Genomic DNA, 113,380 nt, shown 5'->3' on the forward strand with positions numbered 1-113,380 from the left:
GGAAGGCGTCCGTCACACGCCCATCTCCGCCACGATCCGGCCGCCCCGCACAGCAGCCAGGAGTTCGGCGTGGTCCGCCTCTGTGCGGTCGGCGTAGGTGACGGCGAACTTGGCGATCGACTCGTCCAGTTCCTCGTTCTTTCCGCAGTAGCCAGAGATCAGACGGGGGTCGGCGCTGTGCGAGTGGGCGCGGGCCAGAAGGGCGCCGGTCATACGGGCGTAGTCGTCGATCTGGTCGGCGGCCAGCGCGGCCGGGTCGACGCTGCCCTTGCGGTTGCGGAACTGGCGCACCTGGAAGGGGAGTCCGTCGACCGTCGTCCAGCCCAGGAGGATGTCGCTGACGACCTGCATCCGCTTCTGGCCGAGGACCACGCGCTGCCCCTCGTGGCCCGTCTCCGGCACCTCGAAGCCGGCCGTCACCAGATGCGGGACCAGGGCCGAGGGACGGGCCTCCTTCACCTGGAGGACCAGCGGCTCGCCCCGGTGGTCCAGCAGCAGGACCACGTACGAGCGGGTGCCCACGCTGCCGGTGCCCACCACGCGGAAGGCCACGTCGTGCACCGCGTGCCGGGAGAGGAGCGGGTGGCGGTCCTCGGACAGCGTCGTGACGTAGCTCTCCAGCGCCGCCGCCACCGCTGCCGCCTCCTCGTCCGCCACCCGGCGCAGCACCGGCGGAGCGTCGACGAATGTGCGGCCGCCGTCCTCGGTCGGCACCGTCGACTTCGCGGCGAAGCGCCCGCTGGTGTTGGCCCGTGCCTTCTCCGCGACCCGCTCCAGCGTGCCGAGCAGGTCATGGGCGTCGGTGTGGGAGACCAGTTCCTCGTCCGCGATCGCGTTCCACGCGTCCAGCACCGGGAGCTTGGCCAGCAGCCGCATGGTGCGCCGGTAGGAGCCGACGGTGTCGTGCGCGGCCTTGCGGCACTTGTCCTCGTCCGCGCCCGCCTCCCGGCCCGCGAGCACGAGCGAGGTGGCGAGCCGCTTGAGATCCCACTCCCAGGGGCCGTGCAGCGTCTCGTCGAAGTCGTTCAGATCTATGACCAGGCCGCCGCGTGCGTCGGCGTACAGACCGAAATTCGCCGCGTGCGCGTCGCCGCAGATCTGCGCGCGGATTCGGGTCATGGGAGTGCGGGCCAGGTCGTAGGCCATGAGCCCCGCCGAGCCGCGCAGGAACGCGAACGGCGTCGCCGCCATCCTGCCCACCCTTATCGGGATGAGCTCGGCGAGCCGGCCGAGGTTGGACCCCTCGACGGCGGCCACGGCGTCGGGGCGGGAGGCGTCCAGGTCGAACACCGCGTGCTCGGCGCGCGGTACCCGCCTGCGCAGTTCCTTGCCCTGCTCCTTCGGCGATCCGCCGCCGGGCCACTCGGCGAACCCCCGCACGCGCGGCAGCCGACGCGCTGCGGATGCCGCGCGCTCCCCGGGCTCCGACGCCACCGCAGCCGCCTCCGCCGCCACAGCCTCGGCACCGACCTCGGTCATACCGACCGCCTCCCCCGCTCACGCACGAACATCAACTCGTGTCGACGTTACAACCGGTGGCCGGAACGCGTCAGACCCTGTGGACAACTCCACGGCTGTGGAAAACCCGCATGAAGGTGCCGAGCGGCATCGCAGGGCCGACGGGGACCCACAACCGCCGGCCTCGCAAAGCCGACGGGGAACCCACTACCGCACCCACAACCGCAAGTCCCGCAAGGCCGACGCGGCCCCACAACCGCAGGGACACGGCTAGCAGGCCCCACAACCGCAGGGACACAGCCAGCAGGCCCCACACCCGCAGGGACACAGCCAGCAGGCCCCACTCGGGCGACGATCTTCAGCAGCCCCCCGGCCGCTCCCCATCCCCCAGATACTTCTTCGCCCACCCGCCCAATTCGGCCAGCGCGGGCTCCAGCGCCGCGCCCGCCTCGGTCAGCCGGTAGACCACCCGCAGCGGCGGACCCTCGTAGACCTCGCGCACCACCAATCCCGCCGCGGCGAGTTCGGTGAGCCGGTCGGAGAGCATGCGCTCGCTGATGCCGGGGACCGCCCGGCGCAGGGCGACGAAGTAGGCGGGGCCCGAGGTCAGGACGGACACGATCGGGCCGGTCCAGCGCTTGCCGAGCAACTGGAAGACGCGGCTGATCCCCTCGTCGACCCGCTTGCACTGCGCCACGTCGTGGCTCTGCTCACCCGCCATGCCCTTCAGAGTACTGCCCTGAGATACGGGGATGAAAAAAAGTAAGTGACTGTGCTATCCATAGTCGAGTACGAACTTTTAGTTCCTGCGGGCAGATACATCCCCGTACGCGGATTCCCCCCTGCCCGCTCCCGTCCTTCCTGGAGACCCCCATGGCCACGCTCCTCCACATCGACTCGTCGGTCTTCTCGACCGACGCCTCCTCCTCCCGCGCCGTCACCGACGCCTTCCGCCGCACCTGGCAGGAACAGCACCCGGAGGGCAAGGTGATCCACCGCGACCTCGCCGCTCAGCCGGTGCCGCACATCGACGCCCACTCCCACACTGCGGGCTTCTCCGATCCGGCGACGCACACCCCGGAGCAGGCGGCCGCCTTCGCGGAGCGCGTGAAGCTGATCGAGGAACTGGAGAGCGCGGACGCCGTGCTGATCGGCGCCCCGATGTACAACCTGACGATTCCGTCGACCCTGAAGGCCTACTTGGACCACGTGGTCCTGATGGGCCGTACCGCGGGCAGCGCCCAGTCGGTCAAGGGAACCCCGGTCACCGTCGTCGCCAGCCGCGGCGGCGCGTACGGTCCGGGCACCCCGCGCGAGGGCTACGAGTACGTGCAGAACTACCTGTCGGCGATCCTCTCCGACTTCCTCGGCACCGACCTCGACTTCATCGTCCCCGAGCTCACGATGGCTCCGGTCAACCCGGAGATGGCCGAGCTGGTCCCCCTCTTCGAGGCCTCCCGCGAGCGCGCCCTCGGCGAGGCCGTCACGAAGGCCAAGCAACTGGCGCAGAAGCTGGCCGCGTAACACCGGCCGCCCGCCCGACAGCCGCACGCACGCGTGGAGCCCCGCAACACCCGAGGGGGCTCCACGCACGCGTGACGATCGGTCACTGCACCGCCGAGCCAGAACAGCACGCCCCGGCACACCCGGGGCTCCACGCGCTCGGGGCTCCGCGGCCCGCACCCCACACCCCGCAGGCCGCACTCCCCACCCCTCAAGCCCCCCTCAGCTCTCAAGCACCCCGCCCCGCAACCACCCGCCCATCAAGCCCCCGGCACAATCACCGCATGCATGCGATCTCTGTCGTCCTCGTCGCCCTCATGGCGTTGCTGCACGCCTACATCCTGGTGCTGGAGATGTTCCTGTGGCAGCGCGGCCCGGGGCGCAGCCTCTCCGGCTTCGATGCCGAGCTGGCCCGCGCCACCGCGCCCCTGGCCGCCAACCAGGGCCTCTACAACGGCTTCCTGGCCGCGGGCCTGGTCTGGGGTCTGATCGCCGACGACCCGACCGGTCGCCAGGTCCAGATCTTCTTCCTGTCCTGCATCGTCGTCGCCGGCGTCTACGGCGCGGCCACCGCCAATCGCCGCATCCTCTTCGTCCAGGCCCTGCCCGCCGCCGTCACGCTCGCCACGGTCATCGCCGCGGGTTGAGCCGACGCCGACCCGGCGCCCGACCCAACACCCTGACCGTGCCGTGACCTGAGAGCTTCATCACAGGTCACGGCGCCCAAGAGGCTGCCGCGAGCGTGGTGGACAGCACACCGTGGCGAACACAACAGAAGAGGCGGCATCGTGTCTACGATGCCGCCTCTTCGAGAGTGCGCGAGGGGGGAGTTGAACCCCCACGCCCTTGCGGGCACTGGAACCTGAATCCAGCGCGTCTGCCTATTCCGCCACCCGCGCATTGGGTGTGTCCTCAGGGCCTTCTCTTGCGGTCCGGCGCCTTCCGACACCCAGAACATTAGCACGCCGCCCAGGGTGGGTTCACATCCCTTATCCGCAGGCGGGCGCCCGCTCAGGCCCGTGCGGGCGCCCACCAGCGCAGTCGGCGACGGGCCCCGCACAGTGACCGAACCAGCGCGCTCTGCGCTCCGTATCAAGGAGTACCTGTTCACGTATCAACCTCGTACCGGTCCTGGGCATCTCCCCAGGAGCCGGTCGGGGTCCACAGTCAGGTGCGGGACACTGGTTTGCGGCCGCCTCTACGATCCATGGCAAGACTGTGTCCTCGAGGAGTTCGAAGGGGAGCTCCGAAGGGAACTTCGAGGGCGTCGACACCCGTCGACAGTGCCGACAGGGGGAACCAGCCGATTTACCGGCGCGTGGATACGATCAGTAAGCAGTACCAGGTAAGGCAGTGCCCGCCCGGCGGGATACAGGACGAAGCAGGCTACGGAGGAGGTGCCCCATGGGAGTCCTGAAGAAGTTCGAGCAGCGTCTCGAAGGTCTGGTCAACGGCACCTTCGCCAAGGTGTTCAAGTCCGAGGTCCAGCCCGTGGAGATCGCCGGCGCGCTCCAGCGCGAGTGCGACAACAACGCGACGATCTGGAACCGCGACCGGACCGTCGTACCCAATGACTTCATCGTGGAGCTGAGCACGCCGGACTTCGAGCGGCTGAGCCCCTACTCCGGCCAGCTCGGCGACGAGCTCGCCGGCATGGTCCGCGACTACGCCAAGCAGCAGCGCTACACCTTCATGGGCCCGATCAAGGTCCACCTGGAGAAGGCCGACGATCTCGACACCGGCCTGTACCGCGTGCGCAGCCGTACGCTCGCCGGCTCCACCGATCAGCAGGGCCCGCAGGCCCCCGCACCCGCCGCCCCGGCCGGGCGGCCCGGCGGTGCCCAGGGCGGCTACGGCTACCCGCAGCCCGCCGCGCCCGCGGGCGCCCCGCCCATGCCGCCGTCGCCGCCGCCCGGCGGACGCCCCGGCGGCTATGGCTACCCGCAGCCCGCGGGCGGCCAGCGTCCCCCCGCCGCACCCGCGGCAGGCGGTCGCACCCGCTACTGGATCGAGATCAACGGCACCCGCCATCAGATCTCCCGCGCCACGCTCGTGCTGGGTCGCAGCACCGACGCCGACGTGCGGATCGACGACCCCGGCGTCTCCCGCCGGCACTGCGAGATCCGGACCGGAACGCCCTCGACGATCCAGGATCTCGGGTCCACCAACGGCATCGTGGTGGACGGGCAGCACACCACCCGCGCTACGCTCCGCGACGGCTCGCGGATCGTCGTGGGCAGCACCACCATCATTTACCGGCAAGCCGAAGGGTGAAGCGGGGGCAATGTCAGAGCTGACCCTCACGGTCATGCGGCTGGGTTTCCTGGCCGTACTGTGGCTGTTCGTGATCGTGGCCGTGCAGGTCATCCGCAGCGACCTGTTCGGTACGCGTGTCACCCAGCGCGGGTCCAGGCGAGAGGCCGGACGGCAGCAGCAGGCCGCCCGGCAGGCGGCCGCGCCTCCGCAGCAACGCGGCCAGCAGGGCGGCGGCCGGCAGCGGCGTAACGCTCCCTCGAAGCTGGTGGTGTCCGAGGGCACCCTCACCGGCACCACCGTCGCGCTCCAGGGCCAGACCATCACCCTGGGCCGGGCGCACGACAGCACGATCGTGCTGGACGACGACTACGCCTCCAGCCGGCATGCCAGGATCTACCCGGACCGCGACGGCCAGTGGATCGTCGAGGACCTGGGCTCCACCAACGGCACGTACCTCGACCGAACGCGGCTCACGACCCCGACACCGATTCCGCTGGGCGCGCCGATCCGCATCGGCAAGACCGTCATCGAGCTGCGGAAGTAGTACGACAATGAGCGAGCGGAGCGAGCACGCAGCGGTGGCCCACACCACGGGCCCCGGCGCGCTCCCGACCGGAGGGTGGGCACCGTGCGGATGTACCCGGAGCCGACGGGCGAGGTGCGCATGAGTCTGTCACTGCGCTTCGCCGCCGGATCGCACAAAGGCATGATCCGGGAGGGCAACGAGGACTCCGGATACGCCGGACCCCGCCTGCTCGCCATCGCCGACGGCATGGGCGGAGCGGCCGCGGGCGAGGTCGCCTCCTCCGAGGCGATCTCCACCATCGTCGCCCTCGACGACGACGTCCCCGGCTCGGACATCCTCACCTCGCTCGGTACGGCCGTACAGCGCGCCAACGACCAACTGCGCTCGATGGTCGAGGAGGACCCGCAGCTCGAGGGCATGGGCACGACGCTCACCGCCCTGCTGTGGACCGGGCAGCGCCTCGGCCTCGTGCACGTCGGCGACTCGCGCGCCTACCTGCTGCGCGACGGCGTCCTCACGCAGATCACGCAGGACCACACCTGGGTGCAGCGGCTCGTCGACGAGGGCCGCATCACCGAGGAGGAAGCGACCACGCATCCGCAGCGCTCGCTGCTGATGCGCGCGCTGGGCAGTGGCGACCATGTCGAGCCCGACCTGTCGATCCGTGAAGTCCGCGCCGGCGACCGGTACTTGATCTGCTCCGACGGCCTGTCCGGCGTCGTGTCCCACCAGACCCTCGAGGACACCCTCGCCAGCTACCAGGGCCCGCAGGAGACCGTCCAGGAGCTCATCCAGCTCGCACTGCGCGGCGGCGGCCCGGACAACATCACGGTGATCGTCGCGGACGTCCTCGACCTGGACACCGGCGACACCCTCGCCGGGCAGCTCTCCGACACCCCGGTCGTGGTCGGCGCGGTCGCCGAGAACCAGCAGCACCACCTGCACGACAACGGCATCATGCAGACCCCGGCCGGCCGCGCCTCCGGGCTCGGCCGCCAGGTGCCCGGACAGGGTGGCGGGGGCGGCGAGTTCGGCCCGCCCGGCTCGGGCGACACCACCGGCTACGCCCCGGCGGGCGGCTTCGGCGACTACACCGACGACGACTTCGTCAAGCCCCGCAAGGGCCGCAAGTGGCTGAAGAGATCCTTCTACTCGGCCCTCGCGCTCGCCGTCATCGGCGGCGGGCTGTACGGCGGCTGGCGCTGGACGCAGACGCAGTACTACGTCGGCACGAACGACAAACACGTCGCCCTGTACCGCGGGATCAGCCAGGACCTGGCCTGGGTCTCGCTCTCGAAGGTGGAGAAGGACCACCCCGAGATCGAACTCAAGTACCTGCCGCCCTACCAGCAGAAGCTGGTCGAGGCCACGATCGCCGAGGGCGGTCTGAAGGACGCCCAGGCGAAGATCGACGAGCTCCAGCTCCAGGCCACCGCGTGCAAGAAGCGTGCCGAGCAGCAGGCCGCCCAGAGCGAGCAGAACGCGAAGACCGGTGAGGGCGAGGCCGGAGGTACCACGGGAACCATCCGTACCTCTCTTACGTCCAAGGCGACATCCACGCCGAATCCGTCGGCGTCGAGCAAGCCCCCGTCCGCGCCCCCCTCCACCTCCCCGACACCGACTGCGACGCCAAGCCCCGGCCCCACACTCTCGGAGGAAGAGCAGAAGGTCGTTTCGAACTGCGGTACGCAGTAGGCAAGCCGCGAGAGGCCCCGTCACACCATGAGCAGTACTACGAACTCGCCGACGCATCACACTTCCACGATCGGCGCGATCGGCGCGCCGAGCAGGCGTAACACCGAGCTGGTGTTGCTTGCGTTCGCGGTCGTCATCCCGGTCTTCGCCTATGCCAACGTGGGCCTGGCGATGAACGACGAGGTGCCGGCCGGCCTGCTGGGCTACGGACTCGGGCTCGGCCTCCTGGCCGGCATCGGCCATCTCGCCGTACGCAAGTTCGCGCCGTACGCCGACCCCCTGATGCTGCCGCTGGCCACCTTGCTCAACGGCCTCGGCCTGGTCGTGATCTGGCGGCTGGACCAGTCGAAGCGACTCCAGCAGTCCAGCGCGTACGTCGAGGCGGCTCCGCGCCAGTTGCTGTACTCCGCGATGGGCGTCGCCCTGCTGGTGGCGGTGCTGATCTTCCTCAAGGACCACCGCGTCCTTCAGCGCTACACCTACATCTCCATGGCTGCCGCGCTGTTCCTGCTCCTGCTGCCGCTCGTACCCGGGCTCGGCGCGGACGTCTACGGCGCCAAGATCTGGATCAAGATCCCCGGCCTCGGCACGCTCCAGCCCGGCGAGTTCGCGAAGATCATCCTCGCGGTCTTCTTCGCCGGCTACCTCATGGTCAAGCGAGACGCCCTGGCCCTGGCCAGCCGCCGCTTCATGGGCTTGTACCTGCCGCGCGGCCGCGACCTCGGTCCGATCCTCGTCGTCTGGGCGATCTCGATCCTCATCCTGGTCTTCGAGACCGACCTCGGTACATCCCTGCTGTTCTTCGGGATGTTCGTCATCATGCTGTACGTCGCCACCGAGCGGACGAGCTGGATCGTCTTCGGTCTGCTGATGTCCGCGGTCGGCGCCGTCGGTGTGGCGAGCTTCGAGCCACACATCCAGACGCGTGTGCAGGCCTGGCTCGACCCGATGCACGAGTTCGAGCTCTCCCGCGCCGGTGTCCAGGACGGCATCATCCACTCCGAGCAGGCCATGCAGGCCCTGTGGGCCTTCGGCTCCGGCGGCACCCTCGGCACCGGCCTCGGCCAGGGCAACTCCGACCTCATCGGCTTCGCCGCCAACTCCGACTTCATCCTCGCCACCTTCGGCGAGGAGCTGGGCCTGGCAGGCGTCATGGCGATCCTGCTGCTCTACGGGCTGATCGTCGAGCGCGGTGTGCGCACGGCCCTCGCGGCCCGCGACCCGTTCGGCAAGCTGCTGGCCGTCGGCCTGTCCGGCGCCTTCGCCCTCCAGGTCTTCGTCGTGGCCGGCGGTGTCATGGGCCTCATCCCGCTGACCGGTATGACGCTGCCCTTCGTGGCGTACGGCGGTTCCTCCGTCATCGCCAACTGGGCCCTGATCGGCATCCTGCTCCGCATCAGCGACACCGCACGCCGACCCGCGCCCGCCCCCGCGCCCAACCCCGACGCCGAGATGACCCAGGTGGTCCGTCCGTGAACAAGCCCCTACGCCGGATCGCGATTTTCTGCGGACTGCTCGTTCTGGCACTGCTCATCCGCGACAACTGGATCCAGTACGTCCAGGCGGACGAGCTCAGGACGGACAAGGCCAACCGCCGGGTCGTCATCGAGCGCTACGGCACGCCCCGCGGCAACATCATCGTCGACGGCAAGGCGATCACCGGCTCGCAGGAGACCTCCGGCAGCGACTTCAAGTTCAAGCGCACCTACGCGAACGGCCCCATGTGGGCGCCCGTCACCGGCTACGCCTCGCAGGCCTTCGGCGCCAACCAGCTCGAGTCCATCGAGGACGGCATCCTCACCGGCAACGACGACCGGCTGTTCTTCCGCAACACCCTCGACATGCTCACCGGCAAGGAGAGGGAGGGCGGCAACGTCGTCACCACCCTCAACGCCGCCGCGCAGAAGGCCGCGTACGACGGCCTGAAGAGCCGGGGCGGAAAGGGCGCGGTCGCGGCCATAGAGCCGTCCACCGGCAAGATCCTGGCGCTGGCGTCCTTCCCGTCGTACGACCCCTCGTCCTTCGCCGGCAACTCCACCACGACCGACTCCAAGGCGTGGACGAAGCTCCAGAAGAAGAACAACGCCGACGACCCGATGCTCAACCGGGCGCTGCGTGAGGTCTACCCGCCCGGCTCGACCTTCAAGGTCGTCACCGCGGCCGCGGCGCTGGAGAACGGGCTGTACACGGACCCGGACGCGAAGACGAACTCGCCGGACCCGTGGGTCATGGAAGGCACCACCACCAAGCTGCCGAACGAGGGCACCATCCCCTGCAAGAACGCGACCCTGCGCGTTGCCCTCCAGTTCTCCTGCAACACCGTCTTCGGCAAGATCGGCTCCGACCTCGGCAACGACAAGATGCTCGAGGAGGCCAAGAAGTTCGGGTTCACCGAGGAGCAGTTCACCCCGACCCGTACCAGTGCCTCGGTCTTCTCCGACGACATGAACCCCTCGCAGACGGCGCTGTCCTCCATCGGCCAGTTCAACACCGCCGCGACGCCGCTCCAGATGGCCATGGTCGCCTCGGCCGTCGCCAACAACGGCACGCTGATGAAGCCGTACATGGTCGACGAGCTCCAGACCAACAACCTCGACGCCATCGAGAAGACCGACCCGGAGGAGATGAGCAAGCCGCTGTCGGCGGAGAACGCGCAGAAGCTCCAGTCGATGATGGAGACGGTCGTCCAGGACGGCACGGGCAAGAAGGCTCAGATCAGCGGCGCGAAGGTGGGCGGCAAGACCGGTACCGCCCAGCACGGTGTGGACAACAGCGAGAACCCCTACGCGTGGTTCATCTCCTACGCCAGGCTCGGCGACGGCAGCGCGCCGGTCGCCGTGGCCGTCGTGGTGGAGGACGAGGACGCGGTCCGCGACGACATCTCCGGTGGCGGCCTCGCCGCGCCCATCGCCAAGAGCGTCATGGAGGCGGTCATCAACAGCAAGAAGTGAACCTGCTCACGTCCCCTTCACATCGGTGCACGTTGCGATACCGGTCCTGTATCGGGTTACGGGCTTGGCCAGGTCACACAAGATGAGCCGGGTACGGTATGCCCGGACGGCACACCGCCCCACCCACAAGGGTGAGGTCGGGACCGACGGAGAGGGCTGGTAGGTAGCTTATGGAAGAGCCGCGTCGCCTCGGCGGCCGGTACGAGCTGGGCCAGGTGCTCGGCCGCGGTGGCATGGCGGAGGTCTACCTCGCCCATGACACCCGGCTCGGCCGCACCGTGGCGGTGAAGACGCTGCGCGCGGACCTCGCGCGCGACCCGTCCTTCCAGGCCCGCTTCCGCCGGGAGGCCCAGTCGGCCGCCTCGCTCAACCATCCCGCGATCGTGGCGGTCTACGACACGGGCGAGGACTACATCGACAACGTGTCGATCCCGTACATCGTCATGGAGTACGTGGACGGCTCGACGCTCCGTGAGCTGCTTCACTCCGGCCGCAAGCTGCTGCCGGAGCGCGCCATGGAGATGACGATCGGCATCCTCCAGGGTCTGGAGTACGCCCACCGCAGCGGCATCGTCCACCGTGACATCAAGCCCGCGAACGTCATGCTGACGCGCAACGGCCAGGTCAAGGTGATGGACTTCGGCATCGCCCGCGCCATGGGCGACTCCGGCATGACGATGACGCAGACCGCGGCCGTGATCGGCACCGCCCAGTACCTCTCGCCGGAGCAGGCGAAGGGCGAGCAGGTCGACGCGCGGTCGGACCTCTACTCCACCGGCTGTCTGCTGTACGAGCTCCTGACGGTGCGGCCCCCGTTCGTGGGCGACTCCCCGGTGGCCGTCGCGTACCAGCACGTACGGGAAGAGGCCCAGGCCCCGTCGGTCTTCGACCCCGAGATCACGCCCGAGATGGACGCGATCGTGTTGAAGGCCCTGACGAAGGACCCCAACTACCGCTACCAGTCGGCCGACGAGATGCGTGCCGACATCGAGGCCTGCCTCGACGGCCAGCCCGTCGCCGCCACCGCGGCCATGGGTTCGGTGGGCTACGGCGGCTACCCGGACGACCAGCCGACCACGGCCCTGCGCTCCGCGGACGCCGGCGCCACGTCGATGCTTCCGCCGATGAACCCGGACGACGGCGGCTACGGCTACGACGACCGCCCGGACCGGCGCCGCCAGAAGAAGTCGAACACCTCGACGATCCTGCTGGCCGTGGCGGCCATCCTGGTCCTCGTCGGCGCGATCCTGATCGGCAAGTGGGTGTTCGACGGCGACACGGCGAGCAACAGCCAGGTGGCTGTGCCGAGCCTCGTCGGCGAGACGGAGAGCAGCGCGCGGGACCTGCTGAGCAACGTCGATCTCAAGGTCGGCGAGGTCACGCCGAAGGAGTGCGCGGACCAGAGCAAGGGCAAGATCTGCTCGCAGACCCCCACGGCCAAGAGCAAGGTCGACAAGGGCACCGCGGTCGACATCGTGGTGTCGACCGGTGCGCCGAAGGTGACGGTGCCGAGCGTGATCGGCCTGAGCCTGGAGGACGCCAAGTCGAAGCTCGAGGGCGACGACTACGACTTCGAGGTCAAGACGGAGACGCGCGAGGTCTCCTCCGACGAACCGGGCACCGTCCTCGACCAGGATCCGCGGCGCGGCGACGAGGTCGAGAAGGGCACGACCATCACCCTCACCATCGCCAAGGAGGAGGAGAAGTCCACCGTTCCGGACGTCCTCGGCAAGACCTGTGACGAGGCGAAGGCGCAGATGACGGCCAACAACCTGGTCGGCACCTGCTCCGAGGTGGACACCCAGGACCCGAACCAGGTGGGCAAGGTCATCTCGACCTCGCCGTCGGCGGGCAGCGAGGCCGACAAGAACTCCACGGTGACCATCCAGATCGGCAAGCAGGCCCAGCAGCAGCAGGTCCCGGTTCCGACCGTGACCCAGCTCTCGCTCAAGGACGCCAAGAAGACCCTGGAGCAGGCGGGCCTGTCCGTGGGTCAGATCAGCGGATCCCAGGACGACAACGCCGTGGTCATCAGCCAGGACCCGCAGCCGAACACCCAGGTCGCCCAGGGCACCGCGGTCAATCTGGTCGCCTTCGGCCAGGGCGGCAACAACGGCGGCGGCGACAACGGCGGCCAGATCTTCGGAGGCGTGACCGGAACCTCGGCCCGCACGGAGGACTGACCCCGAAGCTCATGACTGAGCCCCGGTGCCCTGCTCAGGGCACCGGGGCTCATTCGTTCACGGGTGCGTGCGCTCGGTCAGCGCAGTTCCTCCGGCAGCGTCCGGTCCTCGTCCACCTTGTCCACGCGCTCCAGCTCGCCCCACACCACGTAGCGGTAGCGGCTCGTGTAGATCGGTGTGCAGGTCGTCAGGGTGATGTAGTGGCCGGCCTTCGTCCTGCCCGATTCCTTCGGGATGCCGCCGAGGACCTGGACGTTGTACTTCGAGGTCTCGGGGAGGACGGCGTAGACCTTGTAGACGTACCACTTGTCCTTCGTCTCGAAGACGATCGGGTCGCCCTTCTCGAGCTTGTGGATGTTGTGGAACTTCGCGCCGTGGCCGTCCCGGTGCGCCGCGAGGGAGAAGTTGCCCTTCTTGTCCGACATCGGCAGGGTCGCCTTGACGGGGTCCGTGTAGTAGCCGGCGACGCCGTCGTTGAGGATCTTCGACGTCGTGCCCTTCTCGACCAGGATCTCGCTCTTGGTCATCGCGGGGACGTGCAGGAAGCCGATGCCGTTCTTGGCGTCGAACTCGGCGGGACGGCCGGAGCCCTCGTCCTGGTGGGCCCAGATGTCACGGACCTTGTCGGCCTGCTTGTCCGCCGCCCGGTCGGCGATGACGTTCGTCCACCACAGGGAGTAGACGACGAACAGGCCCAGCACCAGGCCCGCCGTGATGAGGAGTTCGCCGAAGACGCTGACGGCCGTCGCGATCCGGCCCATGCGCCGACGGCGAACCGGGGGACGTCGTGAGGAGGGCGCGGCCGTGTGGTCTTCCGTGCCCTCGGTGGTCGCTGCCACGTTTCATCTGCCCTTAACTGACGAGCGCATCCGGCTTGCCCTTGCTGCGCGGCCGTTCCTCGACCATCTTGCCCCAGACGATCAACCGGTACTTGCTGGTGAACTCCGGCGTGCACGTGGTGAGTGTGATGTAGCGGCCCGGACCGGTGAAACCCGACCCCGGCGGAACCGGCTCCAGCACACTCACATTGCTCGGCGACGTCACCGGCAGGATCGACGCCATCTTGTACACGAAGTACTTGTCCTGCGTCTCCACGACGATCTCGTCGCCCTGGGCCAGCCGGTTGATGTAGCGGAACGGTTCACCGTGCGTGTTGCGATGCCCGGCGAGGCCGAAGTTGCCGGTCTTGGCGTCCGGCATCGCCGTCTTCAGCTTGCCCTCGCCGTAGTGGCCGACCATGCCCCGGTCGAGCACCTTCTTGTTGCTGATGCCCTCCGCGATCGGCACGACGACATCCAGCTTCGGAATGTGCAGGATGGCGAAGCCCTGCCCCGGCTCGAAGGTCCCAGGGTTGCGTTTGCCGCTGGCCCAGTCGTTCTGAAGGCTGCTTGCTTCCTTGTCCGCCTGCGCGTGCGCCCGCACGTTGGTCCACCACAGTTGGTAGCTCACGAACAGCAGCATCAACACGCCGGTGGTGATGAACACCTCACCGATCGCCCGGCTGGCGACGGTGGCCGGACTGGGCTTGCGCGCCCGGGCCTGCCGGCGGGCCTCCATGCGGGAGAGGGGGGCGCCGGAGCTCTCCGAGTCCGCCTCGGCCGCCTCCGACGTGTGGCGGGTGCCGCCATGACGCCCGTGACGCCGCTTGGCGGCCTTTCTGCGGGCCGCACGGCCGCCCGTCGGGGTGGAAGAGGCAGAAGTGGCGGATGAGGCGGGAGAGGCCGATATGGCCGCACCGGAGGGCGGCGGGTCGGGCACCCGCAGGGCCACGGTCTCGTCGTCCGGCGGCGGTATGTACGGCTCCGCGTACGGCTCGTGGGCCACGGATGGCACCTCGTCGCCGTAGCCCTGAGCGCCGTAGCCCTCGCTGCCGTAGCCGCCGGTCCCGTAGCCCTCACCGCCGTACCCGGCGACACCCTGGCCCTCGGCGGCCTGCGCCTGAGTGACGTAACTCTCCCCGCCGTACCACTCCCCGAGCGCACCGGAGCCCTCGTACGGCTGCTGCCCGTACGAGGTCCCCTGGTCGCCGGCGTCGCCGTAGGAGTCCGTGAAGGACTCCCCGTACGCGGCGCCGGACTCGCGCTCGGGGCGCAGGGCGGTCACGCCGTGGCCCTGCCCACCACCGGGGCGAGCCCCGCCGACCTCGCCACCGCGCCCTCGTAACCGCACTCCACCAGCCAGTTGGCCAGCATCCGGTGCCCGTGCTCGGTCAGCACCGACTCGGGATGGAACTGGACGCCCTCGACCGGGAGTTCGCGGTGGCGCAGGCCCATGATGATGCCGTCGTGCGTGCGCGCGGTGACCTCGAGGTCGGCCGGGACCGTCGCCGGTTCGGCTGCCAGGGAGTGGTAGCGGGTCGCCGTGAAGGGCGAGGGCAGGCCGGCGAAGACGCCCTTGCCCTCGTGCTCGACCAGCGAGGTCTTGCCGTGCAGCAGCTCCGGCGCACGGTCCACGACACCGCCGTACGCCACCTGCATCGACTGCATGCCGAGACAGACACCGAAGACCGGCACCCCGGTCGAGGCGCAGTGCCGCACCATCTCGACGCAGACGCCGGCCTCCTCGGGCGTTCCGGGGCCCGGCGACAGCAGTACGCCGTCGAAGCCGTCCTGGGCGTGCGTCGTCGACACCTCGTCATTGCGCAGCACCTCGCACTCGGCGCCGAGCTGATAGAGGTACTGGACCAGGTTGAAGACGAAGCTGTCGTAGTTGTCCACGACCAGAATGCGCGCGCTCACTGGTTGTCCACCGTCACATCGTTGAAGGGCAGGAGCGGTTCGGCCCACGGGAAGACGTAGTTGAACAAGACGTAGACGACGGCCATGGCCAGCGCGAGCGAGAGCAGCGCCTTCACCCACGCATTCCCCGGCAGATGCCGCCAGATCCAGCCGTACATGCCGTCCCTTCCGTCGCACCACGGCACTCAGACTCACGCCGTACAGCCAACAGACTAACGGCGCAACGCCTCCGGTTTCCCGGCCTCCACAGGCTGGGTGGAGTCCAGGTGGGCCCACACGATCAGCCGATGACTGTGCCCCCACTCGGGATCGCACGTGGTCAGCGTCAGGTAGCGGCCTTCACGCGTGTACCCCGACTTACGGGGCACAGGGTCAATCACCTCAACGTCGGCGGGCAGGGTTTTGTAGGGGCCTTTGTCGATCCGATACGTGAACCAGGTCGTTCCGTCCGTCAGCACCACCGCGTCACCGGGCCGCAGCCTGGGGAAGTCCTTGAAGGGATCGCCGTACGTGCGCCGATGACCGGCGACCGAGAAGTTGCCCTTCTGGCCGAGCTGGGCGGTGTTCGCGTAGTGGCCGAGGCCCTTCTTCAGGGTCTTGGTGGCGGTGCCCTCGAGAACCGGCTTGTTCCACGTGAAACCAAGCCGCGGGATGTACATGATCGCGAAGGGCTTGTCCGACGCGTACGGCGCCGGCTTCGGCGGGCTCGCGGTCGCACCCGGACTCACCGCCGCACCGCCGGGAGCCGTGTCCGTCGGGCGCACCGCGCTCTGCGCCCACTGCTCCTGCAGTTGGTTGATCTGGTCGTCCATGACGCTGTCGGCCTTCACGCCCGTCCAGAAGAGTACATAGACGACGAAAAGGACGATCACGGTGCCGACGGTGATGCACAGTTCGCTGACGGTCCTCACGACGACCCGCACCGGCAGCTCCAGGGAAGGTCACTCCACGGGCTTGGCGTATTGCAGATCCACTGTGCCCGAGTAGCCGGGCAGAGTCACCGTCCCGTCCTCGGTGACTTTCCAGCCGAGGCCGTAGACATTGACGTAGACCATGTAGTTCTGGATCGCCTTCGAGGCAGCGAGCGCCTGCTGCATCTTCTCCGGGTCACCGACCGCCGTGATCTTGTACGGCGGTGAGTAGACCCGGCCCTGGAGGATCAGGGTGTTGCCCACGCAGCGCACGGCGCTGGTGGAGATCAGCCGCTGGTCCATGACCTTGATGCCCTTGGCGCCGCTCTGCCACAGGGCGTTCACCACGGCCTGGAGGTCCTGCTGGTGGATCACCAGGTAGTCGGGCTGCGGCTCGGGATATCCCGGAAGCTTGGCCGTGGCGTCCGGCGGGGCGTCGTTGAGCGTGACCGAGATGGCCTCGCCCGTCAGCTTCTGGGTGCCGGCGCTGTGCTCCAGCGCCGCCAGCTTGGCGTCCTCGGCCTTGGTGCTGCCGTCGTCCCGCTCGGCGAGCGCCTCCACGTCGTCACGCAGGGACGCATTCGCATCGTTGAGCTCGCCGTTCTCGCGACTGCGCTCATGGATCAGGTCCGAAAGCTTCAGCAATGAGGCGTCCGTGCGGATATTGGTGCCCTTGGCCGTGTTGAAACTGGTGAAGAAGATAAGCCCGGCGAGAGCGAAGACCGCCGCAGTGAGCACCCGCACCGGCCGGAAACGGCCACGGGCGGGGCTGGATCCCGTCGGGGGAGAGACGGCAGAATTGCTCAACGTACCCTTATCTCCTTCGGCGCCGCGGAAGCACTACGCTAACGGACGCCCGGGGGAGCCATCAGAGTCCCCTTGTACGCTGCCCCGAGCCCGACCAGTTCCCTGCGCGGCCACGCAGCGCATCGACAGGAGAGACCCTCGTGCCGAAGTCACGTATCCGCAAGAAGGCCGACTACACGCCGCCGCAGTCGAAGCAGGCGACCGCCATCAAGCTGACCAGCCGCTCCTGGGTCGCACCCGTGATGCTGGCCATGTTCATCATCGGCCTGGCATGGATCGTCGTCTTCTATGTGACCGACGGTTCGCTGCCCATCGAGGCGCTCGGCAACTGGAACATCGTGGTGGGCTTCGGCTTCATCGCCGCCGGATTCGGCGTCTCCACCCAGTGGAAGTAGCGCACGAACCGTCGGCCACCTCGCGGTGAACGCAGCTCTGCCCAGGGCTATCCGCTGAGTTATCCACAGCCTTGCAGCAATTTCCACAAGCTGACTGGGGAAAAGACGACGATCTGTGGATAACCCATCGGGCGTTGACGCCGGTATGACAGCCACACCGGTCATCCGAAGGCATTCCGAACACGTGTACGCCCCCTGTCTGACCTGCGGAAACACGGGTCAAAGACAGGGGGCGTGACCGTTCCCGCACAGTACGCACAAGATCCGCCACACGCTGTGGACAACAGGGCCGCTCACGTGGATAACGTCCCGGCTCAGGTGAGCTGGACCGTCCTGAGCACCGTCATCAGCACGACCACGGCCAGGACCAGCGCACATGTGCCGTACTGCACCAGGGCCCGGCGCTCACGCGGGGCATGGACCATGGCGTAGCCGATGACGACGCCGGCGACGAGGCCGCCGATGTGGGCCTGCCAGGCGATGTTGCTCCAGCCGAAGGTGAAGATGAGGTTGATCACCAGTAGGGCGATGATCGGCCGCATGTCGTACTGGAGCCGGCGCATCAGCACTGCGGTGGCGCCGAAGAGGCCGAAGATGGCACCGGAGGCGCCGAGCGTGGCTGTGGTGGGGCCGGCCAGCAGATAGGTGAGGGCGCTGCCGGCGAGCCCCGAGCAGAGGTAGAGCGTGAGGTAGCGGACCCGGCCGAGGGCGGCTTCGAGGGGGCCGCCGAGCCACCACAGACTGAGCATGTTGAAGGCGATGTGCCAGATGGCCTCGTGCGTGAACATCGAGGTCACCAGACGCCACCATTCGCCTTCGGCGACTCCCTGGGTGGGGTTGAAGGGGGCGGGCGGCCAGGTGCCGATGAGGACGAGATCGTTCAGCAGCGACTCGCTGGTCTGCACGGCGATGAAGACCGCGAGGTTGATCCCGATGAGGATCTTGGTGAGCAGCCGGGGATCCGCGGTGATGGTGCCGCCCGCGATGGTGCGGGGCTGGGCGGCGGCGGGGGCGTGACCGGTGCCCGAGCCGTCGCGCACGCAGTCGGGGCACTGGAAGCCGACCGAGGCGCTGACCATGCATTCGGGGCAGATGGGCCGCTCGCAGCGGGTGCAGCGGATGCCGGTCTCGCGGTCCGGATGGCGGTAGCAACCGGGCAGGCTGTGCGCGTCCTGCGGGCTGCCTGCCGGCTGGTCCATGAGGTCCCCTAGGTCGTCGTACGCGATGTACGTCCGCATGCACACCGCCCCGCTCATCCTTACGGACGAGCGGGGCGTTTGGTTCCCTGCGGGAGGTGTCGGACTCAGCCCTCGCGCGTCTCCACGACGACCGACTCGATGACGACGTCGCTCACGGGACGGTCCGTGCGCGGGTTCGTCTGCGCGGTCGCGATGGCGTCGATCACCTTCTGGCTCGCGCCGTCGACGACCTCGCCGAAGATGGTGTGCTTGCGGTTCAGCCACGTCGTGGGGGCGACGGTGATGAAGAACTGCGAGCCGTTGGTGCCGGGGCCGGCGTTGGCCATGGCCAGCAGGTAGGGCTTGTCGAAGGACAGGTCCGGGTGGAACTCGTCCTGGAACTGGTAACCGGGACCGCCGGTGCCGTTGCCCAGCGGGTCACCGCCCTGGATCATGAAGCCGCTGATGACCCGGTGGAAGACCGTGCCGTCGTAGAGCTTGGCCGTGGACTTCTCGCCGGTTTCGGGGTTCGTCCACTCACGCTCGCCCGTGGCGAGTTCGACGAAGTTCTTGACCGTTTTCGGCGCGTGGTTCGGGAGGAGCCGGACCTCGATGTCGCCGTTGTTGGTCTTCAGGGTGGCGTAAAGCTGCTCAGCCACGATCTGCCTTCCGTTGTCTTCCTGTGACCCCCCGATCCTCGCACGGACTGCGGGATCCGTCGCCCGCCACTCGTTCACCGGCACGCAACCGGGCGCTTCTCCGGCAGAAAACTGGGCGAGTGCGTCCCTGGCGGGGGCGCGAGGCGGCGAACCGTGGCATTGTCGACGACAAGCCACCGTTGAACCATATTGGTCCGCTATTGGGTTTGATCAAGCTAATCGGCACCCATATGCCCGCCCTCACGTGCCGCGGAGCGCTCCGAGAGGCATGATCCGTAAAAGGGTGGAAAGTCGAAATACCGTACGCCACCGAGGAGGAGGATCCCGTGACCCGCATCGAAAGCGTGCGCGCCGCGACCGGCTCGGCGAAGGACAGCGTGCTGCACGCCGCGGAAGCGGTGGCGCCCTACGCCGACACCGCCAAGGACAGGGCCGCACTGTATGCGCACGAGGCACGCGTACGGCTGGCGCCGATGGTGTCGCAGGCCACCGAGCAGGCCCGCGCCCAGGCCCGTCTCCAGTACGACGCGTATCTCGCACCGCGGCTGGAGCAGGCCCGCACCCATGTCCCGCCGAAGGTCGACCTGGCCGCTCATGAAGCTGCCCTCCGCACCCGCAAGGCTGCCCAGCAAGCCGCCGACTACTCCCGGCCGAGGATCGAGCAGGCGGTCGCCGCGGCCGGGCCCGTGCGGGACGAGGCCGCCGCACGTGGCGCCGCCGCGCTGGCCGCGCTGCGCGGTCAGGTCTCGCCGAAGGAGATCCAGCGCCTGGTCCGCAGGCACGAGCGGCGGGCCAGGGCCGGCCGCAGGGTGAAGATGCTGGCCGTGCTGGGCGTCCTCACGGCCGGCGCCATCGCCGCGTGGAAGTGGTGGGACAAGCAGGCCAACCCGGACTGGCTGGTCGAGCCACCCGCCGCGACGGAGGTACCCGAGTCGAACCGGCTGACGTCCGTGGACGGCAGCGGCAAGTCCGACCTGGACCCGGAGGTCCAGGCGAAGGAGGCCGACGAGGAAGCCGCCCGGCGAGACGAGGGCCGGTGACGGACGAGTGCCGATGACATAGGAGAGCCGGTGCTCTGACGCCTGGCCTTTCCCCTACGGCTTCTCACGCACGGCCCCAAAATGCCGTCGGCGACGACGTGGTGTGCGCCCCGTGTGGCGGGCGCACACCACTTTGTCGTCTCTGCAGCGCACTCGAAAAAAGCCCCCTGACCTGCGTTTCCGTAGGTCAGGGGGCTTGAGTTGTGGAGCCTAGGGGAGTCGAACCCCTGACATCTGCCATGCAAAGACAGCGCTCTACCAACTGAGCTAAGGCCCCTCAAAAAGGAACGTCCGACCGGAGGAAGACCCATACCGGCGGGCGCCCAGACCAGAGTACCCGGTCGCCCCCCGGATCCTGCAAAAGGATTGGGGGTCCCGGTAAACGACCACTCTCCGTAAGATGCTCGGCGTGGTTCGCTACAGCGAACCGCGGTTTTGGGGAAGCGATGGGGAGACGCAATGGACGCCGCACAGCAGGAAGCCACCGCAAGAGCGCGGGATCTGCAGCGGAACTGGTACGGGGAGCCGCTGGGGACGCTCTTCCGTAAGCTCATCGACGATCTTGGTCTCAACCAGGCTCGTCTCGCGGGGGTACTGGGACTGTCCGCACCGATGCTGTCGCAGCTCATGAGCGGGCAGCGGGCAAAGATCGGTAATCCCGCCGTGGTCCAGCGGGTGCAGCTACTGCAGGACTTGGCGGGGCAGGTCGCGGACGGCAGCGTGAGCGCGGCCGAGGCCACCGAGCGCATGGAGGAGATCAAGAAGTCGCAGGGGGGCTCGGTGCTCAGCAACACCACGCATACGACGAACAGTTCGGGCGCGCCCACGGTCAAGCGGGTGGTGCGCGAGATCCAGTCGCTGCTGCGGTCGGTGGCCGCCGCGGGCGACATCATCGAGGCCGCGGAGACCCTCGCCCCCAGCCACCCGGAACTGGCAGAGTTCCTCCGGGTGTACGGCGCAGGCCGGACCTCCGACGCGGTCGCGCACTACCAGTCCCACCAGAACTGACCCCCTGGCCCGGTCGCCGAAGGGGTTCGGCCGCCGGGCCGACGGTGTACGTCCTGAGCGGGCACGAGGGGGTCGTGCGGGGGAGTCCGCGAAGGACGCAGCGAGGGGGAGTCGTATCGCTCGTCGTGGGGGAAGCAAGGGGGGTAACCGGAGGGGGAGGAGCGACGCACAGCCATGGGTGAGGTCTTCGCCGGGCGCTACGAACTGGTCGACCCGATCGGACGCGGGGGCGTCGGCGCCGTCTGGCGTGCTTTCGACCATCGCCGTCGGCGCTATGTGGCCGCCAAGGTGTTGCAGCAGAGCGACGCGCACTCGCTGCTGCGGTTCGTCCGCGAACAGGCGCTGCGGATCGATCACCCCCATGTGCTCGCGCCCGCAAGCTGGGCCGCCGACGACGACAAGGTCCTGTTCACCATGGACCTGGTGGCCGGCGGCTCGTTGGTCCATCTCATAGGGGACTACGGCCCCTTGCCGCCTTCGTTCGTCTGCACCCTTCTCGACCAGCTCCTCGCGGGGCTGGCCGCGGTGCACTCGGAAGGCGTCGTCCACCGCGACATCAAGCCCGCCAACCTGCTCCTCGAAGCCACCGGCACGGGGCGCCCGCGGCTCAGGCTCTCCGACTTCGGCATAGCCATGCGGCTCGGCGAGCCCCGCCTGACCGAGACCAACCTCGTGGTGGGGACGCCCGGTTATCTCGCTCCCGAGCAACTCATGGGCGCGGAGCCGGACTTCCCCGCCGACCTGTTCGCCGTAGGGCTGGTCGCGCTGTATCTGCTGGAGGGCGCCAAGCCGGACGCCAAGGCACTGGTCCAGTACTTCACCGCGCACGGGACGCCGGGTGCGCCCCAAGGCATTCCGGAACCGCTGTGGCAGGTCGTGGCCTCGCTGCTGCAGCCCGATCCGCACGCGCGGTTCCGCACGGCGACAGGGGCGCGCAAGGCCCTCGCCTCGGCCGCCGAGCTTCTGTCGGAACCCGGCCCGGACGACGAGATCATCGAGATCTTCGACCAACTCGGGCCACTGCCGCCGGGGTTCGCACCGCAGGGCCCGCTCAAAAAGGCTCCGGGCATCGAAGGAGAGCGGAGCGGCACCGGGCAGTTCCAGTCCGGTGAGGGCACGGCAGGCACAGCAGGCACGTCGGGCACGGCGAACGGCACCGGACCTGATCCGAGGAGCATCGGCTCCGTACCGAGCGGCACCGGGAGCGGGGCGGCAGGCATCGAGAGCGGGGCGGCCGGCACCGGGCTCGGCACAGCCGGCACCGACTCTGCCGCCGTATCCGGTGATCCCGGTCGCATGGCGGCGAGGCCGACACCGCCCGAGCCGCCCGCCTCCCCGCGGCCAGGCGACAGCGGCAGCTCCGTCAGCATGTCGGACACCGGCAGCTTCCATCTGCCGCTCCCGCAGCCCACGGGCTCCTCCCCACAGGCACAAACGCCCTCGCCACAGCCTTACTACACACCCCAACCGGCACAGGGACCGGTAGAGGGCCAGGTACGAACAGGCGGCCACACCCACGAGGGCGTACAGCATCACCAGGCCAACGGCTCCCAGACCAGCAACCCCCCGACCAACAGCTCCCCCTACGACACCACGCACGTCCTGTCCTCCCCCCAACCGCACACGCCGCAGTACCCGCCTCAGCCTCCGGCAACGCCGCCACAGCACCAGCGCGTCGATGCCTCTACTGCTTCGTACACCGCTCAGAGCCCGCAGGTTCCACCTTCGGCTCCCCCAATTGCGCAGCCGCGCCGCCGCGGCGGTCACCGAGCCGTCCGTCGAGCGGCCCGCGACTCCGCAAGGCGTCCCGGCCCACCCGCCAAGGTGGCGGTGCCGCTCCTGCTGCTGGCGCTGGCCTGTTACGCCGTGGGTTTCTGGGCACTGGCCCAGCTCTGACAACCGGCCCACCCCGGACCCGGACCCGGACCCGGCCCTCAGGCCCGGCCTCGGACGCACTCCTGAGCGCGCCCCCAACCGCCCCCGCCCCCGAAGGCCCCGCGGCTATAAGGCCCCGCTACAAGGCCCCGACCCTCCGCCGAGCCACCACCATCCACATCCCCAACACCACCAGCACCAAGGTCCCGGCCCCGATGCCGCTGACCGCCAGCACAGTCATCGCAGCGTCCCCGCCGCCCCCGGCCGCGCTACCGGCGCCGTCCGCCTCCGCCGCCTCCCGGTCGGCCACGGAGACCTGGAACACGTCCCCCGGCTCGGACTCCCCCGCATAGCCGGGCCCGGCCTGCGCCGCGCCCCCCTCCCGCACGCGCAGGGTCAGCTCGAACGGCCCGTCGCCGTACCTCTCGGCCACCACGGCCGACAGATGCACCACGAGGTAGTAGGAACCCGCGAACCGCATGGCGCCGAACCGGTCCGGTCCGGCGTACCGGTTCTCGTAGGCGACCGGTGGCAGGGGGTCGAGTTCGGCGGCCTTCGCGCTGCCGTCGTAGTTGGCGCTCGCGTCGTCGACGAATCCGCGCACGGGGTTGTAGAGGGCGAGGTTCAGCGCACCGACCGCGTAGCCGTCGCCGCCGTCCGAAGCGCCCAGCTCGGCGGTGGCGTGTATCTGGCGGCCCCAGTCGAGCGGCACCTTGTAGAAGAGCGTCCGCCCGGGCCGGATGCCGGAGGTCCACACGCCCTCGCCGACCGGTACCGCCGAGGCGAAGCCGGGGCCGCCTTCGCGGCGCTCGCCCTCGCCGGTGAGGGGGTCGGGGGATGCGGAGTCCCAGGTTTCGGGGGCGCTCGTCTCACCGGTCTGCTTCAGCGGCGGCTCGGTGGCGGCGAGCAGCTCCAGGTCCCAGGCGTCCGTCGCGGACTCCGCCGTGGAGACGCGCTCGACGATCACGTCGTAGGTACCCGCGCTCTCGCAGCGGGGCCGGTCGGCGGAGATCTCGCGCATGCCCCATGCCGCGATCGGACGCGGGCTGCGGACGACGCCGAAGGTCTCGGTGTCCTGGGAGCAGGAGCGGCCGGCGGCATCCCGTACCGACACCTTGATGCCGTCGCCCGCGTGGATCGTGCTGCCGGACGCGGGAACGGCGGTCACGGAGACGTACGCGTCCGAGGTGGCGTCGAGGTCGAGGCGGTAGTGGATCTCTCCGGCGCCGGGCAGGGAGCTCTTGTAGGTCGTGCCCGGCGCGAGAGGCGCGGCGTCGGCCGTTGTCGTCCCGCCGGTGACAGGCCGGGCGTCCGGTGCGAAGGCGTAGGGACCGGGCGTTCCGGCGGCGAGGGCGGGCCCGTCCGGCAGGGCGGCCGTCGCGCACAGCAGCGCCGCCACGGCGGCCACGCGCGCGCGTGCCGGCGAAGGACCGCGCCACATCCTCGCGGGGCGCCACCGCGCCGTACGCCGCCGCCTCATCACGCGCCACCCCTCGTCACCACAGCCGGACCTCGGACTCGCCCATCCTGCCCAGCCCGGCCGCGCGTCACCCCCACAATCCGTACTGCCGTCCGAAAAGCCCGGCTCTACGACCTTCGGTCCGCTCGCGCAACTCGAGGCGGCGGCGTGCGCTGCGGTGGATACACAAAACCCCGGCCGCAGGGGCGACCGGGGTCTGTGTGCAATCCGATGTGGCTCACGAACCCGTGGGCACGGAGTCAGTCGCCTCCGTCCACAGATCCTGCTCGGCGCGATCCGCCTGGATCTGGCGGTACACGAGGAGCCCGCCGATGGCGGCCAGTGCGACCAGGAGAAGCTTCTTCACCGCGCGACCTCGTCTTTCCTTGACGTAGGGGACCTCTGGCGCCCGACTATACACACCGGTCGATATCAATCGGTGACCTGAGTCCGGGCTCAACTGCCCGCCGATACGCCCCAGTAGAAGCGGATGCCACCGCTCCGATCGGAGGGTGATCACACCCCGACGGACGGTGACCTTTGAGCCCTTTCCTCCACCTTCACGCACTCATCAAGCGCCATGCACCCATTCGAGTGCTGTTCATCTGAAGATCGACGCGCCACGGGCGTCGGTCCATGACTTCAAGGTCCCCATACACATCATTGGGAAAGTACGCAAATCGCCCAACCCGAAAGTGAGGGGCCATGACCAGGAACAAGGTCATGAACCTGTGGACCGCCATCGTCACCGCCTTCCTCGCGCTGTGCACGGCGCTCGGATTCGTCACCAACACCGCGGCAGCGGCCGTACCGCACACCGAGACGAGCCGCCGGAGCAACGGCGACGACAACAACCGCAGCGCCGAGCTGCCGGTGCCGGCGACGCCCCAATGGGCCTGGTCCTACGCCAGAGCACTGCCCCCCACGATGAAGCAGCGCATTCGAGCCGAGGCACACGGAAAGACCCCCAGTTGCCGCCACCGCCCGCTCACCGATACGGAAGCGGCCACCACGGCCTCGGGCACCCGAGAATGCACCCACGCCGCGCAACCGGCGCAGCCACTGGTCCCGCACCAGCGCTGAAACCCGGCTCCATCCGGGCTGTGACCCCCTGTTCCAGACCTTGCAACACCACGGCGAACTGCTTCGCCCGTCCTGTTCCCCGCCTCATCGCGTATCGACGATGTGCCGGAGATAGGTCCACGGGTCGTTGAGGTACCGCCGCCAATGATCGACGAGTTCCAGATCCCGCCAGCCGGCGGGACGCATTCCGTGGTCACCCACCTCGATGATCTCGGCGCCCGGAAGCGCCGTCAGCACGGGTGAGTGCGTCGCGCAGATGATCTGTGCGCCGGAACGCCCCAGATCGTGAAGCAACCCTACGAGTTGAAGACAAGAAGCGAAGGACAGCGCAGCCTCCGGCTCGTCCAGGACGTACAGCCCAGGCTCCTGAAACCGCTCGCGGAAGGCCATCAGAAAGCCCTCGCCGTGGCTCATCTCGTCCGCGGCGCCGGACAGCCTTCCCGTCTTCTGCTCCCGGTCCAGCGCGTCCAGCGCCGTCTCCGCCCGCAGGAAGAAACCTCTGCGGCGCGTCCGAGGCCCGCGCAGCATGCGGCGACCGGCTGCCGTCGCCTCGAACCTCATCCGCCCGCCCAGGGCCGACGGCTCACGCCAACTCGCGTACTTGTAGCCCGCGGATCCGCCCCAGGAGTCCAGGCCGAAGCCCTCCGCCAGCGCCTCTACGAGGGTCGACTTCCCCGAGCCGTTCTCCCCCACCAGGAACGTGACCGGTGCGGTGAATCTCAGGCCGTCGTCCAGCAACTGCCGCACGCACGGCACCGACCACGGCCAGCCGTCGCCTTCCGCTCGCTCGCCCTCCGCGACATGCGCGTATGCCCGTTCGACGATCATGCCGAAAAGGCTCTCATCCGGCACTGACAACCGGGCACACGCGCCGTCGGAGGGCCCTCACTGACGCCGCTGGCCGAGGATGCAGAACTCGTTGCCCTCGGGGTCCGCCATGACGACCCACGACTGCTCACCCTGACCGATGTCGACCCGCTTCGCGCCGTGCGCCTCCAGGCGGGCCACCTCGGCGTCCTGGTCGTCGGGCCGGAAGTCGAGATGCAGCCTGCTCTTGCTCTGCTTGGCCTCGTCGAGCCGTACGAAGTCCAGTCCCGGCAGGCGATCCGGAGCCGGGCGGATCTCGAACTCGTCGTCGGAGGAGTGGACCACGACCCAGCCAAGAGCCTCGGCCCACCACTGCCCCAGCGCCGCCGGATCCGCCGAGTGCACGATTACCTGTTCCCATTCCAAGGTCATCCGCAGAGCTTAGTTCTGCCGGGGCCTAGGAAACAGGCACTGAATGCCGAAGACCCCCAGCCGTGATCGCTGGTCACGCGCGACGTCGCGCTGCTGGTCGACATGCCCAAGGTCACCAAGGCGTGCATGGTCTTCGGCACGCTGAATGAGAGCGACGAGGCCAAGAGCGTGCTCGTGGTGACGAACAACAGCTCCAAGCCCATCGCGCTTGAGGGCTCGATCACTCAGACCTGGAACGGGCAGACCATCGACTGCCAAGCCTCGGTACTCAACCCGGGCTTCACCCGCGGCTGCTACAACCACCAGTGGCAGATCAAGTGCGGTAGGAACACTGCGTACGGCGACCTGCGGGTCAACGGCGTTTGGAGCCGGACAGCCTCGAAGCATCACGACTGGAACCCGGATCCGATCTGGTGTCCATGACAGTCCACTGATCGGCTGATGTCAGCCGTAGATGTCAAAGACCCCCAGCCGATACCGGCTGGGGGTCTTTTCGCATGTGGGGCTAACAGGATTTGAACCTGTGGCCTCATCCTTATCAGGGATGCGCTCTAACCAACTGAGCTATAGCCCCGCCGCGCTCTGCGGTGTGTGTCCCGCGCGCTGACTCCTGAAGATTAGCGCACGACGCGGGCAGTCCCAAAATCGGTTGTCGGGGAACCGTCAGAAGAGGTTTGAACCCGGCTCCCGACGGCAACCGTCAACCGGCCTCGGTGAACCTCACTCGTCCTCGGCGAGCGTCAGCTCGACGCCGCCCACGAAGCCCGCGGAGAGGTTGTAGATGAACGCGCCGAGCGTCGCCAGCGCCGTCGCCAGGACGACGTCGATGACCGCGATGATCGACGTGAACATCAGCACGTGCGGCAGCGACAGGAACGACTGGAGGTCGAAGCCGTTCGACTCGTTCGAACCGGTCGCCTCGGAGATCGTGCCGCCGACCGTCGAGAAGACGCCCATCGCGTCCATGACCATCCACAGCACCGCGGACGCGACGATCGTGCAGATGCCCAGCGCGATGGAGAGCAGGAAGCTGACCTTCATCACCGACCACGGGTCGGCCTTGGCCACCCGCAGCCGCGCCTTACGGGTGCGCGGCGTCGTACGCGCGCCTGTGCGCGGTCGGCGCACCCCGCCCGCCGGAGCGCCCGTCTGGTACGCCTGCGGCGGGTGGTAGGGCCCGGCGGCCTGCTGCGGCTGCCGTTCCCCGGGCAGCGGCGAGCCCGGCGCGGGAGCCGCCTGCTGCGCCCCCGCGGGCTGGGGCTGCGGCTGGGCGCTCGAGGCCGCCGTGCCTGCCCCGCCCGCGTACTGCTGGGCCTGCGGGCCTCGGGTGTCCGTCACGGTTCCCCCCTGGGATCCAGATGCGTCGGACGAGGCAGAGCCCTTCGCCGGCGACTTGATCGCTTTGAGCTGGGTGGTGTGCGTGTCCGTCGCAGGCGCGGCGGAGCCACGGCCGCCGCCCGTCTCCGTACCGGCGTTAGAACCGGTCGAGGTACCGGACGATCCGGCGCCCGTGGCTCCGCTCACGATGACTCTCTCCTCGTGCTACTCGGCCGAGGGTGCGTCCTCGTCCGTGCCGGTGGTCGCGGCCCCCTCGGCGGTCTCGTCGACGACCACGTCGCCGTCGACTTCCTCCGCCTCGCGTCCCGCCTCGGCGTTACGTGCGACACCTACGACGGCATCGCGCTTGCCCAGGTTGATCAGTTGGACGCCCATGGTGTCACGGCCCGTCTCCCTGATCTCGTTGACTCGCGTACGAATCACACCGCCGCCCAGCGTGATGGCGAGGATCTCGTCGGTCTCCTCGACCACCAGCGCCCCGACGAGAGAGCCGCGGTCCTCGACGATCTTGGCGGCCTTGATACCGAGGCCGCCGCGACCCTGGACGCGGTACTCGTCGACGGCGGTCCGCTTCGCATACCCGCCGTCGGTGGCAGTGAACACGAACGTACCGGGTCGAACAACATTCATCGAGAGCAGCTCGTCTCCCTCACGGAAGCTCATGCCCTTGACACCCGAGGTGGCACGGCCCATGGGGCGCAGCGACTCGTCGGTGGCGGTGAACCTGATCGACTGTGCCTTCTTGCTGATCAGGAGCAGATCATCGTCGGCCGAAACAAGCTCGGCGCCGATCAGTTCGTCGTCGGAACCGTCCTCCATCTCACGGAGGTTGATCGCGATGACACCGCCGGAGCGCGGCGAATCGTAATCCTTCAGAGGCGTCTTCTTCACCAGTCCCGCCTTCGTGGCGAGTACGAGGTACGGCACCGCCTCGTAGTCGCGGATGGCGAGGATCTCGGCGATCGCCTCGTCCGGCTGGAAGGCCAGCAGGTTCGCGACGTGCTGCCCGCGCGCGTCCCGGCCGGCGTCGGGGAGCTCGTACGCCTTCGCCCGGTACACCCGGCCCTTGTTGGTGAAGAACAGCAGCCAGTGGTGCGTGGTCGACACGAAGAAGTGGTCGACGATGTCGTCTTCCTTGAGCTTCGTGCCGCGTACGCCCTTGCCGCCGCGCTTCTGGGCGCGGTAGTCGACGGTCTTGGTGCGCTTGACGTACCCGCCGCGCGAGACCGTGACGACGATGTCCTCCTCGGCGATCAGGTCCTCGATGGACATGTCGCCGTCGTAGGGCACCAGCATGGTCTTGCGGTCGTCGCCGTACTTCTCGACGATCGCCGCCAGCTCCGCGCTGACGATGCCGCGCTGGCGGACCGGCGAGGCCAGGATCTCGTTGTACTCGGTGATCTTCGCCTGGAGCTCGTCGTGCTCCTGGATGATCTTCTGGCGCTCGAGGGCGGCCAGTCGGCGGAGCTGCATCTCGAGGATGGCGTTTGCCTGGATCTCGTCGATCTCCAGGAGGTCCATCAGGCCCGTACGCGCGATCTCGACCGTGTCACTTGCCCGGATCAGGGCGATGACCTCGTCGATGGCGTCCAGGGCCTTCAGCAGGCCGCGCAGGATGTGCGCGCGCTCCTCGGCCTTGCGCAGCCGGAAGCGCGTACGGCGGACGACGACCTCGATCTGGTGCGTCACCCAGTGGCGGATGAACGCGTCCAGGGAGAGCGTGCGCGGGACACCGTCGACGAGCGCCAGCATGTTGGCGCCGAAGTTCGTCTGGAGGTCGGTGTGCTTGTAGAGGTTGTTCAGCACGACCTTGGCGACCGCGTCCCGCTTCAGGACGATGACCAGGCGCTGTCCGGTACGGGACGACGTCTCGTCGCGGACGTCCGCGATGCCGCCGATCTTGCCGTCCTTCACCAGGTCGGCGATCTTCTGCGCGAGGTTGTCGGGGTTGGTCTGGTACGGCAGTTCCGTGACCACCAGGCACTGGCGGTTCTGGATCTCCTCGACCTCGACAACGGCGCGCATGGTGATGGAGCCGCGGCCGGTGCGGTAGGCCTCTTCGATGCCCTTACGGCCGACGACGAGTGCGCCGGTCGGGAAGTCGGGGCCCTTGATGCGCTCGATGAGCGCGTCCAGGAGCTCCTCGTGCGAGGCCTCCGGGTTCTCCAGGTACCACTGGGCGCCGGCCGCGACCTCGCGCAGGTTGTGCGGCGGGATGTTGGTCGCCATGCCGACCGCGATGCCCGCCGAGCCGTTGATCAGCAGGTTCGGGAAGCGGGCCGGCAGGACGGTCGGCTCCTGGGAGCGGCCGTCGTAGTTGTCCGTGAAGTCGACGGTCTCCTCGTCGATGTCACGGACCATCTCCATCGACAGCGGCGCCATCTTGCACTCGGTGTAGCGCATGGCCGCCGCCGGGTCGTTGCCCGGAGAGCCGAAGTTGCCGTTGGAGTCCACCAGCGGCATCCGCATCGACCACGGCTGGGCGAGGCGGACCAGGGCGTCGTAGATCGAGGAGTCGCCGTGGGGGTGGTAGTTGCCCATGACGTCGCCGACCACGCGCGCGCACTTGTAGAAGCCGCGCTCGGGGCGGTAGCCGCCGTCGTACATCGCGTACAGGACGCGGCGGTGGACGGGCTTGAGGCCGTCACGGACGTCCGGCAGCGCACGCGAGACGATGACGGACATCGCGTAGTCGAGGTACGAGCGCTGCATCTCGGTTTCGAGCCCGACAGGCTCGACACGCTGGGCGATGTCGCCGCCCTCGTCAGGCGTGACGGAAGTGTTCTCGTCGGTCATTGCTGGTGAAGATCCTTTCTGATGCGGTCAGCTGAGACCGACTCAGATGTCGAGGAAGCGGACGTCCTTGGCGTTGCGCTGGATGAACTGGCGACGTGCCTCGACGTCCTCGCCCATCAGGACCGAGAACAGGTCGTCGGCCTGGGCAGCGTCGTCGAGGGTGACCTGGCCGAGGACACGGTGCTCCTGGTCCATGGTCGTGATGCGCAGCTCCTCGGCGTTCATCTCGCCGAGACCCTTGAAGCGCTGGATCGAGTCCTCGCGGACGCGCTTGCCGCGCTGACGGCCCATCTCCAGGAGCGCGTCGCGCTCGCGGTCGGAGTACGCGTACTCGACCTCGTCCCGGCCCCACTTGATCTTGTAGAGCGGGGGACGGGACAGGAACACGTGCCCGGCCTCGACCAGCGGCCGCATGAAGCGGAACAGGAAGGTCAGCAGCAGGGTGTTGATGTGCTGGCCGTCGACGTCGGCGTCCGCCATCAGGATGATCTTGTGATAGCGGAGCTTCTCGATGTCGAAGTCCTCGTGCACACCCGTGCCGAAGGCCGAGATCAGCGCCTGGATCTCCTGGTTCTGCAGGATCTTGTCGATCCGCGCCTTCTCGACGTTGAGGATCTTGCCCCGGATCGGGAGGATCGCCTGGTACTCGGGGTTGCGGCCGGACTTGGCCGAGCCGCCGGCGGAGTCACCCTCGACGATGAAGATCTCGCACTTGGTCGGGTCGTTCGACTGGCAGTCGGAGAGCTTGCCCGGGAGCGAGGCGCTCTCCAGCAGTCCCTTGCGACGCGTCAGGTCGCGGGCCTTGCGGGCCGCCACGCGCGCGGTGGCCGCCTGGATGCCCTTGCGGACGATGTCCGCCGCCTCGACCGGGTTGCGGTCCAGCCAGTCGTTGAGGTGCTCGTAGACCGCCTTCTGCACGAAGGTCTTGGCCTCCGTGTTGCCCAGCTTGGTCTTCGTCTGGCCCTCGAACTGCGGCTCGCTGAGCTTCACCGAGATGATCGCCGTCAGACCCTCGCGGATGTCGTCACCCGTGAGGTTGTCGTCCTTCTCGCGCAGCAGCTTCTTGTCGCGCGCGTACTTGTTGATCAGGTTGGTGAGCGCCGCGCGGAAGCCCTCTTCGTGCGTACCGCCCTCGTGCGTGTGGATGATGTTGGCGAAGGAGTACACGCCCTCGCTGTAACCGCTGTTCCACTGCATGGCGACTTCGAGGGAAAGGGCCTTGTCCTTGTCCTCGGCCTCGAGGTCGATCACCGAGGGGTGCACCACGTCGCCCTTGCGGGAGTTGAGGTACTTCACGAAGTCGACGATGCCGCCTTCGTAGTGGTACGTGACCTTCTTGACCTCGGCGGTCTCGTCCGCGCCGGCCTCGTCCGCGCCGGACGTGGCCTTCGCCGACTCGCGCTCGTCAGTGAGTTTGATCGTCAAACCCTTGTTGAGGAACGCCATCTCCTGGAAGCGCCGCGAGAGCGTCTCGAAGGAGTAGTCGGTGGTCTCGAAGATGTCGCTGTCGGCCCAGAAGGTGACCGACGTGCCCGTCTCCTCAGTGGCTTCGTGCTGGGCGAGCGGGGCGGTGGGGACGCCCATCTTGTAGTCCTGCGTCCAGCGGTGGCCGTCGGTCCTGACCTCGACGGCGACCTTCGAGGACAGCGCGTTCACGACGGAGACACCCACGCCGTGCAGACCACCGGAGACCGCGTAGCCGCCGCCGCCGAACTTGCCGCCCGCGTGCAGCACGGTCAGCACGACCTCGAGCGCCGGCTTGTTCTCGGAGGGGACGATGCCCACCGGGATGCCACGGCCGTTGTCGACGACGCGCACGCCGCCGTCGGCGAGGATCGTGACCTCGATGGTGTCCGCGTGGCCGGCCAGCGCCTCGTCGACCGAGTTGTCGACCACCTCGTACACGAGGTGGTGGAGTCCTCGCTCGCCGGTCGAGCCGATGTACATGCCGGGTCGCTTGCGGACCGCGTCCAGACCCTCGAGGACGGTGATGGCGCTGGCGTCGTACGCCGTGGCCACTGCTGAGGCCTCGGCGCCTTGGGCCGGGGCCTCGGTGGACGGGATGATCTCGTTGGGGTTGCCGGAATCGGCCACGAAGCGCCCTTTCTGGCACAGCACTAGCCAGGCTCGCCGGCAGGTTGCCGGAGCGGCTGCGGCATGTTGCGTTGGTAAGCCTTGATCAGCGTTGCTCAGCTTTTCCCGGACGGTCCCCACGATTGGGGCGGGATTGGGCTCCAGTCTACCGGTAGCGCCGACAGTGATGGGGGTTTGCCGGTACCTGAGTCCGCATGTGCCGCCCTGAACCTGCCTCTTCCGACTCCCGATATACGGATGGGGGCTCCAAGAGGCTCACGGAGCCACTCAGCGCTTCCGGCCGTCAACCCTTGGCTACTTCGGAGTCAGGTCGCGATTCGCAACCGCGTGCGGTCGCACGATGAGGAGGTCGCCGACGGCACTTCGTGACCGGCGATGGCTACTGATGTGATGTCGGTCACCTGTGGCCGACGGGGCTGTGGAGGCTGCTGTTACGGGGGCTCGCAGGGCCGTCGGCGGCCTGAGGCGGGGAGTCGGCGGAGGCGTTTCGCAGAGGCGGGGCCATGAGTGGTGGCCCTGCTCCGGAGCTGATCAAGCGGGCCGGCCCGCTCACCCGTAGGTGTCGCCGGGGCCGGTGCTGCCGGGGGCGCGCAGCGGGCCGTAGCGGCGGGCCGGGCCGCCGGGGCCGTTCACCTTGATGTGCCGCACCGCGCCATGGCCGAGGTCCTCGTTGAGGCGGGCGACCAGCGTCGGGGCGAGCAGCCGCAGGTTCGTCGCCCAGGCCGTCGAGTCGCAGCGCACGACCAGGACCCGCTCGTCCTCGTCGTACTTCTCCGGCACGCAGTGCTTGGCGACGTCGTCGCCGACGATCTGCGGCCAGCGGCCCATCACACCGCCCACCGCGGCCGGGGTCTCCCAGCCCCGCTCGGTGATCAAGCGGTTAATGGCGGAGCCGAGCGCCATGGGGTCGCGGCCGTCGGCACGCGCGCCGGAGCGCAGACCCCCGCGCCGCGCCTGCTTCTTCTGCTGCGCCACGTCCCCACGCGCGCGTGCCTGCTCCTTGGCCGCCCTGAGCGCCACGCGCGCGAGGTCGACGCCGGAGGGCTCGGGGGCCTTCTTGGGGGCGTCGGGGGCGTTCTCGGGCGGGTTCTCGCTCATACGCGCTCCACCGTCCCCTCGGACACCGAGTACCGCGCCCCCGTCAGCACGTGCGGCACGTCGTCGTCGACCGCGGCCGTCACCAGGACCTGCTCGCCGGGCGCGACCAGCTCGGCGAGGCGCTCACGCCGCCTGGAGTCGAGCTCGGCGAACACGTCGTCCAGGACCAATACCGGCTCATTGCCCTCGGCCCTGAGCAGGTCGTACGACGCCAGGCGCAGCGCCAGCGCGTAGGACCAGGACTCGCCGTGCGAGGCGTAGCCCTTGGCGGGCAACTGGCCGAGTTTGAGCAGCAGATCGTCCCGGTGCGGGCCCACGAGCGTGACGCCGCGCTCGATCTCCTGTTTGCGGGCCTCGGCGAGGGCCGCCATCAGTTGCTCGAAGAGATCGTCACGCGTGTGCGCCTCGCCGGGAGCCGACGGCTTGTAGTCGAGCGCGACGGGGCCGCCGCCGGGGGCCAACTGCTCGTACGCCTTGTCGGCCAGCGGCTGGATCGTCGCGATCAGGTCCAGGCGCTGGGCGAGCAGCTCGGCGCCGGCACGCGCGAGGTGCTGGTCCCAGACGTCGAGGGTGGAAAGGTCCATCGAGCGGCCGCCGTGCCGACGGGCGAGCGCGGCCGACTTCAGCAGGGTGTTGCGCTGCTTGAGGACGCGCTCGTAGTCGGAGCGCACGCCCGCCATGCGCGGGGAGCGGGCGGTGATCAGCTCGTCGAGGAAGCGGCGCCGCTCGCCGGGGTCGCCCTTGACCAGGGCGAGATCCTCCGGCGCGAACAGCACGGTCCGCACGATGCCGAGCACGTCACGGGGTCTGACCTGGGAGGACCTGTTGATCCGGGCCCGGTTGGCCCTGCCCGGGTTCAGCTCCAGCTCGACGAGCTGCTGCCGGTCGCCCTGGCGCACCTGCGCCCGGATGACAGCCCGGTCGGCGCCCATGCGGACGAGGGGGGCGTCGGAGGCGACGCGATGGCTGCCGAGGGTGGCGAGATAGCCGACGGCCTCGACGAGGTTCGTCTTGCCCTGGCCGTTGGGGCCGACGAAGGCGGTGACGCCCGCATCGAGCGGGACTTCGACCTGGGCGTACGAGCGGAAGTCGGCCAGCGACAGATGCGTGACGTGCATGGTCGTTCGCCGACCTCCCCCAACATGTGGTTGAACCGTCCCCAGTTGTGGACAACCGGGCCACCCCCCGAGGGTGCCAGGCCGGCATCCCCAGGGTGTGGATTACTTGTTCTCGTTTCTCGGTCTTGTCGTGCTCGGTCCTGCCGCGCCGAGCGGGCTACTTCTTCTCCACCGCGTGGCCGCCGAACTGGTTCCGCAGCGCCGCGATCATCTTCATCTGCGGCGAGTCGTCCTGACGGGACGCGAACCGCGCGAACAGCGAGGCGGTGATCGCCGGCAGCGGGACCGCGTGGTCGATGGCGGCCTCCACAGTCCAGCGTCCCTCACCGGAGTCCTGTGCAAAACCCCTGAGCCTGTCCAGGTGCTCGTCCTCGTCGAGGGCGTTCACCGCGAGGTCCAGCAGCCAGGAGCGGATCACCGTGCCCTCCTGCCAGGAGCGGAAGACCTCCCGGACGTCGGTCACCGAGTCGACCTTCTCCAGCAGCTCCCAGCCCTCGGCATAGGCCTGCATCATCGCGTACTCGATGCCGTTGTGGACCATCTTCGCGAAGTGCCCCGCGCCCACCTTGCCCGCGTGCACCGCGCCGAGGTCACCCTCCGGCTTGAGGGCGTCGAAGAACGGCTGCACCTTGGCGACGTGCTCCGCGTCGCCGCCGTACATCAGCGCGTAGCCGTTCTCCAGGCCCCAGACGCCGCCGGAGACTCCGCAGTCGACGAATCCGATGCCCTTGGCCGCCAGCTCCTGCGCGTGCCGCTCGTCGTCCGTCCAGCGAGAGTTCCCGCCGTCCACCACGACGTCACCGGGCTCAAGCAGCTCGGCGAGCTCGTCGATCGTCGACTGGGTCGGGGCACCTGCGGGGACCATCACCCAGACCACGCGCGGGCCCGGGAGCTTACCCACAAGCTCTTCCAGGCTGTGGACATCCGCGAGGTCCTGGTTGCGGTCGTATCCGACGACGGTGTGGCCCGCGCGGCGTATCCGCTCGCGCATGTTGCCGCCCATCTTGCCGAGGCCGACGAGACCGAGCTCCATCAGTTGTTCCTTAGGTTGCTGTGGCGTGTGAGGCACCTTCGTGCCCGCGTATGAGCCTAAACCCGGACGCTCGCGCACAACTGTGGGCATACGCGCTCATTCGTAGCCCCTCACCTGCGGGTTTCCCCACAGGCCGAGAAGGGTTTCTCCACGGCCTGTGGACAACTCCGTCCGCTCAGCCGCTCAGGCGCACCGGCATGATCAGGTACTTGTAGGCCTCGTCCGCCTCGGCGTCCAGCGCCGGCTTGCCGCTCAGCAGTGCGGGCTTGGTGGACGTCGTGAACGAGAGCTGGGCCACCGGGGAGTCGATGGCGCTCAGGCCGTCCAGCAGGAACGTCGGGTTGAAGGCGATCGAGATGTCGTCGCCGTCCAACTGGGCGTCGACCCTTTCCACAGCCTGTGCGTCGTCGCTGGAGCCCGCCTCCAGGATCAGCACGCCCTGCTCGAAGCTGAGCCGCACCGGGGTGTTCCGCTCGGCGACCAGGGCCACACGCTTGACGGCCTCCACGAACGGGGCGGTCTCGATCACGGCGACGGAGTTGAACTCCGTCGGGAACAGCGTGCGGTACTTCGGGAGGTCGCCCTCCAGCAGACGGGTCGTCGTACGCCGACCCGCGCCCTCGAAACCGATCAGACCCTCGCCCGCGCCGGAGCCCGAGAGCGCAAGCGTGACGCTGTCGCCGCTGGTCAGCGCCTTGGCGGTGTCCAGGAGCGTCTTGGCGGGGACCAGGGCGACCGCGGAGGCCTCCGGGTTCTCCGGCTTCCACAGGAACTCGCGGACCGCGAAGCGGTAGCGGTCGGTGGAGGCCAGCGTCACGGTGTCGCCCTCGATCTCGATGCGCACACCGGTCAGGACGGGCAGCGTGTCGTCACGGCCGGCGGCGATAGCGACCTGGGCGGCCGCGGAGGCGAAGACCTCACCGGGGACGGTGCCCGTGGCGCTCGGCATCTGCGGCAGGGCCGGGTACTCCTCCACAGGCAGGGTGTGGAGTGTGAATCGCGAGGAGCCGCAGACCACGGTCGCCCGTACACCGTCTGTGGAAATCTCCACCGGGCGGTTGGGCAGAGCGCGGCAGATGTCGGCGAGCAGTCGGCCGGAGACGAGGACCGTGCCCTCCTCCTCGACCTCGGCCTCGACGCTGACGCGAGCGGAGACCTCGTAGTCGAAGCTCGACAGGCTCAGATGGCCGTCGTCGGCCTTCAGCAGGAGCCCGGCGAGGACAGGCGCCGGCGGACGGGCCGGGAGGCTGCGCGCCGCCCAGGCCACGGCCTCCGCGAGTACGTCGCGTTCCACCCGGATCTTCACTGTTGCCGCCTCCTGCTGTTGCCGGCGCTTCTCGGCCTGCCTGGCTTCGTCGTCTGTCTCGGTGTCGTCGGCCCCAGTGAGGGGAAGGACACCGGGAACAGTCTGACGCACCCCACTGACAGTAGGTGCCTCTCGGGGTCAAGTCGTGACGAGGGGCAGCCGGGAGCCGGACAGCGAGTTGTGCACAGGGCCCTCTTCGAAACGGATTCCCAGCTCTCTCTAGTTGGGAGTAGTAGTAGGGCCTGTGGAAACCGTGGATAACCGTGTTTGCCCAGGTCAGGGCAGAGATTTTGTCCACGGGCCCTGTGGGCGACGGCGGTGGACAACCGGCCGTTTCTGTGGAGAACAGAAAGTTCTGCACACCCCATGCACAGCCTGGGCCGACTTCTCCCCAGCGCCGTCCCCAGCTTTACCCACCTTTCCCACAGGCCAACCCGGCACCTTTGTGTGACGCCTTTCACTCGACCCGGTGAGGAGGCGCGTCGCGTTGCCGAACAGTGGACAGCGATGTGGAGAAGCTGGGGATCGCTGGGGACAACTGCCCTCAGCCTGTGGGTTGTCGGTGGACAACTTCATGCACAGCCTGTGGATCTTCTCGCTGTCCACAGTCTGTGGAGATCGTTCGTCCACGAATCCACATGCAGTTGACCTGGTCTGATCGTCTTTCAACAGGAGCGCCTGTGGACACAGTCTGGACAACTTCCCAGTCCCCAGGGTGTGGACGCCAGAAAGTCACCGAATCTGTGGAGAGTGGCCGTAACCCGGCAGGTATTCGAACAGCCGGCGTCCGCGGCATGACGAAGGGCGCCCCGGGATCTCGTCCCGAAGCGCCCTCAGTGACGTACGGCCGGCTTCGTCAGCCGTTCTTGATGCGGTTGGTCAGCTCGGTGACCTGGTTGTAGATGGAGCGTCGCTCGGCCATCAGATTGCGGATCTTGCGGTCGGCGTGCATCACCGTCGTGTGGTCGCGGCCGCCGAACAGCGCGCCGATCTTCGGCAGCGACAGATCCGTCAGCTCACGGCACAGGTACATGGCGATCTGCCGGGCCGTGACCAGTTGGCGGCCGCGGGAGCTGCCGCACAGGTCCTCGACCGTGAGGCCGAAGTAGTCGGCGGTCGCGCTCATGATGGCCGTCGAGGTGATCTCCGGTGTCGCGTCGTCGCCGCCGGGGATCAGGTCCTTCAGGACGATCTCCGTCAGGCCCAGGTCCACCGGCTGCCGGTTGAGCGAGGCGAACGCCGTCACCCGGATCAGCGCGCCCTCCAGCTCGCGGATGTTGCGCGAGATGCGGGAGGCGATGAACTCCAGGACCTCCGGCGGGGCGTTGAGCTGCTCCTGGACGGCCTTCTTGCGCAGGATCGCGATACGCGTCTCCAGCTCCGGCGGCTGGACGTCGGTGATCAGACCCCACTCGAAACGGTTCCGCAGCCGGTCCTCCAGGGTGACCAACTGCTTGGGCGGCCGGTCGCTGGAGAGCACGATCTGCTTGTTGGCGTTGTGGAGCGTGTTGAAGGTGTGGAAGAACTCCTCCTGCGTCGACTCCTTGTCCGCGAGGAACTGGATGTCGTCGACGAGCAGGATGTCCATCTCGCGGTAGCGCTTGCGGAAGCTGTCGCCCTTGCCGTCGCGGATGGAGTTGATGAACTCGTTGGTGAACTCCTCCGAGCTCACGTACCGCACGCGCGTGCCCGGGTAGAGGCTGCGCGCGTAGTGCCCGATCGCGTGCAACAGGTGGGTCTTGCCGAGGCCCGACTCCCCGTAGATGAAGAGGGGGTTGTAGGCCTTCGCGGGGGCTTCGGCCACGGCGACCGCGGCCGCGTGCGCGAAGCGGTTGGAGGCGCCGATGACGAACGTGTCGAAGAGGTACTTCGGGTTCAGACGCGCGGTCGGCTCGCCGGGGCCGGGGGCCGGCGCGGGCTGCGCTGCCAGTGGGCCGGGGGCACCGGTGGCCGGCAGACCGGGGCCGACGGGGCCGCCGCGGTGCACATGGCCGGAGCCGACTGGCGGCTCGGGCATCTCACGGCGGGCGTCGCGGTCGTAGTCGGCGCGCGGCTGGTCGTAGTCAGGCCGCTGCTGCTCATAGTCGGAGCGGTGCTTGTCGTAATCGGAGCGGTGCTGTTCGTACTCCGAGCGGTGCCCGTCGTACGACGGCCGGTCCATCGGCTGCGGGCGGTAGTCCTGGGAAGGCCCGCCGTAGGAGTCCTGCTGATAGGGGTCCTGCGACGGCGACGCGTACGGGTCCCGCTCGGGGAAGCCCAGCCGTTGCTGCTGCCAGCCGTACTCGTCCTGCGTCGGACGCGGCCAGCTACCCGGGGCGTGCTCGGGGCGCTGGTACTCGCCCGGGTAGGCCGGGCGCGCGGTGGGCAGCGGGTCGGGCATCTGGTCGTCGGCGCGGTGGCGGCCGTAGCCCTCGTACGACGGGAGCTCGGGCTCCTCGTAGCGGGGCTGCTGCGGGGCTTGGGGCACCGGCGGGGCCTGGGGTTCGCCGGCGGAGTCGTCGACGGTGATCGCGATGCGGATCGGACGGCCGCACTCGCGGCTCAGCGTGTCGCTGACGATCGGGGCCAGACGGCCCTCCAGTACGCCCTTCGCAAATTCGTTCGGTACGGCGAGCAGGGCGGTGTCCGCGACGAGCGCGAGGGGCTGGCAGCGCCGGATCCAGTGCTCGTCCTTGCCTTCCACACCCTGCCCTCGGCCCTCACCGAGAAGCTGCTCCAGTACTCGTGGCCACACTGCGGCAAGATCGGCAGGTACGTCAGCCACAGGGCACGCTCTCTCACGGGTCCCACGAACGTGTGATTGTGGGACGGGTTGGGATTCAAAGGGGTGGAGCCAGAATCAAGGGGACAAGGGAACGAATCGGAGTCCAGCCACGGTAGTCAGGGCGGCGGGTGCGGTTCAAGTTGTTGTCCCCAGCCTGTGGATAGTGTCTCCCAGTGACCTCTGGTTTGACCGGATGGCGTAGCCGCGCGTACCGTAACCAGGTCGAGTTGTCGATGGCTGCTGCCGCCTGCCTCCGATGGGCACAGATCACGTCAGGTGATCGGGAAGCGGTGCAATCGGGCGTAACTGCGAGCTACTCGTGGGCGCACGGTGACAGCCAGGACGGCACCCGCGAAACACCGATTTATTTCTGGAGCCCCCGAGTGAGCAAGCGCACCTTCCAGCCGAACAACCGTCGTCGTGCGAAGACCCACGGCTTCCGCCTGCGGATGCGCACCCGTGCCGGCCGCGCGATTCTCGCGAACCGTCGCAGCAAGGGTCGCGCCAGCCTGTCCGCCTGATCCCGATCAGGTCATGACGCCGTGCTGCCCACCGAGAACCGGCTGAGGCGGCGCGAGGACTTCGCGACCGCGGTACGACGGGGTCGCCGGGCAGGCCGCCCGACACTCGTCGTCCACCTTCGTAGCGGTGCCACGGACCCGCACGCGCCTGGGGAGAGCGCTCCCCCGACGCGTGCGGGTTTCGTCGTGAGCAAGGCCGTGGGCGGAGCAGTCGTACGGAACAAGGTGAAGCGCAGGCTTCGCCACCTGATGTGCGACCGAGTCGACCGGCTGCCCCCCGGTAGCCTGGTAGTCGTACGAGCGTTGCCCGGTTCGGGTGATGCAGACCATGCACAGCTGGCCCGAGACCTGGATGCCGCTCTGCAGCGGCTGCTGGGAGGGGGCGCGCGATGAAGTACCCACTGCTGGCTCTGATCAAGCTGTACCAGTGGACGATCAGTCCGCTGCTCGGGCCGGTGTGCAAGTACTACCCGTCGTGCTCCCACTACGGGTACACGGCTATCGACCGGCACGGTGCGATCAAGGGCACGGCGCTCACCGCCTGGCGCATCCTGCGGTGCAACCCGTGGTCGCTGGGTGGTGTGGACCATGTCCCGCCGCGCAAGCGCCCGCGGTGGCACGAGATGCTGCGCAACGCGTGGCGTGCACGGAAGGGCGGGCCCTCCGCCGCCGAAACGGCCATCGAAGGCAATGTTCCTTCGAGCCCGGCCGCAGAGACCCCGTCCCATGTCCAAGGAGCATGATTAGTGGACACGATTGCCAGCCTCTTCAGCTTCATCACGACACCCGTTTCCTGGGTCATCGTCCAGTTCCACTCGGTGTACGGCGCCATCTTCGGCCCTGACACCGGATGGGCCTGGGGCCTGTCCATCGTGTCCCTGGTGATTCTGATCCGTATCTGCCTGATCCCGCTCTTCGTGAAGCAGATCAAGGCGACCCGGGCCATGCAGACGCTGCAGCCCGAGATGAAGAAGATCCAGGAGCGCTACAAGAACGACAAACAGCGTCAGTCCGAAGAGATGATGAAGCTGTACAAGGAGACGGGCACCAACCCGCTCTCCTCGTGCCTTCCCATCCTGGCGCAGTCGCCGTTCTTCTTTGCCCTGTACCACGTGCTCAACAGCATCGCGAACAACGACACCATCGGTGTCATCAACCAGAGCCTGCTGGAGAGCGCCCAGAAGGCGCACATCTTCGGGGCCCCGCTGGCCGCGAAGTTCACCGACAGCTCCTCCGACGTCGCCGCGCTCGACGCCTCGCTGACCACGGTCCGCATCGTCACCGCGGTCATGATCGTCCTGATGTCGGCGTCGCAGTTCTACACGCAGCGCCAGCTCATGACGAAGAACGTCGACACCACGGTGAAGACGCCGTTCATGCAGCAGCAGAAGATGCTGATGTACGTCTTCCCGGTCATGTTCGCCGTCTTCGGCATCAACTTCCCGGTCGGTGTCCTCGTCTACTGGCTGACCACCAACGTGTGGACCATGGGCCAGCAGATGTACGTGATCCACAACAACCCGACCCCGGGTTCCAAGGCCCAGGCCGCCTACCTGGAGCGTCTGACCAAGCACGTCACGAACCACGGCAAGACCCGCCGCCGGGGCGAGCGCGCCATCATCAAGGCCATCGTCGCCAAGGGCCGCGACCGCAACGAGCACGAGCGCAAGTTCATCAACGGCCTGAGCAAGGCCGGTCTCGCCGCGCAGGCCGACGGCACCGTGATCAAGAGCGAGGGCGCCGTCGCCACCGTGGCCGAGGACGGTACGCCGACCACCGCGACGCCCAAGCGGCAGCAGCCGAAGCGGCAGAGCAAGGCCCAGCGGCAGTCCGGCGGTGCGAAGCCGGCCGACGAGCCGACCTCGCTTGAGAAGTCCGAGCCCGAGGACGCCAAGCCCGACGCCGCCAAGAAGGCCGCGTCGAAGCCCGGCAGCGGCGGCCGCAGCAAGGCCCAGTCCGGGCAGCGCAAGGGCGGTCCGCAGCGCCCCAAGTCCCCGTCCAAGAAGTAAGAAGGAGCCCATCCCGTGACGGAAGGCACCACCTCCGCCGCTGCCGAGGGTGCAGACACCCTGACCCGCCTGGAGCAGGAGGGCGAGATCGCGGCGGATTACCTCGAAGGTCTGCTCGACATCGCCGATCTCGACGGCGACATCGACATGGACGTCGAGGCCGACCGCGCCGCTGTCTCGATCATCAGCGACGCGGGCGGCCGAGACCTGCAGAAGCTGGTCGGGCGCGACGGCGAGGTGCTGGAGGCGCTTCAGGAGCTCACGCGCCTGGCCGTGCACCGGGAAACCGGGGACCGCAGCCGGCTGATGCTGGACATCGCGGGCTACCGGGCCCAGAAGCGCGCCGAGCTCTCCGAGCTGGGCGCCAAGGCCGCCGCCGAGGTCAAGAACACCGGCGAGCCCGTGAAGATGAAGCCGATGACGCCGTTCGAGCGCAAGGTCGTGCACGATGCGGTGAAGTCGGCGGGCCTGCGGAGCGAGTCCGAGGGCGAGGAGCCGCAGCGGTTCGTCGTCGTGCTTCCCGCCTGATCGGTCACTACGTCTCCTCCGGCCCCGTCTGTGCGCAGGCGGGGCCGAACTTTGTCAGCCTGTTAGTTCTGGTGGTTCTGGTGATCGGCGCCCGGGTGCCGACGCGGTACGGAAGGACGGTCCCCCGTGACGGAGGCAGCGGAGCTTCCCCCTGTGCCCGAGGAGGCACATGCGGTGTTCGGCGATCGCTACGCTGATGCGGTCCGCTACGCCGAACTGCTCGCCGAGGCGGGTGTGCAGCGCGGCCTGATCGGCCCGCGAGAGGTGCCCCGTCTGTGGGAGCGCCACCTGCTGAACTGCGCGGTGCTCTCGGAGGTCGTACCCGAGGGCGTGACGGTGTGCGATGTCGGCTCGGGAGCCGGCCTGCCCGGCATCCCTCTGGCACTGGTCCGGGAGGACCTGAAGATCACTCTCCTGGAGCCTCTGCTGCGCCGTACGAACTTCCTGACGGAGGTCGTGGAGCTGCTGGGGCTCGATCATGTGACGGTCGTCCGTGGTCGGGCCGAAGAGGTCATGGGCAAGCTGCCGCCCGTGCATGTGGTGACCGCACGCGCCGTGGCTCCGCTGGACCGGCTGGCCACCTGGGGCATCCCGCTGCTGCGCCCGTACGGCGAGATGCTGGCGCTCAAGGGCGACACCGCGGAGGAGGAGCTGAAGAGCGCAGCGACGGCTCTGAGCAAGCTGGGTGCGGTGGAGACGTCGATTCTCCATGTCGGCGAGGGCGTGGTGGATCCGATGTCCACAGTCGTGCGCGTCGAGGTCGGGGAGAGCCCGGGCGGTGTGCGCTTCGCGGCGAAGCGGGCGAAGGCGGCCAGGACGGGTCGGACGCGCCGGCGTCGCTGATCCGTCGGGACCGGGTTGGCGCCCGCAGCGACGCTGATCCGTCCTGACGACGAGACGTACTCCACACAAGCTGGCAAACCTACCCATGCCGGAGTGTCGCGGCAGTTCAGCCACGGCTGCTGTGCATCGTGTTTCACGTGAAACGTCGCTCACTGCTGCACGGCATCATCAGCCGCGGCCGCGCTGCCGAACCGCGCGATCGAAAGCCCCTCGGCTCCCTCAGAGAGGGTGCTTCCGACGACTCTCTGTCCCCCAGGAGGGGCACGGAGCTTTCCACAGAGGTGGATTTCTCCACAGAACAACAGGCCTCACTGGTTCACGACCCCGAAGGCATGGGAGGCTCTGTTCATTGCGAGCCTGAAGTCGAGGAGAGTGAATCCTTGCGGTCCGACGCCAACATCGCGGGACCGATGACCGATCCGGTCCCCGGTCCCCGTACCGAGTCGATGGGGGACGATGTTTCACGTGAAACACCGCCCCCGATGGACGACACTCCCATCGGTCGTGCTGCCCAACTGGCGGTGGAGGCTCTAGGCCGCGCCGGCGAGGGCCTGCCACGGCCCGAGCAGACCCGTGTCATTGTGGTCGCCAACCAGAAGGGGGGCGTGGGCAAGACGACGACGACCGTCAACCTTGCCGCGTCGCTCGCCCTGCATGGCGGCCGTGTGCTGGTCATCGACCTCGACCCTCAGGGCAACGCGTCCACTGCCCTGGGGATCGACCATCACGCCGAAGTTCCTTCGATCTATGACGTGTTGGTCGAGAGTAAGCCGCTCGCCGAAGTCGTCCAGCCGGTCCCTGATGTCGAGGGTCTCTTCTGTGCCCCCGCCACGATCGATCTCGCCGGTGCGGAGATCGAGCTGGTGTCTCTGGTGGCACGTGAGAGCCGACTGGAGCGGGCTATCCAGGCTTACGAGCAGCCGCTGGACTATGTCCTCATCGACTGCCCGCCCTCGCTCGGCCTGCTGACGGTCAACGCGCTCGTGGCCGGGCAGGAGGTCCTGATCCCGATCCAGTGCGAGTACTACGCGCTGGAGGGCCTGGGGCAGCTCCTGCGCAACGTAGACCTTGTGCGGGGGCACCTGAACCCCGCCCTGCATGTCTCTACGATCCTGCTCACCATGTACGACGGCCGGACGCGGCTCGCGTCCCAGGTCGCGGATGAGGTACGCAACCACTTCGGCGACGAGGTGCTGCGGACGAGCATTCCCCGCTCGGTCCGTATCTCCGAGGCGCCGAGCTATGGGCAGACGGTTCTGACATACGATCCAGGATCGAGCGGTGCCTTGTCCTACCTTGAGGCCGCACGAGAAATCGCGCTGAAGGGCGTCGGCGTCAGCTACGACCCGACGAACGCCCACTTCGGCGCCCAGAGCAACCCGAGCATGGTGGAGGGCATCCAGTGAGCGAGCGACGGAGGGGTTTGGGCCGTGGACTCGGCGCACTGATCCCGGCTGCACCGACGGAGAAGACGGTGCCCCCGGCTGCGGTGGGGGGAGCTGCTTCCGCCTCCCCGGCCGCTATGCCGGTGCTGACCGAGCGCGGGGTGGCTGCGGCCAAGGTGGCTACGCTGCCGCCTGTTTCACATGAAACCGAGGAGCCGTCGCTGAACGGCGTCGCGGAGACGACCGCGGCCCCGATGGGTGCGCACTTCGCGGAGATCCCCCTCGACGAGATCACGCCGAACCCGCGTCAGCCGCGTGAGATCTTCGACGAGGACGCGCTTCAGGAGCTCGTCACCTCCATCCAAGAGGTTGGTCTCCTCCAGCCGATCGTCGTACGGCAGATCGGTCCCGCGCGCTACGAGCTCATCATGGGTGAGCGTCGCTGGCGGGCCTGCCGTGAGGCCGGCCTTGAGGCGATCCCGGCGATCGTGCGGGCCACGGATGACGAAAAGCTTCTGCTGGACGCGCTGCTGGAGAACCTGCACCGCGCCCAGCTCAACCCGATCGAAGAGGCGGCTGCCTACGATCAGCTCCTGAAGGACTTCAACTGCACGCATGACCAGTTGGCTGACCGCATCGGCCGTTCCCGGCCTCAGGTCTCCAACACCCTGCGTCTGCTGAAGCTCTCGCCCAAGGTCCAGAACCGAGTGGCGGCCGGAGTGCTCTCGGCCGGCCATGCGCGTGCCCTCCTGTCCGTCGAGGACCCGGAGGAGCAGGAGCGGCTGGCCTATCGGGTGGTGGCCGAAGGGCTGTCCGTACGGTCCGTCGAAGAGATCGTGACCCTGATGGGCTCCCGGCCGCAGAAGACACCGCGGTCCAGGGGCCCCCGGGCCGGCTCCGTTCCGTCGCCCGCGCTGTCCGACCTCGCGACCCGGCTCTCCGATCGCTTCGAGACGCGAGTGAAGGTGGAACTCGGTCAGAAGAAGGGCAAGATCACCGTCGAGTTCGCCTCCCCGGACGACCTCGAGCGGATCCTCAACACGCTGGCTCCGGGCGAGAAGCTCGCCCTGCAGAAGAGCCTGTTGGCTGAGAACGACGAGGAGACCGAGGACTGAGGCTCGGCCTGTCGGGTCTGCTGCCCGACTCGTTCATGCGGGCCGTGTCCGGTGTGTACCGGAACACGGCCCGCACTTTGCTTTCTGGCGGTATCGATGGAATCGCATCGTGGATACGATGCGATCGGGTATGGCGCATCCACCTGGCAGACCTCTTAGGGGAGGCGGGGTCCATGCGAACGGTGAGCCGCACCGGACTGGTGAGCGCGGGTCTTGGGCTGGGCGCGGTCGGCGGATTCGTCGGCAGTCTGCTCAGGGAACGAAGCGCCCTGACAGCCGCTCGCGATGCCGCGGGCGAAGGAAGCGAGGATCAGCCTTCATGGGGCGTCGGCTCGTACCGCTCACGCTGGACAACCTTCCGGACCTTCCCAAGCGCTGCCGCTCGTGTGTCTTCTGGGAGTTGGACCCGGTCAGCGGTGAGGCAGCGGTAAAGGCCGGCACTTCCGTGCTGGAGAAGGAAGCCTGGATCTCCGCCGTCCTGTTGGACTGGGGCTCCTGTGGGCGAGTGGTCTACGTCGATGAAGTGCCGGTCGGCTTCGTGCTGTACGCGCCTCCGGCCTACGTTCCTCGCGCGACCGCGTTTCCCACGAGCCCTGTCTCACCGGACGCGGTGCAGTTGATGACCGCGTTCATCATGCCGGGCTATCAGGGGCAGGGGCTGGGCAGAGTGATGGTCCAGACGGTCGCCAAGGACCTCCTGCGTCGAGGCTTCAAAGCGATCGAGGCCTTCGGGGACGCTCGGTGGAACGAGCCGGCGTGTGTTCTGCCCGCAGACCATCTTCTGGCCGTGGGCTTCAAGACGGTTCGCCCCCACCCTGCCTTCCCACGTCTGCGGCTGGAGCTGCGGACGACGCTGTCCTGGAAGGAAGACGTGGAGATGGCGATCGACCGGCTTCTGGGCGCGGTGCAGAAGGAACCGGTGCTGAGGCCCCTCTAAAGCAAATGGGCCAACCCCAGGGGGTTGGCCCATTCGTGTTTCACGTGAAACATCACTCGGCGATGAAGTCCTCAAGGTCGCGGAGGATCGCAGCCTTCGGCTTCGCACCGACGATGGTCTTGGCGACCTCGCCGTTGTGGTAGACGTTCAGCGTCGGGATGGACATGACGCCGTACTTGGCGGCCGTACCCGGGTTCTCGTCGATGTTGAGCTTGACGATCTCGATCTTGTCACCGTGCTCGGCGGCGATCGCCTCAAGGGACGGCGCAATCTGACGGCACGGACCGCACCAGGCGGCCCAGAAGTCCACCAGGACGGGCTTGTCGCTCTTGAGGACGTCCTGGTCGAAGGAGTCGTCGGTCACGTTCTTCAGGGTGCCGGCCACGGCGGGCTCCTTAACTGGTTGGTGCGTGGGGCGGATGGGGGGTCAGACAGAGGTCTTCTCGGGCTCGGCCTTCTCCTCGTCCGCGAGGGCGGCGAGGAAACGCTCGGCGTCGAGGGCGGCGGAGCAGCCGGTGCCGGCCGCGGTGATCGCCTGGCGGTAGGTGTGGTCGACCACATCGCCGGCGCCGAAGACGCCCGTGAGGTTGGTGCGGGTCGAGGGGGCGCTGACCTTGAGGTAGCCCTCGTCGTCCAGCTCGAGCTGGCCCTTGAACAGCTCGGTGCGCGGGTCGTGGCCGATCGCGATGAACAGGCCGGTGACCGCCAGGTCCGAGAGCTCGCCGGTCTTGATGTTGCGGAGCTTCAGGCCGGAGAGCTTCTGCTCGCCCTGGACCTCGGCGACCTCGCTGTCCCAGACGAACTTGATCTTCGGGTCGGCGAAGGCACGCTCCTGCATCGCCTTCGAGGCACGCAGGGTGTCCCGGCGGTGGACGATCGTCACGGACTTGGCGAAGCGCGAGAGGAAGGTCGCCTCCTCCATCGCGGTGTCGCCGCCACCGATCACGGCGATGTCCTGGTCCTTGAAGAAGAAGCCGTCACAGGTGGCACACCACGAGACGCCGCGACCGGAGAGGGCGTCCTCGTTCGGCAGGCCGAGCTTGCGGTGCTGCGAGCCCGTGGCGACGATGACGGCCTTCGCACGGTGGACCGTACCCGCGGTGTCGGTGACGGTCTTGATCTCACCGCTCAGGTCGACGTTGACGATGTCGTCCGGGACGAGCTCGGCTCCGAAGCGCTCAGCCTGGGAGCGCATGTTGTCCATGAGCTCCGGGCCCATGATGCCGTCCTGGAAGCCCGGGAAGTTCTCCACGTCGGTCGTGTTCATGAGCGCACCACCGGCGGTGACGGCGCCCTCGAACACCAGCGGCTTCAGCGACGCGCGCGCGGTGTAGAGCGCCGCCGTGTAGCCGGCGGGCCCGGAGCCGATGATGATCACGTTTCGGACGTCGCTCACGGCTTGATTCCTCGTCTCTGGAATACGTCGTCGGACCGGTGGGAGCCCGTTCAGAACTCTCACCCCACCCAACGGATCCTAAGGGGCGTGCATTCCCGCTGTGTCCGGGCACACGGTGACGCCTCACCGTAGGAGTTGCCACGCTGGATGAAGACGAACCGCCGGACTCTCAGGAACGTGCGTAGGACTCCGTCAGGAGAACCTTGGCACTGGTGGTCGACGGGTGTGTCACACAGCTCGCGTCGACGAGATAGGCGGTGACCTTGCTGGCGTCAGAGGCATCGGTGAGCACGACGAGCAGAACGTCCTTGCCCTGGAAATGACCTTCCTTGGCGGCGAGTGCCGCGTCATCGCGACCGATGCCCTTCTGGATGCATTCGGGCACGTTGATCTTGCGCAGGATGTGCGGGCTCTTGGTGTCGCGTTCGCCGGCCACGCCCATGCTCTTCTCCGGAGGGAGGGACTTGCCGACGGTGCTCTCGCTCTTGGCGAGGAGATCGTCGACCTGACGCTCGAGCGTCGCTGCGGAGAAGGTGTCGGCGCTGGTTTGCCCGCCTTCGGCCGAGGGACCGGATCCCCCGCCACCCATCAGTGAGGTCAGCAGTACGGAGCCGAGGCCCAGAGCGGCGGCCGTGAACGCGGCACTCAGGATGGCGACCTTGCGGCGCCCCGTCCTCTTGCGGTCCTTGCGGCCGGGGCCCGTGCTGGAGGAGCGCGCGTGGCCTGCCGGACGGCCCGCGCCTGTCGATGTTTCACGTGAAACATGCGCGCCGCCGTCCACCGTGGACATGCCGCCCTCGGCAGGGGAGACCGCAAGGGTCCCGCCGGCATGCCTGGGTGCTCCGGTGTCATGGGGCGCCGTCGCGTTCAGCAGAGCCTCCGCGGCGAGCGCGGCGTCGATGCGTTCAGCGACATCGGAGGGCATCCGTACCGGGCCGGGCAGCGTGCCGAGCAGTCCCCGGATCTCCTCCAAGGAGGCGTGGACGTCCGCGCAGAGCTCGCACTCGTCCAGATGCCGACGTAGATCGGCGGTCTTGGACGGGGGGAGGAGGCCCTCGGTGAGGTCGGAGATCTCGGCGACGTCCGGGTGTCCGGTCGTGTCTGTCGTGGATGTCACGCTCGCCCACCTCCGCCCTTCACTGCGGCTGAATCACTCGGCCCTGTATCGCGCGGATCCGTGGCTTGTGGCTCCCTGGCATTCGCACCCGCTGCCGGTGGGACGGATGTCCCCTGCGTCCGGTTCCGCCTCTCACCGGGATCCTTGCCGCCACCGGCCCTTTCCGGCCGTAGATGGGCAAGGAGCGGCAGAAGTCTGGCTCTGCCCCGCGCACACCGACTCTTGACGGTGCCGGTCGGGACATCGAGAACCCGGGCGGCCTCGGCGACGGGGTAGCCCTGCATGTCCACCAGGACGAGGGCCGCGCGCTGGTCGGGCGGCAGCGTGCCGAGTGCCTCCAGCAACTGGCGGTTGAGATCGTTGCGCTCCGCGGGCGCCGAGGCGGACTCGTGCGGCTCCAGGAGCTGTTCCAGGCGCTCGGTGTCGTCGACCGGGGAGGTCTTCCGGGAGGCCGCCTTGCGGGCGCGGTCCAGACAGGCGTTCACCGTGATGCGGTGCAGCCACGTTGTGACGGCCGACTGGCCCCTGAAGGTGTGGGCGGCCCGATAGGCGGACACGAGGGCGTCCTGGACGGCGTCAGCGGCCTCCTCGCGGTCGCCCAGTGTCCGCAGCGCCACGGCCCAGAGGCGGTCGCGGTGACGCCGCACGATCTCCCCGAAGGCGTCGGGGTCGCCCTCCACATGCAGGGCGAGGAGGTCCTGATCGCTTGTGTCACCGTATGCGCTGCCATCCGCCATCGGACCCCCCTCCCCTCGTCTGCGGTGAGCTGTCAGCCGGTGAACTTCACGTCGGTGATGGCCTGCTTGTAGCCGGCACTGCTGTAGCCGTCCGAGGGTGCGTTCGGGACGGCCGTGATCCACAACAGCACGTACTGCGCCTTTACCGACTTCGACGCCTTCACGGTGAGAGAGGTGCCGTCCGTCGTGGCGGTTCCGATCTGCTCCATCCCGTCGACCCCTGTCGTGGGGGACAACGAGTCGGTGGCATACAGGGAGACCGTAGTGCGGGCGCCTGCGTACCGGAGCCCTATCGACGCAGCGGAGATCTTCTCGGACGAGCCGAGTTCATAGACGATGCCCACTCCCGGCTTGTAGGGCGCGAGCGTCGGGCCGGCGTTGTAGCGCTTCGTGCGCCAGTAGGTCGAGCTGTCGCCGTCGTACGTGTTGCCGACGTCGCCCGGCGCCTGGGCGTCGCCGCTCGCGACGTACTCCTGGGCGCCCGCAACCTTGATCGGCTTGCCCGGCTTGTTGTTGTCGTTGCCCTTGTCGTTGTCGTCCGTCGTCTGCGTCTGGTTGGAGTCCTCGGACTTGCCGCCCCGGTCCATGAGCGCGTCCGCCAACTGCCAGCTACCGAGGCCCAGGGCTGCGATCAGGAGGGCCGAGACGGCCCACTTCAACGCTTTGCCGGTGCGGCTCTGAAGCGGGGGCGGCGGGGTGGGCACCGGCTGCGTGACGCCGGGACGCGCTTGGCGGCCGTATGTGCCCTGCTGGTACGTCGTGCGCTGATAGTCCGGCGGGGCCGTGAACGAGGGCTCCGGCGGGCGGATGCGGGGCATCTCACCGATCGCCTTCACCAGTTCCTCCGGCGTGGTGCACGCGGACTCGTGGCGGGAGGCGGTCGCGCCGTCGTTGGCCAGCGCGCGCATGGCGAGTTCGGACAGCCCACGGTGGACACCGGCACGCACCTGGTCGGGTGCGATCAGACCGACGTCCTTCGGCAGCCCGGACAGGCCGTAGGCGTCGCTCTCGTACGGCCAGCGCTGGGTGAGCGCCGCGTACAGCAGGGCGCCGACGGCCTCTGTGTCGGTGCGCTGCGGGGTGTCGGAGCTGATGCCCCGCAGCGCAGCGTTCACGGCGAGGCCTCGGATGCGCCACTGCCCGGAGGAGGTGCGCAGCACGGCGTTCGGGTTGAGCCGCAGATGGGCCAGACCCTCGCGGTGGGCGGCGGCCATCGCCGCGGACACCTGGGTGACCATCTGGTAGGTGTCGTACACCTCCAGCGGGCCGGACGCGAGAAGGGTCGTCAGTTCCGTGGCGTCGGGGAGCCATTCGTGAACGACGTAGACGAGGTCGTTCTCGTCCACGGCGTCGAGCACCTGGACGAAGCGCGGGTCGCCGAGCAACGCGGAGGAGCGGGCCGCGGCCAGAACGGAACGCGCCCGTGCGTGGTCCGCGGGCAGGATGTGTACGCCGACGGCGCGACGGAGTTTCTCGTCGACCGCACGCCAGCTACTGAAACCGTCCAGACGGGTGACGCACTCCTCGAGGCGGTAGCGTCTGGCGAGTTTGTGGCCGCTGTGCAGTTCGGGCGGTGAGGCCTTCCCGGGACTCTCGGTCCCGCCACTCCCCTGTGCCTCGTCGATGTCCGTGTCCCGCTCCCGATTCTTGGCCACCCCGTCGGCCGTGGACTGGTCCGCTTGTGCGGTCAGCGGCTCGTCGCCGCTGTTGTCTGCCACGTCGACGGCAGCCGTGCTCCGTTCTGCCACCGTCGTTCCTGCCTCCCCATCCATTGCGCGCCGTTGGACCCCGAGCGCGCCGTCCGACGCCGAAACCAATTGTGCCCACAGTCCGCCGCTATGCACGACACACGGTGGCGGACGATGGTTGTGCGCGTACCCCGGTTCAGCGACCCAGACGCCCGCGAACCATGCCGACCAGTGAGTTGAGCTCGTCGATCCGCATCCTGCGCGCGGCGACGAAGAAGGTGGCCAGCAGTACCGCTCCACCGGCCAGCAGGGCGGCGAAGGAGCCCAGGGCGCCCTGGCCGAGCGTCTGGGTGACTCCGTAGCAGGCCGCACCGCTCAGCAGTGCCGCGGGCACCGAGGCGATGCAGAGTCTGGCGTACGTCCGCATCACCCGGGTGCCGTCGAGGTCGCCGCCGAGCCGCTTGCGCAGCCGGCTCCAGGCGACACCGACACCGATCGCGTAGGCCAGGCCGTACGAAGCGGCCATGCCGACCACGGCCCAGCGGGCCGGCAGCACGAGGTAGCAGAGCACCGATGCCCCCGCGTTGCCCGCGGCCACGATGACCGTGTTGTAGAAGGGGGTGCGGGTGTCCTCGTAGGCGTAGAAGGCGCGCAGCACGACGTACTGCACCGAGTAGGGGATCAGGCCGAGGCCGAAGGCCATCAGCATGTAGCCCATGTTGGTCGCCTCGCTCGTGCCCGAGGAGCCGAACATCAGCGTGCACATCGGGATGCCGAGCGCCACGAAGCCGAAGGCGAGCGGCACGATCGCCACGGCTGTCGTGCGCAGACCCTGGGAGATGTCGTCGCGTACGGCGCCGGGGTCGTCCTCGGCGGCCGAACGCGAGATGCGCGGCAGCAGGGCGGCCATCAGGGACACGGTGATGATGGCCTGCGGCAGGCCCCAGATCAGTTGGGCGTTGGCGTAGGCGGCGAAGCCGGTGCCGTCGACGTCGGAGGCGATTCCGGCGGCCGTGGAAAGCTGGGTGACCACGAGCGCGCCCGCCTGGTTGGCCAGGACGAACAGGATGGTCCACTTGGCGAGCACGGCGGCCTTGCCGAGGCCGTGGCCCCGCCAGTCGAAGCGCAGCCGCAGCCGGAAGCCGGTCTCGCGCAGATACGGGATCATCGCCAGGGCCTGGACGACCAGACCGAGCAGGACACCGATGCCGAGAAGCTGCTGGCCCTCCGCCGGGATGTTCGTGACCGCCATGCCGGAGTGCTCGGCGGTGCCGTACACCCACAGGAACATGCCGAGCGTCACGATGATGACGATGTTGTTCAGGACCGGGGTCCACATCATCGCGCCGAACCGGCCGCGCGCGTTGAGGATCTGGCCCATCACCACGTGGACGCCCATGAAGAAGATCGAGGGCAGGAAGTAGCGGGTGAAGGTGACCGCGACGTCGTTGGCGGCGGGATCGTTGGCGACCTTGGTGGACAGCGCGCTGACGAGCAGCGGCGCGGCGTACATCGCGAGCGCGGTCAGGGCGGCGAGCGCCACCATCACCAGCGTCAGCAGACGGTTCGCGTAGGCCTCGCCGCCGTCCTCGTCGTCCTTCATGGCACGCACGAGCTGCGGCACGAAGACGGAGTTGAGGCCGCCGCCGACGGTCAGGATGTAGATCATCGTCGGCAACTGGTAGGCGACCTGGAACGAGTCGCCGAGCAGGCCGAGGCCCAGTGCCGAGACGATCAGCATCGACCGGACGAACCCGGTGAGCCGGGAGACCATCGTCCCGGCCGCCATCACGGCGCTCGACTTCAGCAGACCGCCGGCCCGGCCGCCCTTCTTCCCGGTGGGGGCGGGGGCAGGGGCGGGCGCCGGCGGGGCCGTCTCGGCCTGTGCGGGCGGCGTAGGGCCTGCGGCGGGCGCGGGGGAAGGTCCCGGGACCGTGGGCTGTGCCTGGTACTGCGGGTGGCCGCCCTGCTGCTGGTCGCGGAAGAGGTGCGCGAAGGCGTCGTGCTCCTTCTGTTCCCCGGCGGAGTGCGAGACGAGGTCGTCGACGCCCACGTACTGGGTCGTCCGGGGGTCGTCACCGTACGGCAGGTACTGGGTCGGGCCTTCCGGCTCGGGTGCCGGGGTCTGGGCCCACACGTGCGGGTCGGGGGCGTACGGCGACTGGGGCGGCTGGGAGTAGAGGGGCTGCTGTGGCTGGTAGGTGCCCGGCGGGGGCGGCGGGTGCGCGGCACGGTCGTACAGCGCCTCGGCGACCGGGTCCTGGGCGGAGAGCTCCTGGCCCCGGTAGGGGTCCTGGTCGTAGGCGTCCTGGAGGTACATGTCCGCGGGCGGCTGCGGCGGCACCTGGCCGGGCTCGGGCGGCGGGCCCTCGGGGTGCCCCGAGCTGCCCGCGGCCTGGCCGCGGTCACCGTCGTACGGCGCGTTCATGGTTACCCCACCTCATCGTCCCGGGCCCACCGGCCACGACATCGCTCAACGGTCCACTCTCTCACCCGTGCCGGACGGGTCGGCGCTTTCCGCTGCGGTGTCCGGGGTCGGGTCACTCGGCTGCTCCGGGGCGTCTTCCCCGTCACCGGAGCGGGACTCCTCCTCGGATACGTCCTCGGGCGTGAGACGGTCCGCGGGGCCTTCCGGGTTCTCCGGATCGTGGTCGTCCGCGCCCGTCTCCCGGGAGCCGTCCTCGTCCGCGTCACGGGCCGCGGCGCGTTTGCGCTGCGTGTACATCCGGAACCCGGCGAGGACCAGCAACAGGAAGCCGCCGCCGATGACCAGCATCACGGTGGCCGTGAACTCGGTCACCCTCACGTTGAAGGTGACGGGCGAACCGTACGCCTGGCCGTCCTCGGTGTATAGCTGGGCGATCACCGTGGCCTGCCCGTTGGCCTGGGCCGAGGTGGGGAACTTCACCGTCTGGCTGTGCCCGCCGGAGACCGAGACGCGCTGCTCGTAGTAGGTCTCGCCGCCGATCTCCAGACGCCTCGGGCTCGTGGAGGTGAGCCGCAGCACCAGGTGCTCCACGCCCTGCACGAGGTTGTTCTGCACGGTCACGGGGATCGTGGCGCTGCGTCCCGAGAGCTTGGTCTCGGACTTCTCGATGAGGGTGACCTGGCCGGCCAGGGAGTTGATGTACGCCTCGACGCCGTTGCGGTAGTCGGCCGCCTCCGCCGAGCGACCGCGCCACGACGTGGACATCTCGCGGTTCATGGCCCGGCCGAAGGGGGTCACCACGCGGGACGGGTCGCTGAGGATGACCTTGAAGTTGTCGAGCTTGTTCTGCGTCGTCGCGATCTGCTCGAAGGCCGCGCGCGGCAGCTCCTGCTTACGCAGCGAGGAGGGGTACCTGGACGTCGACGGCACCTTCGTGGTGGCGCCGGAGTCCGGCTTGGCCGTCGCCGCGGCCGTGAGCTCCTGGGGCTGGGACCAGGAGCCGTTATGGAGCGCCGCCACCGCCGCGGCCATGGCCTGGGCCTGGCTTGCCGACGGCATCCGCTGGGGGGCGACGACGATGCTGCGCTGCTTGTCCGACTGGAGGTTCAGCGCCAGGCTCTGGGCGAGGAACCTCTGCACGGCCAGCGTCGAGTCCGACGCTCTCGTGAGGTTGCCCTGGAAGACCGTCGACATCCGTGCGTCGGTGACCACCGCCGTCGTGCCGCCGCCGATGGGGCGGGCCGCGGAAGGCGTATAGGGCAGACCGCCGGTCTCGACCAGGCTGTCGCTGCGCGCGATCACCTTGTCCGCGCCGGCGGAGGTGGCGACCTTGACGATGGACGGATCGACTGCGCCGTTCACGGGCCAGGCGAAGTCGGTGGTCGGTACCACGTGGAGCACTGATTCGACGGTGTCGGCGGCGACGTCGGTGGCCTCCTTGAGGTGGCTCAGGGAGCCGGTGACGTTCGTGCCGTTGTGTGCCAGGGAGGCCAGGTCGGGGTCGGCGAAGGGAAGGGCGACGACCTCCTTGTCCTGCACCGCCCCCTGGAGCTCGGACAGCCACTGGTTGGCGACCCCCTGGTGGGTGCCCGCCGTGGTCGTGTCGCCCTCGCCCTGGACGCGGTAGCTCTCCGTCATCGCGTCCACGGAGGCCAGCAGGTCGGGGTCGATCACCCAGGTGACGTCGAGTTCCTTGCCGAGCGCCACGAGCTGCTGGAGGCGCCCGCCGGGGGAGATCTCCTTGGCGAGGTCGTCGTCACGGAAGACGGGCGTCTGAGACTCGTCCGATCCCGTCTGCGCCGTCATGTGGGATGTGGAGATGAGCGGCCACAGAACCGTCGTCCGCGTCTTGGTGTCGGCCCCGTCCGGCTGCCACGGCAGGAACGTCCGCTCGATGCCCAGCACCTGGTTCCAGGGCCGCGCGGACGTCTCGCCGGACAGGGAGACGGCGAACTGGTAGACCCCGTCGCCGCCGAGGTCGAGCTTGTCGACCGGCACCGAGATGCTGAAGCTCTGGGAGACCCCCGGGGTGAGCTTCTTGAACTCCTTGACGTATTTCCCGCCGACCGGGGATCCGTCGAGACCCTCCTGATAGTCGGTGCGCCCGGCGACCGTGTCGATGGCGGAGCGGGTGTTCAGGACGCCCCCGAGACGCAGGTCCACCTGCGCGTCGGTGACGGTCTGCTTGCCCTCGTTGGTCACCGTGCCGGACACGGTGAGGGTGTCGTCCTCACCGGGCACGGCCGGGGTGAGCGAGTCCACAGCGACGGCGACGGTATTCGAGCCGGAGGCGGCCTTCAGGGAGTCCTGCGCGGCGTGCGAGGGCGCCGCGGCAGGTAGCTGGAGCAGGCCGGCCAGCAGTGGCGCCCCGGCGAACAGTGCTCCGGTGCGCCGCAACCAGCGGCGGGCAGGTGAGGGAGTCATCCCCTGGAAGTCTGCCGCCTCGGCCACGCGCTCGCCCGTCCCTCGTCGTCGTCAGTGGTCGTCGGAATGTGCGTCCACGCATGGTAACGATGCGCGCTGAGGGGAAGTGCCGCGGACCGCCCCACAAGATCGGCCCGGGGTGTCGGCCCGTCCCCTATGTGCGTTTATAAAGGGAGGGCCGTCACCAAGTCGTAAAGGTGGTGACGGCAGCCGCTGGGCCGCATCGGTGTAGGCGTCTGTGCGCGCCGCGTGCACGTTTAATGGAGGCGCCCGGGCCCGCCGGGGCCACGTACCCTCTTCTGTTGTGCCGAACGCCAACGAAGACAAGTCCAGTGTCCTGAGTCAGGTGCAGCACCGCGCGGTGAGTGAGCTGCTGCGGGTCGCGCCTGTCGCCGACGACCTCGCCCGCCGTTTCAAGGACGCCGGGTTCTCACTCGCCCTGGTCGGCGGATCGGTCCGCGACGCGCTCCTCGGTCGGCTCGGCAACGATCTGGACTTCACGACCGAAGCCCGTCCCCAGGACGTGCTGAAGATCGTGCGTCCCTGGGCGGACTCGGTGTGGGAGGTCGGGATCGCCTTCGGCACGGTCGGTGCCCAGAAGGACGGCTATCAGATCGAGGTGACGACCTACCGCTCGGAGGCGTACGACCGAACTTCACGCAAGCCCGAGGTGTCCTACGGCGACTCGATCGAGGAGGACCTCGTCCGGCGTGACTTCACCGTCAACGCGATGGCGGTCGCACTGCCGGAGAAGGAGTTCGTCGACCCGCACGGCGGACTGGAGGACCTGGCGGCGCGTGTGCTGCGGACTCCGGGTACACCGGAGGCGTCCTTCTCCGACGACCCGCTGCGCATGATGCGTGCGGCGCGCTTCGCGGCCCAGCTCGACTTCGAGGTGGCTCCCGAGGTGGTGACGGCCATGAAGGAGATGGCCGAGCGGATCGAGATCGTCTCGGCGGAGCGGGTTCGGGATGAGCTGAACAAGCTGATCCTCTCCGCCCACCCGCGCAAGGGTCTGACGCTGCTCGTCGACACCGGGCTCGCCGAGCATGTGCTGCCCGAGCTGCCGGCGCTGCGGCTGGAGAGCGACGAGCATCACCGTCACAAGGACGTCTACGAGCACTCGCTGATCGTCCTGGAGCAGGCGATGGCACTGGAGGAGAACGGTCCCGACCTGACCCTCCGGCTGGCCGCCCTGCTGCACGACATCGGCAAGCCGCGGACGCGTCGCTTCGAGAAGGACGGTCGGGTCTCGTTCCACCATCACGAGGTGGTCGGCGCGAAGATGACCAAGAAGCGCATGACGGCGCTCAAGTACTCCAACGAGCTGGTGAAGGACGTCTCACGTCTGGTCGAACTCCACCTGCGCTTCCACGGCTACGGCACCGGGGAATGGACGGACTCCGCCGTCCGCCGCTACGTCCGCGACGGCGGCCCGCTCCTTGACCGCCTGCACAAGCTGACCCGCTCGGACTGCACGACGCGGAACAGGCGGAAAGCAGCGGCGCTGTCTCGCGCGTACGACGGCTTGGAGGAGCGGATCTCCCAGCTTCAGGAGCAGGAGGAACTCGACTCCATCCGCCCCGACCTCGACGGCAACCAGATCATGGAGATCCTCGGCGTCGGACCCGGTCCGGTGATCGGTCGCGCGTACCAGCACATGCTGGAGCTTCGGCTGGAGAACGGCCCGATGGAGCAAGACGCGGCGGTGGCGGCGCTGAAGGAGTGGTGGGCCGAGCAGGGCTGAGCCCTGGAAGTCAGGGTGTGTTTCACGTGAAACACACCCACCGGGATACGCCGAGGGGCGATGTTTCACGTGAAACATCGCCCCTCGCTATGCGGAGAGCTCAGATCAGACGTCCGAGAGGCACAGCACGAAGTTGTCGCCGTCGCCGGTCTGGGCGTAGAAGCTCGTGGCGCCGCTGACCTTGCGGCACTCCGTCTCGGCGGTGAACGAGGTGTAGGTGCCGTCGACCTTCTTGAGGACCTTGGCCTCCGCCTCCGAGGAGGAGCAGTCGACGACCTCCATCTCATCGCTGGAGGACGACGAGGAGGCGGACTTCAGACAGTCGCCCACCTTCGCCTGGTCCGCGTCGTCCAGGCTCGCTATGTAGCCGACGACAATCGCGGTCACGACGCCCACACCGACGAGGATGTTCTTCACCGTCTTGAAGCTGACCTTGCGGCGCGGCTGCTGCGGCGGGACCGGTGCATACGGTGCCCCGCCCTGCGGGAAGCCCGGCTGGCCCGGCTGCTGCGGGTACGGAGCCTGTCCCTGCGGCTGCTGGCCCTGGGCGTACGGGTTCTGACCCTGGGCGAATGGATTGCCCTGCGGCGGCGTTGTCACTTGGGAGTCCCCCCTGGAACATGGGTTCGTGATCGCGAACAATGGCGCGATGTAAGACGGACGTAAGCTACCGGGCCCCACTGACAACTCTGTACTCGGGAGTGGCTCTGTGTCATTGATGTGACACAGCCCGATACTCAAAGCGGGCCATAGCCACCGCAACTGCCGCGTAGATAACGGAGACCGTGACAACCAAAGGGGCCGAACGGCCGTCCGGGGGGAGTATCAGAGCGGCCACTCCGGCCGCTCCGACGAACGCGACGTTGAACAGCACGTCGTAGACGGAGAAGGTCCGGCCTCGGAAGCCGTCCTCGACCGAGGACTGCACGATCGTGTCTGTCGCGATCTTCGCGCCCTGCGTCGTCAGGCCCAGCACGAATGCCGCCACCAGCATGGGAGTTGTGGCGAACGGCAAGCCGAGGGCGGACACCAGAACGGCGGCGGCACCCGCGCACACGGCGATCCAGCGGCCGGGGCCGAGTCGTGCGGCGGCCCAGGGGGTCACCACGGCCGCCGCGAAGAAGCCGGCACCGGAGATGGCCAACGCCAGCCCCAGCAGGGCCAGTCCGTCATCGGCGCTGGAGGAGAAGGCATACCGGCACAGCATCAGCACCATGACGAGCAGGGCGCCGTAGCAGAAGCGCATCAGCGTCATCGTGAACAACGCCCAGGCGGCCTCGCGGCGTGCCGGAGCGGAGAGATGGCGCACGGCCGCAGCCAGGTCGCGCGCGGTGCCGGAGAGAGCCGTCGCGAGACGTGGCTGCACCAACTCGCGATCGGGGCCCAGCAGTTCCGGCGCCATGCGCAGCGAGGCCAGCCCGGCGCACAGATACAGGGCGGCTCCCAGCAGCACGACGGCGGCATCGGAGTCCCACACGACCAGCCGTACGACGAAGGCCAGGCCGGCTCCCGTGGTCGCGGCGAGTGTTCCGGCGGTCGGGGAAAGGGAGTTGGCGATCACGAGCCGCTCTTCGTCGACCACGCGTGGCAGCGCGGCGGACAGGCCGGACAGGACGAAGCGGTTGACGGCGGTGACGCACAGGGCGGAGACGTAGAACAGCCAGTCCGGGACCTCGGTGATGATCAGGGCGGCGGTCGCCGAGGCCAGCAAGGTGCGCAACAGGCTGCCGTACAGCAGGACCTGGCGGCGCCGCCAGCGGTCCAGCAGGACGCCGGAGAACGGGCCCACCAAGGAGTACGGGAGGAGCAGCACCGCCATGGCGGAGGCGATCGCGGTGGGCGAGGTCTGTTTCTCCGGGGAGAAGACGACGTAGGTGGCGAGGGCGGTCTGGTAGACGCCGTCGGCGCCCTGTGAGAGCAGGCGTACGACGAGCAGGCGCCGGAAGTCCCGCAGGCGCAGCAGGACCCGCAGGTCGCGTACGACGGACATGGGGCACAGCCTCACATACGGGAAGGTCCCCGGGCGGTACAACCCGGGGACCCTCGGCAGCTCTGGCAGGAGCGTTCTAGCGCGGCGCCGCTGTGCTCAGCGCTCGACCTCGCCCTTGATGAACTTCTCGACGTTCTCGCGGGCCTGGTCGTCGAAGTACTGGACCGGCGGGGACTTCATGAAGTAGCTGGACGCCGACAGGATCGGGCCGCCGATGCCGCGGTCCTTGGCGATCTTCGCGGCGCGCAGGGCGTCGATGATGACGCCGGCGGAGTTCGGGGAGTCCCAGACCTCGAGCTTGTACTCCAGGTTCAGCGGGACGTCACCGAAGGCACGGCCTTCGAGGCGGACGTAGGCCCACTTGCGGTCGTCGAGCCAGGCGACGTAGTCGGACGGGCCGATGTGGACGTTCTTCTCGCCGAGCTCCCGGTCGGGGATCTGCGAGGTGACGGCCTGCGTCTTGGAGATCTTCTTGGACTCGAGGCGGTCGCGCTCGAGCATGTTCTTGAAGTCCATGTTGCCGCCGACGTTGAGCTGCATCGTGCGGTCCAGGACGACGCCGCGGTCCTCGAACAGCTTCGCCATGACGCGGTGCGTGATGGTGGCGCCGACCTGGGACTTGATGTCGTCGCCGACGATCGGGACGCCCGCGTCGGTGAACTTGTCGGCCCATTCCTTCGTACCGGCGATGAAGACCGGCAGGGCGTTGACGAAGGCGACCTTGGCGTCGATGGCGCACTGGGCGTAGAACTTCGCCGCGTCCTCGGAACCGACGGGCAGGTAGCAGACGAGGACGTCGACCTGCTTGTCCTTGAGGACCTGGACGACGTCGACCGGGGCCTCGGCGGACTCTTCGATGGTCTCGCGGTAGTACTTGCCGAGACCGTCGAGGGTGTGGCCGCGCTGGACGGTCACGCCGGAACGGGGCACGTCGCAGATCTTGATCGTGTTGTTCTCGCTCGCGCCGATGGCGTCCGCGAGGTCGAGGCCGACCTTCTTCGCGTCGACATCGAACGCGGCGACGAACTCGACGTCACTGACGTGGTAGTCGCCGAACTGGACGTGCATCAGGCCGGGGACCTTCGACGCCGGGTCGGCGTCCTTGTAGTACTCGACTCCCTGAACCAGCGACGCGGCACAGTTGCCCACGCCGACGACGGCTACGCGAACCGAACCCATTCCGGTTGCTCCCTGTGTGTACGAGTGAGGCCCTGACTGGGCTCTCACGTGGCGGTGTCGCCGGGCGAATCCGTCCTGGGGTTGCCCCCGGGACGGGGCAGATCGCCCGGCTCTCCATTTGTGGTGTCCTGCTGAGCGGGCCCCCCGGAACCGGAACCCTTCAGGTCCCGCCCGGCCCGCTCGCTCTCGATGAGCTCGTTCAGCCAGCGCACTTCGCGCTCCACGGACTCCATCCCGTGGCGCTGAAGCTCAAGCGTGTAGTCGTCGAGGCGCTCCCGGGTGCGCGCCAGAGAGGCGCGCATCTTCTCCAGGCGCTCCTCCAACCGACTGCGACGGCCCTCCAGCACGCGCATGCGCACGTCCTGGGGTGTGCGTCCGAAGAAAGCGAATCGGGCAGCGAAATGCTCGTCCTCGTACGCATCGGGTCCGGTCTGGGAGAGCAGCTCCTCGAAGTGCTCCTTACCTTCCGCCGTCAACCGATAGACGATCTTGGCGCGACGGCCCGCGAGGGGTGCGGCGAGCGCGTCCTCGGTGGTGTTCCCCGGTTCCTCGATCAACCAGCCGTTGGCGACCAGCGTCTTGAGGCAGGGATAGAGCGTGCCGTAGCTGAACGCACGGAACACGCCCAGGGACGTATTGAGTCGTTTGCGCAGCTCATAGCCGTGCATCGGGGACTCACGCAGAAGGCCGAGTACGGCGAACTCGAGGATCCCGGAACGTCGGCTCACCCCTCGCCTCCTCGGCCCTATCTCGCGCTGATGTATCGACTCGATACATCAAGACGATAGAACGGCCTTCCGGGCAGGACAAGTGGGGGAACGGTGAACGGGATCACATCAACGATTCATGTGGAGCGAGTTGCCTGATTTGGGGTGAAGTTCGGGGCTAGGTGGGCTTTGACGGTGCGTAGTCTGTGCGCCATGCACAGCACCGGGAACCGAGTGACACCTGAGGGCGTCGTCATCCTTGGTGCAGTACGGGTGAATGAGGAACCGACCACATCCGTACTCCGGGGGGACCGGAAAACCGCCGCCGTTGCCAGGCGCCCAGGGGTGCGCCTGTCCAAGGAGTAGTCGTTCGATGAGCGAGCACCGTCGCAAACCGCCGCAGCCGCAGGGAGGCGGACGTGCCGCGGCCCGACGCGGTCAGGCCGGCTCGTCCGCCGGCCGCCGAGCGGCACCGCGAGGCGCCACCGGATCTCCCTCCGACTCGTACGGGTTGGGTTCCACCGGTTCGGTAGGCGAAGAACGTCCGTACGGCGGCCGCGCCGAGGCACGACGCGCGGCCCAGAGGAGCGCCGGTGGCAGGCGCAAAGCGCCTGAGCCGGGCAGAGGCGGCCGTCGCGCCGGCCCCGGCGGGCCGAGCGGTCCCGGTCGTGGCAGAGGGCGGGCGGTACCGCCGCCCAACAAGCGGTTCATCGACTATCCGCGCGCGGGCAAGGACGGCCTCGCGCGCTGGGTGCCGTCGTGGCGGCTCGTCACAGGAGCCTTCCTCGCGTTCCTGGGCGGCCTGGTCGCCGCTGCCGGCATCGGGTACGCCATGGTCGGGATCCCGAAGGCCCAGGACACCGCCCTGGCACAGAACAACGTCTTCTACTGGTCCAACGGCAAGCAGATGGCGGCGACCGGCGGTCAGACGAACCGCCAGCTCGTGAGCGATGCGGAGATCCCGCGGGAGATGAAGGACGCGGTGGTCTCCGCCGAGAACGCGTCCTTCTACGACGACAAGGGCATCGACCCCGCGGGTATCGCGCGAGCTCTGCTCAACATGGCGAAGGGCGGCGAGACGCAGGGTGGTTCGACGATCACCCAGCAGTTCGTCAAGAACACCTACCTGAGCCAGGAGCAGACGGTCTCCCGTAAGTTCAAGGAGCTGTTCATCTCCATCAAGGTCGGCCAGCAGATGTCGAAGGACGACATTCTCGCGGGCTACCTGAACACTGCCTACTACGGCCGTAACGCTTACGGCATCCAAGCGGCGGCTCAGGCGTACTTCGGTGTGGACGCCAAGAACCTCACGCCCACGCAGTGTGGCTTCCTGGCCTCCGTCCTGAAGGGCCCGAACTTCTACAACCCCGACGGTGGTGTGGGAGCGGGTGCCTCGGCGGAGGAGAACACCAAGCGGGCCAAGGAACGCTGGTCGTGGATCCTGGACCGCATGGTCGAGGTCGGACGCATGACGCCGGCGGACCGTGCAAAGGTCGGAGACTTCCCCAAGCTGAAGAAGCAGAACTCCAACCTCTCCGGGCAGTCCGGCTATCTGATCGACATCGCCAAGGAGTACGTCGCCAAGAAGGCAGGTCTCTCTCCCGAGGACCTGGAGAAGGGCGGCTACCGGATCTACACGACCTTCGACAAGGACAAGGTCAACCAGATGGCGGCGGCCGTCGAGAAGACGCGCAAGAGCTTCCTCAACGTCAAGAAGCGGGAGAAGGACAAGTACGTCCAGTTCGGCGGGGCGTCGGTCGATCCCAAGTCCGGAGCGATCGTCGCGCTGTACGGCGGCGAGGGCTACGACAAGGGGCACTACTCCAACAACGCCAACACGCTGGGTGTGCCGGTCGGATCGACCTGGAAGCCCATCGTGCTGGCGGCCGCGATGGAGTACGGGACCTACAAGACCAGCCCGGAGCCGCTCTCGCCGCTGGCCAAGTACAACGGCAACGACCTTCTGGAGATCAAGGACCAGAACGGCGATCCGATCATGGGCAATAACGGAAAGCCGTTCCGGCAGAAGAACGAGGGCACCACGGCCTGGGGCGAGGTGACGCTCAGGAAGGCCATGGAGCAGTCGATCAACAGCCCCTTCGCGCAGTTGGGCATCGACGTCGGCCTGTCCAAGACCCAGGAGATGGCGAACAAGATGGGTATCTCATCCGCCTTCTTCGACAAGGGCAACATCAGGAACGTGTCCTTCTCGCTCGGTACGTCGACCCCCAGCGCCATCCGCATGGCTGACGCGTACGGCACCTTCGCGGCGTCGGGCAAGCACTTCGAGCCGTACTCGGTCACCAAGGTCCTCAAGGACGGCGAGCCGCTCGAAGGGTTCGAGGAGCCGGAGGAGCAGACCGCCATGGACGAGAACGTCGCGAACAACGTGACGGACGTCCTGGAGAACGTGGTCAAGAACGGCACCGGTAAGAAGGTCGCGGACATCGGGTTCCCGGTGGCCGGCAAGACGGGTACGACCGACGAGAACAAGTCGGCGTGGTTCGTCGGCTACACCAGGGAGCTGTCCACGGCCGTCACGCTGTTCCGGACGGACCCGGGCAAGGGCAAGCTGCTCTCCATGAACGGCACCGGCGGTGTGCCCTCCATCCATGGTGGTGACATTCCGGCGCAGGTCTGGAAGGACTACATGGCCGAGGCCATGAAGGGCATCGACAACGAGCCCTTCCCCGATGCAGAGCCCATCGGGGAGATCATCGAGGAGACGCCTACGCCCACCGTGGCGCCGTCGCCCACCGAGACGGTCGAGGAGAGCCCGACGCCCACCCCGACGCCGTCGCAGACGGAGACCTCGCCGACGCCGACGCCCACCGGCACCTGTAGTGAGTTCGACTGGCAGTGCGACAACGGCAACGGTGGACAGAACGGCGGCTCGGACGGGGGTACAACCTCATCACCGACGCCAACAGCAACAGAGACGGACAACAGCGGAGGTAATGCCAACGGCAACGGAGGCATCTTCGGCGGACCGTCAGGCTGACCGAGGGCTCATCTGACGCGCGAAGGCCGGTGGCCGGCACCCAGTAGGCGGGTGCCGGCCACCGGCCTTTGTCGCTCGTGCGGGACCTGTTTCACGTGAAACGTCGGTTTCACGTGAAACACTCAGCCGCCCTACCCCTTTGCCCTCGCACCGTTCTCAGACTGGTACGGCAGGATGTGCCCCATGCCCAGTGCAGAGACGACGCCCACGAGCGTGCACGAGCCGGACCCGGTGCGGCCGACCAAGGAGGACGAGGTCGCCGCCAGCGGGAGCGAGCTGATTGGTGGCCCCATCGGACGGCGCGCCCTGCTCGGGACGTCATGGTGGACTCCCCTGCGGATCGTCGCGCTCGTGGCGATCGGCATGTTCGCTCTCGGGCTGATCCAGAAGGCGCCTTGCTACAACGGTGCCTGGTTCTTCGGTGCCAGCTCGCAGTACACGCATGCCTGCTACTCGGACATCCCGCACCTGTACCAGGGGCGCGGCTTCGCCGACGGGCTCGTGCCGTACTTCGACAAGCTCCCCGGCGACATGGAGTACCTGGAGTACCCCGTGCTGACCGGAGTTTTCATGGAGGTCGCCTCCTGGCTCACGCCGGGCAGCGGCACCATCCAGGACCAGGAGCAGTGGTACTGGATGGTCAATGCCGGGATGCTGATGGTGTGCGCGGCCGTCATCGCCGTCTGCGTGAGCCGCACGCAGGCTCGACGCCCCTGGGACGGCCTGCTGGTCGCCCTGGCCCCCGCCTTCGCGCTGACCGCGACCATCAACTGGGACCTGCTGGCCGTCGCCCTGACGGCTGCGGCGATGCTGATGTGGTCACGAGGCCGCTCCCTCGCCTTCGGGATCCTGCTGGGGCTCGCAACGGCCGCGAAGCTCTATCCCGTCTTCCTGCTCGGCCCGTTGTTCGTCTTGTGCTGGCGCGCGGGCAAGTGGCGGGACTTCGGCAAGGCGCTCGGCGGCACCGTACTCGCCTGGCTGGTCGTGAACCTTCCGGTGATGCTCCTCGCCTGGGACGGGTGGTCGCAGTTCTACCGGTTCAGCCAGGAGCGGGGCGTCGACTTCGGATCCTTCTGGCTGATCCTGGCCCAGAACTCCACCGACCCGCTGAGCACCGAGACCGTCAACACGCTTGCCACGCTGCTGATGCTGCTGTGCTGCGCCGGCATCGCCGCGCTCACGCTCACCGCGCCCAGGCGTCCGCGCTTCGCCCAGCTTGCCTTCCTGATCGTCGCGGCGTTCATCCTCACCAACAAGGTCTACTCGCCGCAGTACGTCCTCTGGCTGGTGCCCCTGGCCGTCCTGGCCCGGCCGCGGTGGCGGGACTTCCTCATCTGGCAGGCGTGCGAGGTGGCCTACTTCCTCGGGATCTGGATGTACCTCGCGTACACGACCAGCGGTGACGCTCACAAGGGGCTGCCGCCGGACGGCTACCACTGGGCCATCGGCGCGCACCTGCTCGGGACGCTGTACCTCTGCGCCGTCGTCGTACGGGACATCCTCATGCCGGAGCGCGATCCGGTGCGCCGTACCGGTGAGGACGACCCGTCGGGCGGCGTCCTCGACAGGGCGGAGGACGCGTTCGTGCTCGGCGCCGCGACGCATCCACCGCGGCATGCGGCCCACTCGATCGAGGAGCCTCACGTGGAGTGGGGCAACCGCGGGGCGGCCGGCGGTTCGCTCTGAGCGAACAGAGCGTAGGAAGGGCACGTCCAAGGCTGTACGCGAAGTGGGGCCAACACCGAGAAGGCCGTACACGGAGGAGTCCGTGTACGGCCTTTCGTGGTTACGGCGTTGCCGGGCGAGGGGGTCGTTCAGCGGCCGAGCGGCGTTGGATCAGCGGTCGACGATGCGGTCGAACTGGGTGGTGGTGTGCCGCAGATGGGCGACCAGCTCGTCGCCGACCTTCGGCTCCGGGGCGTCCGACGAGACGAAGAGGATCGAGACCTGCATGTGCGGCGGCTCCGCGAACCAGCGCTGCTTGCCTCCCCACACGAAGGGAGAAAGGTTCCGGTTGACCGTGGCGAGGCCGGCCCGTGCGACGCCCTTGGCGCGCGGCATGACGCCGTGGAGGGCCTTCGGGGCCTCCAGACCCACCCCGTGCGACGTACCGCCCGCCACGACCACCAGGAAGCCGTCAGAGGCCGCCTTCTGCTGCCGGTAGCCGAAGCGGTCGCCCTTGGAGACGCGCGTGACGTCCAGGACCGCGCCGCGGTACTCCGTGGCCTCGTGGTCACCCAGCCACAGCCGGGTGCCGATGCGGGCGCGGAAGCGGGTCTGCGGGAACTGCTGCTGGAGACGCGCGAGTTCCTCGGCCTTGAGGTGGCTGACGAACATCGTGTGCAGCGGCAGCCGGGCCGCGCGCAGCCGGTCCATCCAGCCGATGACCTCCTCGACGGCGTCGGAGCCGTCGGTGCGGTCCAGCGGCAGGTGGATGGCGAAGCCCTCCAGCCGGACGTTCTCTATGGCGGCGTGCAACTGAGACAGGTCGTGCTCGTTCACGCCGTGCCGCTTCATCGAGGACATCACCTCGATGACGACACGGGCGCCCACCAGGCCGTACACGCCGTCAACCGACGACACCGAGCGGATGACCCGGTCCGGCAGCGGGACGGGTTCCTCGCCGCGCCGGTACGGCGTCAGCACCAGCAGGTCACCGCCGAAGTAGTCCTTGATGCGTGCGGCCTCGTACGTCGTGCCGACGGCGAGGATGTCCGAGCCCAGCCGCGTGGCCTCCTCCGCCAGCCGCTCGTGCCCGAACCCGTAGCCGTTGCCCTTGCAGACCGGTACGAGACCCGGGAACTGCTCCTGCACGTGCTTGTGGTGCGCCCGCCAGCGCGCGGTGTCGACGTAGAGCGTGAGCGCCATGGCCGGACCTGGAACCTTTCTGGTGGCTGCGGTGTATCAGAGATATGGAAGCTATCGACGGTGCAGCTATTGACGGTATCGAAGCAGAGATCGCAAGGTCAGCGACGCGACATGTAGATGTCGAGCGCCTTGTGCAGCAGCTTGTTCAGCGGGAAGTCCCACTCCCCGAGGTACTCGGCGGCCTGGCCGCCCGTGCCCACCTTGAACTGGATCAGGCCGAAGAGGTGGTCGGTCTCGTCCAGCGAGTCGGAGATGCCGCGCAGGTCGTAGACGGTGGCGCCGAGCGCGTAGGCGTCGCGCAGCATCCGCCACTGCATCGCGTTCGAGGGCCGGACCTCACGGCCGATGTTGTCGGAGGCGCCGTAGGAGTACCAGACGTGCCCGCCGACGATCAGCATCGTCGCCGCGGACAGGTTCACGCCGTTGTGGCGGGCGAAGTACAGCCGCATGCGGTTGGGGTCCTCGGTGTTGAGGGCCGTCCACATGCGCTGGAAGTACGACAGCGGACGCGGCCGGAAGTGGTCACGCACGGCCGTGATCTCGTACAGGCGCTGCCATTCCTCGAGGTCCTGGTAACCGCCCTGGACGACCTCGACACCGGCCTTCTCGGCCTTCTTGATGTTGCGTCGCCAGAGCTGGTTGAAGTTCTTGTGGACCTCTTCCAGGGACCGGTTGGCCAGTGGCACCTGGTAGACGTAGCGGGGCTGCACGTCGCCGAAGCCGGCCCCGCCGTCCTCGCCCTGCTGCCAGCCCATCCGGCGCAGCTTGTCCGCGACCTCGAAGGCGCGCGGTTCGATGAAGTCGGCCTCGATGTCGCGCAGCCGCTTCACGTCCGGGTTCTGGATGCCCGCCTTGATGGAGGTGGCCTCCCAGCGCCGGATGATCACCGGCGGGCCCATCTTCACGGAGAAGGCGCCCTGCTGCTTCAGGTGCGCGAGCATCGGTTCCAGCCACTCGGTCAGATTCGGCGTGAACCAGTTGATGACCGGACCCTCGGGCAGGTAGGCGAGGTAGCGCTTGATCTTGGGAAGCTGCCGGTAGAGGACGAGACCCGCGCCGACCAGCTCACCGCTCCTGTCGAACCAGCCGAGGCTCTCCGAACGCCACTCAGCCTTGACGTCAGCCCAGGCCGGGACCTGCATGTGGCTGGCCGCCGGCAGGCTCTGGATGTAGGCCAGATGCTGCTCGCGACTGATCGTCCTCAGGGTCAGGCTCATTCGGGGCGCTCCTCGGGCTGGTGTGTCCCCATGGGTTCAGGGGCTCCGGCTCTCGCGGAAGCCTACTGCGCCTTTGGAGCGCCCCGACTGGGCGTACGGCAGCTTCGCCCCGGCCAACGCGCCGCCGAGGCGTTCGAGAGTGTTCTATGCGCTGTTCTACCGGTGTTCGGGGGACGGACTCCCCGGCCGGTGCCAGGAGGGCATTGCCCGGGCGTCAGAAGCCGCCGAAGAGCCCGCCGTGCGCCATGCCGAGGAAGAAGCCGACTCCGGAGGCGCCGAGGCCCACGATCAGGCCGAAGCGCTCACGGGTCGTCACCGAGATCCACTGGCCGTACGCCCCGGCGATGATGCCCACCAGACCCGTCCAGGAGCTGAGCAGGTGCAGGAAGTCGAACTGTGCCGTGATGAACGAGGTGATGCCGAGCACCAGGGTCACCACGAGCAGGGTGTCCTGGATGGGATGGGGCTTTCCGTCCGTGGCGAAGAGGCCTCCGACGGTGTTGGGTCGCAATGCCTGTGCCATAGGGCACCTCCTGCGGAAGGCGGCGCATCGTAGCGCCATACACACCCGATGTGTACAGATTGTGGGCGACGGCGGCCGGATTTCAACCGGAAGCGGGTGTGCGGGTACTGTGTACCGTCTGCACCGATGTCTGCCCGGGCCGGCTTGAGGAAACCGCAAGGTCACCCTCGATTGTCAGTGCCCGCAGATACCGTTGCGTACGCATCACAACCCTCCTGCCACGGAACGACCGTGGCCGCTGAGTCCAAAGGAGGTGGGTTCCACATGCGTCACTACGAGGTGATGGTCATCCTCGACCCCGATCTGGAGGAGCGCGCTGTCGCCCCCCTGATCGAGAACTTCCTCTCCGTCGTCCGTGAGGGCAACGGCAAGGTCGAGAAGGTCGACACCTGGGGCCGTCGTCGTCTCTCGTACGAGATCAAGAAGAAGCCCGAGGGCATCTACTCGGTCATCGATCTGCAGGCTGAGCCCGCGATCGTCAAGGAGCTCGACCGCCAGATGAACCTGAACGAGTCGGTCCTCCGGACCAAGGTCCTCCGCCCCGAGACCCACTGAGCTCTCCCGCTCATCTGATCTCGGGATCCGAGTAGCAGCACAAGCAGCCAGCAGCAAACCCGCCGAGAGGTTCCCCCAATGGCAGGCGAGACCGTCATCACGGTCGTCGGCAATCTTGTCGATGACCCCGAGCTGCGCTTCACCCCGTCCGGTGCGGCGGTCGCGAAGTTCCGTGTCGCGTCCACTCCCCGCACCTTCGACCGTCAGACGAACGAGTGGAAGGACGGCGAGAGCCTGTTCCTGACCTGCTCGGTCTGGCGTCAGGCGGCGGAGAACGTTGCCGAGTCGCTTCAGCGAGGCATGCGCGTCATCGTGCAGGGCCGGCTGAAGCAGCGGTCCTACGAGGACCGTGAGGGCGTCAAGCGCACGGTCTACGAGCTGGACGTCGAGGAAGTCGGCGCCAGCCTGCGGAACGCCACGGCGAAGGTCACCAAGACCTCCGGTGGTGGCGCCCGCGGTGGCCAGGGTGGTTACGGCGGCGGTGGCGGCCAGGGTGGCGGCGGCTGGGGTGGAAACTCCGGCGGCGGCCAGCAGGGCGGTGGCGGTGCTCCCGCCGACGACCCGTGGGCGACCGGCGCTCCCGCCGGTGGCAACCAGGGCGGCGGCGGTGGCGGCGGCTGGGGTGGAAACTCCGGCGGCGGCGCTGGCGGCGGCTACTCGGACGAGCCCCCCTTCTAGACCCTCGGGTCTGGGGTGGGCCGTACCCAAACTTCTTGATCACACAGGAGAATCACCATGGCGAAGCCGCCTGTGCGCAAGCCGAAGAAGAAGGTCTGCGCATTCTGCAAGGACAAGGTCACGTACGTGGACTACAAGGACACGAACATGCTGCGGAAGTTCATTTCCGACCGCGGCAAGATCCGTGCCCGCCGCGTGACCGGCAACTGCACGCAGCACCAGCGTGACGTCGCCACGGCCGTCAAGAACAGCCGTGAGATGGCGCTGCTGCCCTACACCTCCACCGCGCGATAAGGGAAGGGTGACCGAAACATGAAGATCATCCTCACCCACGAGGTCTCCGGCCTCGGTGCCGCGGGCGACGTCGTTGACGTCAAGGACGGTTACGCTCGCAACTACCTCATCCCGCGGAAGTTCGCTATCCGCTGGACCAAGGGTGGCGAGAAGGACGTCGAGCAGATCCGTCGTGCTCGCAAGATCCACGAGATCCAGACCATCGAGCAGGCCAACGCTGTCAAGGCCCAGCTCGAGGGTGTGAAGGTCCGTCTGGCCGTCCGCTCGGGCGACGCCGGCCGTCTCTTCGGTTCCGTCACGCCGGCCGACATCGCTTCCGCGATCAAGGCTGCCGGTGGCCCCGAGGTCGACAAGCGCCGCATCGAGCTGGGCTCCCCGATCAAGACGCTGGGCGCCCACGAGACGTCCGTGCGTCTGCACGCCGAGGTTGCCGCCAAGGTCAACGTCGAGGTCATCGCAGCCTGATCGCTGCGCTCGGCTTGAGTGCTGAATGAAGGGGCCGTACCTGTTGAGGTACGGCCCCTTCATTGTGGGGCAGGCGAACGTGCGGCTCGGGAGGCGGCGACAGGCCGGGGTCCGTTTCACGTGAAACAGCGTGTTTCACGTGAAACAGTCAGCGCGTCGCGCCCGTGACGATCCAACGCCCCGAACGGGCGCGTAGCCAGAGGGTCAGCATGCGTACCGCCATCATCAGCGTCATGGCCACCCAGATCGCTGTGAGGCCGCCGCCGACCACGGGAACGAGCAGCGCGACTGGAGTGAACACTGCCAGCGTGAGCACCATGGCCCAGGCGAGGTAGGGCCCGTCTCCCGCTCCCATCAGGACGCCGTCCAGTACAAAGACGACGCCGCAGATCGGCTGGGAGAACGCCACCACGAGAAGGGCGGGCAGGGCAGCGTCCTTGACTACCGGGTCGCTGGTGAACAACGGCAGGAATAGCGGTCGGGAGATCACTACGAGCAGGCCCAGGACGACGCCTGCTGCGATGCCCCACTCCACCATGCGGCGGCAGGCGGCTCGGGCACCCTCGGCGTCGCCGGCGCCGAGATACCTGCCGATGATGGCCTGGCCTGCGATGGCGATGGCGTCCAGTGCGAAGGCGAGCAGGCTCCACAGCGAAAGGATGATCTGGTGCGCGGCGATGTCTGCATCCCCGAGGCGGGCAGCGACAGCCGTCGCGATCATAAGGATCGCCCTCAGCGAGAGTGTGCGGACCAGCAGAGGCACTCCGGCCTGTGCGGAGGCCCTGATGCCGGCCGCGTCGGGACGCAGGGAGGCCCCGTGCCTGCGAGCTCCGCGCACTACGACCACGAGATAGATCACGGCCATTCCGCACTGGGCGATGACCGTGCCCCAGGCGGAACCTGCGATGCCGAGGTCGGCGCCATAGACGAGGCCCACGTTGAGGGCGGCGTTCGCGACGAAGCCGGCCACGGCGACATAGAGCGGTGTCCTGGTGTCCTGGAGGCCGCGCAGGACGCCGGTGGCGGCGAGCACGACGAGCATGGCCGGTATGCCGAGTGCCGAGATCCGTAGATAGGTGGTGGCGTACGGAGCCGCGGTGTCCGAGGCGCCGAAGAGTTCCACGAGGAACGGTGCTGTGGGCAGGACGACCGCGATGACGGCGACACCCAGGACGATGGCCAGCCAGATGCCGTCCATGCCCTGGCGTATCGCGGCCTGAAGGTCACCGGCGCCCACTCGTCGCGCGACGGCCGCTGTGGTGGCGTAAGCGAGGAAGACGAAGACACTGACGGCGGTCATCAGGAGGGCCGAAGCGACCCCGAGCCCGGCGAGCTGTGCGGTGCCGAGATGGCCGACGATCGCACTGTCGGCCATGACGAAGAGGGGCTCGGCGACGAGCGCGCCGAAGGCCGGGACGGCCAGTGAGACGATCTCTCGATCGTGCTGTCGCCGGGCAGCCTTGGGTGTCGCGGGGGCCTGTGTCATGGCCACCAATCTAATCGTCCACAGGTAAGAGATGCAATCAGGCAGTGACCCTTACTCGCCGTCTCGCGTCGTGTGCTTTCGCGCACCGTTCGAAGCGATCTTGGTCCGACTGGGAAAGTTTTTCTTCTGCACAGCCGGTGGACGATAAACCGGCAGGTCAGAGAGGGTCATCGGGAATGAGTCGGAGCTTGTTCACAGGGCTGTCCACCGGGTCGTGCACAGGTTTTGAGGAGTTCTCCACAGCATCCGGGCCGTCGTCCACATGGCCTGTGGATAACCAGATTGGCTGACGGTGCCCGCGGGCCTACCGTGGTCCGGCGCCCGCTCCGTTTGTCGGCCGTGAAAGCGTCACAAAACCGACGTGCCAGAAACGGAGTTGGGCCTCTTATTTGTCAGTGGCGTGCCGTAGAACAGAGGGGCACGGCGAGGTCCGCTTTCGGCGGACGGGAGGAGGTGGCTCGGTGAGTATTTCCGAGCCCTTGGACGACCCCTGGGCCGACAGCGGTCCCAGTGATCGTCTGCCTGCCTCCCGTCGACGTGGTGACGGTGGCCGAGGACGCGACGAGCAGCATGACCGCGGCCGCGACAACGGCGAGTGGGACGGGGGCGGTTCCACGGCCTTCGAGCGGGTCCCGCCGCAGGACCTCGACGCCGAGCAATCCGTCCTCGGCGGCATGCTCCTGTCCAAGGACGCCATCGCCGATGTGGTCGAGGTCATCAAGGGCCACGACTTCTACAAGCCCGCGCACGAGACGATCTTTCAGGCGATCCTCGACGTCTACGCCAAGGGTGAGCCGGCCGACCCCATCACCATCGCCGCCGAGCTCACCAAGCGCGGTGAGATCAACAAGGTCGGCGGGGCCTCGTATCTGCACACCCTAGTCCAGACGGTGCCGACGGCGGCGAACGCCGAGTACTACGCGGAGATCGTCCACGAGCGGGCCGTGCTGCGCCGCCTGGTCGAGGCCGGCACCCGCATCACGCAGATGGGATACGCGGCCGACGACGACGTCGACGAGATCGTCAACCGCGCCCAGGCCGAGATCTACGCCGTCACCGAGCAGCGCACCAGCGAGGACTACCTCCCGCTCGGCGACATCATGGAAGGCGCGCTCGACGAGATCGAGGCGATCGGCTCACGCACCGGCGAGATGACCGGTGTGCCCACCGGGTTCACGGACCTCGACTCGCTCACCAACGGTCTGCACCCGGGCCAGATGATCGTCATCGCGGCCCGTCCCGCGATGGGTAAGTCCACGCTCGCCCTGGACTTCGCGCGGGCGGCGTCGATCAAGCACAACCTGGCGAGTGTCATCTTCTCCCTGGAAATGGGGCGCAACGAGATCGCGATGCGTCTGCTGTCGGCCGAGGCGCGCGTGGCCCTGCACCACATGCGTTCCGGCACCATGACGGACGAGGACTGGACCCGGTTGGCGCGACGGATGCCCGAGGTCTCGGCGGCGCCGCTCTACATCGACGACTCCCCGAACCTGTCGATGATGGAGATCCGTGCGAAGTGCCGTCGGCTGAAGCAGCGCAACGACATCAAGCTCGTGATCATCGACTACCTCCAGCTCATGCAGTCCGGTGGTTCTAAGCGTTCCGAGAGCCGTCAGCAGGAGGTCTCGGACATGTCCCGAAACCTCAAGCTCCTGGCGAAGGAGCTGGAGGTCCCGGTGATCGCGCTGTCGCAGCTCAACCGTGGTCCCGAGCAGCGCACGGACAAGAAGCCGATGGTGTCCGACCTGCGTGAGTCCGGCTCCATCGAGCAGGACGCCGACATGGTGATCCTGCTGCACCGCGAGGACGCCTACGAGAAGGAGTCGCCGCGCGCCGGCGAGGCCGACATCATCGTGGGCAAGCACCGTAACGGTCCGACGGCGACGATCACGGTCGCCTTCCAGGGTCACTACTCGCGGTTCGTGGACATGGCGCAGACCTGATCCGCCTCCCCGCGGGGGAATCGGGTCGACTCCCGAGCAGCCGACGGGGTGGACTGTGGGCATGACGACATCTCAGGACGAGCTGCTTCCCACCACACGCCGTGCACTGCTGCACCGCATCGCCAGGGCCCAGGCCGAGGGACGGGCGCCCTCGATGGTGGCCGCGGTCGTGCGGGACGGCCGGGCGGTGTGGCACGGCTCGCGTACCTCGGTGGACGGGCACGGGCCGGACGAGCATGTGCAGTACCGCATCGGCTCGATCACCAAGACCTTCACCGCCGTTCTCGTCCTGCGACTGCGTGACGAGGGCCTGCTCGCCCTCGGAGACCCGCTGGAGAAGCATCTGCCGGGCACCCGCGCGGGGGAGGCCACCATCGCCGAACTGCTCGCGCACGCAAGTGGGCTGGCGGCCGAGTCGCCCGGTCCTTGGTGGGAGCGCACCTCCGGATCCCTGCGGCCCGAGCTCTCCGACGTCCTCGGTGAACAGCCTTTCCTGCATCCGTCGGGTCGCCGGTTCCACTACTCCAACCCCGGCTACACGCTGCTGGGCGCGTTGGTCGAGAAGCTGCGCGGGGCTCCGTGGGAGGACGTACTCCGGCTAGAAGTGCTCGAACCCCTGGGGCTGAGCCGCACGAGTGCGCGACCGCAGGCGCCGCATGCCGGGGGCTGGGCCGTGCACCCCTGGGCCGATGTGATGCTTGCCGAGCCGGTCGAGGACCTCGGCCGTATGGCGCCCGCCGGGCAACTCTGGTCGACCACCGCTGACTTGGCGCGCTTCGCTGCCTTCCTGATCAAGGGTGACGACCGGGTGCTCAGTGCCGAGTCGCTGCGAGAGATGAGGACGCCGGCGGCTCCGCAGGAGGCCGCGGACGTGGCGAGCGGCTATGCCTACTGCCTGGGCCTGGAGCTCCGACACCAGGACGACAGGGCCCTGCTCGGACACACGGGGTCGCTGCCGGGCTTCCTCGCCTGCCTCACCGTCAGCGTGGAGGACGATCTCGCCGCTGTCGTCCTGGCCAACTGCACCTCGGGGCCGCTGCTGTTCACGGTTGCCGCAGACCTCGTCCGGATCGTCGCCGAGGCCGAGCCGCGGATTCCCGAGCCGTGGCGCCCGATGCAGGACGTCGACCCGGCAGTCCTGGATCTGGCCGGGCAGTGGTACTGGGGTACGCATGCCTTCGGGCTGCGGTTGACGGCCGACGGACTGGTCTCCTTGGAGCCGTTGTCCGGCAAGGGACGCAGCTCGCGGTTCCGGTCCAACGGCGATGGCACATGGACGGGCCTGGAGGGCTACTACGCCGGCGAGCTCCTGAAGGCCGTACGACGCCCGGACGGGGCCGTGGACCACCTGGACCTCGGGTCGTTCGTGTTCACGCGCCAGCCGTACGACGAGGGGGCCGCTGTGCCGGGTGGAGTGGATCCCGACGGGTGGCGGGGGATCGGCCGGCTCTGACGGTTCGACCAGGAGAACGTTGGCTCATAGAGCCCGTCGGGCGCCATGCAGGTGCTGCGTAACGCTCGACCGGCGAGGTGCCTGTTTCACGTGAAACAGGCACCTCGCCGTTTCACAGCTCGAGCTTGAAGCCCGCGTGCGAGGACGCGAAGCCAAGCCGCTCGTAGAAGCGGTGGGCGTCCGTACGGCTCTTGTCGGAGGTGAGCTGCACCAACTGGCAGTTCTGACGCCGGGATTCATCGATCGTCCACTCGATGAGCTGCGTGCCCAGGCCGCTACCGCGCTCGTCGGAGTGGATGCGTACGGCTTCGATGATCGACCTGGTCGCTCCGCGTCGGGAGAGCCCAGGAATGACGGTGAGCTGAAGCGTGCCGATGACACGGCCATCGCGGACGGCGACGACCAGGTGCTGGTTCGAGTCGCTGCTCAGCCGCTCGAACGCGGCGAGATAGGGGGTCAGGTCGTCGAGCGACTCGCGCTGGGCGCCGAGCGGATCGTCCGCGAGCATCCCGACGATCGCGGGGATGTCGTCGGTGACCGCGGGGCGTATCTCAAGATCTCCCATGCCCGCACCCTATGTGGGCGCCGGGAGCGACTCCACGACCCGTACCAGCGGAACGAGCTCAGGGTTCTTCATGGCCTCGTCCAGGGCCTCGCGTAGTGCCTTGTCGTTGGTGGGGCGGGCTTCGTCGAGGAGCGTCAGGCCTGCTTCGGTGACGTCGGTGTAGATGCCGCGGCGGTCGGTGGGGCAGAGGTAGCGGGAGAGCAGGCCGCGGTCCTCGAGGCGGGTGACGAGGCGGGTGGTGGCGCTCTGGCTGAGGACCACGGCGTCGGCGACCTGCTTCATCTGGAGGTGGCCACCTTCGCCGTTGTGCTGGCGGCTGAGGACGTCGAGCAGGGAGTACTCGCGGACGCTGAGGTCGTGCCCGGCCTGCAGGGCGCGCTCGATGTGCGTCTCGATCCTGCCGTGCAGCAGGGAGAGGGCGCACCAGCCCTGGGCGAGGGCGGTGAGTGCGGGGTCTGTCGCTGTCATGGCGGTTCCTCCGTCCCGGAGCGGCTGAAGTCAGGGTAGAGCAGGGTCGCAATAGCCTGCGCTTGCAAGTATGCCGCGTCTGCAAGTATTGTCTTCGAATGTAAAGCGCTCCTGCAATCTTCCCGGAAGGTGTTACCCCTCCATGCCTCTCGCGCTTCTGGCCCTCGCGATCGGGGCCTTCGGAATCGGAACGACCGAGTTCGTGATCATGGGCTTGTTGCCCGAGGTCGCGGGGGACTTCGGCGTCTCCATCCCCTCCGCCGGGCTGCTGGTGACCGGATACGCGCTCGGCGTGGTCCTCGGTGCCCCGCTGATGACCGTGCTCGGCACCAAGGTCTCCCGCAAGCGGATGCTGATGCTGCTGATGGGACTCTTCATCGTCGGCAACCTGCTGTCCGCCCTCGCTCCCGCCTTCGCGGTCATGCTGATCGGCCGTGCGGTCGCCTCGCTTGCTCACGGCGCCTTCTTCGGCATCGGTTCGGTCGTGGCGGCCGACCTGGTCGCCCCGGACAAGAAGGCCGGAGCCATCGCGATGATGTTCACCGGTCTGACCGTCGCCAATGTGGTCGGCGTACCGCTGGGCACGTTCGTCGGACAGTCCGCCGGCTGGCGCGTCACCTTCGGCATCGTCGCCGCCCTCGGCGTCGTCGGCCTGATCGGCATCGCCAAGCTCGTCCCCGATATGCCCAAGGCTCAGGGCGTACGCCTGCGCCATGAGCTCGCCGCCTTCAAGAACGCCCAGGTCCTGCTCGCCATGGCGATGACGGTCCTCGGCTTCGGCGGTGTCTTCGCGGCCATCACCTACATCGCGCCGATGATGACCCACGTCGGCGGCTTCGCGGACGGCTCCGTCACCTGGCTGCTGGTCCTCTTCGGGCTCGGCATGGTCGGCGGAAACCTGATCGGCGGGAAGTACGCCGACCGCGCGCTGATGCCCATGCTGTACGTCTCCCTGGGCGCGCTCGCCGTCGTGCTGGCGCTCTTCACGGTCACGGCGCACAACAAGGTGCTCGCCGCAGTCACCATCACGTTGATCGGCGCACTGGGCTTTGCCACTGTTCCCCCGTTGCAGAAGCGCGTCCTCGACCAGGCGCACGGCGCTCCGACGCTGGCCTCGGCCGTGAACATCGGCGCCTTCAACCTCGGTAACGCCCTCGCAGCCTGGCTCGGCGGCATCGTCATCACGGCCGGCTACGGCTACACGTCCCCCAACTGGGTCGGCGCCGCCCTCGCCGCGTCCGCGCTGGTCCTTGCGTTCCTCTCGGCCGCGCTGGAGCGCCGCGACGGAGCCGCAAGCAGCGCCGTAGTCGCGGGCCGTGCGCCCGCCGAGCAGCGAGCGGCCGTACACCACTGAGTCGACCCGGGTGCGAGGTCAGGGCCGCCCCCGCACTCCCGGCTCCGAAACGGTCGCCGCAGCACCGCTCCACCTCAGTACATCCAGCAAGGAGAACCCCTCATGAGCACCACCACCGCAGTCGTCCCGCTGACCACCCAGGACGCCGACCTCCTCATCGCCGCCGCGCACCGAGCCGCCGAGGAGGCAGGAGTCAGCGTCAGCGTCACCGTCCTGGACGCCGGAGGCCATCTGCTCGCCTTCCGCCGTGACGACCGAGCCGTGCTGATCGCCGGGGAGACCAGCACCCGCAAGGCCTACACGGCACTCCAGCTCAACACGCCCACCGCCGACCTCGTCGACGCCGTACAGCCCGGAGGGCTCTTCCACACCCTGCCCACCGCGCTCGACCGGCCGCTGCTGTTCATCGCGGGCGGTGTGCCGGTTCACCGGGACGGTCGACTGATCGGCGCGATCGGAGTCGGCGGCGGTGCGCCGGACCAGGACCACGGCTTCGCCGCGGCCGCGATCGAGGCGCTCGCCTGACGGCACCCACGCATCGATGAGGAAACGCCGGTCCCCGATGGGGGCCGGCGTTTCCATGGGTGTCGGAGCCTGCGGTCGAGCCTCAGCCCGCCGCGACGGTCAGCGGGGCGAAGCGCCGGGTCCAGTCGCCCGGCAGCTCGGAGATGCCGTACGTCATGACCGCGTTGAAGGCAACGGAGGCCAGGCCGTGTTCCTTCGCCCAGGCCAGCAGTTCCTCATGGCGTACGTCGATGTCCGTGCGCAAGGGGCGGTCGGTGTGGGCGGCGAGGGAGGCGATGAGTGCCTTCGCGGTCTCGGTGTCGCGGGCGATCAGCGGGCCCACCACCTGGGTGTCCATATTGGGCCAGGCACCCGTGTAGCCGATGATCCGGCCGTTCTCCTCGGCGACGCGCAACTGGTCGACGAAGGCGGGCAGCCGCGTGATGATATGCGTGCGATCGGCGCCGAACACCTCCTCGTCGAGCCGCACGATGGCGCTGAGGTCCTCAGCGGTGGCAGCACGCGTGGCGACCGAGGGCACGGACGCACCGGGCGTGAAGTGTCCGAGCAGCATCTCCGCCCGTCCAGTGACCTTGAAGCCGAGCTCCTCGTACAGCGGCCGGCCGTTCGGCGTCGCGTGCAGCGTGAGCGGCGTCGTGCCCATCGAGTCGACGATGTGACGCATGAGCCGACGTCCGATGCCCCGGCGGGCGTGCCGCTCGGCGACCAGAACCATGCCGATGGCTCCCAGATCGGGTCGTTCCCGTGGACCGTACTCCGTGACGACACATGCGCTGACGAGTCCGCCGTGGGGATCGTCGATGCCGTAGCCCCTTCCGGCTGTGAGCAGGAATCCCCACTTGTGTTCCTCACGGGGCCAGCCCCGATCCTCGGACAAGTCGGCGCAGGCGGCGAGGTCGCGAGGCGTCAGACGGCGGATGGGCAGAGCGGCGGGGGAAGGAGTCGGCACGCAGGTCAGGCTGTCTGACGACGGCCCTGATCGTCTACCTGTTTCCGGGGAGACGTACGACCTTTTGGCCATGTCATGGGCCCGCGCACAGCACGCCGACAGACGCTGGGTGTTTCACGTGAAACATGGGCGAACGGCGATCATCCCCCAAAGGGCCTTCCAGGAATGTCCGCCGAAAGGCACCGTGACTGTGCGCCGAGCTCCTTCTGGCCGGCCTCGCGACCCATACCTACATGGGGATGGATCTGTGGGAAGCCTATGAATTGGTATGCAGCGGAAGGTAATTGAAGGAATTGGCCGTCCGTCCCCTCGCCCATTTCGTGAGGGCGGAAGGGGGGACTTGTGATCGGGGCTTCGGCCGGTAGGGTCGACTCCGGTTCGTGTCCGAGCTGTGATCCAAGCTCCCGGCGTGGACCGAACGCAAGGCAGAGCAGCGTAATGGGACGGAGAGATCGAAGACCCGCATTCTCGGTTATGGAGCCAAGGCGCTGACTCTCGGTGGGATGCTGCGGTGAGTTTGCTGCGGCCAATGTCACACTCTCGCCTTACTTGTCCGTACTGGGTGTGAATACGGGTTGAATGAGGCCGTATTGGATCGCGGCAACGAACGGAGAACGCAAGCCGTCGCGGGGGAACAGGCACCTTCCGATCGAGGAAGTGCGCAGACCGACCGAAAGATGTTCGAGGCGAGGCACACCATGGACGCTCCGACCACCACGTCGGCCGACAACGGCACTTCCGGCGGCGGGGGCGGCTGGTTCACGCCGCGCAAGCAGCCGGCGACGACTCCGGGCACCGAGCAGGAGGCGGCCGAGGGCCGACGGCTTGCCGCCATGCGCCCGGTGGGCAGGACCTTGACGGCCGACGGCACGGACCCTCAAGCCCAGGACCGTGACCCCGGGCCCGACGACGCGCACAACACCGCCGGCCCCGACGACGCGCATCACACCGCCGGCCCCGACCACGCCCACCACGCGGGCGACGGAACGACGGCACCGCAACCGGGGGCGCCGCCCGCGATGTCGCGCCCCGAACCACCCGGCTCGGGGCACATACCGCCCCCGCAGCAGACGCCCCCCACCACTCCGGCCTCAAGCCAAGCGCCGTACGCCGCCGCCCAGGCGGACACAGCACGGCCCCAGGCGTCGGGCTCCAGCCCCTTCGCGACATCCGAGCCCCTCGCGGCGCCCACCTCCCGCGCGCAGCCGGCATCCCCTATGCAGCCGGCGTCCCATAGGCAGCCGACACCCCCTACGCAGCCGGCGTCCCCCACGCAGCCGACAGCCGATGCGCAGCCCGCCCCGCAGTTGCACGTCCCGACCCAGCGCCCCGCACCGGCCCAACCCGCCTCCCCGGACGCCGTACTGATCCGCCGGACGATGGCCGAAGTGGGCCCCGTGGCCGACAAGGTCACCTCGTACTTCTACGCGCTGCTCTTCGTACGCCACCCCGACCTGCGCTCCCTGTTCCCCGCTGCGATGGACACCCAGCGCGACCGGCTGCTCAGGGCCCTTCTCACCGCGGCCGAGCACATAGACAACAAGCCCGTCCTCGTCGACTACTTGCAGAACCTCGGCCGTGGCCACCGCAAGTACGGCACCCGGCCCGAGCACTACCCGGCCGTCGGTGAGTGCCTGATCGGCGCGCTCAGCCAGTACGCGGCCGGCGTCTGGAGCGCGGAGATGGAGGCCGCCTGGGTCCGGGCGTACACGACGATCTCGCAGGTCATGATCGACGCTGCGGCGGCCGACGAACTGCGCGCCCCCGCCTGGTGGTACGCGGAGGTCGTGTCGCACGAGCTCAGGACGTCGGACGTCGCGGTTCTCACCGTCCGCCCCGACCAGCCCTATCCCTTCCTCGCCGGGCAGTACGCGAGCGTGGAGACGCCCTGGTGGCCCAGGATCTGGCGGCACTACTCCTTCGCCTCCGCGCCCCGCTCCGACGGCCTGCTGACGTTCCATGTGAAGGCCGTGCCCGCGGGCTGGGTCTCCAACGCGCTGGTACACCGTGCCCGGCCGGGCGACGTCATCCGGCTCGGTCCGCCGGGCGGCTCGATGACCGTGGACCACACGACCGACAGCGGGTTGCTCTGCCTGGGCGGCGGCACCGGCATAGCGCCCATCAAGGCACTGGTCGAGGACGTCGCCGAGCACGGCGAGCGGCGACCGGTCGAGGTCTTCTACGGCGCCCGCACCGACCAGGACCTGTACGACATCGACACGATGCTGAGGCTCAAGCAGTCCCACCCCTGGCTGGAGGTCCGCCCCGTGGTGGACCGGCAGGGACTGCTCCAACTTCCCGAAGCCATACGCGAGTACGGACCCTGGACCGAGTACGACGCCTATGTCTCCGGGCCTCCCGGCATGATCCGCAGCGGTGTCGACGTCCTGCGGAACCTCGGCATCCCGGTTGATCGCATACGGCACGACTCGGTGGAGGAACTCGTCGTCGCCAACTGATGTCAGCCCAGGTCGGGCGCGTGCATCGCGCGCACGCCCTCGATGTTCCCGTCGAGGTAGTGCCGCAGCGACAGCGGCACAAGGTGGACGGACGCGATCCCGACCCGGGTGAAGGGCACCCGCACGATCTCGTACTCGCCGATGGGCTCGTCCACCTCGGGCCCGTGCCGCAAGGACGTGTCCATGGACCCCAGGTGGCAGACGAAGAAGTGCTGCACCTTCACGCCGGTCGCCCCGCCGTCCTCGCCGATGTGCTCCACGGTGTCCACGAAGCAGGGCACCACATCGGTGATCTTGGCGCCGAGTTCCTCGTAGACCTCGCGATGCAGGGCATCGACGACGGTCGTGTCCGTCGGCTCGACTCCGCCACCGGGCGTGAGCCAGTACGGATCCATGCCGGGCTTGGTTCGCTTGATCAGGATCAGATCGTCACCGTCAAGCAGAACGGCTCGGGCGGTGCGCTTGACCACGGGTCGGACGGTCATGGGAGAAATGTGGCCCGGCTGGTTCCACGTGAAACATCGCGAAACGTCACCGGTCGAGCTCACCGGGTGATGTTCCGGACGGCCCAGCACAGTTGGATCCAAAGCCGCTGCTCAGATCCGTCTGGAGATGCTGTTCAGGCCCTGTCGGAAGCCGCTGTTCAGGCCCAGTCCGAGGCCGCTCGCAGCAGCCACTCGTGAGCCCGCGCGATATGCGGCATCGCCAGCGTGCCGGTGCGGACCACCAGGAAGTACGTCCGCAGCGGCGGCACCGGCGGATCATGCAGGGCGACGACCTCGCCGCGCTCCAGGGCGGTCGCGCACAGATAGCGGGGCAGCACCGCGAGCCCCGCTCCCGCGACCGCGCAGGCAAGGACCGCGCGCAGATCGGGAACGATCACCGTGCCCGGGGCGACGGGACGGGAGTCGTAGACCGAAGCCCAGTAGCGGGAGGCGAAGGGGAGGGACTCGTGCACCTCCACCACCGGGACGTCCTCCAAGGCATGCGCGCCCTTGTGGCGCAGTTGCCCCGCGCCGATCCGCTCCACCCAGCGGGGAGCGGCGACGAGCACATGTTCTTCGTCGCAGAGCGGAGTCGCCGTGAGCAGAGCACCGCGCGGTCGGGCCGTACTGATGGCCAGATCGTGATGCCCGGCTGCCAGTCCTTCCAGGGTCTCCTCGGCGTTGCCGAAGGACGCGCGCAACGCGAAGCCCTGGCCCTCCTCGCCGATCAGTTCGGTGAGCGCGGGCAGCGCACGCTCCGCCGTGAACTCAGGAGGCCCGGCGAGGTGCAGGGATCGTAAGGAGGACTCGTCGTCGAGACCGGTCTCGGTGATCTCCACCAGGGCGTCGAGATGAGGCGCGGCCTTGTGGGCCAGCTCGTCGCCGATGGTCGTGGGTGTCACTCCGCGGGCCTGCCGCAGAAACAGGGGACGGCCCAACTGGCGTTCCAGGGTGCGTATCTGCGAGGTCACGGCCGGCTGCGACAACCCGAGCAGCGCGGCGGCGCGGGTGAAGGAGCCGGCCCGGTGCACGGTCACAAAGGTGCGCAACAAGGCCAGGTCCATACCCGATGCTCCCCTTCCCCGCCCTTCTCCCCATCCCCAGGGAAGGGCCCAACTATAAATAAGTCGATAGGTCGCTGTCGCTACTGTGATTGGACACTGACAGAGAGTCAACTAGCCTTGTTCGCGCGGTTCTTCGCGCGCGGAACCGAGGGCGGTCCGAGCCACGAGGGGGGAGGTTCGGACCGCCCGTTCTACGTATCGGGCCATCGACGGGCGCGGGGTCGGCCCCAGCCACGGAAGGACGCGGCGGTCGGCCGCGGTCTCCCGCGCAGGCGGCGGCGCCCCCGGTCACCGGGCCGATTCGTCCAGTGCGTGCAGCACATCAGCCACGAGATCCTCCGGATCCTCGGCACCGACCGACATACGGATGAAGCCCTCCGGTACGGCGTCGCCGCCCCAGCGTCCGCGCCGCTCGGCCGTGGAGCGCACCCCGCCGAAGCTGGTCGCGTCGTCGACGAGCCGCAGGGCCGCCAGGAAGCGCTCGGCACGCGCGCGCGTGGGCAGCGTGAAGGACACCACGCACCCATAGCGCCGCATCTGCCGCGAAGCGATCTTGTACGAAGGGTCGCCGGGCAGCCCCGGATAGCGCACCCCGAGATCCTGCGGCCCGTCCCGCAAAGCCTCGGCGACCGCGAGGGCGTTGGCGCTCTGCCGCTCGACGCGCAGTTGGAGCGTGGCGAGCGAACGGTGGGCGAGCCAGGCCTCCATGGGGCCCGAAATCGCCCCGACGATCTTGCGCCAGCGCCGTACGGCGGACATGGCCTCGGCGTCGCGGCCCGTGACGTATCCCAGCAGCAGGTCGCCATGGCCCGTCAACTGCTTGGTGCCGCTGGCCACCGAGAAGTCGGCGCCGAGTTCGAGCGGGCGCTGCCCGAGCGGAGTCGCGAGCGTGTTGTCCACGGCGACGAGGGCGCCACGCGCGTGTGCCTCCGAAGCGAGCCGCCGGATGTCGCACACATCGAGGCCGGGGTTGGACGGCGTCTCGATCCACAGCAGCTTCGCGCCGTCCAGGACGCCGAGCTGGGCGTCCCCGCCGGTTGGCGCGGTGCGTACCTCGATGCCGTACGCCTCCAGTTGCGCGCGCACCAGGGGCAGCGCCTGATAGCCGTCGTCGGGCAGGACGACCGCGTCCCCTGACCGCAACTGGGAGAAGAGCACCGATGAGATGGCGGCCATGCCCGAGGCGAAGACCAGCGTCTCGACGCCGTCCTCCCCCGGCGCCTCCAGCTCGCTGACGGCGCGCTCCAGATGGGTCCAGGTCGGGTTCTCGTCCCGCCCGTAGGTGTACGGCCCTGTCGGCTCGCCCGGCAGGTGATAGTGGGCGGCGAACACCGGACCCGGCAGGGTCGGCTCGTACTTGACCGGCTCGGGCAGGCCCGCCCGTACCGCGCGCGTGCCGTCGCCGCCGGAAGGCAGCCCCTGGGGGCCCGGATCGCTCATGCCGCGTGTCCCTCCACTTGCTCGCGGACCGCGTCGAGCAGGCCTGTGCTCGCCGCCTCCACCATGTCGAGGCACTCCTCGAACCCGTCCCTGCCGCCGTAGTACGGGTCCGGCACATCGAGATCGTCGCCGGCCGCGGGATCGTAGGAGCGCAGCATCCGTACCTTCGCCGCGTCCTCCGCGGACGGAGCGAGCCGCCTCAGGGCCTTGAGGTGGCCGGTGTCGAGGGCGATGACGAGGTCGAGGCGGTCGAACCAGGACGGCTGGAACTGGCGGGCCGTGTGGCCGCCGTCATAGCCGTGCTCCTCCAGGACCGAGACGGTGCGCGGGTCCGCCGGGTCGCCCTCGTGCCAGCCGCCGGTGCCGGCGCTGTCGACCTCGACCCGGTCGTCGAGTCCGGCTTCCTCGACGCGGGCGCGGAAGACGGACTCGGCCATCGGCGAGCGGCAGATGTTGCCGGTGCAGACGAAGCAGACGCGGTAGGTCATCGGGTCCTCAGTCCCCGTCGGGCAGGGCGAGGTTGAGCGCCCAGGAGACGATCGAGATGATCAGGCCGCCGAACACGGCCGTCCAGAAGCCGTCGACATGGAAGCTCAGGTCGAGCTTGTCGGCGAACCACGAGGTCAGCAGCAGCATCAGCGCGTTGACGACCAGCGTGAACAGGCCGAGCGTCAGAATGAGCAGAGGCAGGCTGAAGAGCTTGACTATCGGCTTGACCAGGAAGTTCACCAGGCCGAAGATCAGCGCGACGATGAGCAGGGTGCCTATCTGCTTGCCCGTGCTGTCACCGGTGAGAGTGATCTTGTCGAGCAGCCAGACGGCGACCGCCAGGGCGCCCGCGTTGGCGATCGTCTTGACTACGAAATTCTTCATGTGTCTGATCGTGGCAGACGAGATCGGCCACGAGCACTGGGATGAGGGCGGACAACAGCGATGAAGGCATTCCGGCTGGACGAACTGGAGGCGGAGCGCGCCGCCAACGAGGGCGCCTACCTGCAGTTTCTGCGAGAGCGGAACATGTCGGTCGGCCTGTACGCGCTCAACGCCGGCGACCACGATCCACAGAAGCCGCACAACCAGGACGAGGTCTACTTCGTTGTGAGCGGCCGTGCCCAGATCACCGTCGGCATGGAGACCACGAACGTGGCGCGCGGCAGCGTCGTGTACGTGCCGGCCGGGGTCGCCCACAAGTTCCACCACATCAGCGAGGATCTGCGGGTGCTGGTGATGTTCTCTCCGCCCGAGAGCTGACCTTCGGTCTCGGGGTTCCCTAGGGGTTCGATCAGGGGAGGACAAGGGCTGCGAGGCCCCCGCGGGGGCACCTGCCCGCCCTAGCATCGAGTGCAGGGAATCAGCAGATTCGCGGAAATCAGGACCCGGCACAGGACGGGCGCAGAGGTAAGGACGAGGGCGATGCGTGAGATCTTCGCAGGACTGCCGTGGTGGGTGAAGTGGATCGCGGTGCCGGTCATCGCCTTGGTCGTGTTCGGCGGACTGATAGCCAGCGTGGTCGGATTCGTGATCGGACTGCTCTTCAAGCTGCTGGTCTTCGTCGCACTGGTCGGCGGACTGATCTACGTCGTACGGAAGTTCATGTCGAGCTCTTCGTCACGCAGCGACTGGTGAGGGCCGTGGGGACCGGGGGGCGGTAACAGGAATCACCGGTTCCCTCGGGCGAGGGAAGTTTCCCGGACAGAGCGACCGTGGGCGGTCGCGGGCCAATAGAGTCCGGAAATCGACGCGGGGACCGACCCCGCGAGCGGCGTACACCCCACCCGTGTTCCCGCACGGGCTGCCCCCCTCGCGCTTCGGGAGTGACCCTTGGCCAAGGTAGACACCGCACCATCGGACCTCCACTCACCCCCGGCCCGGCCGCGCTCCTCCGTACCCCAGGTGCCGCGGCAGGCCTCGCCGGAACCCTCCGAGTCGCCGAACTCCGCGACGCTCATCGGATCCGTCCAGCGCGCGATGCGCCTGCTGGAACGCGTCGCCGAGCACGAGTACGGCGCTCCCGCCAAGCAGCTCGCCCGCGAGACGGGCCTGGCACTGCCCACGGCGTACCACCTTCTGCGCACGCTGGTGCACGAGGGCTATCTGCGCCGCGACAAAGGGCTGTTCTTCCTCGGCGACGCGGCGGTGCGGCTGAGCAGCAGCGGAGCCGAGCAGAAACGTCGCAGCACGGTAGCCGACGCGCTCGCCCAGTGCCGCGATGCCATCGGCGTCCCCGTGTACTACGCCCAGTACCGCGACGGCGAGATCGAGGTCGTGTGCGTCTCCGACACCCCCGGCAACCCGGCGGTCGAGGAATGGGCCGACTTCCGCGAAACCGGCCACGCCCACGCCATCGGCCAGTGCCTGCTGTCCCAGCTCGACGAGGACGCCCGTCGCGACCACCTGGATCGCCACCCTGTGCAGTCCATCACCCCGTACACGGTGCGCGACAGCAGATCGCTGCTCCGGCGCCTTGAGCGGGTGCAGCGGATGGAGCCGGTGATCGAGCGTCAGGAGTACGCGCTGGGCACGGTGTGCGCGGCGATCCCGATCACGCTGGGCACCACGGCCGCGACGATGGCCATTTCTCTGCCCGTCGAGCAGTCCGACCGGCTGCTGTCGGCGGCGCGCCAGCTCCAGGAGGAGGTCGGGCGGCTCCTGGGGTCACTGGCGATCTCTATCAGTATCTGAAAACTCACTCCTTGTGATCTCTCGTGTACGTTCAGCAAGATTCCACCAGGCCTGGGGTCCGGTCCCGGCCAGTCGAAGGCAACCGACGGGGTAGGCGATGCGAGAGTCCGTACAGGCAGAGGTCATGATGAGCTTTCTCGTGTCCGAGGAGCTCTCTTTCCGCATCCCGGTGGAGCTGCGCTACGAGACCTGTGATCCCTACGCGGTACGGCTGACCTTCCACCTGCCCGGGGATGCCCCGGTGACCTGGGCCTTCGGCCGGGAGCTGCTGGTGGACGGGGTGGGCAGGCCGTGCGGGGAGGGTGATGTACGCGTCTCACCTGCCGGTTCCGAGACGCTGGGGGACGTGCTGATCCGGCTTCAGGTCGGTGCCGACCAGGCGCTGTTCCGCTCCTCCGTGGCGCCGCTGGTGGCCTTCCTCGACCGCACCGACAAGCTGGTGCCGCTCGGCCAGGAGGGCGCTCTCGCCGACTTCGACGCCCACCTCGACGAGGCCCTGGACCGCATCCTCGCGGAAGAGCAGAGCGCCGGCTGAAGCGTTACATCGGTGCCGTGGAGGGGTGGCGTAACGCTTCAGCGGTGCGCAAGGGGCGCGCGGGAGCGCTCCTTGTGTGCCGGGTTTGCTTTGCGCTCCGCCGGATGGGCGAAGTCGGCCGCAGCGGTTTGGAGCTCTCCAGGGAGCACCGCCTCGGCTGTCCGCCCGCCGCCGGCGCTGCTTGAGTCCTCCGTGGGCACGGCTTCCGCCTCTTCGCCCCGCACTGCTTCAGGCGGCCCCGTCGCCGTTACCGCGCCCCCTGTCGCCCCCGCGTCACCGCTTCCTCCGGCGGCCACGGCCGCCGGGCCTGGGCCCCGGCTGAGCGCCTCCCTGGCCCGGCTGGGCGCCCGCAGGGACCGGGTGGGCGCCGACGGGCGCCGAGCCCGTCTCCGGCCGGTCGGCCGAGACGACCAGCGCCGCGAGGGCGGTGGTCACCGGTACCGACGCGACCAGACCGATGGAGCCCACCAGCGTGCGCACGATCTCCTCCGCGACCAGCTCACTGTTGGCGACCGTGCCCACACCGCTCTGCGCGATCGAGAAGAGCAGCAGCAGCGGCAGCGCGGCGCCCGCGTAGGCGAGGACGAGTGTGTTGACGACGGAGGCGATGTGGTCGCGGCCGATGCGGATGCCTGCCCGGTACAGCCCGCGCCAGCCCATCGCGGGGTTGGCCTCGTGCAGCTCCCAGACCGCCGAGGTCTGGGTGACCGTCACGTCGTCGAGGACACCGAGCGAGCCGATGATGATGCCTGCGAGCAGCAGACCGCTCATGTCGATCGACGGATACAGCCCATGGATGAGGCCGGTGTTGTCGTCGGTGTTGCCGGTGAGCGCGGCCCAGTCGATGAACACCGAGCCGAGTACGCCGATCAGCAGCAGCGAGATGAGCGTGCCGAGCACCGCGACCGATGTTCGGGCCGAGAGGCCGTGGCACAGATAGAGCGCGACCAGCATGATCGCGCTCGACCCGACCACCGCCACGACCAGCGGGTTCGAGCCCTGGAGGATCGCGGGCAGGATGAAGAAGTTGAGCAGCAGGAAGCTGATGGCCAGCGAGATCAGCGCCATGACGCCCCGCAACCGCCCGACGACCACGACGGCGATGGCGAAGATGCCGGCGAGCACCGACAGCGGAACGCGCCGGTTCACGTCGGTGACCGAGTACTGGAGGTCCTTGGGCGCGGAAGGCTCGTAGGCGACCACGACCTCCTGGCCCTGGTGCAACTGGCGCGACTGGTCGGGCTGCACGATCTCCGTGAACGTACGGCCCTTGTCGTCGCCGGTGTCGACCCGGATCGTCGCCTTCTTGCAGGTGCCGCTGTCCTGCTGCACCGCGGAGGAACCTTCGGCGGTGGAGGTGCCGCCGGTCGGCGGCACACCCGAGGCGCCCGCGGCCTTGCAGCTCAGCTCGACGACCTTGGTGACCGTGGCCTGCTGCGTCTGCCGGTCGAAGCCGACACCGGTGCGCTCGTGCCCCGGGGCACCTCCCGGCCACAGCACCACGAGACCCACCACCACCGCGGCGGCGAACGGGATCAGAACCGCCGCGATGACCTTGCGCAGATGCCGGGAGACGGGAGCCGCGGGACCGTGGGCGTGGCTGTGAGAGTGTCCGTGGCCCTGCCCGGGCCCATGTCCATGGCCGTCATTGCCACCGCCGCCACCGCTCTGCCCGCCGCCGGATCCGTGGCCGTGACCATGGCCACCACCGGCGTCGGGGCCGGGACGATCCCCCGGACCAGGTCCTTGCCGGTACGGGCCACCGGAGATGTGTCCACGATCCTGCGGGCCGCCGACTCCGCTCCCGTGCTCGTGCGGGCCACCAGGGCGAGGGCCGGGTTCATGCCAGTCGCCGGCTTCGCCCCGCGGCTCCTGCATTCCGCCGGGGCGGAGGTCGTGCTCGTGCCAACCGCCGGTTTCAGCCGTGCGACCGTCGGGGACGCCCGTGGAACCGTGGCCGAATCCACCGTCGTATCTGCCTCCGGGGACGCCCGAACCCCGGCCGTCCGTACGGCCGTTGCCGCGCGCAGGGCTGTTTCCGGAGCCCGAGCCGCGGGGCGGATCGGGCGGTGGGTACGGAGGTTCATGCGTCGTGGTCACCGCCCGATCATCGCAAGAACGGTGGGGGCCCTCTGTTCACCGCGCCCGAATTGACGCTAGCGTGGTGCCACCTTTGTACACGCGGGAGCTCGGAGCACCGGGCTGAGAGGGCGCTGACCTCCGTCCCAGCGATGTTTCACATGAAACATCACCCATCGCGAGTGATGTTTCACACGAAACGTCGGCAGACGGATACCGCTGCGTCGACCGCCGAACCTGTTACCGGGTAATGCCGGCGTAGGGAGTAGGTCTCATGACCATCAAGGACGCGCGCACGCCTGCCTCCAGCCAGGACGAACGGCCCATTCAGGGCGAAACGTCCCCGGAGGCCGGGAAGTCCATCGGCTGGCACAAGGCGTATGTCGAGGGCACACGCCCCGATCTGCGGGTGCCGGTCCGCCAGGTGCACCTCACCAACGGGCAGTCGGTCACGCTGTACGACACCTCGGGCCCGTATACCGATCCAGTGGCCGAGACGGACGTCCGCAGGGGGCTTCCCCCGCTGCGGGAGAACTGGATCATCGCTCGCGGCGACACGGCGGAGTACGCGGGTCGTCCCGTCCGTCCGGAGGACGACGGGATCAAGCACACCTCGCCGCGCGGCGGTCTGCGCAACCTCGACGCGGTCTTCCCCGGACGTCCGCGTCAGCCCCGTCGCGGCCGTGACGGCCAGGCGGTCACGCAGCTCGCCTACGCCCGCCGGGGCGAGATCACACCCGAGATGGAGTTCGTGGCCATCCGGGAAAACGTCTCTGCCGAGGTGGTCCGCGAGGAGATCGCCGCGGGCCGGGCGGTGCTGCCGGCCAACGTCAACCACCCGGAGATCGAGCCGATGATCATCGGCAAGCGGTTCCTGGTGAAGGTCAACGCCAACATCGGCAACTCCGCGGTCACCTCCTCCATCGAGGAGGAAGTCGAGAAGATGACCTGGGCGACCCGCTGGGGCGCCGACACGGTCATGGACCTGTCGACCGGCCGCAACATCCACACGACCCGTGAATGGGTGCTGCGCAACTCCCCCGTGCCGATCGGCACGGTGCCGCTCTATCAGGCGCTGGAGAAGGTCGACGGCCGCGCCGAGGAGCTGACCTGGGAGATCTACAAGGACACGGTCATCGAGCAGGCCGAGCAGGGCGTGGACTACATGACCGTCCACGCGGGCGTGCGCCTGCCGTACGTCCCGCTCACGGCCAACCGCAAGACCGGCATCGTCTCGCGCGGCGGCTCGATCATGGCGGCGTGGTGCCTGGCGCACCACAAGGAGAGCTTCCTGTACGAGAACTTCGAGGAGCTCTGCGAGATCCTCGCGGCGTACGACGTCACCTACTCGCTCGGCGACGGGCTGCGGCCCGGCTCGATCGCGGACGCCAACGACGAGGCGCAGTTCGCGGAGTTGCGGACGCTCGGGGAACTCAACCAGATCGCCAAGCGTTTCAACGTACAGACCATGATCGAGGGCCCGGGCCACGTCCCGATGCACAAGATCAAGGAGAACATCGACCTTCAGCAGGAGATCTGCGATGAAGCTCCGTTCTATACGCTCGGCCCGCTGACCACGGACGTCGCGCCGGCGTACGACCACATCACTTCCGGTATCGGTGCCGCGATGATCGCCTGGTGGGGCACGGCCATGCTCTGCTACGTCACGCCCAAGGAGCACCTGGGCCTGCCCAACCGCGACGACGTCAAGACCGGCGTCATCACCTACAAGATCGCCGCCCACGCGGCCGATCTCGCCAAGGGGCACCCGGGTGCGCAGGAGTGGGACGACGCGCTGTCCGACGCCCGCTTCGAGTTCCGGTGGGAGGACCAGTTCAACCTCGCCCTGGACCCGGACACGGCACGGGAGTTCCACGACGAGACCCTTCCGGCCGAGCCCGCCAAGACGGCCCACTTCTGCTCCATGTGCGGGCCGAAGTTCTGCTCGATGAAGATCTCCCAGGACATCCGCCGTACCCATGGCGGATCCCGGGAGGAGATCGAGGAGGGCATGGCTCAGAAGTCGCAGGAGTTCGCCGCGGCGGGTAACCGGGTGTACCTGCCGATCGCGGACTGACGTCGCGTAGTGCCGGCTGTTCGGCTTGCGCCTCCCCGAGGAGGTCTCCCCGGGGGTTTCGCCGAGGAGGAGGTCCCCTCACGGGGCCTTCTCACGGCGGGGGCGCAAGCCGAGGGGCTACTCCGGCTGGTGTTCGGGCCCTCCGAAGTCCGGGCTCGTGTAGTCCGGGCTCGTGTAGCTCGGACGCGGGCTCGGGACGGCACCGTTGTCCGGGCTGCTGAAACCCGGACGGTCGTAGCCGAGGTTCGGGATACGGCCGGCCGGTGTCGTCGGCGGCGTGCGGTGCAGGGCCGCCGCCGTGCCGGGGTCGGCGAGTGCCTCCCGTAGGAAAGGCAGGACACCGCGCTCCAGCAGGGCTTCGCGCCAGACTTCCTTGGCCCGGGCCACCTCTTCGCTCAGTTCGCCGTACGGCCCGGAATCGAAGGCCGGCCGGTTGCGCAGGGCGGTGAGCAGGAGTCCGACGGCGGCGACCAGGATCGCGGCCGCCGCGATGGCGCCGAACACCCATCCGGTGGTGAGCATCGTCTGGGCGAACGCCGGCTCGGGGTTGAACATCTTCAGGATGTAGCCGACGAGGAGGAAGATCGCCGCGGCGGTACCCGCGAGGACGGGTGCCAGGACGGCCACCACGGCGACGACGCCGGGGCCGGCCGTCTCGGCGACTTCTCCCATGGTGGTGGCGAGCCCCATCGCGCCCGTGCCCGACTCGGTGGAGCCGGACTCGCGGGTGGACGACGGGGTGGACGGCGCCGGCTGGCGCAGTTCCTCGCGGACCTTCACGTAGTGCTGGTACTCGGTCGCCGCGGCCGCCGTGATGAGTGCGGTGGCGTTCAGCGCCATGGTGCGCAGCTGTTCGGGGTTGAGCCGCTGTCCCACAGCGGCCAGTTCCGGGCGGTGTGGTGCGGAGCGCAGCGCCTCGTCGAGGATCCGCTCGTACTCCTGGCGGTCCTCGCTGTGCAGGTGCTGCGGAACGCTGTTCATGTGCATCCCCCGATGCTCCGTAGGGCTTGGGGCTCGCATGCCAACGAGCCGTCGGGCAGAAACGGAGGGGAGCCTGCTACGGATAAGCCGATGGTAGAGCGGTGACGGCACACGGTGACAGGGGGTTTGCCAAAATTGGGCCCTGGCCTGCGCCGTCCTCCATCCCTGCGTGATGGGGGGACGTCTGCCCGGTGAACGTTCAGATATCCAGGGGAAGTTGCTGGACCAGCAGCTTTCCGGCCATGGTCACGCCGCCGTCCATGGCGATGGCGAGCCCTTCGGCGTAGAGGTGCGGTCCCTCGACCAGGGGCCCGGTGCTGTCCTCGCCCTCCTCGGAGCCGACCTCGCCCAGCAGATACGGAATGGGGCTGTGGCCGTGAACGATGCGGGTGCCGCCGTACGTATCGAGCAGCGAGCGGACATGGTCCGGACCGCCCTCGTCGCGGAAGGAGAAGCGCCTGGTGAACTTGCGGAAGAGATCCCAGACCTCGTCGGCGTCGTTGCGCGTGAGCGTCTCGCGGACGGTGTCGTTGACCGCTTCGATCGAGTCGCCGTAGTCGAGATAGGCGGTGGTGTCCGAATGCACGAGCAGATGCCCGTCGACCTCTTCCATGGCGTCCAGCCGGGACATCCACTGCAGGTGGTGGTCCTGGAGGCGGTCCATGTCGGTCTTCTGGCCGCCGTTGAGCAGCCAGGCCGCCTGGAAGGTGGCGGTGCCCGCGCCGGAGTTGACGGGCGTGTCGCCGAAGCGCTTGGCGCCGATCAGCAGCAGCTCGTGGTTGCCCATGAGGGCCTTGCAGTAGCCGCCGGCCGCCGCGGCCTCGGCGGACAGCCGCATCACGAGGTCGATGACGCCGATGCCGTCCGGGCCGCGGTCGGTGAAGTCGCCGAGGAACCACAGCCGTGCGGTGCCCGCGCACCAGTTCCCCGCCGAGTCGATCAGGCCCTTCTCCTGGAGAGCGGCCACCAGCTCGTCGAGATAGCCGTGCACGTCGCCGACGACGAACAGCGCACCGGCGCTGCCAGTCGGCTGCTGCGCGGGCAGGGAGGCGGGGTCGACATGCACCTGAACAGTGTCGCCGCGATTGATGACCGGCAGGTCGCGCTGCGTGGGCGTGTACCCCTCGGGATGGCTTTCCTCGAGGGGCGGGGCGACCTCGCCCGGGTGCGTGCTGTGGCCGTACGGACCGGTCTCGTGGACGTACGCGGGTACCCGGAAGTCGCGCAACGTCGCCGTGCGCTCCACCTCAGGTCCCTGACCGGCCCCCTGAGTCATCAGACCCCTCCACCATCGCGCCGCATCTGCACCGCATCGGACTGCCTGGTCGCAGCGGCCCGCGGTGTCGTGGGCCCATCATAGGAATGCCGATCGCGCCATGTGATGACCCAGGGGTGGTGAATCGGAGCAGGACCCCTGTTCACTGCGGCTTTCGCCCCGATTGGGCAGGGCTTCTACCACTCGACGACCTCGCCCTGCCCGCCCCCCGACCAGGCTGCGCCCTGCTTCGACGCCCGCCTAACGCTCCTCGGGAGACCGCGGCGGACTGACCGTCGTGCGCGGCGGGCGTCGCTGGGACGAGGTACGCACGATCAACTCCGTCGGTATCACCTGCTCGACCGGCTGGTCCGACTCGACCCCCTCGATGGCGTCGATGAGGAGCTGGACCACCGCCGTGCCGATCCGGCGCGGCTTGAGCGAGAGCGTGGTGATGGGCGGCTCGGTGTTGGCGTACACCGTGGACTCGCTGCAACACACCAGAAGCAGGTCGTCCGGTACGCGCATGCCGTAGCGGCGGGCGGCGGCGAGCAGATCGGTGCCGTTCGGGTCGAACAGTCCGTAGACCGCGTCGGGCCGGTCGGGCCGGGCGAGCAGCCGGTCGGCGGCCACGGCGCCCGCGCACGGGTCGTGCGCCGGGTAGGCCTCGTACACCGGGTCCTGTCCGACCCGTTCGCACCAGCGCAGATACGCCGTGGTCGACAGGTGGGTGTACGTGTCCGTCGTGGTGCCGGTCAGCAGACCGATCCGGCGGGCGCCCGCGTCGGCCAGGTGGTCGAGGATGCCCATCACGGCGGCCTCGTGGTCGTTGTCGACCCAGGCGGTGACCGGAAGCGATCCGGCGGGGCGCCCGTCCGAGACGACCGGGAGACCCTGTCTCACCAGCTCGCTGACGACCGGGTCCTGGTCGGACGGGTCGATGACCACCGTTCCGTCGAGTGCGACGTTCGACCACACGTCATGGCGTGAGGTCGCGGGGAGGATCACGAGGGCGTAGCCGCGGGCGAGCGCGGCCGAGGTGGCCGCGCGGGCCATCTCGGCGAAGTACGCGAACTCGGTGAAGGTGAAAGGTTCATCCCCGTACGTCGTCACGGTAAGGCCGATGAGACCTGACTTGCCGGTTCGGAGTGTTCGGGCCGCGGCCGAGGGCCGGTAGCCCAGCCGGTCGGCGACCTCGCGGACATGGCGTCGGGTGGCGTCGGGGAGCCGGCCCTTGCCGTTGAGGGCGTCGGAGACGGTCGTGATGGATACCCCGGCGGCGGCCGCCACATCTCTGATCCCCGCCCGACTGGGCCGACTGCCTCGACGTGAGGTTTCCGCGCGGCTCACCTGGTGCTTCCCTGCTGCTGTCATGGCGAGCCGATAGTAGGGCTCATGCGGTGGGGTAGTGCGGACGCATATGCAATCGTTGACAGGCACGTTTCTGCAAGGTCATAGACCGTCAGATCCCTTTGAAAGCAAGAGAGTTGAACGATCCAATGGCAGGACGTGACTTGTCGGCGCGCATGGGCCTGCCAAGTGTCCGATGTTTCGAAGAGGTCTCAACTCACCTTCACGGGGGATGCGCGCCACGGCGCGAGCCACCGGCGCGTAGATATATGTGCGGCGCGCCCCCCGATTCGTACGCCTTCGTACGACGATGCCCTTGATGCTGGTGTGACAGGTGTGATCAGCGGACGGGCCTGCCCCGCCGACAGGCATCGGCTCCTCCTCACCTGTACGCATCGGCGCGGAATCCTCATAAGGTGAGAAGTATTGGAGCCGGCGGTGGTGATGGGCCGCCGGTGGTCGCGAGGAGGACTGTGGTGAGCGAGACGAGCCCCAAGCTGCGCGCCGAGCTGGAGGGTATCCCCACCTACAAGCCGGGCAAGCCCGCCGCGGCCGGTGGGCCGGTGGCCTACAAGCTGTCCTCCAACGAGAACCCCTATCCGCCGCTGCCGGGCGTGATGGAGACCGTGGCGGCGGCCGCCGCGTCCTTCAACCGCTACCCGGACATGATGTGCACGGGGCTGATGAACGAGCTGTCCGAGAGCTTCGGCGTCCCGCTCTCCCACCTGGCCACCGGCACCGGCTCGGTCGGTGTCGCCCAGCAGCTCATCCAGGCCACCGCCGGCCCCGGCGACGAGGTCATCTACGCCTGGCGGTCCTTCGAGGCGTACCCGATCATCACGCAGATCAGCGGCGCCGCCTCCGTGCAGGTGCCCCTGACGGCGGGCGAGGTGCACGATCTGGACGCGATGGCCGCCGCCATCACCGACCGCACCAGGCTGATCTTCGTCTGCAACCCGAACAACCCGACGGGCACGGTGGTGAAGCGGGCCGAACTCGAGCGCTTCCTCGACCGGGTGCCGAGCGATGTCCTGGTGGTGCTGGACGAGGCGTATCGCGAGTTCATCCGCGACCCCGAGGTGCCGGACGGGGTGGAGATCTACCGCGAGCGTCCGAATGTCTGCGTCCTGCGGACCTTCTCCAAGGCGTACGGCCTCGCCGGTCTGCGCGTCGGTTTCGCGATCGCCCATGAGCCGGTCGCTGCGGCCCTGCGCAAGACGGCCGTGCCCTTCGGGGTGAGCCAGCTCGCGCAGGACGCGGCCATCGCCTCGCTGCGTGCCGAGGACGAACTGCTCGGCCGGGTCGGGTCGCTGGTGTGTGAGCGCAACCGCGTGGGCGAGGGGCTGCGGGCCCAGGGCTGGACGGTGCCCGAGACCCAGGCCAACTTCGTGTGGCTGCGGCTGGGGGAGCGCACGGTCGCCTTCGCTCAGGCGTGTGAGCAGGCGGGCGTGGTGATCCGGCCGTTCCCCGGCGAGGGTGTGCGGGTGACGATCGGGGAGACCGAGGCGAACGACATCTTCCTGAAGGTGGCGGAAGGGTTCCGGAAGGAGCTCTAGGGCTGCGCGGGCGCGGTCAGGCGCCGGCGGGTTCTACGGGCGCGGTCAGGTGTCCACGCATTCCACGCGGGCAGAGTCAGGCGTCCACCAGTTCCACGCGCACGGGGTCGCCGTCGCGGACCGTCGCCAGCAAGCGGGGGTCGCCGTCGAGGCGGCCCAGGATGTTGCACGGGCTCGCGAGGCGGCATTCTCCCCCAAACTCCGTTTTGGGGGACCCCCAGCCTCGCGAGATCGGTGTGGGTCCGTAAGGGAGGGCGAGCGCGTCGCCATCGGTCCAGAAGGCGACCGTGCCAGGCTCGACCACCTGTCGTGCATCCGTTTCACGTGAAACGGACACTCTTGTGTCGAAGTACACCTCCTCGCCCCAAGTGCGAGCAGTGGAGCTGAGAGGGAGGGCCTTGCTGAGGGCCTGTGCGGTCGGGGTGTCGTCGAGGGTCGCGGTGAGATGGCCTGAGGGCCAGGAGATCCGTATCTGAAGCGGTCGCTGTGGCTGCATGCTGGCGATTCAACAATATGTTGAAGTTCTCGCCAAGGGGTTGGTCCGAACGAGGGACCCCCCGTGAGGGCCCGGAATGTTCGTACTGCATAATTGCTTGTGAATGTGAACGCTTTCACAAGCGTATGTAAGGAGCGGCGACGTGGACCTGGCTTTGGCGCCGGAGACCTTGGCGCGATGGCAGTTCGGCATCACCACCGTCTACCACTTCCTGTTCGTCCCCCTGACGATCTCGCTGGCCGCCCTCACGGCCGGGTTGCAGACCGCCTGGGTACGCACGGAGAAGGAGAAGTACCTCAGGGCGACGAAGTTCTGGGGCAAGCTCTTCCTGATCAACATCGCGATGGGTGTCGTCACCGGCATCGTGCAGGAGTTCCAGTTCGGCATGAACTGGTCCGACTACTCCCGCTTCGTCGGTGACGTCTTCGGTGCTCCGCTCGCCTTCGAGGCGCTGATCGCCTTCTTCTTCGAGTCCACCTTCATCGGCCTGTGGATCTTCGGCTGGGACAAGCTGCCGAAGAAGATCCACTTGGCCTGCATGTGGATGGTCTCCATCGGCACGATTCTGTCGGCGTACTTCATCCTGGCGGCCAACTCCTGGATGCAGCACCCCGTCGGCTACAAGATCAACGAAGCGAAGGGGCGGGCCGAACTCACCGACTTCTGGCTCGTGCTGACCCAGAACACCGCGCTCGCGCAGGCCTTCCACACCTTGTCGGCGGCCTTCCTCACGGGTGGCGCGTTCATGGTCGGCATCTCCGCCTTCCATCTGCTGCGCAAGAAGCACATCCGCGAGATGAAGACCTCGCTGCGGCTCGGCCTGGTCACCGTCGCCGTCGGCGGCCTGCTCACCGCCGTCAGCGGTGACACGCTCGGCAAGATCATGTACGAGCAGCAGCCGATGAAGATGGCCGCTGCCGAGGCCCTGTGGGACGGCGAGGAGCCGGCGCCCTTCTCGGTCTTCGCCGTCGGCGACGTCGACAAGGGCCACAACAAGGTCGCCATAGAGATCCCCGGCCTGCTGTCCTTCCTGGCCAAGGACGACTTCACCTCGTACGTCCCCGGCATCAACGACGTCAACAAGGCCGAGCAGGAGAAGTACGGCCCCGGCGACTACCGGCCCAACATCCCCGTCGCCTACTGGGGCTTCCGCTGGATGATCGGCTTCGGTATGACGTCGTTCGCCATCGGCCTGGTCGGACTCTGGCTGACCCGCAAGAAGTTCATGCTGCCGCAGCACCTGAGGGTCGGCGACGACGAGGTGCCGCATCTGGTGCTGCTCCCGAAGAAGGCACTCGGCCCGAAGCTGACCAAGTGGTACTGGCGCATCGCGATCTGGACCCTGGCCTTCCCGCTGATCGCCAACTCCTGGGGCTGGATCTTCACCGAGATGGGCCGTCAGCCCTGGGTCGTCTACGGCGTCCTGCAGACCCGCGACGCGGTCTCCCCCGGTGTCTCCCAGGGCGAGGTCCTCACCTCGATGATCGTCTTCACCACGCTGTACGCCATCCTCGCCGTCGTCGAGGTCAAGCTGCTCGCGAAGTACGTCAAGGCCGGCCCGCCCGAGCTGACGGAGGCCGACCTGAACCCGCCCACGAAGATCGGCGGCGACTCCCGTGACGCCGACAAGCCGATGGCCTTCTCGTACTAGGCCGAGGGAGCTGCACAGTCATGGAACTTCACGACGTCTGGTTCGTCCTGATCGCCGTCCTGTGGACCGGCTACTTCTTCCTGGAGGGCTTCGACTTCGGGGTCGGCGTCCTCACCAAGCTGCTCGCCCGCAACCGGCCCGAGCGGCGGGTGCTGATCAACACCATCGGCCCCGTCTGGGACGGCAACGAGGTGTGGCTGCTCTCCGCGGGCGGCGCGACCTTCGCCGCCTTCCCCGAGTGGTACGCCACGCTCTTCTCCGGCTTCTATCTGCCGCTGCTGCTCATCCTGGTCTGCCTGATCGTCCGGGGTGTCGCGTTCGAGTACCGGGCCAAGCGGCCCGAGGAGAACTGGCAGCGCAACTGGGAGCAGGCCATCTTCTGGTGCTCGCTGCTCCCGGCGTTCCTGTGGGGCGTGGCCTTCGCCAACATCGTGCGGGGTGTGAAGATCGACCAGAGCCATGAGTACGTCGGCAACGTTCCGGATCTGCTCAACCCGTACGCGCTTCTCGGCGGTCTCGTGACGCTGTCGCTGTTCACCTTCCACGGTGCGGTGTTCACCGCGCTCAAGACCGTGGGGGACATCCGGGAGCGCGCGCGGAAGCTGGCCCTGTGGGTCGGCCTCGTGACCGCCGCGCTGGCCGTGGTGTTCCTGCTCTGGACGCAGGTCGACAACGGCGACGGACAGAGCCTCGTCGCGCTGATCGTGGCCGTGGTCGCGCTGGTCGCGGCGCTGGCGGCGAACCAGGCCGGACGCGAGGGATGGTCGTTCGCCTTCTCCGGCGTCACCATCGTGGCCGCCGTGGCCATGCTCTTCCTGGCGCTCTTTCCGAACGTCATGCCGTCCTCGCTCAATGACGAGTGGAGCCTCACGGTCACCAACGCCTCGTCGAGTCACTACACCCTGAAGATCATGACCTGGTGCGCGGTGATCGCCACGCCGATCGTGATGCTCTACCAGGGCTGGACCTACTGGGTCTTCCGCAAGCGGATCGGTACGCAGCACATCGCTGAAACCGTGCACTGAGGTGTGTTTCACGTGAAACCAATCGACCCGCGTCTCCTCCGGTACGCCCGGGCCACCCGCCTCTTCCTGATCGCGGTCGTCGGCCTGGGCGCCGTAGGGGCGGGACTGGTCATCGCGCAGGCGATGCTCATCGCCGAGGCGGTGGTGGGGGCGTTCCAGGACGGGATGTCGGCCGCCGAACTGCGCACCCCCCTGCTGCTGTTGGCGGCTGTCGCAGTCGGCCGTGCGGTGGTCGCCTGGCTCACCGAGCTGGCCGCCCATCGAGCCAGCGCGGCCGTGAAGTCGGAGCTGCGGGGGCGGCTGCTGGAGCGGGCGGCCGAGCTGGGGCCCGGTCGGCTGAGCGGACAGCGGACCGGTTCGCTCGTCGCCCTCGCCACGCGCGGCGTCGACGCCCTCGACGACTACTTCTCGCGCTATCTGCCGCAGTTGGGCCTCTCGGTCGTCGTGCCGATCGCGGTGCTGGCGCGGATCGTGACCGAGGACTGGGTCTCGGCGGCCATCATCGTCGGCACCCTGCCGCTCATCCCGATCTTCATGATGCTGATCGGCTGGGCCACACAGTCACGGATGGACCGTCAGTGGCGGCTGCTGTCCCGGCTGTCCGGGCACTTCCTCGACGTCGTCGCCGGCCTGCCGACCCTGAAGGTGTTCGGACGGGCCAAGGCGCAGGCCGACTCGATCCGGCGTATCACCGGTGAGTACCGCAGGGCGACGATGCGCACCCTGCGGATCGCCTTCATCTCCTCCTTCGCGCTGGAGCTGCTCTCGACGCTCTCGGTGGCCCTGGTCGCCGTCACGATCGGCATGCGGCTCGTCCACGGCGAGATGGAGCTGTACGACGGCCTGGTCATCCTCGTGCTGGCACCCGAGGCCTACCTGCCGTTGCGTCAGGTAGGTGCGCAGTACCACGCGGCGGCCGAGGGGCTCTCCGCGGCCGAGGAGATCTTCGAGGTGCTGGAGACGCCGGTGCCGGCGTCCGGAACCACAGCGGTGCCGGCCGGTGGGGTGTCGTTCGAGGGAGTCTCGGTCCGCTACGCCGGACGCTCGGCCGACGCCGTTTCGGACGTGTCCTTCGCCGTCGGGCCCGGGGAGACGATCGCGCTCGTCGGGCCGAGCGGTGCGGGCAAGTCGACGCTGCTCAATGTGCTGTTGGGGTTCGTGCGGCCGACCGAGGGGCGGGTGCTCGTCGGGGGAGCCGATCTCACCGACCTCGACCTGGCGGAGTGGCGCTCGCGTATCGCCTGGGTGCCGCAGCGGCCGCATCTGTACGCCGGGACCATCGCTGAGAACGTACGGCTGGCGCGTCCCGACGCGGACGGCGCGTCCGTGCGGCGCGCGCTTTCGGATGCCGGAGCGCTGGAGTTCGTGGACGCGCTGCCCGAGGGCGTCGACACCGTCCTGGGTGAGGACGGGACCGGGCTGTCCGCGGGCCAGCGGCAGCGGCTCGCCTTGGCCCGGGCGTTCCTCGCGGACCGGTCCGTCCTGCTGCTCGACGAGCCGACGGCAGCGCTCGACGGGGCCACCGAGGCCGAGGTCGTCGAGGCCGTGCGCCGGCTTGCCGTGGGGCGGACGGTGCTGCTGGTCGTGCACCGGCCTGCGTTGCTGGGGGTGGCGGACCGGGTGGTGCGGCTCGCCGAGGCCGATGTGCCCGATCGTGCGGAGGCTCTGTCCAAGGAGCCGGCCGAGGTGCCCGCCGAGGCGTCCGGCGCCCTTCCGGACGAGGGCGGCGGCGAAGCGCTCGGCGGGTCTGCTGCCACCGGGTCCGAGACCGAGGCTGTGCCGCTCGCGGCGGGCACGCGCGGTGTCCTCGCCCGTGTCCGTGCCATGTCCGGCCCCCGCCGCGGCAGGCTCGCCCTCGCGCTGCTGCTCGGAAGCCTCGCGCTCGGCAGTGCCGTGGGGCTCATGGCCACCTCCGGGTGGCTCATCTCGCGGGCCTCGCAGCAGCCGCCCGTGTTGTATCTGATGGTGGCCGTGACGGCGACGCGGGCCTTCGGCATCGGGCGGGCCGTGTTCCGGTACGCCGAGCGGCTCGTGTCGCACGACGCCGTGCTGCGCATGCTGGCCGACACCCGGGTCGCCGTGTACCGGCGGCTGGAGCGGCTGGCGCCCGCCGGGCTGCGCCGCACACGGCGGGGCGATCTGCTGTCGAGGCTCGTCGCCGATGTGGACGCGCTTCAGGACTACTGGCTGCGCTGGCTGTTGCCCGCGGCCGCCGCGACGGTCGTGTCCGCAGGGGCCGTCGGCTTCACGGCATGGCTGCTGCCCGAGGCGGGCGCGGTGCTCGCGGCGGGGCTGCTGGCGGCCGGGATCGGCGTCCCGCTCGTCACCGGTGCCGTCGCCCGGCGCGCCGAGCGCAGGCTGGCCCCCGCCCGGGGAGTCCTCGCGACGCGCGTGACGGATCTCCTCACCGGCACCGCGGAACTGACCGTCGCCGGTGCGCTGCCCAGCCGTACGGCCGAGGCACGCCGAGCCGACGGGACGCTCACCCGGATCGCCTCGCGGGCCGCCACCGCGACCGCGCTCGGTGACGGGCTGACCGCGCTGATCTCGGGGCTCACCGTCGCCGCCACCGCCCTCGCGGGCGCCCAGGCGGTCGCGGACGGGCGGCTGGGCGGTGTGACGATGGCCGTCGTCGTCCTCACCCCACTGGCCGCCTTCGAGGCGGTTCTCGGGCTGCCGCTCGCCGCGCAGTACCGCCAGCGGGTGCGCAAGAGCGCCGAGCGGGTCCACGAGGTCCTGGACGCACCCGAGCCGGTACGGGAACCGGAGCGTCCCCGGAAGGCGCCCGCATCGCCCTTCCCGGTCGCTCTCAGGGGCCTGACCGCCCGTCACTCGGGGCAGGACCGGGACGCGCTCGCCGGTCTCGACCTGACCCTGGAGGAGGGCCGCCGGATCGCCGTCGTAGGACCGTCCGGGTCCGGCAAGACAACGCTGGCGCAGGCACTGCTGCGCTTCCTGGACGCGGACGCGGGCTCGTACACGCTGGGCGGCGTGGACGCCTACGAGCTGGACGGCGACGACGTACGGCGGCTCGTCGGGCTGTGCGCGCAGGACGCGCACCTCTTCGACAGCTCCGTGCGCGAGAACCTGCTGCTCGCCAGGAAGGACGCCACGGAGGCCGACCTGCGCGACGCCCTGGGCCGGGCGCGGCTGCTGGACTGGGCCGACAGTCTGCCCGACGGGCTGGACACGCTCGTGGGCGAGCACGGGGCGCGGCTGTCGGGCGGGCAGCGGCAGCGGCTGGCGCTGGCACGCGCACTGCTCGCCGACTTCCCCGTCCTCGTGCTCGACGAGCCCGCCGAGCACCTGGACCTCCCGACCGCCGACGCCCTCACCGCCGACCTGCTGGCGGCCACCGAGGGCCGTACGACCCTGCTCATCACCCACCGGCTGACCGGCCTGGACGCCGTGGACGAGGTGGTCGTGCTGGACGAGGGGCGCGTGGTGCAGCGGGGGGCGTTCGCTGAGCTGGCCGCCACGGACGGGCCGTTGCGGGCGATGGTGGAGCGGGAGGAAGCGGCGGACCTGTTGGTGGGGGCGCCCTAGCGCGCAGATCTCCCCGGCGCGTCAGCCGCGCACTGGACCGTCCGCGTCAATTGTCCCCCAGGTGTACGACCTGAACGAGGTCCCGGCGCGACTTGCGGGTCAGGATCGCTGACATGCGCTCATATCGCCGTCGCCTTCAGGTCGTTCCGGCACTGCTGTGTGCGCTCGCGCTCCTCGCGGCCAGGCCCGTCGAGGCCGTCGCCGACGACTCGGACACCCACGGCGGCAGCGGTCTCGGCCTCAGCGCACAAGTGGTGAAGCTGTACGAGGACGCAGCGCGGGCGACGAAGCGGTACGAGACGGGGCGGCAGGAGGCCGAGGGGCAGCGGGCGCAGGCGCAGCGGATCGAGGGGCTGCTCGACCGCGAGCGGCGGGAGATCGGCGTCCTGCGCGAGGACCTGGGCCGGATCGCGCGGGCCCAGTACCGCACCAGCGGCGGGATGCCGCTTACCGCGCAGATCATCCTCGCGTCGAGCCCGGAGCAGCTCATGCGCGGTCAGCATGTGTTCTCGCAGACCAACATGGCCGTCAACAACGCCATCGAGAAGAGCCGGCGCGCCGAGACCCAGCTCGTCAAGGACGAGGCCAAGGCCGCGGCGGCCTGGCACGGCCTGGAGAAGCGCAACGCCGAGCTCGCCGAACTGAAGAGCGGCATCGAGCAGAAGCTCGAAGAGGCGCGGTGGGAGTTGCAGGGGCAGGCCGACGCCTTCGTGGCCGCCGGCTCCTGCCCCGGTGCCGTGCGGCTGGACCAGAAGCAGGAAGAGTTCGACGGCGCGTGGGCCACGCCGGTGGAGTCGTACGAACTGTCGGCCTCGTTCGGCAGCGGCGGGTCGCGGTGGGCGAACCGGCACACGGGGCAGGACTTCGCGGTGCCGATCGGCACGCCGGTGCGGGCGGCCGGGGACGGGCGCGTGGCCAGGGTGTCGTGCGGCGGAGCGTTCGGCATGGAGGTCGTCGTCCAGCACACGGACGGCTACTACACGCAGTACGCCCATCTGGCCTCGGTCGCAGTCGACCAGGGCGACCGCGTCGACACCGGGCAGTGGATCGGCCAGTCCGGCACGAGCGGCAACTCCACCGGTCCGCATCTGCACTTCGAGGTGCGGATCACCCCGGAGATGGGCTCGGCGCTGGATCCCGTGCCGTGGCTTGCGGACCGGGGAGCGCCGCTCGGGTAGGGCCAGGGACTGTCCGGCGGATGATGCCGGCGTCGCGGGCTAGCCGCGCTCGGCCAGCATCCGCTCGATGACGACCGCGACCCCGTCCTCGTTGTTGTCGACCGTGCGTCCCGACGCGGCGGCTACGACGTCCGGATGGGCGTTGCCCATCGCGTACGACCGGCCCGCCCACGTCAGCATCTCGACGTCGTTGGGCATGTCCCCGAAGGCCACGACCTCCTCGTGCGAGATACCGCGCTCGGCGCAGCACAGAGCCAGCGTGCTGGCCTTGGAGACGCCGGGACCGCTGATCTCCAGCAGGGCGCTGGGGCTGGAGCGGGTGACATTGGCGCGGTCGCCGATGGCGAGGCGGGCCAGGGTGAGGAAGGCGTCGGGGTCGAGCGTGGGGTGGTAGGCGAGGATCTTGAGCACGGGCTCGCCGGCGCCGGGAGCGTCCGGTGCCAGGAGGTCCTCGGCCGGCGCGAGATCGTCCGGTACCTCCATGTGCAGCTTGGGATAGTCCGGCTCCTGGTAGAAGCCGTACGTCTGCTCCACCGCGTACACCGTCCCAGGCGCCGCGTCCCGCAGCAGCCTTACGGCGTCCAGCGCGTTCTTCCGCGCAAGCTCCCGCACCTTCACGAACCGGTGGGTGCCGGGGCCGCCGTGCAGGTCGACCACGGCGGCGCCGTTACCGCAGATCGCCAGGCCATGACCGTGTACGTGGTCGCTGACGACGTTCATCCAGCGGGCGGGGCGGCCGGTGACGAAGAACACCTCGATGCCCGCCTCCTCGGCGGCGGCCAGCGCGGACACCGTGCGTGGGGAGACCGACTTGTCGTCCCGCAGCAAGGTGCCGTCCAGGTCGGTGGCTATGAGCCGCGGGCGCACGGCGGCGTCCGGGTTCTGAGGCTGTCGAGTCGCTGAAGTCACCGCGTCATTCTCCCGCATATGCCTGCACAGCCGTGCGGCAGTCCGCACATCTGAGGCGACCCTTGAGGAGATCCCGCCCCTGAGGACACCGCCGATAGTGCCCTCACCAGCATCGTCGTGCCTGACTCACGAACCGCGGCCGCCGTACTCACCGAAGCTGTGCCCCGGCTTCCATGGCGATCTGCTCGAAGACCTTCTCGTCGGCGGCGAAGTCCGAGTCAGGGATCGGCCAGTGGACCACGATCTCGGTGAATCCGAGCTCCTGATGGCGTCCCGCGAAGTCCACGAACGCATCGAGCGACTCCAGGACCCGACCGCGCTCCGGGGTGAATCCGGTGAGCAGCACCTGGTCGAGGCCGGCCACGTCCCGGCCGATCGCGGCGCACGCGTCGGACAGCTTCTCGACCTGCCCGCGAATGGCTTGAAACGACTGCTCGGGGGTGCCGCTCTCACTCACCTTCGGGTCGCCCGTGGTCACCCACGCCTGCCCGTGCTGCGCCGCCAGCTTCAGCCCGCGCGGCCCGGTCGCCGCCACCGCGAAGGGTAGCCGGGGCCGCTGCACACAGCCCGGGATGTTGCGGGCCTCGTGCGCCGAGTAGAAGTCGCCCTCGTAGGACACCGAGTCCTCGGAGAGCAGCCGGTCCAGCAGCGTGATGAACTCGGCGAAACGGTCGGCACGCTCACGCGGCGTCCAGGGCTCCTGAGCGAGCGTGGTGGCGTCGAAGCCGGTGCCGCCGGCGCCGATGCCGAGCGTGATCCGCCCGCCCGAGACGTCGTCGAGGGAGATCAGCTCCTTGGCGAGGGTCACCGGATGCCGGAAGTTCGGCGAGGTCACAAGGGTGCCCAGCCGCAGTTGGTCGGTGACGGCCGCCGCCGCGGTCAGGGTCGGCACGGCACCGAACCACGGGCCGTCCCGGAAGCTGCGCCAGGACAGGTGGTCGTAGGTGTACGCGGCGTGGAAACCGAGCTGCTCCGCCCGCTGCCACGCCAAACGGCCCCCTTCGGACCAACGGCGGTACGGGAGGATCACGGTGCTCAGGCGCAGACTCATGTGTCGAGCGTATGCGGCCGAACGGGTTTCACGTGAAACGGTCACCGCACGCGGCTGCTCAGCCACGGAGTGAGGGTGATCATCGGCATGAACTCGCGATGCGTGCGGTCGCCGGGCAGCGGCACGATCAGGAAGTAGCCCGGCGGGAAGCGGCGCGCCTTGACGTAGGCGAGGCCGTCGTAGAGGGAGCGGAGGAAGGCGGGGACATCGTCGCGGGGGATGTCGGGGCACTCGACGCCCTCGACGGTGATCAGCGCGTCGTCCTCGGGGAAGAGCCGCACGCTCACCCGGGGCGAGCCACCCAGATCGACGTGCGCCTCGTGGGGCAGCGAGCCGTCCGGGTCCGTGGTGATGCCGACGCCGGCGGCGCTGCGGCGGGAGGTCTGGTCGGCGCCGATGTCATGGGTCACCTCGATCTCGCGGCCGAACTCGGCGGCGAGGGCACGGAGCGCGGTGACGGCGGACTCGGTGGTGGGAAATTGGTCCATACCACTGATCATGCCGGACCGGGGGTCGGTTCATGCCGGAAGGCGGGCAACTCCGGGCCTGGGCTCACGGGGCCGGTAGTCGCGGGCCGGTAGTCGCCGGGCCGCCCCCCGGGGGTCAGTGCGACTCGGGGAAGCGCAGGTACTCCGGCGGCACGGCCTTCGTCAGCCACACCCCGTTCGCGCTGACGTGGAAGACATGGCCGTCGCGATGCATGGCGCCGGTGTCCACGGAGAGCACCACCGGGCGTCCGCGTCGGGCACCGACCCGTGTCGCGGTCTCGCGGTCGGCCGAGAGGTGTACGTCGTGCCGGTTCATCGGCCTGAGCCCCTCGCTGCGGATCGCGTCCAGGTTGCGGGCCACGGTGCCGTGATAGAGGTACGGCGGCGGGGTCGCCGGGGGCAGTCCGAGGTCGACGTCGACGCTGTGGCCCTGGCTGGCCCGGATCCGGGTGCCCTCGATCGCGAAGCGTTTCTTGTCGTTGGCGGCGACCACGTGGTCCAGCTCTTCTCGGGTGAACCGGAATCCGTGCGCGGTCGCGGCGGCGATCAGCGTGTCGATCTCGACCCAGCCGCCCTCGTCGAGGGTCAGTCCGATGCGCTCGGGCTGGTGGCGCAGGTGCTTCGAGAGATACTTCGACACCTTCACGGTGCGTCTTTCGTCCATGCCACCAGACTGCCGGGCGCGATGGGAATCACGCGAATGATTTCGCTCTCGATGTTTGATCCACAACCAAGTGCGGTTATCCACAGGGGAATTGGCGATTCTGTGGACAACGAGCGGTCACTTCAAGGGGTTTCGTCAAGATCACCTGATGGGCTGTGATTTGCGGCGAGACGGTCCAAGGACCGTGCCCGCACCTCGCGTTCGGCGGCCAGTGCGATGAACTCGGCGGCCTTCTCCGGACCAACCAGGGCTTCGACGGCCCGCATTGTCTCCGCTGGAATTGCCACGGTTCGATCAATTCCGCGAGGTTCCACCTCTTCGGCCGAACCAAGGTGCTGACGCAGGTGCCGCCCCGCCAACAGGCGCATCGCACACGCGAGTTCCGCGTCCACCGTGTGCTGTGCCAGCGGGCGTAGCCGTCGTACGAGTGAGGCCGCTTCCGCTGCTTCGGCGTCCGTCGGGCGGTGCGGTCCGTCGAGGTAGCGGGCGAAGACGTGCTCGGTGGTGAACTCCAGGAAACGGGCGGCGATGTGCTCGACCTGGCCCCTCAACTCCCGTAGATGGCCGGAGATCGCCGAGAGCGGCACGCCCGCGGCATACAACTCGACTGCCACGGAGAGCTCTTGGGGACTCGGCACGACGAACGAGTCCTCGTCGCCGGGGTCCGGCTCCAGGACGCCGAGCTCCACGGCGTCGGCCACCGCGGCATCATCCGGAGCGCCGCCGAAGCGCTCGTCCAACTCGGCACGGGAGATCCGCACCGCCTCCTCGTCGGTCCACGGCCCGTCCACCTCGGCGGCCAGCCCGAGCACCCCGCCGAGGCCGCGGCCGGCGTCCCAGGCCTCCAGAAGCTCCTTGATCGAGGCCAGCGTGTAGCCGCGGTCGAGGAGGTCGGCGATCTGGCGCAGACGCACGAGATGGGCGTCGGAGTACAGGTTGGCGCGGCCACGGCGCTCGGGGCGGGGGAGCAGGCCCCGGTCCTGGTAGGCGCGGATGGTTCGGACGGTGGCACCGCTGGAGTGCGCCAGGTCCTCGATCCGGTAGGTCTTGTCCACGCCGGTCCACCTCCGTCCGCATCCGAGGGCCACCGCGCCGACCCTCCCGCCCAGCTCAACAGCCCTTCGAGGGACGGCCCGATGCCCCGCTCCCCCGTGAACCCCTCAACCCCCGCGCACAGTTCCGGCTCCCGGACTCACAACGGCGGCTCCAGCCGAGCGATCCTGCGCAGCGCCCTAGGCGTGAACCGCGACATCAGATACGCCCCGCGCGCCTCCGGCGTCACCGGCACGACGGCCTCGCCACGCACCACCGCCCGCAGGATCGCGTCGGCGACCTTCTCCGGCGGATAGTTCCGCAGCCCGTACAGCCGCGCGGACTTCTTCTGGCGCCGCTTCTCCTCCTCGGCGTCGACGCCGGCGAAGTGCGCGGTCGAGGTGATGTTGGTGTTGACCAGGCCCGGGCATATCGCCGTGACGCCGATGCCCTGCCCCGCGAGCTCCGCGCGCAGACACTCGCTCAGCATCAGCACGGCCGCCTTCGAGGTGCTGTAGGCGGGCAGCGCCTTTGAGGGCTGGTACGCCGCCGCCGACGCGGTGTTGACGATGTGGCCGCCCTGCCCGCGCTCGGCCATCTGCTTGCCGAAGAGCCGGCAGCCGTGGATGACGCCCCACAGATTGACGTCGAGGACCTTCTTCCAGTCCTCGGGAGTGGTGTCGAAGAAGGAGCCCGACAGGCCGATGCCGGCGTTGTTCACCAGCACGTCCACCACGCCGTACTCGGCGGCCACGCGCGCGGCGAGCTTCTCCATGGCCTGCTCGTCGGAGACGTCGACCGTCTCAGCCCAGGCCTCGGGCGCTCCGATGAGCCGGGACATCTCCGCGGTGCGGCCCGCGGACTCCGCGTCCCGGTCGACGGCCACCACGCGCGCGCCGGCCTCGGCGAACGCGTACGCCGTCGCCCGCCCGATGCCGCTGCCCGCGCCGGTGACCAGCACGAGCTGCCCCCCGAAGCGGTCGGCGTACTTGCCGGTCGCCGTCACCCCTTCCGGCCGCCCGCCCTCGACGGACGTCACGAACTCCGTGATCCAGGCCACCAGTTGGTCGGGCCGGGTGCGCGGTATCCAGTGCTTCGCCGCCAGCGTGCGCCGGGTGAGCTGCGGAACCCACAGCTCCAGTTCGTCGTAGAGCTTCTCCGACAGGAAGGCGTCCCCGAGGGGCGTGATGAGCTGCACGGGCGCGTGCGCGTACGCGTCCTGGCGCGGACGGGACAGCCGGGACCGTACGTTGTCCCGGTACAGCCACGCCCCGCGTGCCGCGTCCGTCGGCAGGGACGGGGTCGGGTAGTCGCCGCCGGGGACCTGCTCCACGCGCTCCAGGATGCGCGGCCAGCGCTTGCCGAGAGGGCCTCGCCAGGCCAGCTCGGGCAGCACGGGCGTGTGCAGCGCGTAGACGTACCAGGACTTGGCGCCCTGGCCGAGGAGCTGGCCGACCCGGCGCGGAGTGGGACGCTTCAGGCGCTGGTTGATCCAGTGGCCGAAGTGGTCGAGGGACGGCCCGGACATCGACGTGAAGGACGCGATCCGGCCCTCGGTGCGCTGGACCGTGGTGAACTCCCAGGCCTGCACCGAGCCCCAGTCGTGCCCGACCAGGTGCACGGGACGGTCGGGGCTGACCGCGTCCGCGACGGCGAGGAAGTCGTCCGTCAGTTTCTCCAGGGTGAACCCGCCCCGCAGCGGCTGCGGCGGCGTGGACCGGCCGTGGCCCCGGACGTCGTACAGCACGACGTGGAAGCGGTCGGCCAGTCG

At 68.7% G+C, this 113,380-nt stretch carries 101 protein-coding genes and 3 tRNA genes (1 of these 104 only partly in view); 45 read left to right on the forward strand and 59 right to left on the reverse strand.

Annotation, left to right across the window (positions count from 1 at the left end; all coding sequences use genetic code 11):
- Positions 1-12: 12 nt before the first annotated feature.
- Both ACZ69Q_RS17405 and ACZ69Q_RS17410 read right to left on the reverse strand, forming a co-directional pair.
- Positions 13-1,479 carry a DUF2252 domain-containing protein gene (locus ACZ69Q_RS17405; protein ID WP_471042272.1) on the reverse strand — a complete coding sequence of 489 codons (1,467 nt, stop codon included), beginning with the start codon at positions 1,477-1,479 and terminating at the stop codon, positions 13-15.
- 337 nt (positions 1,480-1,816) lie between these two features.
- Positions 1,817-2,179: a winged helix-turn-helix transcriptional regulator gene (locus ACZ69Q_RS17410; protein ID WP_471042273.1), complete on the reverse strand. Its 363-nt coding sequence runs from the start codon at positions 2,177-2,179 to the stop codon at positions 1,817-1,819.
- A gap of 152 nt (positions 2,180-2,331) precedes the next feature.
- Here ACZ69Q_RS17410 and ACZ69Q_RS17415 point away from each other — a divergent pair, with 152 nt between their 5' ends.
- Both ACZ69Q_RS17415 and ACZ69Q_RS17420 read left to right on the forward strand, forming a co-directional pair.
- Positions 2,332-2,982: an FMN-dependent NADH-azoreductase gene (locus ACZ69Q_RS17415; RefSeq protein WP_471042275.1), complete on the forward strand. Its 651-nt coding sequence runs from the start codon at positions 2,332-2,334 to the stop codon at positions 2,980-2,982.
- Positions 2,983-3,245: 263 nt separating this feature from the next.
- On the forward strand, positions 3,246-3,608 hold the full coding sequence (locus tag ACZ69Q_RS17420; protein ID WP_471042277.1) for a DUF1304 domain-containing protein: 363 nt from the start codon (positions 3,246-3,248) through the stop codon (positions 3,606-3,608).
- A 168-nt stretch (positions 3,609-3,776) separates the two neighbouring features.
- Here ACZ69Q_RS17420 and ACZ69Q_RS17425 read toward each other — a convergent pair.
- A tRNA-Leu gene (locus tag ACZ69Q_RS17425) sits at positions 3,777-3,860 on the reverse strand.
- A gap of 505 nt (positions 3,861-4,365) precedes the next feature.
- On the opposite strand from ACZ69Q_RS17425, the gene ACZ69Q_RS17430 reads away from it, so the two are divergent.
- The 6 genes from ACZ69Q_RS17430 (at position 4,366) to pknB (ending at position 12,572) form a co-directional block, all read left to right on the forward strand.
- Positions 4,366-5,235, forward strand: a complete 870-nt coding sequence (locus tag ACZ69Q_RS17430; protein WP_471042278.1) for an FhaA domain-containing protein — start codon at positions 4,366-4,368, stop codon at positions 5,233-5,235.
- A 10-nt stretch (positions 5,236-5,245) separates the two neighbouring features.
- The gene (locus ACZ69Q_RS17435) at positions 5,246-5,761 is read left to right on the forward strand and encodes an FHA domain-containing protein FhaB/FipA (RefSeq protein ID WP_190070995.1); all 516 of its coding nucleotides are present in this window, start codon (positions 5,246-5,248) and stop codon (positions 5,759-5,761) included.
- 90 nt (positions 5,762-5,851) lie between these two features.
- Positions 5,852-7,438: a Stp1/IreP family PP2C-type Ser/Thr phosphatase gene (locus ACZ69Q_RS17440; protein ID WP_471042652.1), complete on the forward strand. Its 1,587-nt coding sequence runs from the start codon at positions 5,852-5,854 to the stop codon at positions 7,436-7,438.
- A 27-nt stretch (positions 7,439-7,465) separates the two neighbouring features.
- Positions 7,466-8,914 carry an FtsW/RodA/SpoVE family cell cycle protein gene (locus tag ACZ69Q_RS17445; RefSeq protein ID WP_471042280.1) on the forward strand — a complete coding sequence of 483 codons (1,449 nt, stop codon included), beginning with the start codon at positions 7,466-7,468 and terminating at the stop codon, positions 8,912-8,914.
- Positions 8,911-10,389, forward strand: a complete 1,479-nt coding sequence (locus ACZ69Q_RS17450) for a peptidoglycan D,D-transpeptidase FtsI family protein (RefSeq protein ID WP_471042281.1) — start codon at positions 8,911-8,913, stop codon at positions 10,387-10,389. Before ACZ69Q_RS17445 ends, ACZ69Q_RS17450 begins: the two co-directional genes overlap by 4 nt.
- 170 nt (positions 10,390-10,559) lie before the next feature.
- A complete protein-coding gene (gene pknB / locus ACZ69Q_RS17455; protein WP_471042283.1) occupies positions 10,560-12,572 on the forward strand; it encodes a Stk1 family PASTA domain-containing Ser/Thr kinase in 2,013 nt (670 codons plus the stop codon).
- A 77-nt stretch (positions 12,573-12,649) separates the two neighbouring features.
- Here the strand turns inward: pknB and ACZ69Q_RS17460 are convergent, their stop codons facing one another.
- The 6 genes from ACZ69Q_RS17460 to ACZ69Q_RS17485 are packed head-to-tail and all read right to left on the reverse strand — an operon-like array spanning position 12,650 to position 17,028.
- Entirely contained in the window at positions 12,650-13,411 is a 762-nt protein-coding gene (locus tag ACZ69Q_RS17460) for a class E sortase (RefSeq protein ID WP_471042285.1), read from the reverse strand.
- A gap of 13 nt (positions 13,412-13,424) precedes the next feature.
- The gene (locus ACZ69Q_RS17465; protein ID WP_471042287.1) at positions 13,425-14,675 is read right to left on the reverse strand and encodes a class E sortase; all 1,251 of its coding nucleotides are present in this window, start codon (positions 14,673-14,675) and stop codon (positions 13,425-13,427) included.
- A complete protein-coding gene (locus ACZ69Q_RS17470; RefSeq protein WP_126903522.1) occupies positions 14,672-15,310 on the reverse strand; it encodes an aminodeoxychorismate/anthranilate synthase component II in 639 nt (212 codons plus the stop codon). Before ACZ69Q_RS17470 ends, ACZ69Q_RS17465 begins: the two co-directional genes overlap by 4 nt.
- Entirely contained in the window at positions 15,307-15,468 is a 162-nt protein-coding gene (locus tag ACZ69Q_RS17475; protein ID WP_030945481.1) for a hypothetical protein, read from the reverse strand. Before ACZ69Q_RS17475 ends, ACZ69Q_RS17470 begins: the two co-directional genes overlap by 4 nt.
- Positions 15,469-15,522: 54 nt before the next feature.
- Positions 15,523-16,233, reverse strand: a complete 711-nt coding sequence (locus ACZ69Q_RS17480; RefSeq protein ID WP_471042289.1) for a class E sortase — start codon at positions 16,231-16,233, stop codon at positions 15,523-15,525.
- An 18-nt stretch (positions 16,234-16,251) separates the two neighbouring features.
- Entirely contained in the window at positions 16,252-17,028 is a 777-nt protein-coding gene (locus ACZ69Q_RS17485; protein WP_471042291.1) for a DUF881 domain-containing protein, read from the reverse strand.
- Between the two features lie 140 nt (positions 17,029-17,168).
- On the opposite strand from ACZ69Q_RS17485, the gene crgA reads away from it, so the two are divergent.
- Complete coding sequence (gene crgA, locus ACZ69Q_RS17490; protein WP_471042292.1) at positions 17,169-17,423, forward strand: cell division protein CrgA; 255 nt, start codon at positions 17,169-17,171, stop codon at positions 17,421-17,423.
- A gap of 314 nt (positions 17,424-17,737) precedes the next feature.
- On the opposite strand, the gene ACZ69Q_RS17495 is transcribed toward crgA, so the two are convergent.
- Complete coding sequence (locus ACZ69Q_RS17495; protein ID WP_471042655.1) at positions 17,738-18,622, reverse strand: rhomboid family intramembrane serine protease; 885 nt, start codon at positions 18,620-18,622, stop codon at positions 17,738-17,740.
- Between the two features lie 104 nt (positions 18,623-18,726).
- Positions 18,727-19,260, reverse strand: a complete 534-nt coding sequence (locus tag ACZ69Q_RS17500) for a peptidylprolyl isomerase (protein WP_471042294.1) — start codon at positions 19,258-19,260, stop codon at positions 18,727-18,729.
- A 326-nt stretch (positions 19,261-19,586) separates the two neighbouring features.
- Between ACZ69Q_RS17500 and ACZ69Q_RS17505 the strand changes: the two genes are divergently transcribed.
- The gene (locus ACZ69Q_RS17505; RefSeq protein WP_471042297.1) at positions 19,587-20,300 is read left to right on the forward strand and encodes a DUF5324 family protein; all 714 of its coding nucleotides are present in this window, start codon (positions 19,587-19,589) and stop codon (positions 20,298-20,300) included.
- Between the two features lie 204 nt (positions 20,301-20,504).
- Here the strand turns inward: ACZ69Q_RS17505 and ACZ69Q_RS17510 are convergent.
- Positions 20,505-20,577, reverse strand: a tRNA-Ala gene (locus tag ACZ69Q_RS17510).
- Positions 20,578-20,759: 182 nt separating this feature from the next.
- Between ACZ69Q_RS17510 and ACZ69Q_RS17515 the strand changes: the two genes are divergently transcribed.
- Together ACZ69Q_RS17515 and ACZ69Q_RS17520 are read left to right on the forward strand one after the other, a co-directional pair.
- Positions 20,760-21,308, forward strand: a complete 549-nt coding sequence (locus tag ACZ69Q_RS17515) for a helix-turn-helix domain-containing protein (protein ID WP_471042298.1) — start codon at positions 20,760-20,762, stop codon at positions 21,306-21,308.
- Between the two features lie 174 nt (positions 21,309-21,482).
- Positions 21,483-23,204 carry a serine/threonine-protein kinase gene (locus tag ACZ69Q_RS17520; protein WP_471042301.1) on the forward strand — a complete coding sequence of 574 codons (1,722 nt, stop codon included), beginning with the start codon at positions 21,483-21,485 and terminating at the stop codon, positions 23,202-23,204.
- A 118-nt stretch (positions 23,205-23,322) separates the two neighbouring features.
- Here the strand turns inward: ACZ69Q_RS17520 and ACZ69Q_RS17525 are convergent, their stop codons facing one another.
- Together ACZ69Q_RS17525 and ACZ69Q_RS17530 are read right to left on the reverse strand one after the other, a co-directional pair.
- Positions 23,323-24,624 (reverse strand): hypothetical protein, encoded by a 1,302-nt coding sequence (locus ACZ69Q_RS17525; RefSeq protein ID WP_471042657.1) that lies wholly within the window; start codon positions 24,622-24,624, stop codon positions 23,323-23,325.
- A 256-nt stretch (positions 24,625-24,880) separates the two neighbouring features.
- On the reverse strand, positions 24,881-25,009 hold the full coding sequence (locus ACZ69Q_RS17530) for a DLW-39 family protein (RefSeq protein ID WP_003999697.1): 129 nt from the start codon (positions 25,007-25,009) through the stop codon (positions 24,881-24,883).
- 338 nt (positions 25,010-25,347) lie between these two features.
- On the opposite strand from ACZ69Q_RS17530, the gene ACZ69Q_RS17535 reads away from it, so the two are divergent.
- Positions 25,348-25,725, forward strand: a complete 378-nt coding sequence (locus tag ACZ69Q_RS17535) for a DUF6344 domain-containing protein (RefSeq protein WP_471042303.1) — start codon at positions 25,348-25,350, stop codon at positions 25,723-25,725.
- Between the two features lie 84 nt (positions 25,726-25,809).
- On the opposite strand, the gene ACZ69Q_RS17540 is transcribed toward ACZ69Q_RS17535, so the two are convergent.
- Positions 25,810-26,553 carry an AAA family ATPase gene (locus ACZ69Q_RS17540; RefSeq protein WP_471042305.1) on the reverse strand — a complete coding sequence of 248 codons (744 nt, stop codon included), beginning with the start codon at positions 26,551-26,553 and terminating at the stop codon, positions 25,810-25,812.
- 57 nt (positions 26,554-26,610) lie between these two features.
- Positions 26,611-26,964: a VOC family protein gene (locus ACZ69Q_RS17545; protein ID WP_471042307.1), complete on the reverse strand. Its 354-nt coding sequence runs from the start codon at positions 26,962-26,964 to the stop codon at positions 26,611-26,613.
- A gap of 102 nt (positions 26,965-27,066) precedes the next feature.
- On the opposite strand from ACZ69Q_RS17545, the gene ACZ69Q_RS17550 reads away from it, so the two are divergent.
- Positions 27,067-27,387 carry a hypothetical protein gene (locus tag ACZ69Q_RS17550; RefSeq protein WP_471042308.1) on the forward strand — a complete coding sequence of 107 codons (321 nt, stop codon included), beginning with the start codon at positions 27,067-27,069 and terminating at the stop codon, positions 27,385-27,387.
- 77 nt (positions 27,388-27,464) lie between these two features.
- Here ACZ69Q_RS17550 and ACZ69Q_RS17555 read toward each other — a convergent pair.
- The 9 genes from ACZ69Q_RS17555 to dnaA form a co-directional block, all read right to left on the reverse strand.
- Positions 27,465-27,538, reverse strand: a tRNA-Ile gene (locus ACZ69Q_RS17555).
- A 146-nt stretch (positions 27,539-27,684) separates the two neighbouring features.
- Positions 27,685-28,488: a DUF3566 domain-containing protein gene (locus ACZ69Q_RS17560; RefSeq protein WP_471042311.1), complete on the reverse strand. Its 804-nt coding sequence runs from the start codon at positions 28,486-28,488 to the stop codon at positions 27,685-27,687.
- Positions 28,489-28,506: 18 nt separating this feature from the next.
- Entirely contained in the window at positions 28,507-31,098 is a 2,592-nt protein-coding gene (gene gyrA, locus ACZ69Q_RS17565; protein WP_471042313.1) for a DNA gyrase subunit A, read from the reverse strand.
- Between the two features lie 42 nt (positions 31,099-31,140).
- Positions 31,141-33,216 carry a DNA topoisomerase (ATP-hydrolyzing) subunit B gene (gyrB, locus tag ACZ69Q_RS17570; protein ID WP_471042315.1) on the reverse strand — a complete coding sequence of 692 codons (2,076 nt, stop codon included), beginning with the start codon at positions 33,214-33,216 and terminating at the stop codon, positions 31,141-31,143.
- A gap of 525 nt (positions 33,217-33,741) precedes the next feature.
- Complete coding sequence (locus tag ACZ69Q_RS17575) at positions 33,742-34,290, reverse strand: DciA family protein (protein WP_471042318.1); 549 nt, start codon at positions 34,288-34,290, stop codon at positions 33,742-33,744.
- The gene (gene recF / locus ACZ69Q_RS17580) at positions 34,287-35,408 is read right to left on the reverse strand and encodes a DNA replication/repair protein RecF (protein ID WP_471042321.1); all 1,122 of its coding nucleotides are present in this window, start codon (positions 35,406-35,408) and stop codon (positions 34,287-34,289) included. The genes ACZ69Q_RS17575 and recF overlap by 4 nt, the downstream gene beginning before the upstream one ends.
- Positions 35,409-35,565: 157 nt before the next feature.
- The gene (gnd, locus tag ACZ69Q_RS17585; RefSeq protein ID WP_471042323.1) at positions 35,566-36,441 is read right to left on the reverse strand and encodes a phosphogluconate dehydrogenase (NAD(+)-dependent, decarboxylating); all 876 of its coding nucleotides are present in this window, start codon (positions 36,439-36,441) and stop codon (positions 35,566-35,568) included.
- A gap of 175 nt (positions 36,442-36,616) precedes the next feature.
- Positions 36,617-37,747 carry a DNA polymerase III subunit beta gene (gene dnaN, locus ACZ69Q_RS17590; RefSeq protein WP_471042659.1) on the reverse strand — a complete coding sequence of 377 codons (1,131 nt, stop codon included), beginning with the start codon at positions 37,745-37,747 and terminating at the stop codon, positions 36,617-36,619.
- Positions 37,748-38,603: 856 nt separating this feature from the next.
- Positions 38,604-40,511, reverse strand: a complete 1,908-nt coding sequence (dnaA, locus tag ACZ69Q_RS17595) for a chromosomal replication initiator protein DnaA (RefSeq protein ID WP_471042325.1) — start codon at positions 40,509-40,511, stop codon at positions 38,604-38,606.
- Between the two features lie 383 nt (positions 40,512-40,894).
- Between dnaA and rpmH the strand changes: the two genes are divergently transcribed.
- The 9 genes from rpmH (at position 40,895) to ACZ69Q_RS17640 (ending at position 47,849) form a co-directional block, all read left to right on the forward strand.
- Positions 40,895-41,032, forward strand: a complete 138-nt coding sequence (gene rpmH / locus ACZ69Q_RS17600; protein ID WP_005482975.1) for a 50S ribosomal protein L34 — start codon at positions 40,895-40,897, stop codon at positions 41,030-41,032.
- Positions 41,033-41,053: 21 nt separating this feature from the next.
- Positions 41,054-41,425, forward strand: coding sequence for a ribonuclease P protein component (rnpA, locus tag ACZ69Q_RS17605; protein WP_471042327.1), 372 nt, complete (start codon positions 41,054-41,056; stop codon positions 41,423-41,425).
- Positions 41,422-41,775 carry a membrane protein insertion efficiency factor YidD gene (gene yidD, locus ACZ69Q_RS17610; protein WP_093907647.1) on the forward strand — a complete coding sequence of 118 codons (354 nt, stop codon included), beginning with the start codon at positions 41,422-41,424 and terminating at the stop codon, positions 41,773-41,775. Before rnpA ends, yidD begins: the two co-directional genes overlap by 4 nt.
- Positions 41,776-41,778: 3 nt before the next feature.
- Positions 41,779-43,041: a membrane protein insertase YidC gene (gene yidC / locus ACZ69Q_RS17615; RefSeq protein WP_471042329.1), complete on the forward strand. Its 1,263-nt coding sequence runs from the start codon at positions 41,779-41,781 to the stop codon at positions 43,039-43,041.
- Between the two features lie 15 nt (positions 43,042-43,056).
- Positions 43,057-43,569: a Jag family protein gene (locus ACZ69Q_RS17620; protein ID WP_471042332.1), complete on the forward strand. Its 513-nt coding sequence runs from the start codon at positions 43,057-43,059 to the stop codon at positions 43,567-43,569.
- Positions 43,570-43,695: 126 nt separating this feature from the next.
- The gene (rsmG, locus tag ACZ69Q_RS17625) at positions 43,696-44,412 is read left to right on the forward strand and encodes a 16S rRNA (guanine(527)-N(7))-methyltransferase RsmG (protein ID WP_471042334.1); all 717 of its coding nucleotides are present in this window, start codon (positions 43,696-43,698) and stop codon (positions 44,410-44,412) included.
- A gap of 332 nt (positions 44,413-44,744) precedes the next feature.
- The gene (locus ACZ69Q_RS17630; protein ID WP_471042662.1) at positions 44,745-45,818 is read left to right on the forward strand and encodes a ParA family protein; all 1,074 of its coding nucleotides are present in this window, start codon (positions 44,745-44,747) and stop codon (positions 45,816-45,818) included.
- A complete protein-coding gene (locus tag ACZ69Q_RS17635; protein ID WP_471042336.1) occupies positions 45,815-46,912 on the forward strand; it encodes a ParB/RepB/Spo0J family partition protein in 1,098 nt (365 codons plus the stop codon). Before ACZ69Q_RS17630 ends, ACZ69Q_RS17635 begins: the two co-directional genes overlap by 4 nt.
- A 319-nt stretch (positions 46,913-47,231) precedes the next feature.
- The gene (locus tag ACZ69Q_RS17640) at positions 47,232-47,849 is read left to right on the forward strand and encodes a GNAT family N-acetyltransferase (RefSeq protein ID WP_471042339.1); all 618 of its coding nucleotides are present in this window, start codon (positions 47,232-47,234) and stop codon (positions 47,847-47,849) included.
- Positions 47,850-47,901: 52 nt separating this feature from the next.
- On the opposite strand, the gene trxA is transcribed toward ACZ69Q_RS17640, so the two are convergent.
- The 7 genes from trxA to ACZ69Q_RS17675 all read right to left on the reverse strand — a co-directional run bounded on the left by trxA (position 47,902) and on the right by ACZ69Q_RS17675 (position 57,666).
- The gene (trxA, locus tag ACZ69Q_RS17645) at positions 47,902-48,234 is read right to left on the reverse strand and encodes a thioredoxin (protein WP_380849767.1); all 333 of its coding nucleotides are present in this window, start codon (positions 48,232-48,234) and stop codon (positions 47,902-47,904) included.
- A gap of 42 nt (positions 48,235-48,276) precedes the next feature.
- Entirely contained in the window at positions 48,277-49,245 is a 969-nt protein-coding gene (gene trxB, locus ACZ69Q_RS17650; protein WP_471042340.1) for a thioredoxin-disulfide reductase, read from the reverse strand.
- A 169-nt stretch (positions 49,246-49,414) separates the two neighbouring features.
- Positions 49,415-50,362 (reverse strand): anti-sigma factor family protein, encoded by a 948-nt coding sequence (locus ACZ69Q_RS17655; RefSeq protein WP_471042343.1) that lies wholly within the window; start codon positions 50,360-50,362, stop codon positions 49,415-49,417.
- Entirely contained in the window at positions 50,359-51,099 is a 741-nt protein-coding gene (gene sigM, locus ACZ69Q_RS17660; RefSeq protein ID WP_471042346.1) for an RNA polymerase sigma factor SigM, read from the reverse strand. The genes ACZ69Q_RS17655 and sigM overlap by 4 nt, the downstream gene beginning before the upstream one ends.
- A 32-nt stretch (positions 51,100-51,131) precedes the next feature.
- Positions 51,132-52,847: a protein kinase family protein gene (locus ACZ69Q_RS17665; RefSeq protein WP_471042348.1), complete on the reverse strand. Its 1,716-nt coding sequence runs from the start codon at positions 52,845-52,847 to the stop codon at positions 51,132-51,134.
- A gap of 136 nt (positions 52,848-52,983) precedes the next feature.
- Positions 52,984-55,215, reverse strand: coding sequence for a murein biosynthesis integral membrane protein MurJ (gene murJ / locus ACZ69Q_RS17670; RefSeq protein WP_471042350.1), 2,232 nt, complete (start codon positions 55,213-55,215; stop codon positions 52,984-52,986).
- A gap of 45 nt (positions 55,216-55,260) precedes the next feature.
- Positions 55,261-57,666, reverse strand: coding sequence for a DUF6049 family protein (locus ACZ69Q_RS17675; protein WP_471042352.1), 2,406 nt, complete (start codon positions 57,664-57,666; stop codon positions 55,261-55,263).
- A gap of 277 nt (positions 57,667-57,943) precedes the next feature.
- Here ACZ69Q_RS17675 and ACZ69Q_RS17680 point away from each other — a divergent pair, with 277 nt between their 5' ends.
- Entirely contained in the window at positions 57,944-59,386 is a 1,443-nt protein-coding gene (locus tag ACZ69Q_RS17680) for a CCA tRNA nucleotidyltransferase (protein WP_471042355.1), read from the forward strand.
- 105 nt (positions 59,387-59,491) lie between these two features.
- Here the strand turns inward: ACZ69Q_RS17680 and ACZ69Q_RS17685 are convergent, their stop codons facing one another.
- The 4 genes from ACZ69Q_RS17685 to ACZ69Q_RS17700 all read right to left on the reverse strand — a co-directional run bounded on the left by ACZ69Q_RS17685 (position 59,492) and on the right by ACZ69Q_RS17700 (position 63,283).
- Positions 59,492-60,067, reverse strand: coding sequence for an LppU/SCO3897 family protein (locus tag ACZ69Q_RS17685; RefSeq protein WP_471042357.1), 576 nt, complete (start codon positions 60,065-60,067; stop codon positions 59,492-59,494).
- 31 nt (positions 60,068-60,098) lie between these two features.
- The gene (locus tag ACZ69Q_RS17690; RefSeq protein ID WP_471042360.1) at positions 60,099-61,376 is read right to left on the reverse strand and encodes an MFS transporter; all 1,278 of its coding nucleotides are present in this window, start codon (positions 61,374-61,376) and stop codon (positions 60,099-60,101) included.
- A 96-nt stretch (positions 61,377-61,472) separates the two neighbouring features.
- Positions 61,473-62,555, reverse strand: a complete 1,083-nt coding sequence (locus tag ACZ69Q_RS17695) for an inositol-3-phosphate synthase (RefSeq protein WP_471042363.1) — start codon at positions 62,553-62,555, stop codon at positions 61,473-61,475.
- A 44-nt stretch (positions 62,556-62,599) separates the two neighbouring features.
- Positions 62,600-63,283 carry a PadR family transcriptional regulator gene (locus tag ACZ69Q_RS17700; protein WP_471042365.1) on the reverse strand — a complete coding sequence of 228 codons (684 nt, stop codon included), beginning with the start codon at positions 63,281-63,283 and terminating at the stop codon, positions 62,600-62,602.
- A gap of 352 nt (positions 63,284-63,635) precedes the next feature.
- Between ACZ69Q_RS17700 and ACZ69Q_RS17705 the strand changes: the two genes are divergently transcribed.
- Both ACZ69Q_RS17705 and ACZ69Q_RS17710 read left to right on the forward strand, forming a co-directional pair.
- Complete coding sequence (locus ACZ69Q_RS17705) at positions 63,636-66,263, forward strand: transglycosylase domain-containing protein (RefSeq protein ID WP_471042368.1); 2,628 nt, start codon at positions 63,636-63,638, stop codon at positions 66,261-66,263.
- Between the two features lie 183 nt (positions 66,264-66,446).
- Entirely contained in the window at positions 66,447-67,949 is a 1,503-nt protein-coding gene (locus ACZ69Q_RS17710; protein ID WP_471042371.1) for a glycosyltransferase family 87 protein, read from the forward strand.
- Between the two features lie 150 nt (positions 67,950-68,099).
- Here the strand turns inward: ACZ69Q_RS17710 and ACZ69Q_RS17715 are convergent, their stop codons facing one another.
- The 3 genes from ACZ69Q_RS17715 to ACZ69Q_RS17725 all read right to left on the reverse strand — a co-directional run bounded on the left by ACZ69Q_RS17715 (position 68,100) and on the right by ACZ69Q_RS17725 (position 70,871).
- On the reverse strand, positions 68,100-69,131 hold the full coding sequence (locus ACZ69Q_RS17715) for an alanine racemase (protein WP_471042374.1): 1,032 nt from the start codon (positions 69,129-69,131) through the stop codon (positions 68,100-68,102).
- A 98-nt stretch (positions 69,132-69,229) separates the two neighbouring features.
- Positions 69,230-70,348: a peptidoglycan bridge formation glycyltransferase FemX gene (gene femX, locus ACZ69Q_RS17720; protein WP_030951926.1), complete on the reverse strand. Its 1,119-nt coding sequence runs from the start codon at positions 70,346-70,348 to the stop codon at positions 69,230-69,232.
- A 214-nt stretch (positions 70,349-70,562) separates the two neighbouring features.
- The gene (locus ACZ69Q_RS17725; RefSeq protein ID WP_471042376.1) at positions 70,563-70,871 is read right to left on the reverse strand and encodes a hypothetical protein; all 309 of its coding nucleotides are present in this window, start codon (positions 70,869-70,871) and stop codon (positions 70,563-70,565) included.
- A gap of 264 nt (positions 70,872-71,135) precedes the next feature.
- On the opposite strand from ACZ69Q_RS17725, the gene rpsF reads away from it, so the two are divergent.
- The 4 genes from rpsF (at position 71,136) to rplI (ending at position 72,863) form a co-directional block, all read left to right on the forward strand.
- The gene (rpsF, locus tag ACZ69Q_RS17730; RefSeq protein ID WP_010353482.1) at positions 71,136-71,426 is read left to right on the forward strand and encodes a 30S ribosomal protein S6; all 291 of its coding nucleotides are present in this window, start codon (positions 71,136-71,138) and stop codon (positions 71,424-71,426) included.
- 78 nt (positions 71,427-71,504) lie between these two features.
- Positions 71,505-72,104, forward strand: a complete 600-nt coding sequence (locus tag ACZ69Q_RS17735; protein ID WP_471042379.1) for a single-stranded DNA-binding protein — start codon at positions 71,505-71,507, stop codon at positions 72,102-72,104.
- 57 nt (positions 72,105-72,161) lie between these two features.
- Entirely contained in the window at positions 72,162-72,398 is a 237-nt protein-coding gene (gene rpsR, locus ACZ69Q_RS17740; RefSeq protein ID WP_003949403.1) for a 30S ribosomal protein S18, read from the forward strand.
- Positions 72,399-72,416: 18 nt separating this feature from the next.
- Complete coding sequence (rplI, locus tag ACZ69Q_RS17745) at positions 72,417-72,863, forward strand: 50S ribosomal protein L9 (RefSeq protein ID WP_471042382.1); 447 nt, start codon at positions 72,417-72,419, stop codon at positions 72,861-72,863.
- 148 nt (positions 72,864-73,011) lie between these two features.
- Here the strand turns inward: rplI and ACZ69Q_RS17750 are convergent, their stop codons facing one another.
- Complete coding sequence (locus ACZ69Q_RS17750; protein ID WP_471042384.1) at positions 73,012-74,349, reverse strand: MATE family efflux transporter; 1,338 nt, start codon at positions 74,347-74,349, stop codon at positions 73,012-73,014.
- Positions 74,350-74,810: 461 nt separating this feature from the next.
- Here ACZ69Q_RS17750 and dnaB point away from each other — a divergent pair, with 461 nt between their 5' ends.
- Positions 74,811-76,292 carry a replicative DNA helicase gene (gene dnaB, locus ACZ69Q_RS17755; protein WP_471042386.1) on the forward strand — a complete coding sequence of 494 codons (1,482 nt, stop codon included), beginning with the start codon at positions 74,811-74,813 and terminating at the stop codon, positions 76,290-76,292.
- A 61-nt stretch (positions 76,293-76,353) separates the two neighbouring features.
- Entirely contained in the window at positions 76,354-77,745 is a 1,392-nt protein-coding gene (locus tag ACZ69Q_RS17760; protein WP_471042388.1) for a serine hydrolase domain-containing protein, read from the forward strand.
- Positions 77,746-77,857: 112 nt separating this feature from the next.
- Here the strand turns inward: ACZ69Q_RS17760 and ACZ69Q_RS17765 are convergent, their stop codons facing one another.
- Positions 77,858-78,310, reverse strand: coding sequence for a GNAT family N-acetyltransferase (locus ACZ69Q_RS17765; protein WP_471042390.1), 453 nt, complete (start codon positions 78,308-78,310; stop codon positions 77,858-77,860).
- Between the two features lie 9 nt (positions 78,311-78,319).
- On the reverse strand, positions 78,320-78,778 hold the full coding sequence (locus ACZ69Q_RS17770; RefSeq protein ID WP_471042392.1) for a MarR family winged helix-turn-helix transcriptional regulator: 459 nt from the start codon (positions 78,776-78,778) through the stop codon (positions 78,320-78,322).
- 142 nt (positions 78,779-78,920) lie between these two features.
- Between ACZ69Q_RS17770 and ACZ69Q_RS17775 the strand changes: the two genes are divergently transcribed.
- Positions 78,921-80,132, forward strand: coding sequence for an MFS transporter (locus tag ACZ69Q_RS17775; RefSeq protein WP_471042394.1), 1,212 nt, complete (start codon positions 78,921-78,923; stop codon positions 80,130-80,132).
- Between the two features lie 102 nt (positions 80,133-80,234).
- Complete coding sequence (locus ACZ69Q_RS17780) at positions 80,235-80,657, forward strand: GlcG/HbpS family heme-binding protein (protein ID WP_471042396.1); 423 nt, start codon at positions 80,235-80,237, stop codon at positions 80,655-80,657.
- An 82-nt stretch (positions 80,658-80,739) separates the two neighbouring features.
- Here ACZ69Q_RS17780 and ACZ69Q_RS17785 read toward each other — a convergent pair whose 3' ends face one another.
- The gene (locus tag ACZ69Q_RS17785; protein WP_471042398.1) at positions 80,740-81,606 is read right to left on the reverse strand and encodes a GNAT family N-acetyltransferase; all 867 of its coding nucleotides are present in this window, start codon (positions 81,604-81,606) and stop codon (positions 80,740-80,742) included.
- Positions 81,607-82,283: 677 nt separating this feature from the next.
- Here ACZ69Q_RS17785 and ACZ69Q_RS17790 point away from each other — a divergent pair.
- A complete protein-coding gene (locus tag ACZ69Q_RS17790; protein WP_471042401.1) occupies positions 82,284-84,065 on the forward strand; it encodes a globin domain-containing protein in 1,782 nt (593 codons plus the stop codon).
- A gap of 2 nt (positions 84,066-84,067) precedes the next feature.
- Here ACZ69Q_RS17790 and ACZ69Q_RS17795 read toward each other — a convergent pair whose 3' ends face one another.
- The 5 genes from ACZ69Q_RS17795 to ACZ69Q_RS17815 all read right to left on the reverse strand — a co-directional run bounded on the left by ACZ69Q_RS17795 (position 84,068) and on the right by ACZ69Q_RS17815 (position 87,927).
- Positions 84,068-84,550, reverse strand: a complete 483-nt coding sequence (locus ACZ69Q_RS17795) for an NUDIX domain-containing protein (protein ID WP_471042403.1) — start codon at positions 84,548-84,550, stop codon at positions 84,068-84,070.
- 158 nt (positions 84,551-84,708) lie between these two features.
- Positions 84,709-85,614, reverse strand: a complete 906-nt coding sequence (locus ACZ69Q_RS17800; protein WP_471042406.1) for a LysR family transcriptional regulator — start codon at positions 85,612-85,614, stop codon at positions 84,709-84,711.
- Positions 85,615-85,902: 288 nt separating this feature from the next.
- On the reverse strand, positions 85,903-87,054 hold the full coding sequence (locus ACZ69Q_RS17805; protein ID WP_471042409.1) for a cystathionine gamma-lyase: 1,152 nt from the start codon (positions 87,052-87,054) through the stop codon (positions 85,903-85,905).
- Positions 87,051-87,542 carry a low molecular weight protein-tyrosine-phosphatase gene (locus ACZ69Q_RS17810; protein ID WP_471042412.1) on the reverse strand — a complete coding sequence of 164 codons (492 nt, stop codon included), beginning with the start codon at positions 87,540-87,542 and terminating at the stop codon, positions 87,051-87,053. Before ACZ69Q_RS17810 ends, ACZ69Q_RS17805 begins: the two co-directional genes overlap by 4 nt.
- 7 nt (positions 87,543-87,549) lie before the next feature.
- On the reverse strand, positions 87,550-87,927 hold the full coding sequence (locus ACZ69Q_RS17815; protein WP_471042415.1) for a phage holin family protein: 378 nt from the start codon (positions 87,925-87,927) through the stop codon (positions 87,550-87,552).
- 60 nt (positions 87,928-87,987) lie between these two features.
- Between ACZ69Q_RS17815 and ACZ69Q_RS17820 the strand changes: the two genes are divergently transcribed.
- The 4 genes from ACZ69Q_RS17820 to ACZ69Q_RS17835 all read left to right on the forward strand — a co-directional run bounded on the left by ACZ69Q_RS17820 (position 87,988) and on the right by ACZ69Q_RS17835 (position 90,271).
- Entirely contained in the window at positions 87,988-88,305 is a 318-nt protein-coding gene (locus ACZ69Q_RS17820) for a cupin domain-containing protein (protein WP_471042418.1), read from the forward strand.
- A gap of 162 nt (positions 88,306-88,467) precedes the next feature.
- Positions 88,468-88,680 carry a DUF5326 family protein gene (locus tag ACZ69Q_RS17825; protein ID WP_030957557.1) on the forward strand — a complete coding sequence of 71 codons (213 nt, stop codon included), beginning with the start codon at positions 88,468-88,470 and terminating at the stop codon, positions 88,678-88,680.
- Positions 88,681-88,875: 195 nt separating this feature from the next.
- A complete protein-coding gene (locus tag ACZ69Q_RS17830; RefSeq protein ID WP_471042421.1) occupies positions 88,876-89,736 on the forward strand; it encodes an IclR family transcriptional regulator in 861 nt (286 codons plus the stop codon).
- 97 nt (positions 89,737-89,833) lie between these two features.
- A complete protein-coding gene (locus tag ACZ69Q_RS17835; protein WP_062707976.1) occupies positions 89,834-90,271 on the forward strand; it encodes an SsgA family sporulation/cell division regulator in 438 nt (145 codons plus the stop codon).
- A gap of 273 nt (positions 90,272-90,544) precedes the next feature.
- Here ACZ69Q_RS17835 and ACZ69Q_RS17840 read toward each other — a convergent pair whose 3' ends face one another.
- A complete protein-coding gene (locus ACZ69Q_RS17840; protein WP_471042664.1) occupies positions 90,545-92,041 on the reverse strand; it encodes a YibE/F family protein in 1,497 nt (498 codons plus the stop codon).
- Between the two features lie 583 nt (positions 92,042-92,624).
- On the opposite strand from ACZ69Q_RS17840, the gene thiC reads away from it, so the two are divergent.
- Positions 92,625-94,427, forward strand: a complete 1,803-nt coding sequence (gene thiC, locus ACZ69Q_RS17845) for a phosphomethylpyrimidine synthase ThiC (protein ID WP_471042424.1) — start codon at positions 92,625-92,627, stop codon at positions 94,425-94,427.
- A 117-nt stretch (positions 94,428-94,544) separates the two neighbouring features.
- On the opposite strand, the gene ACZ69Q_RS17850 is transcribed toward thiC, so the two are convergent.
- From ACZ69Q_RS17850 to ACZ69Q_RS17860, 3 genes are all read right to left on the reverse strand, one after another.
- Positions 94,545-95,414 carry a hypothetical protein gene (locus tag ACZ69Q_RS17850; protein ID WP_471042427.1) on the reverse strand — a complete coding sequence of 290 codons (870 nt, stop codon included), beginning with the start codon at positions 95,412-95,414 and terminating at the stop codon, positions 94,545-94,547.
- A 193-nt stretch (positions 95,415-95,607) separates the two neighbouring features.
- Entirely contained in the window at positions 95,608-96,684 is a 1,077-nt protein-coding gene (locus ACZ69Q_RS17855) for a metallophosphoesterase (RefSeq protein WP_471042430.1), read from the reverse strand.
- Positions 96,685-96,924: 240 nt separating this feature from the next.
- Positions 96,925-98,037 carry a LacI family DNA-binding transcriptional regulator gene (locus tag ACZ69Q_RS17860; RefSeq protein ID WP_471042433.1) on the reverse strand — a complete coding sequence of 371 codons (1,113 nt, stop codon included), beginning with the start codon at positions 98,035-98,037 and terminating at the stop codon, positions 96,925-96,927.
- A gap of 452 nt (positions 98,038-98,489) precedes the next feature.
- Here ACZ69Q_RS17860 and hisC point away from each other — a divergent pair, with 452 nt between their 5' ends.
- The gene (gene hisC, locus ACZ69Q_RS17865; protein ID WP_471042436.1) at positions 98,490-99,569 is read left to right on the forward strand and encodes a histidinol-phosphate transaminase; all 1,080 of its coding nucleotides are present in this window, start codon (positions 98,490-98,492) and stop codon (positions 99,567-99,569) included.
- A 76-nt stretch (positions 99,570-99,645) separates the two neighbouring features.
- On the opposite strand, the gene ACZ69Q_RS17870 is transcribed toward hisC, so the two are convergent.
- Positions 99,646-100,065, reverse strand: coding sequence for a cyclophilin-like fold protein (locus tag ACZ69Q_RS17870; protein ID WP_471042439.1), 420 nt, complete (start codon positions 100,063-100,065; stop codon positions 99,646-99,648).
- Positions 100,066-100,207: 142 nt separating this feature from the next.
- Here ACZ69Q_RS17870 and ACZ69Q_RS17875 point away from each other — a divergent pair, with 142 nt between their 5' ends.
- The 4 genes from ACZ69Q_RS17875 to ACZ69Q_RS17890 all read left to right on the forward strand — a co-directional run bounded on the left by ACZ69Q_RS17875 (position 100,208) and on the right by ACZ69Q_RS17890 (position 107,465).
- On the forward strand, positions 100,208-101,716 hold the full coding sequence (locus ACZ69Q_RS17875) for a cytochrome ubiquinol oxidase subunit I (protein WP_471042442.1): 1,509 nt from the start codon (positions 100,208-100,210) through the stop codon (positions 101,714-101,716).
- Between the two features lie 20 nt (positions 101,717-101,736).
- Complete coding sequence (cydB, locus tag ACZ69Q_RS17880; protein WP_471042446.1) at positions 101,737-102,741, forward strand: cytochrome d ubiquinol oxidase subunit II; 1,005 nt, start codon at positions 101,737-101,739, stop codon at positions 102,739-102,741.
- Between the two features lie 12 nt (positions 102,742-102,753).
- Positions 102,754-106,287, forward strand: coding sequence for a thiol reductant ABC exporter subunit CydD (cydD, locus tag ACZ69Q_RS17885; protein ID WP_471042449.1), 3,534 nt, complete (start codon positions 102,754-102,756; stop codon positions 106,285-106,287).
- A 113-nt stretch (positions 106,288-106,400) separates the two neighbouring features.
- Positions 106,401-107,465: a M23 family metallopeptidase gene (locus ACZ69Q_RS17890; protein WP_471042452.1), complete on the forward strand. Its 1,065-nt coding sequence runs from the start codon at positions 106,401-106,403 to the stop codon at positions 107,463-107,465.
- Between the two features lie 39 nt (positions 107,466-107,504).
- Here the strand turns inward: ACZ69Q_RS17890 and ACZ69Q_RS17895 are convergent, their stop codons facing one another.
- The 6 genes from ACZ69Q_RS17895 to ACZ69Q_RS17920 all read right to left on the reverse strand — a co-directional run.
- Entirely contained in the window at positions 107,505-108,392 is an 888-nt protein-coding gene (locus tag ACZ69Q_RS17895; RefSeq protein ID WP_471042455.1) for a Cof-type HAD-IIB family hydrolase, read from the reverse strand.
- A gap of 130 nt (positions 108,393-108,522) precedes the next feature.
- Positions 108,523-109,425, reverse strand: a complete 903-nt coding sequence (locus ACZ69Q_RS17900; protein WP_471042458.1) for an LLM class flavin-dependent oxidoreductase — start codon at positions 109,423-109,425, stop codon at positions 108,523-108,525.
- 41 nt (positions 109,426-109,466) lie between these two features.
- Positions 109,467-109,913: a hypothetical protein gene (locus tag ACZ69Q_RS17905; protein WP_471042460.1), complete on the reverse strand. Its 447-nt coding sequence runs from the start codon at positions 109,911-109,913 to the stop codon at positions 109,467-109,469.
- A 115-nt stretch (positions 109,914-110,028) separates the two neighbouring features.
- Positions 110,029-110,577: an RNA 2'-phosphotransferase gene (locus ACZ69Q_RS17910; RefSeq protein WP_471042462.1), complete on the reverse strand. Its 549-nt coding sequence runs from the start codon at positions 110,575-110,577 to the stop codon at positions 110,029-110,031.
- A 122-nt stretch (positions 110,578-110,699) separates the two neighbouring features.
- A complete protein-coding gene (locus ACZ69Q_RS17915) occupies positions 110,700-111,632 on the reverse strand; it encodes a MerR family transcriptional regulator (protein WP_471042464.1) in 933 nt (310 codons plus the stop codon).
- 137 nt (positions 111,633-111,769) lie between these two features.
- Positions 111,770-113,380, reverse strand: the 3' portion of a protein-coding gene (locus ACZ69Q_RS17920; protein WP_471042667.1) for an SDR family oxidoreductase. Its footprint extends 147 nt past the window's final position; 1,611 of the gene's 1,758 nt are visible here — the last part of the coding sequence; its start codon lies off the right edge, out of view; its stop codon occupies positions 111,770-111,772.

It is taken from the genome of Streptomyces sp. NPDC036764 (assembly GCF_055609385.1).

What these genes read in the sequence shown, in the direction of transcription:
- gnd (WP_471042323.1), bottom strand. Translation starts at nt 36,441, where the DNA reads ATGGAGCTCGGTCTCGTCGGCCTCGGCAAGATGGGCGGCAACATGCGC.
- recF (WP_471042321.1), bottom strand. Translation starts at nt 35,408, where the DNA reads ATGCACGTCACGCATCTGTCGCTGGCCGACTTCCGCTCGTACGCCCAG.
- ACZ69Q_RS17525 (WP_471042657.1), bottom strand. Translation starts at nt 24,624, where the DNA reads ATGTGGCGCGGTCCTTCGCCGGCACGCGCGCGCGTGGCCGCCGTGGCG.
- rpsF (WP_010353482.1), top strand. Translation starts at nt 71,136, where the DNA reads ATGCGTCACTACGAGGTGATGGTCATCCTCGACCCCGATCTGGAGGAG.
- ACZ69Q_RS17905 (WP_471042460.1), bottom strand. Translation starts at nt 109,913, where the DNA reads ATGGACCAATTTCCCACCACCGAGTCCGCCGTCACCGCGCTCCGTGCC.
- ACZ69Q_RS17640 (WP_471042339.1), top strand. Translation starts at nt 47,232, where the DNA reads ATGGGGCGTCGGCTCGTACCGCTCACGCTGGACAACCTTCCGGACCTT.
- ACZ69Q_RS17550 (WP_471042308.1), top strand. Translation starts at nt 27,067, where the DNA reads ATGCCCAAGGTCACCAAGGCGTGCATGGTCTTCGGCACGCTGAATGAG.
- femX (WP_030951926.1), bottom strand. Translation starts at nt 70,348, where the DNA reads ATGAGCCTGACCCTGAGGACGATCAGTCGCGAGCAGCATCTGGCCTAC.
- ACZ69Q_RS17800 (WP_471042406.1), bottom strand. Translation starts at nt 85,614, where the DNA reads ATGGACCTGGCCTTGTTGCGCACCTTTGTGACCGTGCACCGGGCCGGC.
- ACZ69Q_RS17750 (WP_471042384.1), bottom strand. Translation starts at nt 74,349, where the DNA reads ATGACACAGGCCCCCGCGACACCCAAGGCTGCCCGGCGACAGCACGAT.
- ACZ69Q_RS17710 (WP_471042371.1), top strand. Translation starts at nt 66,447, where the DNA reads ATGCCCAGTGCAGAGACGACGCCCACGAGCGTGCACGAGCCGGACCCG.
- ACZ69Q_RS17515 (WP_471042298.1), top strand. Translation starts at nt 20,760, where the DNA reads ATGGACGCCGCACAGCAGGAAGCCACCGCAAGAGCGCGGGATCTGCAG.
- ACZ69Q_RS17410 (WP_471042273.1), bottom strand. Translation starts at nt 2,179, where the DNA reads ATGGCGGGTGAGCAGAGCCACGACGTGGCGCAGTGCAAGCGGGTCGAC.
- ACZ69Q_RS17405 (WP_471042272.1), bottom strand. Translation starts at nt 1,479, where the DNA reads ATGACCGAGGTCGGTGCCGAGGCTGTGGCGGCGGAGGCGGCTGCGGTG.
- ACZ69Q_RS17420 (WP_471042277.1), top strand. Translation starts at nt 3,246, where the DNA reads ATGCATGCGATCTCTGTCGTCCTCGTCGCCCTCATGGCGTTGCTGCAC.
- ACZ69Q_RS17535 (WP_471042303.1), top strand. Translation starts at nt 25,348, where the DNA reads ATGACCAGGAACAAGGTCATGAACCTGTGGACCGCCATCGTCACCGCC.
- ACZ69Q_RS17695 (WP_471042363.1), bottom strand. Translation starts at nt 62,555, where the DNA reads ATGGGTTCGGTTCGCGTAGCCGTCGTCGGCGTGGGCAACTGTGCCGCG.
- ACZ69Q_RS17540 (WP_471042305.1), bottom strand. Translation starts at nt 26,553, where the DNA reads ATGATCGTCGAACGGGCATACGCGCATGTCGCGGAGGGCGAGCGAGCG.
- ACZ69Q_RS17545 (WP_471042307.1), bottom strand. Translation starts at nt 26,964, where the DNA reads ATGACCTTGGAATGGGAACAGGTAATCGTGCACTCGGCGGATCCGGCG.
- ACZ69Q_RS17725 (WP_471042376.1), bottom strand. Translation starts at nt 70,871, where the DNA reads ATGGCACAGGCATTGCGACCCAACACCGTCGGAGGCCTCTTCGCCACG.
- ACZ69Q_RS17790 (WP_471042401.1), top strand. Translation starts at nt 82,284, where the DNA reads ATGTTCGAGGCGAGGCACACCATGGACGCTCCGACCACCACGTCGGCC.
- yidD (WP_093907647.1), top strand. Translation starts at nt 41,422, where the DNA reads ATGAAGTACCCACTGCTGGCTCTGATCAAGCTGTACCAGTGGACGATC.
- ACZ69Q_RS17825 (WP_030957557.1), top strand. Translation starts at nt 88,468, where the DNA reads ATGCGTGAGATCTTCGCAGGACTGCCGTGGTGGGTGAAGTGGATCGCG.
- ACZ69Q_RS17630 (WP_471042662.1), top strand. Translation starts at nt 44,745, where the DNA reads ATGGGAGGCTCTGTTCATTGCGAGCCTGAAGTCGAGGAGAGTGAATCC.
- ACZ69Q_RS17735 (WP_471042379.1), top strand. Translation starts at nt 71,505, where the DNA reads ATGGCAGGCGAGACCGTCATCACGGTCGTCGGCAATCTTGTCGATGAC.
- ACZ69Q_RS17850 (WP_471042427.1), bottom strand. Translation starts at nt 95,414, where the DNA reads ATGCACATGAACAGCGTTCCGCAGCACCTGCACAGCGAGGACCGCCAG.
- murJ (WP_471042350.1), bottom strand. Translation starts at nt 55,215, where the DNA reads ATGAACGCGCCGTACGACGGTGACCGCGGCCAGGCCGCGGGCAGCTCG.
- ACZ69Q_RS17895 (WP_471042455.1), bottom strand. Translation starts at nt 108,392, where the DNA reads ATGCGGGAGAATGACGCGGTGACTTCAGCGACTCGACAGCCTCAGAAC.
- ACZ69Q_RS17475 (WP_030945481.1), bottom strand. Translation starts at nt 15,468, where the DNA reads ATGTACGGCTGGATCTGGCGGCATCTGCCGGGGAATGCGTGGGTGAAG.
- ACZ69Q_RS17770 (WP_471042392.1), bottom strand. Translation starts at nt 78,778, where the DNA reads ATGACAGCGACAGACCCCGCACTCACCGCCCTCGCCCAGGGCTGGTGC.
- ACZ69Q_RS17900 (WP_471042458.1), bottom strand. Translation starts at nt 109,425, where the DNA reads ATGAGTCTGCGCCTGAGCACCGTGATCCTCCCGTACCGCCGTTGGTCC.
- ACZ69Q_RS17870 (WP_471042439.1), bottom strand. Translation starts at nt 100,065, where the DNA reads ATGCAGCCACAGCGACCGCTTCAGATACGGATCTCCTGGCCCTCAGGC.
- rpsR (WP_003949403.1), top strand. Translation starts at nt 72,162, where the DNA reads ATGGCGAAGCCGCCTGTGCGCAAGCCGAAGAAGAAGGTCTGCGCATTC.
- pknB (WP_471042283.1), top strand. Translation starts at nt 10,560, where the DNA reads ATGGAAGAGCCGCGTCGCCTCGGCGGCCGGTACGAGCTGGGCCAGGTG.
- ACZ69Q_RS17520 (WP_471042301.1), top strand. Translation starts at nt 21,483, where the DNA reads ATGGGTGAGGTCTTCGCCGGGCGCTACGAACTGGTCGACCCGATCGGA.
- ACZ69Q_RS17705 (WP_471042368.1), top strand. Translation starts at nt 63,636, where the DNA reads ATGAGCGAGCACCGTCGCAAACCGCCGCAGCCGCAGGGAGGCGGACGT.
- ACZ69Q_RS17575 (WP_471042318.1), bottom strand. Translation starts at nt 34,290, where the DNA reads ATGAGCGAGAACCCGCCCGAGAACGCCCCCGACGCCCCCAAGAAGGCC.
- ACZ69Q_RS17890 (WP_471042452.1), top strand. Translation starts at nt 106,401, where the DNA reads ATGCGCTCATATCGCCGTCGCCTTCAGGTCGTTCCGGCACTGCTGTGT.
- sigM (WP_471042346.1), bottom strand. Translation starts at nt 51,099, where the DNA reads ATGGCGGATGGCAGCGCATACGGTGACACAAGCGATCAGGACCTCCTC.
- ACZ69Q_RS17430 (WP_471042278.1), top strand. Translation starts at nt 4,366, where the DNA reads ATGGGAGTCCTGAAGAAGTTCGAGCAGCGTCTCGAAGGTCTGGTCAAC.
- ACZ69Q_RS17690 (WP_471042360.1), bottom strand. Translation starts at nt 61,376, where the DNA reads ATGTCCGTCGTACGCGACCTGCGGGTCCTGCTGCGCCTGCGGGACTTC.
- rplI (WP_471042382.1), top strand. Translation starts at nt 72,417, where the DNA reads ATGAAGATCATCCTCACCCACGAGGTCTCCGGCCTCGGTGCCGCGGGC.
- ACZ69Q_RS17445 (WP_471042280.1), top strand. Translation starts at nt 7,466, where the DNA reads ATGAGCAGTACTACGAACTCGCCGACGCATCACACTTCCACGATCGGC.
- ACZ69Q_RS17795 (WP_471042403.1), bottom strand. Translation starts at nt 84,550, where the DNA reads ATGACCGTCCGACCCGTGGTCAAGCGCACCGCCCGAGCCGTTCTGCTT.
- ACZ69Q_RS17815 (WP_471042415.1), bottom strand. Translation starts at nt 87,927, where the DNA reads ATGAAGAATTTCGTAGTCAAGACGATCGCCAACGCGGGCGCCCTGGCG.
- ACZ69Q_RS17765 (WP_471042390.1), bottom strand. Translation starts at nt 78,310, where the DNA reads ATGGGAGATCTTGAGATACGCCCCGCGGTCACCGACGACATCCCCGCG.
- ACZ69Q_RS17495 (WP_471042655.1), bottom strand. Translation starts at nt 18,622, where the DNA reads ATGGACCAGCCGGCAGGCAGCCCGCAGGACGCGCACAGCCTGCCCGGT.
- ACZ69Q_RS17855 (WP_471042430.1), bottom strand. Translation starts at nt 96,684, where the DNA reads ATGACTCAGGGGGCCGGTCAGGGACCTGAGGTGGAGCGCACGGCGACG.
- thiC (WP_471042424.1), top strand. Translation starts at nt 92,625, where the DNA reads ATGACCATCAAGGACGCGCGCACGCCTGCCTCCAGCCAGGACGAACGG.
- ACZ69Q_RS17835 (WP_062707976.1), top strand. Translation starts at nt 89,834, where the DNA reads ATGCGAGAGTCCGTACAGGCAGAGGTCATGATGAGCTTTCTCGTGTCC.
- ACZ69Q_RS17760 (WP_471042388.1), top strand. Translation starts at nt 76,354, where the DNA reads ATGACGACATCTCAGGACGAGCTGCTTCCCACCACACGCCGTGCACTG.
- cydB (WP_471042446.1), top strand. Translation starts at nt 101,737, where the DNA reads ATGGAACTTCACGACGTCTGGTTCGTCCTGATCGCCGTCCTGTGGACC.
- ACZ69Q_RS17805 (WP_471042409.1), bottom strand. Translation starts at nt 87,054, where the DNA reads ATGAGCGATCCGGGCCCCCAGGGGCTGCCTTCCGGCGGCGACGGCACG.
- ACZ69Q_RS17810 (WP_471042412.1), bottom strand. Translation starts at nt 87,542, where the DNA reads ATGACCTACCGCGTCTGCTTCGTCTGCACCGGCAACATCTGCCGCTCG.
- ACZ69Q_RS17860 (WP_471042433.1), bottom strand. Translation starts at nt 98,037, where the DNA reads ATGACAGCAGCAGGGAAGCACCAGGTGAGCCGCGCGGAAACCTCACGT.
- ACZ69Q_RS17435 (WP_190070995.1), top strand. Translation starts at nt 5,246, where the DNA reads ATGTCAGAGCTGACCCTCACGGTCATGCGGCTGGGTTTCCTGGCCGTA.
- ACZ69Q_RS17910 (WP_471042462.1), bottom strand. Translation starts at nt 110,577, where the DNA reads ATGGACGAAAGACGCACCGTGAAGGTGTCGAAGTATCTCTCGAAGCAC.
- ACZ69Q_RS17775 (WP_471042394.1), top strand. Translation starts at nt 78,921, where the DNA reads ATGCCTCTCGCGCTTCTGGCCCTCGCGATCGGGGCCTTCGGAATCGGA.
- ACZ69Q_RS17415 (WP_471042275.1), top strand. Translation starts at nt 2,332, where the DNA reads ATGGCCACGCTCCTCCACATCGACTCGTCGGTCTTCTCGACCGACGCC.
- gyrA (WP_471042313.1), bottom strand. Translation starts at nt 31,098, where the DNA reads ATGACCGACGAGAACACTTCCGTCACGCCTGACGAGGGCGGCGACATC.
- ACZ69Q_RS17715 (WP_471042374.1), bottom strand. Translation starts at nt 69,131, where the DNA reads ATGGCGCTCACGCTCTACGTCGACACCGCGCGCTGGCGGGCGCACCAC.
- ACZ69Q_RS17780 (WP_471042396.1), top strand. Translation starts at nt 80,235, where the DNA reads ATGAGCACCACCACCGCAGTCGTCCCGCTGACCACCCAGGACGCCGAC.
- ACZ69Q_RS17820 (WP_471042418.1), top strand. Translation starts at nt 87,988, where the DNA reads ATGAAGGCATTCCGGCTGGACGAACTGGAGGCGGAGCGCGCCGCCAAC.
- ACZ69Q_RS17440 (WP_471042652.1), top strand. Translation starts at nt 5,852, where the DNA reads ATGTACCCGGAGCCGACGGGCGAGGTGCGCATGAGTCTGTCACTGCGC.